Source organism: Paraburkholderia sp. IMGN_8 (genome assembly GCF_038050405.1).
Lineage (GTDB): Bacteria > Pseudomonadota > Gammaproteobacteria > Burkholderiales > Burkholderiaceae > Paraburkholderia.
The window spans coordinates 2,808,547-2,923,889 of sequence record NZ_CP150900.1; the positions used below are offsets into that span (position 1 = coordinate 2,808,547).

Here is a 115,343-nt window from a genome sequence, read left to right on the forward strand (position 1 = left end):
TGGCGCGTCCGGGCACCGAGTTCCACGTCACGCGCTTCAACCAGCTCGATGCGGTATCCACCCTCTCGTCCGGTCTGCAAGTGTCGGAGAAAGGCCGTGAAACCGGCGTCGTGCAACTGTCGTACATGGGCAAGGATCCGCACGCGATCACCGCGATCACCAACGCGGTGGCGGCATCGTATCTGAAGCAGCGCACCGAACGCGCGCAGGAAGAAGCGAGCCGCATGCTGAGCTTCCTGAACAGCGAATTGCCGCGTCTGCGTACCGAGGTCAAAAAGGCAGAAACCGCGCTGTCCGAATACCAGTCGCGTGTCGGTTCGTTCCAGCCGACCCAGGAAGCCGGGGTGTACCTCGCCGGCGGTCTGGACTACGAAAAGCAGATCGCGTCGCTGCGCATCATGCGTGCGCAACTGCTGCAGCGCTTCACCGCGGAGAGCCCGGAAGTGCAGCAGGTCGACGCGCAACTGGCAGCGATGACAAGCGAAAAGGCGCGCTTCGAACAGCACTTCACGACGCTGCCGAGTTCCGAGCGCAACGCCCTCGCCTTGCAGCGCGATGCGAAGGTTGCTGAAGAAATCTACGTGGCGCTGCTGAACAAAACCCAGGAGCTGTCGATCTCGCGTGCCGGCACGATCGGCAACGTGCATATCATCGATCAGGCCTTGCTGCCGTCCCAGCCGGTGCGTCCGAAGGCGGCGCTGATCATTTCGGCGGGCACGGTGCTCGGCATCATCGCCGGCATTCTGTTCGCGTTCTGCCGGCGCACGTTCTTTACCGGCGTGTCCGATCCGGAGTTCGTCGAACGCCGCTTCCAGCTGCCGATCTTCGGTTCGATCACCTTCAGCCCGGAACAGGCGCGCAGCGACCGGCTGTTGAGTACCACGCGCGGCGCCGCCTTGCCCGCGCCGAGTTCGCGGCCGACCGAAGTGCCGGCCCTGTCCGCGACGCCATCCGGCATCGAGCGGTTGATCCGATCGCGCACGGCGGCGGCCAAGGGCGCGCGCGTGCCGGTCGGCACGCAAACCGTCATCCCGTCGGCCAGGACGCCGATGCGCTCGCTGCTGGTGAAGACGCATCCGTTCGATATGACGGTGGAAGGTTTGCGCGGACTGCGCGCCACGCTGCAATTCGGCCTGGTCGATGCGCCCAATCGGGTGGTGGCGATCACGAGCCCGGCGCCTTCGGACGGCAAGAGTTTCCTGTGCGCGAACCTCGCTGCGCTGATCGCCGAGTCCGGCAAGCGCGTGCTGCTGATCGACGCCGATCTGCGGCGCGGCCGGCTCGCGCAATATTTCGGCCGCTCGCCCAACGGCGGCTTGACCGAACTGCTGACCGGCCAGGTCGATCTGGAAGTCGCGGCTCGCGCCACGGGCGTCGACGGCTTGCACTTCATCGCGGCGGGCGCTTATCCGCCGAACCCGTCCGAGATCCTGACGTCGTCGCGTTTCAGCGAAATTCTTGCGCGCTTCGAGCAGGAGTTCGACTTGGTGATCGTCGATACGCCGCCACTGCTGGCGGTTGCCGATGCCGCGGTGGTCGCCAATATCGCCGGCTCGACGGTGCTGGTGATGCGTGCCGGCATGCACTCCGAGCACAACGTCACCGATGCGCTGAAGAAACTGCGGCGCGCGCGTGCCCGAGTGGTGGGCGGCGTGATGAATGCGGTGCCGTTGAAGAGCCGCAACAGGAACGGCACGTATGACTACGCGTATGCGTACACCTACTCCGCCGGCGATCCGATCAATCCTCAGGCTCCTCAAGCACCACGATAGATCGCACAGTTACTGTACTAACGAAAAGGGGCTGCGCCTGATCAAGGCGCAGCCCCTTTCGCATTGGCACATGGTTTACGTGGGCGGATCGGAAGCGAGGTCGATTTGAGATTGACGCGGCGGTATGCGCCGCTCTTACAGAAACGCGCTGACGTCGGTATGAAAACGCACGGCCAGTGCTTTCGCGACCTTCTTGCTGATCGCGCGGCGGCCCGCAAGAATATCGCTCACCACAGTGGGCGAGGCGATTCCGATCAGATCCTTTTGCTTGAGCCCATGCGTTTCCAGCAGATGCCGCAAGACCTCGCGCGGCTCCGCTTTCGGGATCGTCACGTTGTTTGCTTCCCAACTCTCGATCAGGTCGGTGACGATCGCGAACAGATCGGCAAGCGGGTCTTCCTCGTTGCCGTTCAGGTGATCGGAGAGCTCGTTGGCCAGCCGGACCATCTTCTGATAATCCTGCTCGCTGCGAATGGGTGTGAGAGACAACTGGGTCTGCAGCGCAGCCCAGGTCTGAGCGATGTCGGGAAAAGCTCCCGGGAGGCGATCGGCATTCATGACTTTAAATTCTTCCTCGTCCAAAGGTCGTATTCCGCATGCGTCAATACATGACGAACGAATAACGACTGCCTGTTGTAGTGAATCGCCGCGACGATCCGGTAACGGTTGCCGCCCACATCGAACACTGTGTATTGCGGCGGCACGTAGTCGACGCCGGCGAACGTCTGCTTCAGGTCGTTAAAGCCATACGCGAGGCAAGCCTGCGCCAGCGAGTACCACGTCAACAGCGCACTGCGCGCGCCCGGATGCCTCTTGATAAAGTCCAGCAACGCTTTCTTCGAAATGACCCGCATCATCTTTCCTCGCAACGACTCGCGCATCGAACATGCACGCTCTGCCTGCAAGGCTAAATGGAGTGGATCGGCACCGATAGCCGGCCGGATGGCATAGTCCGAACGACCAGCAGCGCTTTACTACGGTACGACAGAAGCCATTTTATTCGCGTATTGCGAAGTTCGCAATACGCGAATAACAAGACAGTCAACTCCATTCCGGAGACGGCTCGCTAACAGCGCCGGCCATCAAGGCGGACACGATCGAACTCATCTTGTGTCAACGCCCCCAGAGGTTTTCCCGCACCGCATCGCCGGGCCAGGCGAGCTCTTCGGCGGTGAATTCGTGTTCGATCCGCTCCATTGCGCCCCGTGGACGCTCGCCCGCCGCCGCGATCGTGCGCGTTACTTCACACATGAAAGCGCGCCGGAACACCGCCGCCGAAAAGCGTTCGGCATTCGCCCGGCACGCAGCCGGCGTGATCTGTTCTCGCTGGCGTTCGAAGCGATCGATCGCGTCGAGCATCGACACAACTGTTTGGCGTGCGAAATATACGCCGGTAGGATGCGCCTCGCCGACCGGCACCACCGTTTCGAGCGCCCCGCCCTTGCCGAACGCGATCACCGGCGTGCCGCACGCCTGCGCTTCGAGCGCGACGATGCCGAAGTCTTCTTCGGCGGCGAATACGAAAGCTCTCGCACGTTGCAGATGATCTCTGAGAACCGTGAACGGCTGATAACCGAGAATCGTCACATTCGGACCGGCCTTGGCGCGAATCGCCGCCATCTCCGGACCATCGCCGATCACGATCAGCTTGCGGTGCGGCGTCGCGGTAAAGGTTTCGACGATCAGATCGATGCGCTTGTACGGCACCATCCGCGAGGCGGTCAGATAAAAGTCTTCCTTGTTCGTGCACATTTCGAACCGGTGCACGTCGACGGGCGGCGGAATCACAGCCGCATCGCGCCGGTAAGTTTTCATCATGCGGCGCGCGACAAACTGCGAATTGGCGATCAGCCGATCGACACCGTTCGCCGAATGCGAATCCCAGCCGCGCAGATAATGCAGCAGCGCGCGCGCGGCCCACGAGCGCAGCCCGTGCGTCAGTTTCGCTTCGCGCAGATACTGGTGTTGCAGATCCCACGCGTAGCGCATTGGCGAATGCACATAACTCACGTGCGTCTGATCGGGGCCAACCAGCACACCTTTGGCTACCGCATATGAGCTGGTGATGATGAGGTCGTAAGGCGATAGATCGAACTGTTCGATTGCAAGCGGCATCAGCGGCAGATACGCTCGATAGCGGCGCTGCGCAAACGGCAGACGCTGGATGAACGAGGTCGTGACGGGCTTGCCGCCGAGGGGTCTGCGATCTTCGAGGAAGTCAACGAGGCTGAAAAGATCGGCATCGGGAAAGCACTCGATGATCTGTTCGAGCACTTTCTCCGCCCCGCCGGGCGCGACGAGCCAGTCGTGCACGATCGCCACTTTCATCATCTTATTACCTATAGAAAAACAGCCCGTAGCCATAGGATCGAGTGTATGTGGCGCTTCGTCTGCTGTGCGTGCGCATGCCCACATTCGGGGCCTGACAGTCCGCGAATAATAAAGACTCGCCATTCGCCTCCTGCGAAGTGGCGCACTCAATTACTTCGCCATCCTATGCGCCCGACGATTGACGTCTCTCCACTTGCCCATTCGTTGCCGCTGGTTCGGCCAGCTTTGATCGATACGCCCGCTGCACCGTCGACACCCGTGACATCCGTGACACCTGCAACGCTCGCGCCCGCGATGCCGAGCGTGCTGTTCGTCGATCAGAGCGGCCAGCTCGGCGGTGCTGAATTCGCGCTGTTGCAACTGGCGGGAAGCTGCACCTCGCGCAGCCAGGTCGTGCTGCTCTCCGACGGCCCGTTTCGCGCGCGGCTCGAAGCGCTCGGCGCGCGTGTGGATGTGCTGAACGATGCGCGCGTATCGGGCGTCGTGCGGCAAGGCTCCTGTTTGAACTGCCTGCGTGCCGTGCCAGGCATCCTGCGCCAGGTACGCGCAATCGCCTCGCGGGCGCGCGACTTCGACGTGCTGTTTCTCAACACACAAAAGGCGCTGGTGCTCGGCGCGCTCGGCAAACCGCTGCATCGCAAACCGGTGATCTGGTATCAGCACGACATCCTGACGCGCGAGCACTTCGGGCGTGTGCAATTGGGCGTCGTCAAGTGGCTGGTGCGTTTCGCGGTCGATCAGGTCGTGGCGAATTCGAAGGCGTCGGCGCAGTCGCTGGCGGCGCTGACGGGCGTCGCGGTCGATACGGTGCCCGTCATCTACAACGGCATCGACGCGGGCGCATTCAGCCGCGTCGCCGGCACGAACATGGCCGCGCTGCGCCGGCGCCTGGGCTTGCCTGAGCATGCCTGGGTCGCGGGTTTATTCGGCCGCCTCGCGCCATGGAAAGGTCAGCACATTGCCCTCGACGCGCTGGCGCGGCTGCCCGGCGTGCATCTGGTGCTGGTCGGCGCGCCGCTATTCGGCGAGGACGCGTACGCGCAGCGTCTCCATCAGCAGGCCGAACAATTGGGCATAGCGGATCGCGTGCACTTCGCGGGCTTTCAGGACGACGTGCCCGCATGGATGAAAGCGATGGACGTCATTTTGCACACCTCGACCGAACCCGAGCCGTTCGGCCGGGTGATCGTCGAAGGAATGGCGGCGGCGCGGCCGGTGATCGCCGCGGCCGCCGGCGGCGTGACCGAGATCGTGCGGCATCGTCACAACGGCTGGCTGGTGAAACCTGGCGACGTGGCCGCGTTAGCCGATGCGATCGAAGCGTTGCGCGCCGAGCCGGCACTCGCGCAGCGCCTCGCGGCGCAGGCGCTCGCCGATGCGCAAAACGAGTTTTCGGTGGATCAGTATTTGCAACGGATGACGCAGGCCATCGGGCAAGCCGCGCGCTGAAACAAGCTCGCGCGCGCGGCTGCTAAAAGGTCTGACTTAGACCTTGGTTAGCCCTTGCTGTACTCGATGGTCATGACGCCGGTATCGGTGCCGAGCAGGCACAAATCCGCGCCGCGGCCGGCAAACAGACCCACCGTCACCACGCCCGGCCATGCATTGACGTGCATTTCCAGCGTGCGCGGGTCGCTGATCCGCAGACCTTTGACGTCGAGGATCTCGTTGCCGTTATCGGTGATGAACGGCACGCCTTCTTTCGTCACGCGTACCACCGGCACACCGCCGAGCGCCGTGACACGGCGGCCGATCGCGGTGCGCGCCATCGGCACGACTTCGATCGGCAGCGGGAAGTTGCCGAGCACGTCGACGCGTTTGCTTGCATCGGCGATGCAGACGAACACATCCGACACGGACGCGACGATTTTCTCGCGCGTCAGCGCCCCGCCGCCGCCCTTGATCATCGCGCCGCTGTGGTCGATCTCGTCGGCACCGTCCACGTACACCGGCAGCGAATCGATTTCGTTCAGGTCGAACACTTTGAAGCCGTGCGATTGCAGGCGCGCGGTGGTGGCGAGCGAGCTCGACACCGCACCGCGATAACGGGCCTTGCCGACAGCCAGCGCGTCGATGAAACAGTTCGCGGTGGAGCCGGTGCCGACACCGATCACCGCGCCTTCGGGCACGTTAGCGTTCACGTAGTCGGCGGCGGCCTGGCCGACCAGTTGCTTGAGTTCGTCTTGGGTCATAGGAAATGCTGGCGAGCAGTAAAAACGACAAGTTTACCGGAGTGGCATGCGAACGCCGGATGACAATGATTGAAGCTGGGGCGTCGAGCCTGCGGCATTGCGCCGAAGCCGGTTCGACGCCCCTTAAGCTTACTTCTTCACCGACCGCTGACGCACTGCTTCGAACAGACACACGCCGCTCGCCACCGACACGTTCAGGCTCTCGACCGTACCGGCCATCGGAATCTGCATGACGACGTCGCAGGTATCGCGCGTGAGGCGCCGCATGCCCTCGCCTTCGGCGCCCATCACCAGTGCGACCGGACCGTTGAGTTCCGTCTCATAGAGGCTCTTGCTCGCCTCGCCGGCCGTGCCGACCACCCAGACGCCCGCATCTTTCAATTCGCGCAACGCGCGCGCCAGATTCGTCACCGTGATGTACGGGACGGTATCGGCCGCGCCGCTCGCCACCTTGGCTGCCGTCGCGTTCAAACCCACTGCGCGATCGCGCGGCGCGATCACCGCGTGCGCGCCGGCTGCATCGGCGACGCGCAGGCAGGCGCCGAGATTATGCGGATCGGTCACGCCGTCCAGCACGAGGATCAACGGCGAACCGTTGATGCCGTCGAGCAGTTCGGCAAGGTTCTGCGCGAGCGGCATGTCACCCGCGCGCGCGACCACGCCTTGGTGCCGCTCGGTATGCGAGAGGCCCCACAGACGCGTTTCATCGGCTGCGATCAGGCGCACGCCGGCTTCCTTCGCCGCATGCAGGAATTCGGTCATGCGACGGTCTTTGCGCTTCGCGTCGTAATAAACCTCTTCGACCGTCGACGCGTCGTGCCGCATACGCGCGGTCACTGCGTGGAAACCGTATAGAACCTTGAGACGTGACATGACTGAAAAACCTTTGATTGAGCGCGCCTTCAACGCGCGCTGCTGTGATGAATACGAGCCTGGGTGCGACTTGAATACGATCTGAGTACGACCTGCGTACTAACTGGGTAAGACGAAATGCAGACCGCGCGCAACCGGTACGTGACGACGTACCCGATGCGCGCGGTTCAACCACCAGGCGACTTCAGCGCTTCTTGCGTGCCGGCTTCGACGCCGATTTGGCCGGCGCGCCATGTTTCTTCGCCGCGCCGCGCGCTGCGCGGGCTTCCTTGACGGCCGCGGTTTGTGCCGGCGCGGCCTTCTTGCGCCGCCCACCCGCGCCTGCCGCGCCGCCTGCCCCACCTTCGACCGGCGGCAACGAACGCACGCGCGCGCCGCCGTTTTCGCCGGAGGCCTTGTCGGCCGGCACCGGACGACTCGTCGGCGACTTGATCGGCGTATCGCGCACGAGGCGGAAGTCGATCTTGCGCGCATCGAGATCGACGCGGCTCACCTGCACCCGCACGCGATCCGACAGGCGATAACGAATGCCGGTGCGCTCGCCGCGCAGTTCGTTCTTGATCTCGTCGTACTGGAAGTAGTCCGAGCCCAGTTCGGTGACGTGCACAAGGCCTTCGATGAACAGCGCGTCGAGCTGCACGAAAATACCGAACGACGTCACGCCGCTCACCATGCCGCCATACTCTTCGCCGAGCTTGTCGCGCATGAAATAGCACTTGAGCCACGCTTCGACATCGCGCGAGGCTTCGTCCGCGCGCCGCTCGTTGGCCGAGCAATGCAGACCGAGCTCTTCCCAGATCGCCACGTTGTTCGAGCGCGTGCGGCCGCGCTTCTCGTCGTCGGCCTGCTGCATCGCGCGGGCACGCGGCGACAGCGCCGTATTCAAATCGACGCCGTGCGGTGCTTCCGGTTGATATTTGCGGCCTTGCAGGATCGCGTAAATCGCGCGGTGCGTCAGCAAGTCGGGATAGCGGCGAATCGGGCTCGTGAAGTGCGCATACGCCTCATACGCGAGACCGAAGTGGCCGATGTTGTCCGGGCTATAGACGGCTTGCTGCATCGAGCGCAGCAGCATGGTCTGCATCATCTGCGCGTCGGGCCGTTCGCGGATTTGCGCCATCAACGCGGCGTAATCGCTCGCGTGCGGCGTGTCGCCGCCGCCGAGCGAAAGGCCCATGCCGCGCAGGAAAGTGCGCAGATTCTCGAGCTTCTCGGCAGTCGGCCCGGCATGCACGCGGTACAGACCCGGATGCTTGTGGCGCTTGAGGAAGTCGGCGGCGCAGACGTTCGCGGCCAGCATGCATTCCTCGATCAGCTTGTGCGCGTCGTTGCGGGTGCGCGGCACGATCTGCTCGATCTTGCCCTGCGCATTGCAGACGATGTACGTTTCCGTGGTATCGAAGTCGATCGCACCGCGCTTCTGGCGCGCGGCGAACAGCGACTTGTACACGCCGTACAGATTCTGCAGTTGCGGCAGCAATGCGGCGCGGCGCGCGGCCTCAGGGCCTTTGGTGTTCTTCAACACCGCGGCCACTTCCGTGTAAGTCAGCCGCGCCACCGAGTGCATCACGCCCGGATAGAACTGATACGCCTTCACCTCGCCGCGCGCGGTGACGATCATGTCGCACACCAGCACGCAACGGTCGACCTGCGGATTGAGCGAGCACAGCCCGTTCGACAGCTTCTCCGGCAGCATCGGAATCACGCGGCGCGGGAAATACACCGAGGTGCTGCGTTCGATCGCGTCGGCGTCGAGCGCGCTCTTCGGGTGCACGTAATGCGACACGTCGGCGATCGCGACGATCAGGCGGAAGCCCTCACCGCGGCCGACCTGAACCGGCTCGCAATAGACGGCGTCGTCGAAGTCGCGCGCGTCTTCGCCGTCGATCGTGACGAGCGGCACGTCGCGCAGATCGATGCGATGACGCGCGTCGACCGGGCGGACTTCGTCGGGCAGCTTGGCGGCTTCGTCGAGCGCGGCCTGGCCGAATTCGTGCGGCACGCCGTACTTGCGCACCGCGATTTCGATTTCCATGCCCGGGTCGTCGATATCGCCCAGCACTTCCACCACGCGGCCGAGCGGCTGCGAATGACGGCTCGGGAAATCGGTGAGCTCGACCACCACCACCTGGCCGACCTTGGCCTTTTTGGTGTTCTGCGTGATCAGAATGTCGTGACCGATGCGCTTGTCTTCGGGCGCGACGATCAGCGCGCCATTCTCGTTGAGCAGCCGCCCGATCACGCGCTTGTTGGCGCGATCCGTGACTTCGACGATATGCCCTTCCGGACGACCGCGGCGGTCATAGCCGACAATGCGTGCGAGCACGCGATCGTTGTGCATGACCTTTTGCATCTCGCCGGTCGGCAGGAACAGATCGTCCTGGCCGTCATCGCGCACGAGAAAACCGTAGCCGTCGCGGTGGCCTTGTACACGGCCGGCGACAAAGTTCGACGGATGGGTCAGCTGATAGAGATTGCGCTGATCGAGCCGGATCTGGCCGTCGCGCTCCATGGCGCCGAGGCGCTTGAAAAATCCTTCGCGCTCCTGGCGCTTGATCGACAAGGCTTCGGCGATGTCGTTCGCGGCAAGCGGCGCTTCACTCGTGCGCAGGACGCCCAGGATTTCTTCGCGGCTTGGAATCGGATACGGAAATTTGCTCAAGGGCTTGTCGATGATTTTTTCTCGTTGCATGGACGTCGGTCGGCGATGTGGCTCGGCTTAAGAAGCGTTTGAGATGCGCTTAAGTTGCACTTGCGATTGCACTGGAAAAACTGCTCGGGTCCGGCTCGTTCAAGTCTGAGTCCGACGGGCGTGTGCACCGTGCCAACGAACTACTGCGAGGCATTCTAACACCCGTCTTGCGCGCCACGCGGCCCGTCAATAGTCGCTGTGAGGCGCGTGCGGCCTGGCCGCCGCGCTGTTTAAGCAAGTTTTGAGAAACGCTTGACAGGCCTGAATCTGTCGCTATAATGGCGTTCTTTGCTGTTCATCACCTGCCCAGGTGGCGAAATTGGTAGACGCACTAGGTTCAGGTCCTAGCGGTGGCAACACTGTGGAGGTTCGAGTCCTCTCTTGGGCACCAGATTTAAAAGTAAAGCCGCCTACGGGCGGCTTTACTTTTTGTGTGAAAGCTTGTGATGGGGTTCGCTTAATAACGATCGAATCGGATCACGGGTTTGCAGCACGATCGTTGGTGGTTGGCGAGTTTGTTTCGCTTTACGACGGCTGAGCGGTTTGATGAAACGATGTTTGCAAGTGGGGATTGACACGCTGCATCATCCCGTTAAAATAGCGGTCTAGCTTGAAGACGTGCCCAGGTGGCGGAATTGGTAGACGCACTAGGTTCAGGTCCTAGCGGTGGCAACACCGTGGAGGTTCGAGTCCTCTCCTGGGCACCACCCCTCTTCAAGTGAAACGAAACACCCCGTTAAGCGTTTGCGCTTCACGGGGTTTTTTGTTTTTTGCCGTCCAATCTCGCCTACGGCAAGAGCAATTGGGGCCCAAACAGCACGTGGACATCGCAAGCAACTGCGAGACTAGGCACCGCTGTTCCTGGCGACGGAAAAACGTCCGATACGCTCAACCTCACCCAGCCTATTGATGACACAGGTTTTGGTGCAAATAGACTCATTGGACCGGTTAAAGTAGCGATCCAATGAGTCTATTTGCACCAAAACCACCGCAAGCAGCGTCGCCAGGAGCATTCGCTTCGTCTGTCGCATTTCTAATCTACCTGTCTTGATCCATCGCTCAGGGCGCAGCCCCGTCGACGATTCGCCGGCCCTGCATCGCAGCGATGGGATTTAGCTGCTTTCGCTCGCACATGACTAGAATCTCGTGCCAGCATGACATCCGCCAAAGGCTGCGCCATTGGTAGCCGCGCCTCCGCACCCGAACAAGCCGCATCCGCTGAACAGAACCGATGTGGCGAGCAGCAACGCTGCTGCCGCAAATTTTCGCAATCGCATCATCGTGTCAGTGAAGTGTTGCAGCGCGCGGAAACACAAGTGCAAGGATCAGGCGAAGAAACGCCCAGGCGAACAGTAGCGCGCCGAGCAGGCTCACGATGGCCAGTACCGGTGTCCAGCGAAACGCAGCGCGATCCGACACACCGACATTGCACTCGTGCTTTCGTTGCGCAACGAGGCCCTTCAGATCGCCAATACCTGCACTGCATTCTGGTTCCTGCATTCCTGCCTCATCAATTGGTCGTGTTTGCGCGTTCGTCGCTGCCCTTGTGTCGGCTCCGACCGGCGCACGCTGCGTCGGTTCGGACTGACTGGCTGCGCTCAGGTTGCGGCGCGATCCTTGCCAATCAGCAATGCTGATCGTGTCAATCCGGATTCGACGCCGCCTGCCCGGGCAGCGCATGGTTCACCTGGTCGATCACCGATTTCGCGGCACCGACCGCAAGCGCCCGGTCGATATCCGACGTTTGCCAGTCGCCGTTGACATCCTTTGCGAACACCAGGCCGGCGTGCAGCGTCGTGCCATGTCCATCGGGCCGACTGGCGCGGCGAACGATGCTCACGTTGCACGCGAAGGTCTGCTCGCCGGTTTTAGTACAGTCGCCGTCGCGTTTCACGGAGACGACGTCCGCTGACGCCGGCAAGGGGCTGCCTACCAGCGCGTTAATACCGCCCCGGTTTTCCGCGTCGAGTGCCCGTCTCACCGCGCCGTCGATCTCGCTCGCACCCGGGCCGGGATGAAACGCATCGCATGCCGCTACCAGCAGGCATATCCCTGCTATCGTCGCGGCGAGCCGCAGTCTGATTGTGTGCATCGATTTCACCTTCCTTCTATCCGACTGGTCGTGGACACGCGGGCGTTCACGGCTACCTGCCCGCCTGCCCTGCCATTACAGCAGGATCGGCACGGCGCCCTTGCTACGCCGGCGATTGCGAGCCATACGCCTGCTTTCCCAGGCGCACTCCGGGCACCAACTGCCGCGCCAGACACTATTGACCGTCGCATGCCACGCATGCCCTTTTCCGCACTGCCATTCGATCTTGCCGTGGGGGCCTGGATAGACCGTCGACAGGCAACGCCCGCCGCGCGATTGCGCGAGATCCTGCATCTGTTCGATCGTGCGCGTGCGTGCCTTCACGGCGCACAGATGGCACCATTGTCCCTTGCTGACGCGAAACCATGGCGCAAACCACGTATGCCCTTCGGCACACTGCCATTGCAGTGGTGTTTCCTTGTCGATGTACGCCGACAGGCAGCGTCCGCCGCGTTCGGCCGCCGCGCGCTCGATATCATCCTGTCGAGGCTTGATTCGCTCGAAATGACACGCTTGGCACCAGTCGCCACGAAGCACCTGTTCAAGGCATGCGGACCACGTGTGACCGGCCTCACAGCGCCAGCGCATCTTTTCGCGACTGTTGAGGTAGGAACGCGACAGACACCGGCCGCCGCGCTCGGCCGCGATCGCCCGCGCGTCATCCAGCGAATAGATGGTTGCGCGATCGTAAGCGCACGCGTGGCACCAGTGCCCGAGCCTCAGTCCATGCATGAGCATCGGGAAACGGTGCGCTACGGCACATTCAAATACGAGGGGCACCTTGTGGCCTTCGTATGCCTTCGACAGGCACTGTCCACCCCATGCATGAGCGAGAGCACGGATTGCGTCAAGCATCTGCGCGCGAAACTCCGGTGCGGCCCCCCCGGTACACGGGTAGCGACTCGAGCGCCTGCTGCACCCGTCTGCGCGTTGTTGCAGGAACCTTCGGAGCCTGGGCTGCACTACCCGTCGCTTCGCCCTCGCTGATGCTGGCAAGATGAATCTTGCTGTCCAGCGCATTGAGCTCGGCGAGCAGGTCCCGCAATGATTTTTTCATCTGTCACGCTGTGAACGAAAACCGGACAGCCCAGGCATCACCGGGCCGACTCCTGGGGCGATTCGCCCCTCGCAAGCAGCAGCTGATCAACCATTTCGAGCTTCAGTGGCTTGTCCGCATCGAGCTTCTTTTTCTCGACCACGTATTTCCACCCGTTGGCAGTGCCCGGATTCCGGTAAAACGCGACGATGGCCACATACTTCGTGTCGGCGTTCATCGGCTGCGACAGGCTTGCCGATGCGCCCGGATTGAGCACGACCGCCTTGCTGTCCTGGAGGTCTGCGCAAGCACGGTGCGATCGTTCTTCAGAAGATCGTCGTACGACGCCCCATCGAAGAGTTTGCGGTCCTTGAGCTGGTATACGCGCACCGCGACCGAGGTCGCGCGCCCGGCATCGTCGGGATTCAGTGCTTCGCGCGCGGACAGGTCGACATTGAGCACCTTGACCTGCTTGAAGAAAACGGCGTGGTATGCGCTCGACGTCGTGTCGGAAACGGCCTGCCACGCGCCGCAGGCCGACAGCAGCAAGGCAGATGCAACAGTAGTAATGGCCAGACGGATAAACATCAATGGTTCCTCGGTTATGCGCGTTGCGGGCTCAGGTACGGATTGGGCGGCGGTACGGGGAAGGCTTCGCGCACACCCAGTGGAATGGTGATCATGCGTTCCTCGTCGGCGGGCAGCACGGTCGTCCACCCGAGTCGCGGTGCGGGTCCCGCAGGGGCTATCCCGATCGTCGGGACCGGAGCCAGGCGCGAGGAAACCTCCATGCGAAGATGGACATCAGCCTTGACGCCTACATACAGCTGGACGAAGGCCATCAGTTCGCGATGCAGCCACGCTCCGGGCAGCAGGTCGTGCGCGTGCTGCGCATTGTCGGGACGCAGCGTGACCCGCACGGCCCGGCTGCGATAGGCAAGCCGCCGGCCTAGCACATAGCCGCCGCCCAGGCCCAGCTGTTTATTATTCCCTGACTCCCGCGCCGATGGATGCGAAGTGAGCGGCCGGGGTTGCCCGGCACCTGTGACTGCAGGGAAAAATTCGTCGACGCGCACATCGACGCCCGGCACGGCTAGCGCGATGACACCCGCCAGACCTTCGGGCGTACGGGTCTTCATGTTGAGCAGGCCCAGCAGCGCGAGCATTCGGGAGTCGGGCAGCCCCGCACGCTCAGGCTTCCTGCCCCAGCCAAATCCGATCAGGCACAGGAGGTTGCGCGAATGGGCATCGGTGCCCCCAGGACGGAAGCTTTCCGGGTAACGGTATTTTTTCCAGGCGCGGTACAGCACCGTGACGAAGCGGTGATTGAAGCGGTCGAGAAAGGCTTCGACCGCTTCGTGCCCTTCTTCACGCAGAACGATGTCGTCGATCATGTGCGGCGGCATCGCCGCATCGACACCGTACAGGCCCATGAACGTCGTACGCACGGTCGGTGGCGCATGCGGCCCGTAATCGTCCGATGCGTCGCCGAATTCGACCGTGGCGACTTCACCCGCCGGAAACCCGACGCGCGGCCACGACCCAAAACGCACAGGTTCGTGCTCGGGTGTGTCGCGCGTGCCAAATCCCGGACGGGCAGGCGCGCGCACCTCGAGCACACGGCACAGCTGCATGAAGCTCATCAGGGGGGCGCGTGCAAGCAGGGACGCGACGAGCGGCTCGATGTTGGGGAGATCGTCCCCCAAGGGGACTTCCTGCGGGGCGCGCGGGTTCATAGCGGAGCGCGTTGTGCCTTGCTGCGCGGCCAGACCGTACGGGCCTGCGACGGCAGGCTCACGATCGACAGCTTCGTGAACAGGTTGATTTCGGCGTATGCCGCGAAGAAGCGGTGCAGAAGCTCTCCGAACAGCATCAGGTCGCCCTCGCCGGCGAACGCCTGCGAATCGAGCGTCACCTCGATCAGCACACCCCGCTCGACCGAGCCGCCCGATACCTCCTCGAGCAGCTCCTGCGACACCCAGAGAATGCCGGCCAGGCGCCGCGCGTTCAGTTCGTCGTCGGTCCAGTCGTAGAGCGCTAGCGCGCCACGCAGCACTTCCGCGTCCATCATCGATAGGAAGTTCGGGGCAAGATGTGACAGCACGCGCCACTGGAACCGGTCGCCCGTGGGCGGATAGAGCGGCAACGTGGGAGCGACGAGGTTGCGCACCCCAGTCACGTTCGGCGTGCTCGCAGCAAGTTCGCTGAAGTTCGCCTCGCGTAGCCCCTTGCGCGGCAACATCCCATTGGTGCCGGTGACGCGCAGCGAAAGGCTTTCTTCCGGCAGCGTTTCCATGGTTTCCCAGGCGTGGCCGCCCAGGATCACCCAAGTTTCGTGCAGCCCCGCCATGCCAGGGCGTACGCGCGCATGGAAATACCGCTCCGGTGCCTCGTGACGCAGCATGCCACCGCGATGCCGGAACGTGGCGAACGGCACGTACTCGTAGCGCTCGGCCGTGTCGTGATCGAATGTCCCGATCGCATCGACCGAATACGTTTCGACGTGCTCGCCCTGATGTCCCGCCGGCACGACGCGATACTCCGTTTCGTGGTGATTGATCTCGATGGGTTCCGCGTCGAGCTCGAACAGGTTGATCACCGGTGAGCAGAACAGCCTCACATTTTCCCTGCTGAAATGCTGGTCCGACGGGTAAGCGGTCTTCAGGACAAGTTCAAGTTCGAAACGGGTCGTTCCCGCAGGAAGCTTCGCGACGTCGAGTCCGCACAGGTCAATGAAGAGAAATTTTTCGCGAAACGAAAAGTACTCGAGCAGAAGCTGATACCTCTACAAGGCCGTGACGAGCGGCCAGACGCTCAAGTCAGCGGAAGTGAAGTGGTACAAGATCGACGACGCGGGCAAGGAGAAGGAGTACTTCAACACGAAGCTGGACAACGTGAAGATCGTCGCCGTACGCCCGAAGATGCTCGATATCAAGGATCCCGCATACGAGAAGCACAACCACCTCGAGGAAGTGGAACTGCGCTACGAAACGATCACCTGGTCGTACAAGGATGGCAACATCATCCACAAGGACACCTGGAACGAGCGTTCCTGATTCACCGGTGGTCCGGAGGCCGGTCCACCATCCCCGGTGGTCTTCGGAATTACCGGCCTTCCTTTGCCAGTCCGCCTGTGCGGACTGGCCTTTTTAGTGCGAGGGGTGGCCGCACCCAGCCGGCACGCCCCCTCTTCAGATGTGCGAACAGCCCGACCATGACCGTGCTCAACGACCGAAACCCCTCTTTTCGCGACGCCAGCCAGCTTCTGCAGCGCCTCAATCCACATTGCGTGAAAGCGCTCGAGGCCGCGGCCAACCTGTGCCAGACACGGCTCGCGGACGAGATTACGGTCGAGCACTGGCTGCTCAAGCTGATCGAGGCCGGGGACGGCGATATCCCGGCCATCATGAACCACTACGACCTGAACATCGACGCCGTGTGGGATGCACTGCTCAGGGCCGTCGACCACACGCCCCGCAACCTGCGCGGCCGCCCCAGCCTCTCTCCGCAACTGGCCGTTGTCCTCCAGGATGCCTGGTTTCATGCGTCGACCCACGCCGAAGGCAGCGATGCGGTCATCCGCTCCGGCAATGTCCTGCAGTCCATCGTTGAGGCGCCACATGTCCTTCGCGCGACCAATGCCTGGCAACTGCTGTCGGTGAGCCCTGCACAGATCGAACGCCTGCTGCCGCGCCTCGGACCGCGAACCTGCGAGAACCAGCTTGAGGAGCCGGAAGCACCTTTGGGACAGACCGCTGTCCCGGCGGGAGGCGGTGTCGTCGAACGCGCGCCGGAAGCCAATACAGCACCGGCAGCAAGGCGCAATGTGGATGGCGACGCGCTCACCCGCTTTGCGATTGACATCACGGCAAAGGCGCGCGACAGCAAGATCGACCCCGTGTTCGGGCGCGATCGTGAGATCCAGCAGATGGTCGATGTGCTCGCGCGGCGCCGGAAGAACAATCCCATCCTCGTCGGCGAGCCTGGTGTCGGCAAGACCGCGCTCGTCGAAGGCCTCGCGCTTCGCGTGGCCGAAGGCACCGTGCCGACGGTGATCCGCGACGTGCGCATCCTCACGCTCGATCTGGGCCTGCTGCAGGCAGGCGCGGGCGTGAAGGGCGAGTTCGAGCAGCGCCTGAAGAATGTGATCGACGAGGTCCAGGCGTCGCCCGATCCGGTCCTGCTGTTCATCGACGAGGCGCACACCCTGATCGGCGCGGGCAACGCGGCCGGCGGTGCCGACGCGGCCAACCTGCTCAAGCCGGCGTTGGCGCGCGGCGAGCTGCGCACGATTGCGGCGACCACCTGGTCGGAATACAAGGAGTACTTCGAGCGCGACGCTGCACTCGAGCGGCGCTTCCAGATGATCAAGGTCGACGAGCCCGATGATGATGCCGCCTGTCTGATGCTGCGGGGTCTCAAGGAACGCTACGCGAAGTATCACAACGTCCACATTCGCGACGAGGCACTGGTGGCCGCCGTCAAGCTCTCACGCCGCTACATCCCGGCGCGGCAGTTGCCGGACAAGGCCGTCGACCTGATCGACACCGCCGCCGCCCGCGTGCGCATGGGTCTCGAATCACCGCCGGCGGAACTGCAGCGCGCGCAGGCAGCCGTCGCTGCGCTCGAACTCGAACGCGCCACGACCGATGCGGATAAACGTGCGGGTATCGATGACGCACCAGCACGGCGCGACGCACTCGATGCAGCGCTCGCGCGTGCCAGGGGCGAGATGGAAGAACTGCAGGTGCGCTACGAGCTTGAACTGCGGCTCGTCGGAGCGCTGCATGAGCAGCGCGACACCGATCCAGCCACCCGCGATGGAGCATCGTTTGCCGCAGCACGGCAGGCGCTCGCCAGCACCCAGGGCAAGACGCCGCTGATCTTCGCCGACGTGGACGCCCAGGCGATCGCGCGCGTGGTGGCCGAATGGACCGGCGTGCCGGTCGGCAACCTCCTCGAAGACGAACTTCAGGGTCTGCTCACCTTGGAAGACCAGCTCGCGATGCGCGTCGTCGCGCAGGACGAAGCACTGGCCGCGCTCGCGGAAAGCCTGCGCACGGCGAAGGCCGGCCTGAAAAACGAGCACGCCCCGCTCGGCGTATTCCTGCTCGCAGGCCCTTCGGGCGTCGGCAAGACGGAGACCGCACTTGCGCTCGCCGATCTGCTCTTCGGAGGCGAGGCAGCACTCACGACGATCAACATGTCGGAGTACCAGGAATCGCACACGGTTTCGCAGCTCAAGGGTTCTCCGCCCGGCTACGTCGGCTACGGCCGCGGAGGCATCCTGACCGAGGCGGTACGCCAGCGTCCGTACAGCGTCGTGCTGCTCGACGAAGTGGAAAAAGCTCACCGCGACGTGCTCGACATCTTTTACCAGGTGTTCGACCGCGGCACGATGCGCGATGGCGAAGGACGTGAGATCGACTTTAGCAACTGCGTGATCCTGATGACGTCCAACCTCGGGAGTGCCCAGATTGACGAGGCCACGGCCGACAATCGGGATATCGCGCAGGCGGCACTCCTCGAGGCGATCCATCCGCAGCTCGTGGCGCACTTCCAGCCCGCCCTGCTCGCCCGCTTCCAGACGCTGGTGTACCGGCCCCTCGACGCGTCCGCACTCGCCGGGATCGTCCGTCTGAAGCTCGCGAAGGTCGCCGGCCGGCTGCAGAGGCAGCATGAGGTCGAACTGACGTGCGACAAATCGCTGATCGCCGCCATGGCCGGATTGTGCCTCGCGCGCGAATCCGGCGCGCGCAATGTAGACGCGTTCCTCAACCAGCGCCTTCTGCCCACGGTGTCGCGAGAGTTGCTCGCGCGCATGGCTCACGGTACAGCGCCCGCGAAGATCGCCCTGTCCAGTTCGCCCGAAGGCAATCTGACGATCGACTTCATCGACCCGGACGACAGGGAGCGCGACGCTTCGGTGACGTACTCCCACCATACAGCCATCGCCGACGCAGTCAACCAGGGAGCGTGACCATGCCAGCGGGCCCTTCCCTTTACGACATGCTGCTCGGCCAGATCGACGGTGAGCCACTCGGAAATCACGACGACAGGACACTGGAAATCCTGAGCGTTCAGGCCAACATCCGGCGCATCCTCAACACGCGCGCGGGGGCACTCAAGCACGTTCCCGACTATGGACTACCGGACCTCACCGAGGTGTACCGGAATCTGCCTGCATCGGTTCATGATCTGCGCAACCAGATGGAGAGCACCCTGCTGAAATTCGAGCCGCGCCTGCGTGCGGTCGAAATCGAGATTGACGAGCGGCCGGATCCGGGTCTGCTGGTGAGTTTCATCATGATCTGCCACCTCCGGAGAGCCGGGCTGGTCCGTTTCGGAACGCATTTCGAACCGCCTGGCCGCATGCACGTCAGGCGTCTGGTGAACCCCGACCAGACCCGGTAGCTGGCGTTGACAGGCATGCGCGGCGAGCTTTCGCTGCCTGAACGGCGGGCGCGCTTCGCCTTTGACGCACTGTATCTGGTACCAGAAGCATGAAATTGCAATGGCGTTATTTCACAGCGGCCCTGATTCCCGGCATTGTGCTGGCGCTCGGTGCCACACGCGCTTATGCGTCGTATTCCGAAGAATGGATGAGCCCCCTGGCGCTGCAGAAGGAAGAAGCCACAAAGTCCAGCCATCACACCTCAATGTATGCGTGCGGGAACACTGGCACCCACTGTACCCGCATTCGCTCGAGGACAGCTTCTGCAAAGCAGCGTGCCGAAATCCATGATCGTGATACGGGTCGAGCAGACGATCCCATTGCGGCCTTCGCAAAAAAGGGCAACGCTTCCAGTTCCGCACATCGCAGCTAGATAGGCTGGTTTTGGTGCAAATAGACTCATTGAACCGGTTAAAGTAGCGATCCAATCAAGCTGGTGAGGCGGTAATGAGCAAGGGGAAGGGTCTGGAGGGGTTGTTCAATGGTCGGCATTTTGATCGGGAGATCATTGTTCTGTGTGTGCGCTGGTACCTTCGCTACAAGCTCAGCCTGCGCGATCTGGTCGAGATGATGGCCGAGCGGGGATTGTCGCTGGCACACACCACGATCATGCGTTGGGTAAAGCGCTTTACGCCGGAGTTCGTCAAGCACTGGAACCGGTTTGGCATACCGACAGGCCGGTCATGGCGTGTTGACGAGGCCTATCTGAAGATTCGTGGCAAGTGGGTCTATCTCTACCGGGCGGTAGATCGGGTCGGCCAGACAGTGGACTTCATGCTCAGAGCAAAGCGCGATGTGAGCGCGGCCAGAGCCTTTTTCAGCAAGGCCATGAAACATCGGGGCCAGCCACCGGAGACGATCACGCTCGATGGGTATGCCGCCTCGCACCGGGCCGTGCGGGAGATGATCGCTGACGCTCTGCTGAGGGAACGCCTGTGCGCTCCTCGAAGTATCTGAATAACGTGATCGAACAGGATCATCGAAACATCAAGTCCAGAACGAACGTGATGCTCGGATTCAAACGATTCAGGTGTGCGAAGACCAAGATTTCAGGCATCGAGTTGATGCACCGCATCCGCAAGGGTCAGTTCAATCTCCGCATTCTCGGACTCAAGGATACTACCGCACCCGTCGTCTGGAATGCTGTCCTGTTCAATAAATAAGGCATCCTTATGTATCGGAGACATCTCGGCTTCGCCAGCTGTTTGCACCAGAACCTAGTCGGCTCGTTCATTCGGTCTCTTCGCCAGATAATCAATCTCGTCCACGAGGCGCCGCTCTGCGATGAAACGCGCAACTGCCGCCATCACCGCATGCACAGCACGGCCGCGCCCGTGACTCTTCCGTCACGCAGGTCGCTCAGCGCGCGGTTCGCGTGGGCAAGCGTGTAGCGGCTGGTTTCGATGTCGAGCGGAATCTCACCGGCGAGTTGCATGAAAGCATGCCCGTCGGCGCGCGTGAGGTTGGCCACCGAGCAGATGCGCCGTTCACCCCACAAAAATTCATACGGAAACGACGGGATATCGCTCATGTGGATCCCCCCGCATACGACGGTGCCGCCCTTGGCCACTGCCTTCAGCGCCGCAGGCACGAGCGCGCCGGCGGATGCGAAGATCAATGCGGCATCGAGTTCGTCAGGTGCGCTCTCGTCGCTGCCGCCGGCCCAGCGGGCGCCGAGGCGTAGCGCAAGCTGCTGGGCGCTCGCATCGCCGTGGCGCGTGAATGCGTAGACCGAACGCCCTTGGTAGCGCGCCACTTGCGCCACAATATGCGCGGCCGCGCCGAATCCGTAAATACCGATCCGTTGCGCGTCGCCCGCCATGCTGAGCGTGCGATAGCCGATGAGCCCGGCGCACAGTAGCGGCGCCGCCTCGACGTCGGAATAGCGCTCGGGTAAATGAAAGCAGTAGCGGCTGTCGGCGACGGTACGTTCCGCGTAGCCGCCGTCGATCGTGTAGCCCGTAAAGCCCGGTTCGTCGCACAGGTTCTCGCGGCCGCCGAGGCAATAGCGGCAGTGGCCGCAGGTGCGGCCTGTCCACGGTACGCCGATGCGATCGCCGAGCTGGAATCCGGACACGCCCTCGCCCATTGCGGCAACGGTTCCCACGATTTCGTGCCCCGGAATGAGGGGCTGCTTCGGATGCGCCAGCTCGCGGTCGACCACATGCAGATCCGTACGGCACACCCCGCATGCATGGATGTCGATCAGCAGTTGACCGGCCGACGGTTGCGGATCCGGCACCTGCATGTCATGCAGTATTGGAGCGGTTCCGTCGAACACCATTGCACGCATGTTGTTCTCCTTTGAGTGGTGGTTGCGTAGTCGTCGTGAATACGGCCGTTTGCCATGTACCGGCATGGGGATCGTGCATAGCCGTCATCGACTATCAATCCCACCGCGCGTCCCGCACCTGAATGAGCCCACCCTCGACGCGAACCGGAAACGTCGCGACGTCCTCGTAGGCCGGCGGCCCCAGGACCTTCCCCGTCCTGATGCAAAAGCTGGCCCCATGACGCGGGCAGACGACCACGTCGCCATTCACCTCGCCGCCCGTGAGGATGCCGCCGTCGTGCGTGCAAACGTCTTCAATCGCATACCAGACGCCGTCGAGATTGAACACGGCTACCTGTGCGCCGTCCACGTCGACCGTGCGGTGCGTACCGGGCGGCAGATCCTCGATGGCGGCGACCTCCACCCAGTCCGACATGTCAGAGCATCCCCAGTTGCAGGCGCGCAGCATCGGACATCCTGTCGCGCGACCAAGGCGGATCCCACACCAGTTCGACATGCGCCTCGTTCACGCCGCTCACATCGAGCACCGCCTCCTCCACCGTCGCCGGGAAAGTCTGCGCGACCGGGCAGCCGGGCGCGGTGAGCGTCATGCGGATGTCGACGCGCCCCGCGTCCGCGTCGACATCGAGCCCGTAGACCAGGCCCAGGTCGAAGATGTTGACCGGAATCTCAGGGTCGTACACCGTGCGCAACGCCTCGATCACGCGTTCTTCCATGCGTTCTGTCGTTGCGCCACTGCCAGGTTGTGCGGCCTCGACGCGCTTCAGCCAGTCGAATGTGTTCATCGTCTGCCTCACTCTGTCGACACGGGGCGATCCTCGCCTTGCAGCGCGGCATGCAGCGTATGCCACGCCAGCGTCGCGCATTTCACCCGCGCGGGAAACTCACGCACGCCGGACAGCGCCGCGAGCTTGCCCAGATCCGGCGCCCCCACCGGTACCAGACCGGATGCCGTCACCATCTCGTGAAAGCGCCCGAACAGCGCTTGCGCCTCAGCTTCCGTTTTGCCTTTCAGCGCGTCGGTCATCAGCGATGCCGATGCGGTGGCAATCGCACATCCCGAGCCCTCGAAGCTCACGTCCTTGACGATACCGTCCTCGATCTTCAGATACAGCGTCACCTTGTCGCCGCATAACGGGTTGTAGCCCTCCGCCTTGCGGTTCGCGCCGGCCAGCATGCCGTGATTGCGCGGCCGCCGGTAGTGATCGAAGATGACCTCCTGGTAGAGTTCGCTCAGATCGTTCATCGTCCGAATACCTCCCCGACATGGTCGAGCCCTTCGATCAACGCGTCGATATCGTCGCGCGTGTTGTAAAGGCCTAACGACGCACGCACGGTCGCCGGTACGCCGAAGCGCTGCATCACCGGCATCGCGCAGTGGTGGCCCGCACGCACGGCGACGCCGTGACGATCGAGAATCGTGCCGACATCGTGCGCATGCACGCCGTCGAGCACGAACGACAGGATGCTCGCTTTATCGCGCGCGGTGCCAATGAGGCGCAGGCCCGGAATAGCCTGCAGTGCGTGCGTCGCATAAGCGAGCACGCTGGCCTCGTGCGCGGCGATGACTTCCATGCCGATCCCGTCGAGATAATCGAGCGCCGCGCCGAGTGCAATCGCGCCGGCAATGTTCGGCGTGCCCGCCTCGAACTTCCACGGAATCGCGTTGTATTCCGTCTTCTCGAACGTCACCGAGCGGATCATGTCGCCGCCGCCCTGCCATGGCGGCATCGCCTCGAGCAGCGCGGCCCTGGCGTACAGCACGCCGATTCCCGTCGGCCCGTACACCTTGTGCCCGGAAAACGCGTAAAAATCGCAGTCGAGCGCGCGCACGTCGACGGGCAGATGCGAAATCGCCTGTGCGCCGTCCAGCAACACCGGCACGCCCTTCGCGTGCGCCGCGGCAACGATGTGCTCGACCGGATTGATGCTGCCGAGCGCATTGGCCAGATGTGTGATCGCGACCAGCCGCGTACGGTTACTCAGCAGGCTTTCGTACGCGTCGACAACGAGCGCGCCCGCATCGTCGATCGGCACGACTTTCAGCACCGCGCCAGTCTGCTCGCAGACGATCTGCCACGGCACGATGTTCGAATGGTGCTCCATCGCGCTGATCAGGATTTCGTCGCCGGACTCGAGCCGCGGTCGCGCGTAGCTCTGGGCCACCAGATTGATCGCCTCGGTCGCGCCGCGCACGAACACGATCTCCTCCGGGCGCTCTGCATTGATGAAACGTGCAATTTTCGCCCGTGCCGCCTCAAATGCATCGGTCGCGCGCACCGACAGCAGATGCACGCCGCGGTGCACGTTGGCGTTGCCATGACGGTAAAAGGCGTTTTCCGCGTAGATAACCTCCGCGGGCTTTTGCGTCGTGGCGCCGTTGTCGAGATAGACCAGCGGCCGGCCATGCACGCGTTCGCCCAGAATCGGGAAATCAGCTCGCCAGTGCGCGACGTTGCGGGGATCCGGCGTCGGCATGGATTCAATCGGCTTCATAGCAACTCCCTGATGCGCGCCCCTTCCGGGGTGCGCGCGAGCAGCACGTTTTCGAGGCGGCCGCGCAGCGAATCGATGCGCACACGTTCGACAACGTCACGCGCAAATGCATAGGTCAGCAGCGCCCGCGCCATGCGTTCCTCGACGCCGCGCGCACGCAGATAGAACAACTGATCTTCGTCCAGCTGACCGACTGTCGCGCCGTGCGTGCATTTCACGTCGTCGGCGTAGATCTCGAGCTGTGGCTTCGTGTCGATTTCAGCGTCGCGCGACAGCAGCAGGTTGTGATTCGCCTGATGGGCGTCGGTTTGCTGCGCATCGGGATGCACGACGACGCGCCCGTTGAACACACCGTGCGCGGCGCCGTCGAGCACGCCGCGGTAGTACTCGCGGCTCGTACCGTGCACGTCGGCGTGGTCGATGCGCGTGTGGTGATCGACGTGCTGCCGGCCGCCGACGAAATAGAGACCGTTCAGCGTGGTTTGCGCGTTGGCGGCGTTCAGACTAGTACCGATGCCCGTGCGCGACAGCGCGCCGCCGAACGCGAACGCATGCGATGCGAAACAGCTGGCGCGTTGCTGGGCGACGACGACCGACGCGATATGAAAAGCCTTGGGGCCTTCCTGCTGCAACCGGTAGTGCTGCACATCCGCCTGTTCGTCCTCAACGATGCGAGTGACCGCATTGGTCCAATACGCATCGTCGCCTAATCCGACGAAGTGCTCGACAATCGTGCAGCCCGAGCGTGCACCCGCCAGCACGACATTGAAAGGCTGCACGGCCAGACCGGGTTCGTCGCTCAGGAACAGCATGTCCAATGGCTGATCGATAACTTCGCCAGGCGGCAGCACGACGGCAAAGCCATCGGCCAGAAACGCAGTGTTCAACGCTGCGAAACCGTCGGCATAGGTTTTTGCCGTCATTGCCGCTTCAAGCCGTTGCGGCATTTCTCGCAACGCCCGCGCGAGCGAGCCCACAAATACGCCATGCGGCAAGCCATTCAGTTTCGACCGCCGCGGCACGTAGTGGCCATTCACGAATACCAGCCGATGGCCCGCCGGGTCCAGCACGAGTTCATCGACGATACGACGCATCTCGCTGTCGTCGATATGGCCGGTGCTGCCGGTACGCTGTGGCGCGAAATGCCAGTCATGCCGGCCGATCGCCGACACGTCCGTGTATTTCCAGTCCTCCTGACGTGTGGTCGGCAAGCCGAGCACGTCGAACTGCTCGAAGGCGCTGCGGCGCGCGGCACGCAGCCACGGCAACTCCGCGCCGGGCAAGGTTCCGGCGACGTGTCTGAACGCGTGGTGGAAAGGGTCACTCGACTTGTCTTTCATCAAAGCCCCGCATTTGCTCCAGCGGCTGGATGCATTGGCTCATTCTCGATCCAGCCATAGCCCGTACGCTCCAACTCGACGGCCAGTTCACGCGCCCCCGACTTCACGATGCGGCCGTTCGCCAGCACATGCACGCGGTCCGGCACGACGTAATCCAGCAGCCGTTGATAGTGCGTGACCAGTACGATCGCCCGTCCGGGCGCGCGCATGCTGTTGACGCCGCGCGCGACGATCTGCAAGGCGTCGATATCGAGTCCGGAATCCGTTTCGTCGAGAATCGCGAGCCGGGGTTCCAGCACCACCATCTGCAATATCTCGTTGCGCTTTTTCTCTCCGCCGGAGAATCCTTCGTTGACCGCGCGATACAACAGCGTCTCGTCCATCTGCATCAGCGTCATTCGGGTCTTGACCAGTTGCAGAAACTCCATTGCGTCGAGTTCGGGCTCGCCACGATGCCGGCGCTGCGCGTTCAACGCGGCCTTCAGCAGATAAATGTTGCTCACACCGGGTATCTCGACGGGATACTGGAACGCGAGAAAGAGTCCCTCGTGCGCGCGTTCTTCGGGAGCGAGCGCCAGCAGATCGTGCCCAAGGTACGAGACCGTGCCGCCCGTGACGACAAAGTCCTCGCGCCCCGCCAGCACCTGAGCGAGCGTGCTCTTGCCGGAGCCGTTCGGCCCCATGATCGCGTGCACCTCGCCGGCCTTCACGCTCAGATCGATGCCGTGCAGAATCCGCTTGCCGTCGACTTCGACCTGCAGGTTGCTGATTTCAAGCATGGTTCGTCTACCTCACGAATCACCGTGGATAAATGGATAAGAATTAGCCCACACTGCCTTCCAGACTGACGCCCAGCAGCTTCTGCGCCTCGACTGCGAATTCCATCGGCAGCTCCTTGAAAACTTCCTTGCAGAAGCCATTGACGATCATCGACACCGCGTCTTCAGGAGACAGTCCCCGCTGCCGGCAATAGAACATCTGGTCTTCGCCGATGCGCGATGTCGATGCTTCATGCTCGACCTTCGCGGTCGGGTTTCTGACTTCGATATACGGAAACGTATGGGCGCTGCACCGCGCGCCAAGCAACAGCGAATCGCACTGCGTGTAATTGCGTGCGCCCTCCGCCGCGCGGCCGATCTTCACGAGCCCGCGATACGCGTTCTTGCCGCGGCCCGCTGAAATGCCCTTCGACAGGATCGTGCTGCGCGTATTGCGGCCGAGGTGAATCATCTTCGTGCCGGTGTCGGCCTGTTGATAGTGATTGGTCAGCGCGACCGAGTGGAATTCGCCGATCGAGTTATCGCCTCGCAGAATCACGCTCGGGTACTTCCAGGTGATCGCCGAGCCGGTTTCCACCTGAGTCCAGGAAATCTTCGAATTCGCCTCGCGGCAGTCGCCACGCTTGGTCACGAAGTTGTAGATGCCGCCCTTGCCCGACGCATCGCCCGGATACCAGTTCTGCACGGTCGAATAGCGGATCTGTGCGCCTTCCAGCGCGATCAGCTCAACGACAGCCGCATGCAGCTGATTTTCGTCGCGCATCGGCGCCGTACAGCCTTCCAGATAGCTCACGTACGCGCCTTGATCCGCGATGATCAGCGTGCGCTCGAACTGGCCGGTGTTTTGCGCGTTGATGCGGAAGTAGGTCGACAGTTCCATCGGGCAGCGCACGCCCGGCGGGATGTAGCAGAACGAGCCGTCGCTGAACACAGCGGAATTCAGCGTGGCAAAGAAATTGTCGGTGTACGGCACGACCGAGCCGAGATACTTCCGCACCAGCTCGGGGTGATGCTGCACGGCATCCGAGAACGAACAGAACACGATGCCGAGTTCCGCGAGCTTTTCGCGGAATGTGGTGGCCACCGAGACGCTGTCGAATACGGCATCCACCGCCACGCCCGCCAGAAGTTCGCGTTCGGCCAGCGGCACACCCAGTTTCTCGTAAGTACGCAGAAGCTCCGGATCGACCTCATCGAGGCTCTTCGGACCGTTCTTCTGCGTCATCGGCGCGGAATAGTAGACGATGCGCTGATAGTCGATCGGCGGATGCTGGATCGTCGCCCAACGCGGCTCGGTCATGGTGAGCCAGTGCCGATAGGCTGTCAGCCGCCATTCGAGCATGAACGCCGGCTCGTTTTTCTTCGCCGAGATGAGCCGGATCACGTCCTCGCTCAGTCCGCACGGCAACGCGTCGGCCATCAGTTCGGTGACGAAACCATGCTGGTATTCGCGACCGATCAGTTCGTCGAAACTGTTTGTGGATGCGCTCATGCGTGGCCTCCGTCAATCGCTCCATCAATCGTCTTGCGCGCCGCAGGCGCCGCACCGACGCGTTGACGGGAAATGCTGCGCGCGCGAATCGCGCTGATATCCACGGCGCGCAAGGTCGGCCCCGCCATATCCGCCATCGTGACCTGCTGCAACGCCTCGTAGATCAGGCGGTTAACCTTCAGCCAGTTGGCGCGCGCCGCACACGCCGCCTCCTGAATGCAGAGGCCGGGCAGCGTGCTGCATTCGGTCATGCCGATGGGTCCGTCGACGGCGGCGATCACCTGGGCCAGCGTGATCCGTTGCGGCGGCCGCGGCAGCAGATAACCGCCGTTCGCACCGCGCAGCGACACCACCACGCCGCCCCGCGTCAACACCTTCAGCACCTTTGACACGGTGGGCATCGCGATACCCGTCGCCGCCGCGATACTGCTCGCACTATGGACGGCGTCGGGATCCCGCGCCATTGCGGTCATGATCACCGTGCCGTAATCCGCCAGTTTGGTCATGCGCAGCATCTGGAATTCCTCCTTCACAATCAGGACCAGATCAGTCCGGATTACGCCCGAACATATTGAGGATGGCGAACTGGCCGGCGCGTGCCGGTTTCGCCTCTCGTCCGCACGGGAAGTGCCGCCGTCGACCCCGCAGGTTCTTATCGTTTTTAGTTGGCGGTAGTGCAGCGAATCAGTGGCGACTCCTATTCAGTGTAGGCCGATATGGATAACCCTGCCGTCGCTCGGGTCTTGTGCGCGCGGGGCCCCGGAACGCACGCCTCCTGCAAGGCAAAGCGTGTAGTTGAACGTGATAAGCGCTACGATCAGAAGCGCGCGCCGAGTTGCTGGAAGCGCGGACTTTTTCCAGTCGAAACGCGGGTGGCGCGCGTGCTGCTTCTGGTTCGGAAATGAATGCGTACCGTAGAAGGAGGTCACGATGCAACATGGGAACGCTATTGAATATGGCGGTTGCCTCATCCATCCGGTTGTGACCGCATCGAAGGGTGGACGATTTGCCGGCGCCGCGACAATTGTCGATCGGGACGGAGAAGAACGCACAGTCGGGGTCGACGGCGATTTCGGACAGGCTCAGGAGGCGATGGATCAGGCAATCGAACTGGCGATCGCCTGGATTCATCGACGACGCGTGGTCTCCGACCACTATGTACGCGGGGGATAACTGCCTGGACGGCGAACTGTGCCGTGCACAAATTGCAATGCAGTGTAAAAAAATGCGGCGTGCGTGTCTCTTCTTCTACAAGAAATCTGACCGCCGCACGTCGCCTCGCCTATTCCTCTGCAGAAACCGCGCACGACCTGAATCACGGTCCCGAAACACGTTGCGTCTGGTGGTGCCGGCGGTTTTGGCGGTACCCATCGCGGCACAGCGAACGATCTGTTGTTCCGCATACCCACTGCTCACCACGCACGCGTGCGTCATGGCGCGTCCGGGAGAGCCCCGTCGAGAAGCTTATGAATCGCCCCTATCAGTCGTGCTATCGGGGCAGGCTTCAACAAGAGTACGTCCCATAACGGCTCTTGCGAATGAGGCGGCAGCGCGGCCGACAGCATGATCACCGGAATGCCGGCCGTCGCACTGTCACCCTTCAATCGCCGGCACAGTTCAACGCCATCGACGTGCGGCATCATCCAGTCGGTCACAATCAGACTGGGGTTCTCGATCACAGCGACGGCCTGTGCCGCCTCGCCATTCTGCGCCGTCAGCACGCGATATCCCTCACGCTCCACCAATAGCCGAAGGGGGCGCAGAATATTCGGATCGTCATCAACTAGAAGTACCGTCGGCAATTCGGGTACCGCGCGTTCAAGTCAAAAGGGCAATAAACCAACGGCGCAATAAGCGTACCCGACAGGCATTCCGGCATCGCGCGCGGCAATTCGACAAACGCAATTAATACAATAATTACATTCACCCGACGTCTTGCATGCATAAAGATTCGTGACGCAATTCACTCCAGGTATTAACACGGATAAACACCGGTTCATTCATGCAAGCGCTTAACACTCGGCGTACACTCGTTCGAGCCCCATGCTACGGGGCATACGGAGCTGCGCGGCCGCCCGTAGTCAAACGAGGGTTATCGGAGACTCAGGAGAACAATCAATGAGCTGGACTCGGGAACAGAGAAACGTCACGATCGCCGCCTATCTGGGCTGGACACTCGACGCATTCGATTTCTTTCTGATGGTATTCGTATTGAAAGATATCGCGGCGGAGTTCAATACGAACATCCCGGAGGTCGCCTTCGGCATCATGCTCACCCTGATGATGCGTCCCGTCGGCGCATTGATTTTCGGCTGGCTCGCCGACAAATTCGGCCGCCGTCCAACGCTGATGGTCAACATCGCGTGCTTCTCGTTGCTGGAATTGCTCTCCGGTTTTTCGCCGAATCTGACCACCCTGCTCGTGCTGCGTGCCCTGTTCGGCATTGCGATGGGTGGCGAATGGGGCGTCGGCGGCGCGCTCACGATGGAAACCGTGCCGCCGAAGTCGCGCGGCTTCGTATCGGGTCTGTTGCAGGCCGGTTATCCGAGCGGCTATCTGCTCGCGTCGGTCGTGTTCGGCATCTTCTATGAGTACATCGGCTGGCGCGGCATGTTCTTCGTCGGCGTGCTGCCCGCGTTGCTCGTGCTGTACATCCGTGCGCACGTGCCGGAGTCGCCGGCGTTCAAAACGCTCGAAAAGAAAGCACATCTGGGTCTTGTCGCCACGTTGAAGCAGCATGTCGGGCTGTCGCTGTACGCAATCGTCCTGATGACGGCGTTCAACTTCTTCTCGCACGGCTCGCAGGATCTGTATCCGACCTTCCTGCGCGTTCAACACCAGTTCGATGCGCATACGGTGTCGTGGATCACGATCACGCTGAACGTCGGCGCGATCTGCGGCGGTCTGTTCTTCGGCTCGCTGTCGGAGAAGATCGGCCGTAAGCGCGCCATCTTCATCGCCGCGCTGATCGCGCTGCCGGTGCTGCCGCTGTGGGCATTCTCGAGCACCCCAGTGCTGCTCGCGGCCGGCGCCTTCCTGATGCAGATTTCGGTGCAGGGTGCATGGGGTGTGATTCCGGTGCACCTGAACGAAATTTCGCCCGATGAAATTCGCGCGACGTTCCCAGGCCTCGTGTATCAGCTCGGCAACCTGATCGCGTCGGTCAACGGTCCGCTGCAGGCGAGCGCCGCCGAAGCGCATGGCAACAACTACGCGCTGGTGATGGCCGTCGTGATCGGCATCGTGGTGGTGGTGATCGCCGCGCTGATTCCGTTCAGCCGCGAACGCCGCGGCATCGATATGACGCAATCGGCGAAAGAGGTTGTAGCGTAGCTTTAAGCGTTCGAACTAAACAGCTATTTCGCCAGCCCGTTATCGGGCACAATAGACACAAAGGCGGCTCGAACCGCCACGCTGTAAAAGAACAAACGCAGAACAAACGCAGGGCCAAACACAAGCAACAAGCCATACGAGGCCGTTCCGATTTCGATCGGAACGGCCTTTTTTATTTCCGCGCGCTTCGACGTAGCACGCGGGTTCGCAGCCCGACCCTCGTCAGGTCTTCTAGAGGAGTTAATCGACACTGAACCCTTGATCGCCCACCCTATTCTTCTTATCCTGAAAAAAACGGCTGTTTCAAATACTCATTTGAATCGCTTGTTTGCGGCCGGATGCCCGGCAACTGGGAGACGCAACATGGCAGTTCGCACAACAGGCCGGCATGCCGGCGACACGAAGTCCCGCATCCTCGACGCCGCTGAAACGCTGTTCATCGAATGCGGCTATGAGGCCATGTCGCTGCGCCAGATTACTTCGCGTGCCGAAGTGAATCTCGCGGCGGTCAACTATCACTTCGGCAGCAAGGAATCGCTGATTCACTCGATGCTGTCGCGCCGGCTCGACCAGCTCAACCAGGAACGGCTCAAATTGCTCGATCGCTTCGATGAAATGCTCGGCGCGCGTTTGACCTGCGAGCACGTGCTCGGCGCGATGTTCATTCCGGCGCTGCGGCTATCGCGCGATCCGCGCGTGGGTGGCAAGGCGTTCCTGCGGCTGCTCGGGCGCGCTTATACCGATCCGTCATCGTTCATTCGCGACTTTCTGAACGCGCACTACGAGTCGGTGGCTATGCGCTTTTTTGATGCGTTTCAGCGCGCGCTGCCGCATCTGCCGCGTGAAGAACTCGGCTGGCGTTTGCACTTCGCAATCGGCGCGCTGTCCGGCGTGCTGGCCGGCACCGATACCGACAGCCTGATTTCCGAGTTCTCACAGGGCAAGTCGATGAACGATCTGCAACTGATCGCGCGTCTCGCTTCGCTGATGGTGGCCGCGCTCAAAGCGCCCCTGCCCGATGGCACCCAGCTGGCCGCGTTCGCCGCCGTGCTGGGCGACGCCACCGATGGCGGAGAGCAAGACCAGACGGAATGCGCCAACCCGGCAGTGGCCGCCGCGCGGCCGGCTCCAAGCGGATCGGCGGCGGCCTCGCCCGAATCGGACGGCGAACACCGCGGCGGCAGTGTCGAAGCGAGCTCATTTCAGCACGCGTTGCATGGCACGGCTTAAGTGCCGCTACCCGGCGGCGCCGTCATGGGCCGCCCAGATGCAAGCCGGACACAAGCCACCCGCAAACTGGACACGCGCTCGCGCCATGCGGCAAAGCGAGTCGACGCCACGGCAGCCGCGCTCGAATGCGAATACACATCCGAGTACACGTCTAAATAAACATCAAAGCACGCACCGGAACATCATGAATGCCGCATATCTGAGCAGCGCCGCCAGGTCCCGCACCTAGGCGCCGCCGCGCTGTCGAACAAGAGACACGACACGCAAACACGACTGGAAAGCGACCCCGACGCGCGGCGAATGCAGCTAAACCGCCAGTAAAAGATCAACAACAGAACGCGAGCCGTCCGCGCCCCGTGGATGCGTTCGCACGCACCATCGAAACAGGAGGAAACGTCATGCCGTGGTTCATCCTTGTGCTCATCATCGCCGCGCTTGCGCTCGTCTACGTTCAGGCACGCGCTTTATGGTGGCTTGCCTTCATGATCGTGTGGGTGGCAGCCGCGCATGTCGGCGGTGCGGCCGGCCCGGTGGCGACAACGGTTCTGGTCGTCCTGTTCGTCCTTCCCGCCCTGCTGCTGGCGCTCAAGCCGCTGCGCCGCGCGTGGCTCACGAAACCGGTGCTCGATATTTTCCGCAAGATCCTGCCGGAGATGTCGCCGACCGAGCGCGACGCGATCGAAGCCGGCACGGTCTGGTGGGACGCCGAACTGTTTTCGGGCCGCCCGCACTGGGACACGCTGCTCGGCTACGGGCCGGCCACCCTCACCGCCGAAGAGCAATCGTTTCTCGACGTGGAATGCCAGCATCTGTGCGATCTCGCCAACGATTGGGAAACCACCATGGTGTGGCAAGACCTGTCGCCGCAAACCTGGCAGTACGTCAAGGAGCACGGCTTCCTCGGCATGATCATCCCGAAGCAATACGGCGGCAAACAGTTCTCCGCGTACGCCCATTCGCAGGTCATCATGAAGCTCGCGACGCGCTGTTCGGCCGCCGCCGTTTCGGTGATGGTGCCGAACTCGCTCGGGCCCGCCGAATTGCTGATGCACTACGGCACCGAAGAGCAAAAAAACCATTATCTGCCGCGTCTTGCGCGTGGCGACGAAATCCCCTGCTTCGCGTTGACGAGCCCGTACGCCGGCTCCGATGCGGCGGCGATCCCGGACGTCGGCATCGTCTGCAAAGGCACTTTTGAAGGCCGCGAGACGCTGGGCTTTCGCGTCACGTGGGACAAGCGCTACATCACACTCGGCCCGATCGCGACCGTGCTCGGCCTCGCGTTCCGCGCGCTGGATCCCGATCATCTGCTTGGCTCCAGTGAAGAACCCGGTATTACCTGCGCGCTGATTCCGACCGACCATCCAGGCGTGAACATCGGCCGCCGTCACTGGCCGCTCAATGCGGTGTTCCAGAACGGCCCGAACTCGGGCAAGGACGTCTTCATTCCACTCGACTGGGTGATCGGCGGCCGTGCGCAAGTCGGCAACGGCTGGCGCATGCTGATGGAATGCCTCGCGGCGGGCCGGGCGATTTCGCTGCCGTCGTCGAATGTCGGCATGGCGAAGATCGCCGTGCGCGGCACCGGCGCGTACGCCGCGATACGCCGCCAGTTCCGCACCGCCATCGGCAAGTTCGAGGGCGTGCAGGAAGCGCTCGGCCGCATGGGCGGCAACCTGTATGTGATGGATGCCACGCGCAGATTGTCCGCGCAAGCGGTGGACCTCGGCGAAAAGCCCTCGGTGATTTCGGCGATCGCGAAGTATCACGTCACCGAACGCGCCCGCATGGTCATCAACGACGGCATGGATATCGCCGCCGGCAAGGGCATCTGCATGGGACCGTCGAACTTCCTCGCGCGCGCCTATCAGCAGGTGCCGATCTCCATCACGGTGGAAGGCGCGAACATTCTGACGCGCTGCCTGATTATCTTCGGCCAGGGCGCGATTCGCTGCCATCCGTATGTGCTCAAGGAAATGGCCGCGACGCGCGAAACCGATCACGTCAAAGCACTGCGCGATTTCGATGCGGCGTTCTTCGGCCATGCGAGCTTCACGCTCTCTAACGTGGTGCGCAGTTTCGTCTACGGCGTGACCGGTGGTGCTTTCATCGCCAAGCCACGCACGGCGCATGCGCCGCTGCTCCCGTACTACCGCGCGGCGACCCGCATCTCGACGGCCTTCGCCTTGCTCGCCGACGTATCGATGTTCGTGCTCGGCGGCGATCTGAAACGGCGCGAACGCATTTCCGGGCGTCTTGGCGACGTGCTGTCGCAGCTCTACCTGATCTCGGCGACGCTCAAGCGTTTCGAGGACGAAGGCCGTCAGGAAGAAGATCTGCCGCTGGTGCGCTGGGGCGTCGAAGATTCGCTGTACCAGGCGCAACAGGCGATCGACGGTGTGCTCGCCAACTATCCGAACCGCTTCGCCGCGCGCCTCGTGCGTGTGCTCGCATTTCCGTTCGGCCTGCCGTATCGCGAGCCGTCCGACCAGCTCGGCACCGAGATTGCCGAGTTGATGCAAACGCCGGGCGCGGCACGCGATCGTCTCGTGTCGGACTCATATGTGCCGCATCCGGATGTCGACGCGCTCGGCTACGGCGAACTGGTGTTCCAGTTGAACCCGCGCTTCAACGAGATCGATCAGAAACTGCGCGACGCGCTCAAGCAGGGCCTGCTTCCGCCGATGCCGCAAAGCCTGCCGCAACTGGCCGCGTGGACCAGCACCGCGCAGCAGAAAGGCCTGATCGATGCCGACGACCGCCGCGTTCTCGAGGACTACGCGCGCTTTGGCGCGGAAGTCGTGAAGGTCGACGATTTCCCGGCCGACTTCGACATGCTGGCCGGATTGCAAAAGCGCAAGGAGGCGCTCGAAAAGGCGTTGCAGATTGCGGCCTGAACGCCCAGAAAAAACACACGGCAACGCGCAACGCATGCACACTGACGCACATCCGATGAGGCCAGCGGAGCAACGGACCCTATGAACGACTCTTACCTGAACTTCGTCAACTCGCCGTTCGGCGCGCGCCTCGCGCGCTCGCTCGGCTTGCCGAAGCCCGAAGTGCTGCGCCGCTATCGTGCGGACCAGCCCGAGTTCGACGGCCTGGTGGCGATCGGCGCGGGCCGCGAACCGCGTCTGCTCGACGCGCTCGCCAACCTCGTCGCCGGTATCGGTATGACCAGCGTCGCACACGAAAGCGCGGGACTGTGGGTGCCGCTCGCGAATCGCCATGGCCTGATGACCGGCCGCTTCGAGCCGGCCGAATCCGGCCCGCACGGCAAGCTCAACGCACTGCTGTTCGACGCGAGCGGTATCGAAGACAGCAGCCAGCTCGAAGCGCTGCACGGATTCTTTCACGATACGTTGCGCTCGCTCGGCAAGTGCGGCCGCATCGTCGTGCTCGGCCGGCCGCCGGAAGCCTGCGCGAGCCCGCGCCAGTGGACCGCGCAGCGCGCGCTCGAAGGCTTGACGCGCTCTCTCGGCAAGGAAGCGCGGCGCGGCATTACCGCGAATCTCGTGTATGTCGAGCAAGGCGCCGAGAACGGCATTGAAGCGACGCTACGGTTCTTTCTGTCGCCGCGTTCGGCGTATGTATCGGGCCAGGTGGTGCGCATCGGCGCCGGCAGCGATGCAGCGCCGGCGTTCGACTGGAAGCAGCCGCTCGCCGGCCGCCGCGCAGTCGTCACCGGTGCGGCGCGCGGCATCGGTGCGGCCATTGCGGGCGTGCTGGCCGCCGAAGGCGCGCATGTGATCGGCATCGACATTCCAGCGGCGCGCGACGCGCTCGAATCGACGATGCGGCAACTGAACGGCACCGCCCTCTCCTTCGACGTCGCCGCGCCCGAAGCGCCCGCGCAGATCGCCGCGGCGCTCGATGAGCAAGGCGTCGATATCGTCGTGCACAACGCCGGCATCACCAGGGACAAAACCATCGCAAAGATGGCCGACGCCGCGTGGCACAGCGTGATCGACATCAACCTGTCCGCGCAGGAACGTATCGACGATGCGTTGCTCGCGGCCGGCATCCTGCGCGACGGCGGACGCATCATTGGCGTGTCGTCGATCAGCGGCATCGCGGGCAATCTCGGGCAGACCAATTACGCGACCTCGAAAGCCGGTGTGATCGGCCGCGTGCAAAGCATGGCGCCGCATCTGCGCGAGCGCGGCATCACGATCAACGCGGTCGCGCCGGGCTTCATCGAAACGCAGATGACCGCGAAGATTCCGCTGACGATTCGCGAAGCCGGCCGCCGCATGAATTCGATGAGCCAGGGCGGCCTGCCGGTCGACGTCGCGCAGACCATCGCGTGGCTCGCGCATCCCGGATCGGCGGGCGTCACTGGCCAGATCGTGCGCGTGTGCGGGCAAAGTCTGATTGGAGCGTGACCATGGGCGAGCCGTATAGTGGCGGTCACGCAGCGAATGCAGTCCGACCCAAAACCGTCGTCATCGAGCAACTGCCCGCCCCGGCAAAGCTGTATGCGCGCGCGTTGTCCGGCCTCGTCAAACGCGGACGCGCTACGCATCTGCCGGCGCTGCGCCTGGTGCGCCCCGCCGCGCCGCTCGATTCGGCGGCGATCGGGCATTACGCACGGGTGTGCGGTTTCATTCCCGAGCACGGCGTGCCGCTCACTTTTCCGCATCTGCTCGCCTTCCCGCTGCATCTGCTGATGCTGACCGACCCGGCGTTTCCGTGGCCGGCGCTCGGGCTCGTGCATCTGGCCAATCATGTGCGGCTGCGGCGGCCGATAGCGCATAACGACGTGCTGCGCGTCGAAGTCGAGTTCGGCGCGCTGCTGCGTCACGACAAGGGCCAGGCGTTCGTGCTGCATTCGCGTCTGTACCGGCGCGGCGAAGCCGTGTGGGACGGCGACAGCGTCTATCTGAAGCGCGGCGTGCCGGCAAGCGGCGATCCTCTTGGCGCGCTCGAACTCGAGCACGCTGCGTTGCAACGTCTGTCCCGCTGGCAATTGCCGCCGCAACTGGGCCGCGACTACGCTCGCGTGTCCGGCGACTACAACCCGATTCACATGACCGCATTGTCCGCAAAAGCATTCGGTTTTCCGCGCGCCATTGCACACGGCATGTGGACACTGGCCCGCGCCGCCGCCGCGCTGCAACCGCCGAAACCGCTTGCCGAAGCCACGCTCAGCGCGGAATTCAAAGTGCCGATGCTGCTGCCGGGCGAGGCGTCGTTGTGGAGCGCGTCGCCTTCGCTGATCGAGCGCGAACTGGAAGTGCGCGATATCGCCGGAGAGAAACCGCATTTGCGCGGCCGCATGCAGTGGATGCTGCAATGAGGTGCGCGTTGTTTCGTGCGATTGCTTCGTGCGATTGCTTCGTGCGATTGCTTCGTAACAGCATGGAATGACAGCCGCATGAAATTCGTTGTGTAGTGAAGATAGACCCGAACGCGGACCCTAACGCAAACCCGAAGTAATCGTCATTCGCACCGTTCAATAACCAGAGAACGACCCAAAGGAGCCGAGCATGTCCAACCCGCTGCCCGCCGTGCGCCGCGTCGCCATCATCGGCGGCAACCGGATTCCGTTTGCCCGCTCGAACACCGCCTACGCGACCGCGTCGAATCAGGACATGCTGACTTTCACGCTGCAAGGCCTGATCGATCGCTACGACCTGCACGGCCAACGGCTCGGCGAAGTGGCCGCCGGCGCCGTCATCAAGCATTCGCGCGACTTCAATCTGACGCGCGAATCGGTGCTGTCCACCACGCTCGCGAAGGAAACGCCCGCGTACGACGTGCAACAGGCTTGCGGCACCGGTCTCGAGGCGGCGATCCTCGTCGCCAACAAGATCGCGCTCGGACAGATCGATGTGGGGATCGCGGGCGGCGTCGATACGACATCCGACGCGCCGATCGGCGTCAACGAACGGATGCGCAAAATCCTGCTCGAAGCGAATCGCGGCAAGAGCACGGGGCAACGCGTCGGCGCGCTGACCAAGCTGCGCCCCGCGATGTTTTTCAAGCCGCTGCTGCCGCGCAATGGCGAGCCGCGCACGGGACTCTCGATGGGCGAGCATTGCGAGCTGATGGCCAAGCGCTGGAACATCTCGCGCGAAGCGCAGGACGTGCTCGCCTACGAGAGCCACCGCAGGCTCACCGAGGCGTACGCGCGCGGCTTCGTCAACGATCTGATGACGCCGTACCGCGGCCTCGCGCGCGACAACAATCTGCGCGCCGACCTGACGCTCGAAAAACTCTCCGGCCTGAAGCCGGTCTTCGATCGCGACGCCGGCACGCTGACGGCCGGCAACTCGACCCCGCTGACCGACGGCGCGTCCGCAGTGCTGCTCGCGAGCGAAGACTGGGCGGCCAGACACGACCTGCCCGTGCTCGCGTATTTGAGCTGGTCCGAAACCGCCGCGGTCGACTATTTCGACAAGCAGGAAGGCCTGCTGATGGCGCCCGCCTACGCGGTGCCGCGCATGCTGGCGCGCGCCGGCCTGAGCCTGCAGGACTTCGATCTGTACGAAATTCACGAAGCATTCGCAGCACAAGTGTTGTGCACGCTCGCGGCGTGGCAGGATGACGAGTACTGCCGCACGCAACTCGGTTTGCCGGGCCCGCTCGGGCCGATCGATCGGGCAAAATTGAACGTGAACGGCAGCTCGCTCGCCACCGGTCATCCGTTTGCGGCAACCGGCGGGCGAATCGTCGCCGGCCTCGCGAAGATGCTCGCGCAACTCGACAAACCGGCCGGCACCGCGCGCGGGCTGATTTCGATCTGCGCGGCGGGCGGCCAGGGCGTGGTGGCGATTCTGGAGCGCTGAAGCGCACCAGTGTCGTACTGACCGATTCAATGAGCGACTCAATGAGCAACTCAACGACCGCTTTGATCACTGCGTCAATGACTGGCCGCAAGACCAGCACACAAACATACGAAAGCACTGCTTCAGGAGACGACCGATGACCCAGCCCACGCACGACCCGCTCTCGTCCGCTGCCGAATCCGCACCTTCATCCGGTGCGGCGAATCGCTCGCCGAACACCGACGGCATCTGGTACGCGTCGTATCCGGCGGACGTCCCGCACGAAATCGACGTCCAGAAATACGAGTCGGTCGTGCAGTTCTTCGACGAATGCATCGCGCAGTTCCGCGAACGCGTTGCGTACGTGAGCGTCGGCGCGAATCTGACGTATGGCGAACTCGGCCGCAAGGCGACGGCGTTCGCCGCGTATCTGCAAAGCATCGGCGTGAAACCGGGCGAGCGCGTCGCGATCATGCTGCCGAACACGTTTCAGTATCCGGTGTCGCTGTTCGGCGTGCTGAAATCCGGCGCCGTGGTGGTCAACGTGAATCCGCTCTACACCGTGCGCGAACTCGCGCATCAATTGAAGGACAGCGGCGCGCAAACCATCATCGTGTTCGAGAACTTCGCGAAGACCGTCGAAGAGGCGTTGCCCGGCACCAAGGTGCAGAACGTCATCGTCACGGGTCTGGGCGACCTGCTCGCCGACGGCCTGAATCTGAAGGGGCGTTTCCTCAATTTCATGCTGCGCCATGTGAAGAAAATGGTGCCGAAGTACAACCTGCCGAAAGCCGTGCCGCTGCTCGAAGCGCTCGCGATCGGCTACACGCAGCCGTTGACACCGGTTCGCCCCACGCACAACGACATCGCGTTCCTGCAATACACCGGCGGCACCACCGGCGTCGCCAAAGGCGCGATGCTCACGCACAAGAACATCATCGCCAACCTGTTGCAGGCGAAGGCGTGGTCCGAGGGGCAATTGAGCGGCGACATCGAAACGGTGCTCACGCCGCTGCCGCTTTATCACATCTATTCGCTGACCGTGAACGCGATGATCTTCATGGGACTCGGCGGGCGCAACATCCTGATCGCGAATCCGCGCGACATGAAGCGCGTGATGATGATCATCCGTCACGAGAAATTCACCGGCATGACGGCGGTGAATACGCTCTACAACGCGTTCCTCGAAAACGAAGAATTCTGCAAGCGCGACTTTTCGAACCTCAAACTCGCGATGGCCGGCGGCATGGCCACGCAGAAGTCGGTTGCCGATCGCTTCAAGGCGGTCACCGGCAAGCCGATCATCGAAGGTTATGGGCTGACCGAATGCTCGCCGATCGTGTCGATGAATCCCGTGGATCTCACCAATCTGCGCGATTTCGAAGGCTCGATCGGTTTGCCCGCGCCGTCCACTCAAGTGCGTTTCAGGAAAGACGACGGCACGTGGGCGAACATCGGCGAAGCGGGCGAACTGTGCGTGCAGGGTCCGCAGGTGATGAAAGGCTACTGGAATCGTCCGGAAGAAACTGCCAAGACGATCGATGCCGATGGCTGGCTCGCGACCGGCGACATCGGCGTGATGGATTCACGCGGCTTCATCCGCCTGATCGACCGCAAGAAGGACATGATCCTGGTGTCGGGCTTCAACGTCTACCCGAACGAAATCGAAGACGTGATCGCGATGCATCCCGACGTGCGCGAAGTCGCTGCAATCGGCGTGCCCGACGCGGTGAACGGCGAGCGTGTGAAGGTGTTCATCGTCAAGCGCAATGCGTCGCTGACCGAAGAACAGGTGATTGCCCACTGCCGCAAGAACCTGACCGGCTACAAGGTGCCGAAACTCGTCGAGTTCCGCGACGCGCTGCCGCAAACCAATGTCGGCAAGATCCTGCGCCGCGCGCTGCGCGACGAGGAACTCGCGAAGCAAAAGCCTGCCTGATGGGCAAGGCGCGCCCGCGCCACCCCAGGCTACCTTACGGAGAGATTCATGAAGCACAGCACGTCCGCACGTTCGCGCCGCTCGCCGGCCTTCATGCGCCTCGCCCGTTTGCCGTCGGACGTCACCGTGCCGCGTGCTTCGCCGGGGGTTTCGCTGGGAGCGTCATTACGTGCCGCATCGTTACGTGTGTTAGTGATAGGTGCATTCGCAGCGGGCGCGACGGCCATGCCCGGGTTCGCGCAGAACGACGACACGCCGCCCGCGCTCGATACCGCCAACGCGGTCAAAGCACCGGCCACGCCTTCGGCACAGGTCGGCAAACTCACGCTGAACCAACAGGTCAAGTGGCTGCGCGCCGCGCAACAAAGCGGCGCGATGGAAAAGCTCGACGACGCGCAACTGGTCGCGCTATTCAAGTCGCTCGATCCGCTTGCGTTGCCGCGCTACATCAAGGAAGGACCGAACGGCTATCCGTCTTACGAGTTCACGATGTCGCGTATGGAACGCGTTCACGGCCAGTGGCCCGACAAGGCCGATCACATGCTGGTGCGCATCGCGCACGACCCACTGCGGATCTACGCGAAGTGGCTGCCCGACGGGGCGCACGCCGGCCAGGAAATCATCTATGACGAGTCCAAACGCACCGACGAAATGTATGGCCACCTCGGCGGCATACTGAACGTGATGCCGCTGTGGACGTCGACCGCCGGCACACTGGCGCGTGCGCAATCGAACCATCAGGTGCGCGACCTCGGCACCGAGTTCATTGCCAGTCAGTACCTCGCCGAAGGCAGGAAATACATCGAGGCCGGCCTGCCGCGCTCCAACCAGGTGGACGTGAAAACGATCGACGGCGTACGCGCGGTTGCCTTCACCTTCGAATCGCCCACCGGCCAGCCGCAGTTCTACGCGCAGAAGGAAACGCTCGGGCTCGATCTGCGGCACCCGTATTTCCGCACGGTCGAGTCTTACGATAACGACGGCAGGCTCTTCGAGAAAATCGTCTTCGAAACCATCACGCCGAAGACGTTCGACGACATTGCCTTCGATCCGAAGAACAAGGGGTACAGTTTCTAGCGCGCGAGGCGCGGTGCAAGCACGAAGGCCACGTGCGCAACGCGTCCCGCGCCCTGCTCGTGACTGTGCTCGACCATGCGTCCGGTGCGGGTTGCAAGCTGCTCGAGCACGAAGTAATCGGATGCGCGCGTGAGACCGATCAGCGATGCCTGGGTTCGTGACAGGCGCGGCGCAAGCGTCGTGTACCAGAGCAAGCCGATATCGTCGCCCGTTTCGAATGCCGGCAGGTTCAATTGTGCGACGTAGTCCGCGAACGAACGGCCGGACGCGAGTGTGGAATCGACCACCGCCAACGTATTGCGGCGAGCGGCCGCATGCGCGAGCCACGGCCACGCGCCGCCCGCCGCGGTCGAAAACCATGCGCCTGTCATCATGAAAGTGCGTCGGTCCATTGCTTCGTTACGCCATCGCGTCGCGCGTGTCAGGTATACCCGCGCCGGTCGCGCCACGCCGCCGGCCAGATGCCCTGCTTGCCCGGCGCAAGAATGCCGTTCGGGTCGAGCGCGTCCTTGATCGTTTCCGAGAGCCGCAGTAATGCGCCGTCGTTGAAACTGTACTGCGCCGCGGCGAAATCCATATACGCGAGATGCGCGCGATATTCGCCGTAACCGGCCGCGCGCGCATCGCTCATCAGCGAGCGCACTAACTCGCCGGCCTGCTCGACCTGATTCGCGTCGTCACGGTCGAAGATCGCCGCGAAGATGTGATGCAAATAACGCACGCCCGCCGTAAAGCCGCCGTAGTAATCGAAGCCGTATTCCGCGGCGCGCGCCTTCACCATCGTGTATTGACGCAGCGCGTCGCGCCCGGTCGCCGGACAGACCGGCGCGAAGTCCACATGCGCGCCCGCGCCGCCGCGCCAGTCGAGCATGCGGAACGCGCTCATCGCGGGGATGCCGGCCTGGTTGCGGTCGCCGCCCGCGGCGGGTTGCGCATCGCCTGCATAGCGTACGGCCGAGAGTCTTGCCTGCGGGACGCGGGCGAACGCGCGCTGCACGATCGCATAGCGCGCGTCGATCAATTCCGGCGTGCCGTACAGTGCGAAATGCAGATTCCAGCGGCCAACGTTCAGCTTGTCGAGCATCGCCGCCACCGCGCTCTCGGGCATCGCGCCTGTGCCGTCGTACCACTGCGCACGCGCCGACAAACCCGCGGCGCGGCGCAGACCGCCTTCGATCACCGCGTTGTTGCGGATCGTTTCATCGAGCCGCAGCGGCCGCAAGATTTCCACGATCGCTTCGAGATCCTGCTCGTGACGAAACTGGATTTCACCGAGCAGATACGCGGGTGGCGCAGGCATCAGCCAGACGCCCAGCTTGGTGACGATGCCGTAGTTCGACTGCATGAACATCGCGTCGAACGACGGCCCGTAGCCCGGCTGATACAACTGCCACGCCGTGCCGATTTCGATGCCGCCCATCCCCGTGCGCAGCACGTCGCCATTGGCGAGCACTACTTCCATACCGCATTGGGACGCCGCGTGATCGCCATACGCGGTATAGCCGAAGCCGCGCTCGAGCGTATTGCCGACCACGCTGCCCCAACCCGCCGCGGGTGGATCGACCCATAGCTTGTAGCCTTTGTCGCGCAGATGCGCATACAGATCGAAGTAACTGACGCCCGGCTCGACGAGCGCATAGGCGAGCGTCTCGTTCACTTCGATGATCCGGTTCATCCGTTGCAAATCCAGCACCACCGAGCCCGGCAGACGGGGCGCCGCGCCGCCGTACGCAAAGTTGCGGCCGGTCGAGACCGTCCACAACGGAATGCGATATTGATTGGCAATGCGCAGTACCGCGCGAATCTCGTCGACCGATGCGGGCAGCACCGCGGCGGACGCAGAGAACGCTTCGCGCTCGCCGGGCGCAAACGGATCGAGATACGCCGCGAGCCCGGCTGCCGAGCTCACCACCTGCGCCTCGCCGACGATCGAGCGCCAGCTGGCGAGCGCGCGATCGAACTGAGCGGCTGAAACTTCCGGCGGCAAGCTGCGTGTCAAAGCGTCTCCTTTGCGGCGCGATGTGCGAGCCGCGGCAAGCTAACGATGCATCCCACCGCCGCCGTGCGACATGCCGCCCGCTCCCTGCATCGGCACGGTACTGCCATGTCCGCCGCCGTGCCAGTCGCCGTGGCCGCCATGCCAATCGCCGTGGCCGCCGCGCCAGTCGCCGTGGCCGCCATGCCAATCGCCGTGGCCGCCGCGCCAGTCGCCGTGGCCATCCATACGCACATGATCCATATGATGATGGTGATGAAAGCGGTCGACAAAGACGAACGACACGCCGCCTCCGAACACTACCGGCGGCCCCCAATACCATGGGTCGTAGTAATAGGCCGGCGCCGGGTACGATGCCAGCGCGGTGCCGTCGCCGCCTTCGACGATCTGCCAGGTGCCGTCCGGCTGCAGGCACGCGCGGCCGGTAATCTGCTGCATGACGCCGTCGATTTCCGCCTGCCCTGCGACGATGCGGCATGGCGGCGTGTCGTTCAACGGGGCATTCGCATCGTACTGCGCCGCACAACCGGTGCTCAGACACAGGCAACATATGCCGGAGCATAGCCCCGTGCCGAATTGATGGAAAGTAAGCATGATTTCGCTGCCTCGACGCGCCGGCGTTGCGACTCGCCAGGGGGCGTGTCGACACCGTGAAGACCCTGTCGGTTTGCCTCGCTCGAGACCGCGCCGTGCGCGCGTACCTGCGCGTATCTGCGCATACTTATACGCCGCCGCGACGGCACGGTCCTGCAACGAGTAAACGAAGCGCCGCGCGACGCTATTCCGCCGGCGGCCCGCGAGCGCGAGGGCTTTTCTGTTACCGAGTGTTGCAACGCGAGCAAGCAGGCCGGCGCTCACCGCAAACTGCTTACTGCGCTCACGGCGTTACTGCCACGATTCCGGCTTACCGCCGAGGGCGCTACACACTTCGATGGCGATCGAGCGCAGCTTGCCTTCGGCGATCGGCCCGGACAACGCGTAGCCCATGCGGTCGCTAACCCAGTAGAAGGTGCTCCGGTTGCCGTCGCGGAACAGGCGGAACGCGGTTTCGTCGCGCGAAATACCGGTGATGTACAGCGTGAGGCGCGCGCCGTGCTGGTTCTCGTACATGAATTGCGCAGCCGGTCCCGCTTCGCCCGGCAGCAGACGTCCCCCCACCAGCGAATAGCCATATTCCTGCAATGACGGCACCGACAACGGCCGGTTCAGCCGTTTGGACAGCCAATTGATCAGATGCTCTTCCTCGCTCGCCGCGACTTCGACCGGATGACGCCGCTCAGGCGTATAAACCGCATAGGCGATGTCCGCGCGTTGGGCGAAGCTGGCCGGAGCGGCGCCGAAACCACTCCACCCGCCCAACCCGCTCCACGCACCGCCCGTCAGACGCGGCGCGAGCGGCCCCAACGCCAGCGCGAGACCGGCGCCGGCCACGAGCCAGCACGCCGCGAGGCCGGCACGCCGCCACCACGGCGTGGACTGCCGCACTACGATGAAAGCGGGCTCCTCGCGCGCCGCCGCACCGCACAGCGCCTGCAACGCCGTCTTCTGCGCGCGCCACGCGGCCACCTGTGCGGCGGCCTGCGGATGCTGCTCCAGCTGCGCCTCGATCGCGGCGCGCTGCGTGTGCGGCAACTCGCCGTCGACAAACGCCGACAGCGCTCGCAAATCGAGCCCCTCGGGCAAGCCGGAATCGTAGTCGTCGTTGTTCATCACGGATTTCTCACTACTTTCAGCGGCGGGTTTTTACGCGCCGGACCTTCGGTAAGCAGCACGCGCATGTGTTCACGCGCACGCGACAGCCGCGACATCACCGTACCGATCGGCACCCCGAGCGCGCTCGACGCCTCCTGGTACGTCAACTCCTCCACGCAGACGAGCAGCAGCACTTCCCGTTGCTCGACCGGCAGACAATACAGCGCGCGTTGCAGGTCGCGCAGCACCAGACCGTCGACTTCGCCGTGCGGCGCTTCGAGATTGCGCCACGGCGCGCTCTCGTCGTCGACGGCGATCTCGCGGCGTCCGCGCAACTGATCGATGTACAGATGCCGCAGGATCGTCAGCAGCCACGCGCGCAGGTTGCTGTTCGGCCGGAACGCCGTCCAGCGCGCAAGCGCACGCTCCGCCGTATCCTGTACCAGATCGTCGGCCCAAGCGCGGTCGCCCGTCAGCGCGCGCGCATAGCGGCGCAACTGCGGGAGCCACGAAATCACTTCCGCTTCGAAGTTCACCCGGCGCGCTTAATGCTCAGTAACCGCCGCCGCCACCGCCACTACCGCCACTGCCGCTGGGGCTCGACGCGCTGCTATCGGTCGCCGACGTGCAGCCGCTCGTCGCGAGCGAGCCCAACGCCAGTGCGAACAGCACGAAGACGGTGGAAAGAATGCGGGTTGCTTTCATGGTGTATCTCCTGACTACGTTTCGGCCGGCGCAGCCGGCGGCTGGCGCGTCCGGGCCGGGACCTGGTCGGCCGCGTGCGATATGCAGCGCTGCCATGCTGACTTAACGCAAGCGGACGCCGGTTTATTCCGCGCGTTTCGGCGCGAGGCGCCATCTTTTTCCGCCATCCGCAGCGGCGACGCGCCACCGCCGCCACGAAAACCGCCATTCATCCGCAGATTCGTAACTCAACGTTACAGTCAATAGTTATCAGATGCTTATGTGCGCGCAAGCCGTTATAGTGGACGCAGTTCGCCCGCCGACGCGTTCCGCCCCCACACAGGGTAGAATCGCGGCGAACAACCGTTTTTCTAACCTGAATTGTCCATGGCTTCCGCAGAATCGCATCCGCAAAACGACTTCATGAACGCAGCGCGCAAAGAACGAAAGCGCGTGGAGATCTACCTTGTCAACGGCATTCGCCTGACGGGGTGCATCGAGTCGTTCGATCAGTATCTGGTGATGCTGCGCACGCCTGTCGGCCTGCAAGGCATCTACAAGCGCGCGATCTCGACGATCCAGCTCGACACCGGCACGCGTCCGGCGCCGCGCGCCGGACGGCCTTCGCACGGCGAGCACACCACGCGCGGCCCGCACGGCTCGCGTGAACCGCGCGATCATCGTGAGACCCGCGAACCGCGTGAACCGCGCGAGTCGTATGGCGCGCAGCCGTCCTCGGACCGCCCGGCATCGTCCGAGCGCAGCAGCACGTCGGACGGACCGGTGGTCGTGACGCGTCGCCGGCGCCTGTTCGGCACGGGTGGCGGCGAAGGCGGCAATCATGGTGGTGGTAACGGTGGCAATGGTGGCAATGGTGGCGCCACCGGCGGTAACGAATAAGCTGCTCACGCAGCGGCAGGCTACTCCGACGGAAAGCCGAGCCGCTGCAGAATCTTCTCCAGCCGCATGATCTGCAGCTGCGTCAGTTCGAATCTGCATTTGACCGCCAGCACGCGGCGCCGCCAGTAGCCGGCGTCCAGCATGCGCAGCGCCGGTTGCCGTGTTGCCCAATCCAGATGTTCCAATTCCGCTTCCACTACGTGTGATGCGTTGAAGCGCTGCGTCTGTACAGGGGTCTTGGATTCCATATTGTTGCGCTGCCTTGTTTTTTTGCGCTACCCCGTTCTGGAGATGCCGCTGGGCGGCACGCGGTTTTGATTGGCCTCGCCTTTTGCTTTTCTTTTTTTGTTTGGCGACACACTCGAAGACGAGGTAGAGCGACGGGGTTTTAAGGTTGCTTTAACTACGTTCTTTAATTGCGTTCTTTAACTGCGTTGGCCGGGTGTTTTCTTTTGAAGGAAATGCTTACCGGTGTTGGGGAAATGTTCTGCTGGCCGTTCGGCCGGTTTGGCTTTGCGCTATGCTGGACTAACGACACTTTCTCTACACTTTCGAAGTGGAGCACGTCATGTCTAAGCCGAAGCCGCATACAACCGATGTCAAAGTTAAGGTCAAAGAAGTGAGGCCGCCCGCTCAGTCAGCGGAGAGTCGCCTCGATGAGGCTCTTGATGAAAGTTTTCCTGCTAGTGATCCGATTGCTGTTGATCTTACTGATCCGCATCATTCGCCAGATGCGCACTCGCCGAAGAGCGGGAAGAAGCGGCATTAGAGCGATGGTTTTTTGCCGTTGCGGCGCCGTTTGACTGCGCTTTTTCGGCGTTGGCCTTTCCTTGATTTCTTATTGGTTTATTGGCGTTGCCCCTGTGCGGGGCGGCACCTACTTTTCTTTGTCCACCAAGTGGACTTCCTTCGGGGCGCCGGCCGCAAAGAAAAGTAGGCCAAAGAAAGCGGCTCAAACCGCTAATTTTTAAGCGGTCCCCCGCGCAGTCACGGTAGTGGAGCATCTGGAATCCGTGCCCTCGCGCACTCCGCGCTTGTGACAAAGCAGTCATTCTTCCGGCGGCGCTGCGCGCGCCGTGGCGGTACTTCTAAAACCGATGGGTAGCCGGTTTCTTCCCGCTTCGCATTGCGTGCGACGCTGGCGCGTGTCTGTCTGGGAAAGCGTGGGTATTGCCGATGGCTGCCCGGGCGTTGAGATCGGGTCTGTTTGGAAAGCAGTGGGGTTTTCTGCGCTGCGGGGATCGGCGGATCAGGCTGCTGGCGAGGGCGTCACCTTTGTTGCGGGCCGGGCGGTTCTCCGCCCTCGCCCCCTTCCTGCCAGGTTGCACGCTTCAGTGCGACGGCAAGCCTGTTTCCAGTTGACGCTGCAACTCGCGTACCTGGCGCTGTGCTGCGCGCAACTGGTCTTGCGCTGCGGCCTTCTGCTGCGCCAGCGTCGTTGCCTCGGCGCGGGTTTGCTGCTGCTGGCTCGCGACAATGTTCTGCTGTTGACGCGCAACATCCAGGTCAGCCTGCAGGCGGTTCGCGCGATCCTGCGACAACGCAATCATCCGTTCCGTGAACGCTTTTTGCGCTTCCAGCTGCGTGCGGCGAATCTCGACGCCAGATAGCTGCAACGTCTGGCGCACAAAATCCTTGTAGATCATGTCGGCACGCGTCGCATCCTGCGTCTTGATCACGCGCCAGAAATTCTTTTGCTGGAACAGCGCGACGTAGTACGTCATCTCCTTGCCATAAAACAGCAAGCTCGCGCCGTAGCTGCCGTTGTACGTCGTGCGCAATTCGCTCAGATCCGACCCGTGGATCATCTGCTGCAATTCCGCCACATTCCCCGCGGCAGATTGCTTCGCTTCGTCCGGCGTCAGCACACCCGTCTGCGCCTGTGAAGTAGCCGGCAACGCCGTCGTCGCGCCCGGCAGGGAAAGAACACCAGCGCTCGTGCCGCTATCCGGCAGAGCCTGCGCATTCACGCCCTGCACGGCCCCCAACGCGATGAATGCCACCAGGGCAATCTGTCGTAGTTTCGACTTTCGGTCCATGTAATTCCTGCTTGAACAGTTTTTGTTTTAGTACAACCGTCTCATTATTACTCACTTTCGCGTGTTTCGGGCTCTTCATCGAAAATTTGGTACTTGCGCATCTTCTCCCACAACACCTTGCGGCTGATGCCGAGATAGAGCGCCGTATCCTGCCGGCGCCAACCGTTTGCGTCGAGCGCGGCGAGCACGCGGTTGCGCTCGGCCATGTCCCATTTGCTACGGTCCACCAGCACCTCCGCGGCGCTCTCGGCCGGCACCGGCTGGCTGGTGCGCGCAAGCGCCAGCAGCCGTTGCAAACGCGCCGCATCCCACGCGCCGATCTGGCGCACGGTCACGCCGATGCGCTCGGCGAGATTGCGCAGCTCACGCACATTGCCAGGAAAATAGGTGTCGGCAACCGCGTCGGCAAGCCAGTACGGCAGATCCGGCAAAGCGGCGAGCCGCCCCGCGCCGACGATCTGCGCGATGAACGCCTTGAAGATCGCAATCTTGTCGACCGCGCCCCGCTCTTCCAGCGACGGGATCTTCAACTCGATCACCGCAAGCCGGTAGTAAAGATCTGCGCGGAAGGTACCGTTCTTGACCAGTTGCGGAAGATGCTTGTTGGTCGCCGCCACCAGCCGGAAGTCGAGCTTCACCGGCGTGGCCGAGCCGATTCGCGTGACCGCGCTGTCTTCCAGCACGCGCAGTAGCTTGACCTGCTGGTAAAGCGGCAGATCGCCGATTTCGTCGAGGAACAGCGTGCCGCCGTCAGCCTGCTCGAAGTAGCCTTTATGCGCGACCACCGCGCCGGTGAACGAGCCTTTCGAGTGGCCGAAGAACAGCGATTCGAACAGGCCGTCCGGAATCGCACCGCAGTTCACCGCGACGAACGGCCCCTGCCCGTAGCGGCTGTGTTTTTCGTGCAGCAGTTGCGCGATGCGCTCCTTGCCGACGCCGGTTTCGCCGTGCACCAGCACGCTCGTGTCGCAGTCGGCGAAGGTGTCGACTTCGTGCAGCAATGCCTGCATGCACTCCGAGTTGGCGATCATCGCGTCCGACTCGTGCGTCTTGGCGCCATGCGCGCGCAATTGCAGCACCAGCTTCATGACCATCCCGCGCAACTCGGCGCAGGTGAAGTCGAGCGGCAGGATGTGCGAATACTCGGACGGATACATCGCCGGATCGTGGTCGCGCGGCGCGGCGCCGACCCACACCACCGGGATGCCGTGTGCGGCCTGCCAGTCGCGCAGGATCAGCGCGCCGCTGTCGATCACCGACACGCTGATGATGGCCAGCGACGGCCGGAGGGCGGTCCGTTCAGGCGAGATCGCGATATCGTCCGCGCGGATCACTTCGACGTCGAAGCTCGCCATGCAACGCGCAACCCGGTCGACGATGTCGGCCTTGCCTTCCCAGACGTAGATATCGAGTTCCTCGATTTTGGTGGTGGTTCTCATCTTGGTTACGCTAGTTGACCAGTTGCGAGACGCCGCATGTCAGCGACATATTGTGGACGGTGGCAGTGCCGACTTGCACGCCCAATAGCGAGAGCGTCGGGACGACGATGGTGTCGAGCAGGCCGAAGACGGGTTGGAGTAGCGGCGTCAAGGTGCTCCCCACGAGTGAAAGAATCGGTGAGGTGAGCGAAGACAGATCGAAGGAATTATTGAAGACCGAAACGTCCAGGGCACCGGGCAATGCCGCAAGCAGTTGCGTGGTCAAGACGGCTCCGTCGCTACCGATCGCGTTGGAATTGGCGCTCAATGTTGAGTCGAAGCTACCCGACGAGCCGTTGAAAACCAGCGGTGTGATCGTGCCGGGCCCGGGCCACATCGGCCCGATGCGATGCAAGATGACATTCGCTAAGTTAACGCCTGCCACCGAGATGGACGCTAGATTGACGGTCCCACTGCACGATGCATTTCCGGCAAGACAGATCGATGCAATGCTCGGCGAAACCTGAATCGTGGCGTTGGTGGCAGCCTTGATGCTTTCACAATCGACTGAACTCAGCGTCGCGGTCCCCGGCGCGAGCGCCAACGTCACCACCAGCGGCGAACTGAGCACCGAGATCGCAGCGACGCCCAGATTCAGCGGCGGCAGCGGGTTCTGCAAATTGATAGTCGCATTCGCTACCGCCGTGCGCGCCATCGTGCGGGCAGTGGTGACGCCATTAACCGTCGTCGTGCCGCCCTCGCCCACCGCCAGCGCGGGCGGATTGACGATCTGCAACGAAATGCTGGCCACACCGGCGAGGCCTGCCGTCACGTTAATTGCCGGTGCATTACCCACCGTTCCGTCCGGACTGCGCTGCGCGATCTGCGCGGCGACCAGCAACGCATCGAAAGCGTTGATGGTCGCGGTTGTCGCGGCATTGGGATTAGCGAGCCCAAGCGCGAGTAACCCGGGAGCGGAGGCACCGCCGTCACCCACGGTAATGTTCTGACCACCAGGAATCGCGACGGCCAGCGTCTGCAGAATCGCCGCATCAACGGTATCGCCGCCGGCCTGTAACGCCTTGACCATCGCCACCATCAGGTTCTGATAGCTCACCGTGGTAGCGAGCAGGCCTTGCATCGTCGATGCGCCCAGCGCCACCATCAGATCTCCCAGTTTGATATGCGCCGTCGCCAGACTCTGCACGTCGCCCACGCTGAGCGACACGCTGGTATTCAGTAAGCCACCGAGGATCGCGTTCAGCAGCGCCGATTGCTGCGTATTGATCGTCGCGATACCGGTACCGAGCGAGAACGCGTCGATGTTGGACGCGAGCGCGGTGGCCGTTGCGGTCACGGTGCGCGACGGTCCGACGAAGAAATAAGGCACGACCTGGCTCGTCGTCACCTGCACCGCATTGAGCGGGTTGCCACTCGTACCGAAGTAGGTATTGGAGCTCGTGTCCCAGCGTCCGCAGGTCGTGTTGAGCGTCGTGGTGGTGCCGTCGGCCGAGAAACCGTTCGCGGTCGCATTCTGCTGCGCGGCCGCGGTCGCCGTCGCGCAACCGCCCGAACTGCTGATGACCTGCACGCCTGCCATCGCCGCCAGATCCGCCGTGCGCTGCAACTGCCGCCGCGCGAAATACACATTGCCCACATCCAGCGCGCCTAACGCCGCAATCGCAATGCTCAGCCAGATCGCCGCCAGCACCGCGACCGCGCCATGCTGACGGCGCGCGGCGAGCATCGCCGCGCTGCCGCGCCGCCCGGAAAGCGGGCGCCGACAGCGAGCGGCCATGGCAACGAATGATTGACGTCTGTGCATGTCAGTACGCACCACCGCCGCCGGCGCCGAGCCCACCCGACATGCCGCCGCCAGCGCCATTGCCGCCGCTGCCGCTCCCGTTATTCAGCGCCGAGCCATACAGATCAGGAATCTTGCTCTTGAACGATTCCATATAGCGCCGGTAAGCCAGCCCTGCTTCGGCGCCGAGCATCGGCAGCGCGGGCGCGGCCTGGGCGTTGCTGCTTTGCAGCTCGAGCCACGCACGCGTCGAGTGACCCACCTCGCTTGCCCGCACCGGCGGCTGAGCGGGCTGAGCCGGCTCGCCAGTCTGCGCGAAGGCCCCAGTGGCCATGCCCATCATCACGCCGACGCCCAGCATCGAGACTATCCAGCCCCGCTTCGTTGATCTGTTTTTCATATCCGTTCCCCTGATTACGCCACCGGTCACTGCGCAAAGCGTTGCAGCACGCGCGGGGCCGGTTCAACGCCCTGCGCGCTCGCGACCGTGCCCACGCCCGCGGTTGCCTGCCCGACCTGTTGTTGCGGTTGCGCTTGCAGACTGCGTGCTTGCGCACGCCCCGCGGCGGCCACCTTCGCCGCATCGCTGCGAATCGCGGCGCGCACATCCGGTGTGAGTTTCTGCCGATTCATCACCGCCAGCGCCTGCGCCCGGTCGCCGTTGGCGAGCAGATAGAGCGCAACGTTGCTGACGATCTTCGGATTGTTTTGATCGAGCTCCGCGGCCTTCATCAACGGCACCCGCGCGCCGTTCACGTCGCCGTTGCGCAACCGCGCATAGCCGAGATCCGACAAAGTCACCGCATCGGTCGGCGCGAGTTGCGCGGCCTGTTGAAGTTCCTGCGCGGCGCCCGCGAAATCGCCCGCCGCGCCGGCGATCAAACCGAGCCCGCGGTAACCGCGCGCGGCCAATGGCGTCTTCAGCAGTTGGCCGTACGCGGTCGCGGCGGCGGCCGGCTGATCGGTCATGCGCAGCGCGTCGGCACGCAGCAGATTCGTATCGGGGCTCACGCCATACTGCTTTTCGTAGGCGTCGATATGCGCGAGCGACGCGAAATACAGCCCTTCCGACTGCATCTTGTCGATCAGTCCGAGGTACATGCCGGGCGTGTCCGGCGCGGGATCGCGATTGGCCTGCTGAGCCAGCGCCGCGCGCTCGGCCTGCGGGCCGACGCCGTAGCCCACGAGGTCTTTCGACGCGCACGCGCCGAGCAGAGCCAACGCGGCCAGCGCCGCGGCGCAGCGCGCGGCGTCATAGGCGGTACGCGCCAGCGAATCGAACGATAGAGAGTGAGCCATTACAAGAATCCTTAGTGGTGCATCGAGCGCAGCGCATGCGAAACAGCCAGCACGCCCGGGCCGGCCGTGACGATCATCAGTGCGGGCAACAGCGTAAAGATCATCACGCCGGTCATCTTCACCGTGAGACGGCCGATGCGTTCGCGCAGCATCGCCCGGCGCGTTTCGCGCAGGCGGTCGCCGAACTGCTTGAGCGGTTCCTGCACGGCGCCGCCGTGCCGGTCGACCTGCACCAGAAGGCGCACCACCGCGCGTAAATCCTCGTCGTCGTAACTCGACGCCAGACGGTTCAGCGATTGCTCGCGGGTGCGGCCCGCGGCGAACTGGCGCTGTGCGATTTCCAGCTCGCTCGACAGCACCGGCAACACGCTGCGGAAATCGCTGACCATCACCTGCAAACTCTGATCGAGCGACAAGCCGACGCCTTGCAGCAGGCGCAGCAGATCGACCAGCAACGGCAATTCGTCGACCACGCCGCGGCGGCGCTTAGCGGCGCGGCGCCTGAGGACGATCTTCGGCACCATGAAGCCCACCGCAATCGCGATGATCACCAGCATCACGTAGTGAGGACCATCCACATATTCGCGCGTCAGGGTCCCTGCCAGCACCGGCAGCACCAGCGCGCCCAATATCCGCGCCACCAGAAACAACCCGCGCGTGCGCGTGTCCACGAAGCCGCACTGCTCCAGCAGCCGACGGTCTTCTTCAGCGACGATCTGGCGCCCGAGCGGCGTGTCGAGCCAGCGAATCCCCGTGTGCGCGAAGCGCTCGAGCAGGCCTTTGAAACCCTTGGGCCGCGGGTTGTGCGCGACCGCTTTCGTCACACCCGGAGCGCCATCAGCACCACGTGCAGCCGCGGCGGCCAGCGCCGCACTTTGCAGCGCGCGTTCGTCAAGGGCATGCCTGAGCGTGCGTTCGCTGCGCCGCACCGCGGCAATGCGCGCCAACACCAACCCGGCGATCAGCAGCAGCGCGAGCGCAACCAATGCGAGCGCGAGTGCGACGAGTTGAGGGGCTTGCATCGTCATTCCCTCAGGTTCGTGAGGCGGTACAGCAGATAGGCGCCAAGCGCCTGCAAACCGAACGCCAGATACACGAGTTGCCGCCCCGCCGGATCGAACCACATCGTCGCGAAATACTTAGGATTCGAAAGAATCAGGAAACCGCCGATGCCGATCGGCAGCATCGCGAGCACCCATGACGACAGCCGCGTTTCCGCCGACATCGCCACGAGTTCGCGCTCGGCCTGTTCGAGGTCGCGCATGAACGACGACATCCGGTCGAGCATCACGTCGGCACGGCCGCCGTATTTGACCGACAGGCGCAGCACGGCGCCGACCAGTTCGAGTTCGCGCGCCCCATAGATCACCGAGACCTGATACAGCGCGCGATCGATTTCGACGCCTGTGCGCAGCATCCGCGAGACACGGTCGAGACATTCGCGCAGCGGTGCCTCGGTGGTTTGCAACGCCGCCTGGAACGCGGCCGGCACGCTGTTGCCGAGCGTAATCAAACGCACGATGCCGTCGAGAAACAGTGGTAACTGCCGCACGATCAGCTGACGGCGTTTGTTGATGCGCACCGTCAGCAGAAAATAGAGGAACATGGCGCACGCAGTCAGCGTCGCACCGGCGGCGAGCACGCCGCCTACGCTCGCGGCCCAGCCGCACAGCAGCAGCACGATTGCACAGGCGATCGTCGCGGGCTCCTTGGCGTTGACGATGCCCGCGCGAGCCATCGCGTGTTGCAGCATGAAGCGCGCGCGAGATGCCTGGTAGCGCCAGTGCGTGAGCCAGCCTGCATCGGCCGGCGGCGCTTGTGGCGCGATCGCGGCAGGCGTGGCAGCCGCGCGCGCCGGCGCCACGCGTGGCCCGCCGGCACCGCTCGCGATGCCGCCCGCCCCGGCGGTCCCCGGCATCGCCGACGCCATGCGGCTATCGATAAAACGCTCTGCGCTCACCTGGTCTTTACGATGCGCGCTACGTTGCCATAGCAGCAACGCACTCGCTGCGCACAGCAGCGCGAGCGCCGCGCAGACCAGTACCACGCTAGACATTGAAGCCTCCACCGAAGCCGCCACCGCTGCCGCCGCCAAATCCGCCACCGCCGAAACCCGCGTTGCCGAACGCATTGCCCTGCTCGCCGCCGCCGAGCGCCTGGCGGAAGCGCACCAGTTTCGGCGAGTGCGGATGAATGCCGAGCGACACCCAGTTGTCGAGTTCGTCACCCTCCGCGGTCACGACCGGCTCGTAGCGGTACAACTCCTGGGTCGCAATGATGTTGTCCGACAGCCCCGTTACTTCTGTGATCGACAGAATCCGCCGGCGCCCATTCGAGAGCCGCCCGATCTGCACGATGAAGTCGATCGCATTGGCGATCTGGCGGCGCAGGCTCGACTCGGTGCCCTGAAAGCCCGCGAAACCCGCGAGCATTTCGAGCCGGTACAGACACTCGCGTGGAGAGCTGGCGTGCACGGTGCCCATCGAGCCGTCGTGGCCGGTGTTCATCGCCTGCAGCATTTCGAGCACCTCGCCGCCGCGCACTTCGCCGACGATGATGCGATCCGGCCGCATCCGCAACGAGTTACGCAACAGGTCGCGAATCGTCACGACACCGGCGCCGTCGAAGCCGCCCGGGCGGCTTTCGAGCCGCACTACGTGCGGGTGGTTCAGCGACAGTTCGGCCGTGTCCTCGATCGTCACGACCCGCTCCGGCTCAGGGATATGAAACGCCAGCGCGTTCAGCAGCGAGGTCTTGCCCGAACTCGTGCCGCCCGACACCAGCACGTTGCAGCGCGCGGCAACCGCCGCTTCGAGCAGCGCGCCGATTTCCGGACTATAGGTGCCGTTGCCGAGCAGATCGTCGGGACGCAGCGGGTCTTTGCGGAATTTGCGGATCGACACGATCGGGCCGTCGATCGATAGCGGTTCGATCACCACGTTCACGCGCCCGCCGTTCGGCAGACGCGCATCGACCATCGGATTCGATTCGTCCAGGCGCCGCCCGATCGGCGCGAGAATCCGCCGCACGATGCGCAGCAGATGCGCGTTGTCGGCGAAGCGCACCTGAATCTTGGTCAGGATGCCGTGACGCGACACGTACACGTCGTTGTAGCCGTTGATCAGAATGTCTTCGACGGCCGGATCGCTGAGTAGATCTTCGATCGGGCCGAAACCCGCCAGCTCTTTGGTCAATGCCTCGGCGATCAGGCGCACTTCGCTTTCGTTGATCGGAATCCGGCGCAGCCGCACAAAGCTGTCCATCTCCAGATCGACGAACTGATTGATCGCGTTTCGCGACCAGCGGCCGAACTCGGAGCCAAGTTCCTCGATACGCGTGAGCAGATGTTCGTGCGCCGCGTTCTTGATGTCCTGGAACTGCTGGCTATGCGCGAACGAAGGCGCGTCGTCGGCAAATTCGATCTCTTTTGCCATCGTCTATGACCGCTTGTGAGTGGTTGGAATGAAGCGCTTGAGCGCGCCGAGCGTGGACTTGCCGCGTGCTTGCGCCGGCTTGCAGGCGCCGCCGCCGAGCCGTTCGATCAATGGCTCGAGCGCGCGCACGTAGGGATCGCGCGTCGCGGCGTCGGCCAGCAGATGTCCCTGGTTGACGGCCTGGCCGAGCGCGACGCGCCGCTCCGGCAGCGTCGTCAGCAGTTGAATGTCCAGACGCTGTGCGATCTGCGCGGCAGCGAGACCGAGGTCGGCGTCGAACTTGTTGACGATCAAGCGCACATTGCCGGTATCCACGCCCTCTTCGCGCAACGCGTCGAGCACGCCGACCGCCGACACGATCGAGGCCACGCCCTGATCGCACAGCAGCCAGGTTTCGTCGGCAGCCTGCACGACGTGGGCGATGAATTCGCTGTTGGTGAAACCGCCGAGATCGACGATCTGCTGATCGAAGAACGCGCGCAGCCGGTTCAGCAAACCGATCGACGACGAATACGAGACCTCGCGCATGTCGGCGAGATTGGGCGGCAGCGTGGTGAGCGCGAGGCCGCTGGTGTGGTGCGACAGCGCGGTATGCACGAAGGTCTGATCGAAGCGGCGCAGATTGCGCACGGCTTCGACGAAGTTGAATTCACTGCGCGTGTTCAGCAGGAGCGAGCCGTCTCCGGCCGGCAAGCCAAGATCGAGCAATGCCGCTTTCCGCCCTTGCGCGACGTCGCGCCGTTGCAGCATCACGGACAGATTCGCCGCCAGCGTGCTCACGCCCATGCCGACGCGCGCACCCAGCAGCGCGGTGACGTGGCCATGGCGGCTGACCGGTTCGACCAGGTTGTCGAGCACCTGACGCGTAATGCGCAAGGCGTCTTCGGCGGGCGCCGATAGATCGATGAAATCGCGCACGCCGGCGCGCAACGCGGCCAGCGCACTTTCAGGCTCGGCCAGCGAGCCGATCGCGACGATCTGCATGCTCGGGTAGGCGGCGCGGACCGCGCTCGATGCCGCACTCGCCGCCGCACCACGGCCGCCGGAAAAGTCGACGAACACCAGCGACGGGTTCAGCGTCGCGATGCGCTGTGTGAGCATCGAAGGATCGAGCGTGGCCGCATCGACCGTACCGGCGCCTACCAGGGTATCGGCGAGCCAATGCACATGTTCTTCGGCTAGCGACGCGAACACGAAGCAATCGGTAACAGCCCGTTCAGTCAATGAATGCGTTCTCGCGTTCATGTTGGACGTCCTTTTGCGGCATCGGCTGTGAAGCCCCCGCGTCGTACTGCTTGCCGGTGCGCGCACGCGGTTCGCACGCTCTCCGGCTCACTCCACTCATCTGGCGCGTCGCCCCGACGCCCGCCGGCTTCACTTCGAAAACCCCGGTGCCGCATCGCGCGCCGCCACGCCACCGAGCAGCGAGCGCCACACCGGCCCGTTACGCTGTTCGGACTGCTCGCCCGGCGTCGACGGCAAGGTCGCGCCCTTCGCGAGCGGCGACACCAGATGCGGCGTCACGATGATCACCAGCTCCTTCTCGTTTTGCTGGTAGTTCAGTTGCTTGAAGAACGTGCCGATGATCGGCAGATCGCCGAGCAACGGCACCTTCGCGACATTCGATGCGGTCTCGCGGTCGATCAGGCCGCCGATCACGAAACTCTCGCCGTCGCCGAGTTCGACGGTGGTGTCCGCACGCCGCGTGGTGAACGCGGGCACCGACACACCGCTGATCGTCACGGCATTGGCGAAATCCAGTTGGCTCGCTTCCGGCGCCACTTTCAACGCAATGCGCTGCGGGCTCAACACGGTCGGCGTCAGCGTGAGGCCAACACCGTAAGGCTTGAATTCGATCGAGGTCGAACCGAGCGCTTGCGGGACCGGAATCGGCACCTCGCCACCAGCGAGGAAGCTCGCGCTCTGGCCGGATAACGCCACCAGCGTCGGTTCGGCCAGCACGCGCGCAAGGTTGTTGCTCTCCAACAGGCTCAGGTTCGCGAACAGCCCATGTGTGGCGGAGCTGAAAATCAGGTTGAATGCCGACGAAATCGGCGTCGTGCCCGATAATTGCGGCGCCTGACCCGTCGTCGTCGACACCGAGCTCAGCGCCGACGGCGCAAACGAGCCAAACGTAAACCCGTTGTTCTGCTTAAGGAAGTTGAAGCCGACCTCCTTGAGCACCGAGCGGCTGAACTCGACCACCCGCACGTCGACCTGCACCACCGCGCGGCTGGCCACCGTCGAGGTGTCGAACACCGAGCCGTCCTTGCCGAGCGAGCCTTCCGCCGCGACCACGGCGCGCTGATGCGACTCCATCGTCGCCGTCGAGCCGGACACCACCGCCGTGCCGCCGAGCACCTTGACGCTCGGCGTGTCGGCGCCAAGCAGCGACGCCGCGGCCGCGGTGGTCACGTTGACGGTGTAGCTGAGCGGCACATCGCGATCGCGCTCCCACAGCATCAGATTGGTGGTGCCCGCCGCCTTGCCGACCAGCAGCACGCCGCCGCGCTTCTCGCCCTTGATGATCAGCACGTCGGCCACAGACGGATCACCGATCGCGACACGCTGCAACGTATGGCCGGTCGCCAGCGGTTGCTGGGCACCCACCGTCAGTACGATGGTCTGCGAAGGCATCGCTTGTGCCGCCTGGGCCGCCTGGGCCGCTTGAAGCGACTGCCCCTGCTGCGTCCGCTGTGATGAACCGGCCGCGTCAGTTCCTGCCGATACGCCCAGCAAAGCCATCCCAAGCCACACCGCCTTCCCGAATACAAGAATCCGTTTTGTCATGTAGTTATGGACCGCGTCCGGCCGCCCGCTCCCTGAAACCGCTTATCGGGCGACCGTTTCGGCGCGCCCACCCCGTATCACTTCGATACTGCTCTTTGTACTGTTCGTATTGCCTGCTACGCGCGTAGGCTGCATGTGCGGCAACGGCGGCAGCCGCACGCCAGCACTCGCCGGATTGCCGCTGCCCGACAGGGCGCCGAGCGCCACGCCAGCCGCGGCGCGGGTCGAATCCTGAAGCGGGTCGGCCGAACCGTTGTGGGCGACCGTCTTCAACACGCCCGGGTAGACCGGCAAGACGCTCTGATCAGCTACTTCGGGATCCTTCGGATTGCGCAGCGCGAAGATCAGGCGGCCCGCGCTTTCGGCCAGCGTCAGCCGGTCGACATCGGCGACCGGCACCGCCAGCACCGCAGTGCGCACCATGCCGTTCGGATCGCCCGCGCTGTCGCCGCCGGCAGTCGCGTTGCCGAATGCGAGCACGCGCACTTTCGACATCAACAGACGCGCCTGGGTCCGATCGATTTCCGCACCGCCGCCGGCGACGCTGCCGTCACGCTTGAGCGTGAAGAATACGTCGACGAAATTGCCTGGCCGCAACCGGTTGCCGACCGCGTTGCCTTCGTCGACTCGCACGGCCAGCGCGCGCTCGCCCGGCTCGACGCGCTCGGCGAGCCCCGACGAGAGTTGCGCTTCCAGCACCGGCGACTCGGCGCCAATCTCCGCGTTCGGCACACGGCCGACGAGCTGCGAAGGATCGGTGAACGCGCCGTTCGGATTGATCGGCAGCGGCTGCACGCGCAGCGCATCCGCAGTGATCGCCTTGCCTGCCGGCAACGTGTGAATTGCGACCACGACCGGGAAGCTCGCATGCATCGCGGGTGTGACAGCCACCGGCGCCGGGCGGCGTGACAGCGTCCACGCGAACAGGCCCAGCAGTAGCGCGACGGCGATCAGCACACCGGCAAGAATTTTGGTCAGGTTCGGCATGATGACTTACTGCGTCGGTTGAACGATGCCGTGCCGTACGAGCGTTCGTGCGCGCATCGATGGACGGAAAAGCTGGGGGCCGGCGCGTGCGTCACTGAATGTTCTCCGGGTTGAGTTGTACGGTGGCGCTGCTCGACAGGGTGTCCGGAATCGTGTAGCTCATAAGCGGCAATGTCGGCACCAGTGGATTGGTTTTGTAGTCGTAGGTCAGCGCGACGTTCACGCACTTCATCGCGTTGCCCGGGCCGCAGTTGGTGGAGGAAGACGCACACTGCGTGGTCTGCACCAGTGACGCGACCATCGCTTTCGCCGCGGTGCAGGCGGCCTGGGCACGATTGTCGAGCGCGGTTTGCAGCGAGGTGTTGCTCTGCCAGTTCAGCGCGGCGCGCGCGCCTTCTTCAGCTGCAAGCGTCAGATTCTGCTGCGCCACCATGACCAGACTGAAGGTGATGATTGCGTACAGAATCGTGAAGAACAGCGGGAACACCAGCACGAATTCAACGGCCGTGGCGCCACGCTGCGTGCGCAATCGGCGCGCATAGGCGCGCTTGAGCGGCGAGCGTGCGGGTTTCGTCGTTAGCGGCTTCATCGCAGCCCTCCGGCCAACCCTTGCAGCACAAGCCACGCGCTTGCCGCTACCGTGAGGCATGCGGCGTACGGCGTGGAAGCCTTGCCGGCAAGTTCGAAAGTCGGGCCGCCATGACGACCGAGGCCCGCGAGCCGCGTGCGGGTCGTGATCAACAGCCAGAGCGCGTGCACGCCGGCGGCGAGACTAGCAGCCATCCACAGGCCGAGCAGCGCGTGCATACCGCACCATGCGCCCAGTACCGCGAATACCTTGACGTCGGCCGCGCCCATTGCGCCGAGTGCGAAGAACGGCAACAACGCTGCGAGGCCGATCAGCGCACCGCATGCCGCCTGCCCCAACGACATGCCGAACGGTCCGCATTGAACCAGCGCACAGCCGAATGCCGCCGCCAGACCGGCAACGACAACTGAATTAGGAATACGCCTGCGGCGGCAGTCGCATATAGCGACTACCGCGGCCCAGGCAATAAATAACAAAATACCGACGGAAACATTCATCTCGCACTCGACAGGCGAAGCAACGCCATGTGAGTTGCAATGCAATTCACATTAATTGTTCTGGCAATGCTTTGAAAGCCACGAAGCGAGCGGACGCAAGAACGCCGGCCGCTCCGTGGCGTTTTCAGAATGCTTGTTACTAGCTTGCTGCTGGCGTCTTTATCAAACCTGCCAGGTCGCTCAGTACGTTATTGAGGTTGGTACCGATGGAACCAACCGACGTAGCGATGACAAGCACAACTAACCCCGCAATCAGACCATACTCGATGGCCGTAACGCCTTTGTTATCTCTCAGAAAGCGTTTTGTGAAATTTTTCATTGTGACCCTCGGACTTCATCTATTTCGTTTGTATTCGTGCTGCATCAGATGACCGGTGCCCTCAGCGTCGCGAACCAGTGGTCTCTCACTTCCTGGTCCTGCTTGTTGCGCTGCAGTAGCCCCTCGCCTCGCAGCCGGTTCAATTAAACGGATATCTCGTGGCTGTCTGTTCGATTGCGCACCTCCCTCGTCAATCCGTGATGCTTCCGGGTTTTATAGCCGAACAATCTTATTTAAGCAATTGTCCGCTGCACCGAACTTCATGCCATATGCGTTTTGTGTGCGCACTCAGGTTAACGGTAGACAGTGCGCTGCAGCACATAGGACTAACCATAGGTTAGATTCGCTGCACTAATTATCTGTTTGAACAGATATTTGCTTGAACAGATATTTGTTTGAACCGAACGTTTCAAGCGCATTTCGTCCCTTCGCCTGTCTTGCGTTACGCCGTTCACCGTAACGGCGCCTGCGGCTCGTTACGTGACGCGACCCCTCGCATATGCTCCGGGCATCGATTTTGCAGCGGGTATCTGGTTTAGCAAAAACTCCATCTACTACCCGCAAAGCCATACTGCATTTGGCTTGACGCCTTGTCGCAGGCAAATCTCGTGGATTGATCCGCAGAAATGGCACGCCTCGTGCAGAGGTAGTCACGCAGCAATATCCAACAACAGATGCGATGCGAGGGCAGCATGACCATTCAAACGAGCAACAACACGATACGCGTATCCCTGATCGCGGCCAGCGTAGCCGCGATGCTTTCTCTTGGTGCTTGCGGAGGCTCCGGAAGCCTGAGTTCCGGCACCGGCAGCAACGGTAGCGGTAGCAGCGCCGGCGGTGCGCTCTCCACCACCGCCAGCGGCAGCGGTTCGATGGGCTCGGGCGGCTCCGGTACCACTACCGGCAGCACCGATTCGGGCAGCGGCTCAGGCACCGGAACAGGAACGGGAACGGGAACGGGAACCGGCTCGACTGCGGTCGCGAATGCGCTTGGCACGGTCGTGGGCAACAACGGCGGCGTGGTCAGCGATGCAGGGTCGACGGTCTCGGGCATCGGCACCGTGATCGGCTCGCAAACTCTCCCGGGCGTCAGCACGCAAACTACCCAATCCGCGGGCGGCATCGTGCAGGAAGTCGGCGCGGCAGTCTCGACGCTCGGCAACGGCGTGTCGCAAGGCCTCGGCCAACTCGGCACCGGCGGCAATGCGGTCGGCACCACGGTCTCGAGCGTGGGCGGCGTGGTCGGTCATGTCGGCGGCGCAGTGACGGATGCCGGCAGCCTCGTGACGAGTCTCGGCAGCGGCCCGCTCGCGCCGCTCGCAGCGATCACCACGCCGCTTGGCGGCGTCGTCAGCACGATCGGCGGCGCGCTCACCAACGGCGGCAGCACGCTCACCACCGCGCTCTCGACGGGCCCGGTCCAGCAAGTCACACAAACCCTCAGCACCGCCATCACACCAATTACGTCGATGGTGGCGGCGACCACGCAGACGGTCGGCAACGTTACAGGCATCGGCGCGCCGGTCAACAACCTGCTCACGACGGTCGGCGGCGGACTCGGCAAGGCCGGCGCCCTGTTGAGCGCTACGGGCGGCAACCCGGTCACGGCCGGGCTCGGCCATACCGTCTCCGATACGGGCACGATCGTTTCATCGGTCGGCGGTCTGCTGACCGGCGGCACCAGCGGCAACCCGCTCGCCCCGCTCACATCCGCACTGGGCGGCTTGACCAGCGGCACCAGCAGCGGCCCGCTCGCGCCGGTCACCAGCGCGCTCGGCGGTCTGAGCGGCGGTACGTCCAGCAGCGGCCCGTTGGCGCCTGTCACCGGCCTGCTCTCGACGGTGACGAGCAGTCTGAGCGGCGCAACCGGCGGCGGCAGCAGCCCGCTCGCTCCCGTCACCGGCCTCGTTTCGACCGTCACCGGCACGCTCGGCGGCGTGACCGGCGCCACCGGCGGCGCATCGGGCGGCAGCGGTAGCCCGTTGGCGCCTGTCACCGGCCTGCTCTCGAGCGTGACGAGCGGTCTGAGCAGCGCAACCGGCGGCAGCAGCAGCCCGCTTGCCCCGGTCACCGGCCTCGTTTCGACCGTCACCGGCACGCTCGGCAGCGCGACCACCACGGCGGCTGCAACACCGACGGCCGTCACCACCACGACCACCGCCTCGACCAGTTCGGGCGCCGGTGTGTCGCTGTCGGCCAGCGCCGGCAAAGGCTCGACGAGCAACCTGTTGGCACCGGTGACGTCGCTTGTCGGCGGACTGCTCGGCGGCCTCGGGAAGAAGTAAGCGAAACCATCGAAGCGATTGTAGCCAGCACCACCCGGAGTGCGGCCCGCCAGCCGCGCCCGGCTCTGCCTGACCTGAGCCGCGCCGCTCAGTCACCCGATGCACCGGCGCGCGGAAACAACCGCACACAACACCTGGAAGACACTGAGGAGCAAACATGTCCACCCAACGTTTTTTTATTCTCCATGCGACGTGCGCGACGGTGTCGTCGTTGCGCGCGCCGTTGATCGCCGTTGCGGTCGCCGGGTTGCTCGCCGCGTGTGGCGGCGACGGCGTCACCGCGCCACCGAGCGCATCCAGCAGCGGTAGCGCCAGCGGCGGGGGTTCGACCAGCGGCGGCCCGCCCACCACCACGACGTCGGGCACCAGCGGCCTCGGCACCGTCGCCGCGCAGACCACCAACGACCTCGGCAGCACGATCGCCGCGCAGACCATCCCAGGCCTCAGTCCGCAAGTCACGCAAGGTCTCGGCAACGCAGTGTCGAGCACCAGCAGCACGCTGGGCTCGCTGGCCGACGCCGTGAGCAGCGGCGTCGGCCAGATCGGCTCCACCTCCGACCCGGTCGGCACCACGGTCGCCGGACTCGGCTCGGTGGTCAGCTCGACGAGCGGCGTCGTGCAAGGTCTGAGCACCGCCGTAGGCGGTTTGGGCACCGGCAATCTCGCGCCGCTGTCGCCGCTCACCACACCGCTCGCGGGCGCGCTATCGACCACCGCGGGAGCGCTGAACGCCGGTGGCGCGACGCTTGGCAACGTGCTGGGCTCGGCGCCCGTGCAACAGCTCACCCAACCGATCAGCACCGCGATCACCCCGATCGTGACGACCGCCGGACTCGTGACGCAAGCCGTCGGCACGCAGACCGGCCTCGGCGCGCCGATCGGCGGCGTGCTTGCACAAGTCGGCGGCGCATTGAGCTCGGCTGGCTCGCAAGTCGGCTCCGCGACGGATAACCCGGTCGGCGCCGACCTCGGCACGCTGGTCGGTTCGCTCGGCAACACCGTGACGAACACGGGCGGTCTCGTCAATCCGAACGGACCGAACGGCGCGATGCCGATTCCCGGCCTGATTACAAGTCTCGTCGGCGGCACGACGGTGAACGTCGCCAATGGGCCGCCTGCCAACGGCAGCCCGCTCGGCCCGCTGCAAAGCACAGCGGCGAGTCTCGGGCTCGGCAACAATCCGCTCGGCTCGCTGTCGACGCTGCTTGGCGGAACGCCGCTGTCGGGCTTGACGTCGGCGCTGAACGGCACGCCGCTGAGTTCGCTGACATCCACGCTGAACAGTACGCCGTTGAGTTCGCTGACTTCAGCGTTGGGAGGCACGACGGGTAGCTCGACGAGTCCGTTGTCGTCGCTGACGGGTGCGCTTTCCGGCGTCACCAGCAGTACGTCCGGCAGCGGTGCGGGCGGCCAGCTGCTCGCGCCCGTGACCGCGCTAGTCGGCCAGTTGACCGGCACGCTCAGCTCGGCTGCAGGTTCGACGAGCGGCTCGAGTGGCTCAAGCGGCTCGACGAATGGCGTCACGACGCTGCTCGGCGGCTTACTGCCGGTGAGCCATAAATAGTCCGCATAAATCGTTTGTCTACGTTGCGCGCATAAGCCGTTCCCGCATCACCGGTCTCATTACGCAGCGCGCATACGCAGTCCGCTTCACCACGTGCTCCGCGGTTTCGCAGCCGATGCTCAAGCCCAACGGAGCACGTGACGTAATAGATGCAAGCATGGCAGCATGCATCGAGCCATACATAAGCGATCGCGACCAGCCCAGCCAGGCAGCACGCTCGCACGACAAGAACGGCATACGAGGAAAATCCGATGAAACTCGGGTACGGTAGCAAATGGACCTTCGTGCTCGCAGCCATTGCGGCAAGCGCATTGCAGATGGAGGCGCAAGCGCAGTCGCGCCCGGGCGGTTCCGCAGTCGGCGGCAATCCTATGGACTCACTGCCACAGATCAAGGCGCCCGATAAAGGGCCGAACGTCACCCTGCAGGTCGCGCCGCAAGCTCCGCAACTTCAGGAACTGCTCGCCCGTCATATAACGCCTTCGCGCGTGCAGGTCGAAGGCGTGAAATCCATTCCGTTCGACGAAGTCGCGCAACGCTTCACGCCCCTCGTCGGCAAAGACACCACCATCGGCGATCTGATCCGGGTGGCTAACGGCGTCACCAAGCTGTATCAGGACCGCGGCTACGCGCTCTCGTTCGCGTTCATCCCGGCACAAACTTTCGAAGACGGCGTGGTGCGCGTGACGGTGGTCGAAGGTTACGTATCCGCTGTCAAGGTGACGGGCAAGGCGGGCGCGGTCGAAGACAAGATCCGCGCGATCGCCGACCACATCACTGCCGACCGGCCATTGCGGCGCGCCACCTTCGAGCGTTACATCAATGTGCTGGGCCTGCTGCCCGGCGTGAAGGTCGCGGCCAACGTGCCGCCGCCGCAAAACACCGACGGCGCCACCACGCTCGAACTGAACGTGGATCGTAAGCCGTTCAACGTCAGCACCGGCATCGACTTCAACCATCCCGGCGTGCAAGGCCTGCTGACCGCGACCGAGAACGGCCTGACCGCGCTCGGCGAACAATTGAGCGTGTCCGCGTTGCTGCCGAAAGGTCGGGACAACGTGACCTATCTCGCCGCGCACGGCGCAGTGCCGATCGGCAGCAACGGGCTGATCGCGAAGATCGACGCGTCGCACTATCGCGGCAATCCGGTCGACAATCCCGGCCTACCCGCTTACGTCGAGCGCACGGTCATCAACGACAAGGTCAGCGGCTCGCTCGCCTACCCCATTCTGTTGAGCAACACCCAAAGCGTGATCGGCACGGCCACGGCCTACGCGTCGCACGACGAAGATCGCTACAACAACCACAACACCGGCGCGCAGATCGGCTTGCGTTCGCAAATTCGCGTGCTGCAATTACAGGCCGACTACACCAGCGTGCAACCCACCCAGGTGCGCCGCGCGAGTGTCAATGTGGCGAAGGCGTTCGATATCCTGGGCGCGTCGAAATCCGGCGACTCGAACGTTCCCGGTGGGCCCGTCACCAATCCGGCTTCGATCAACTTCGTGCGGACCGGCGCGACTTTCTCGCAGACCAACGAGTGGCCGCTGAAGATCGGCACCGCCGTCTCGTTGACCGGTCAGTACAGCGGCGTATCGCTGCCGACCTCGGAACAGATCTCGTTCGGCGCGCAGCGTTTTGCGCAGGGCTATCAACCGGGCGAAGCGTCGGGGGATTCGGGCTGGGGTGCCATGTTCGAAGTCAACCGCGCGTTCACGCCCGGCTTCACGTACCTGCGCACGTTCACCCCGTACATATCGTTCGACATGGCGCGGGTATATCTGCATGCGGGCACGCCTTCGCCGTCGAGGCTGTCGTCGATTGCGTTCGGTTTCCGGATCTCGGATGCGAAGTACTACAGCCTGGATTTGTCGGTCGCGAAAGCGGTCGGCGACGCGCCGGTGGAAAGCGCGTCGCGCAGCCCGCGCATCAACGCGACGTTCTCGTATCAACTGAACTGACGACGGAAAGTGCCGCGTTCTGATTAGAGGTTCCACTATCACACGGCACGCGCGCTTTCACGTATTCTGCGCTGACGGTGTTCAACAGATGCAGCTGACGTAGGACCTGAGAGGCAACACGAGGCATCACGGCGGCTTATCGCCCAGGAGTGCCCAGGAGGGCACGAGATGCCAATAACGCCGCGCGACCATGATCGTGCGGATTTTTATCAAGGAGGAAGACATGACGCAATTCACTCAACGCGCTCGCGCAATCGTGCTCCGCACAGCCAAACATGCCGCCGTTGCCGGCGTGCTGCTCGCCAGCGCCGTCACCGCGATGGCGCAGGCCGACAGCCCGGTCGGCACCTGGCAAACCATCGACGATCATACCGGTCAGCCCAAGGCGCTCGTTCAGATCACCCAGGACAGCACAGGCTCGCTTAACGGCAAGGTGATCAAGGGGTTGGCCGCGAACGACCAACCGGATCGCCGCTGCACGGAATGCACCGACGCGCGCAAGGATCAATTGATTCTCGGCATGACGATCATCAACGATATGAAAAAGGACGGCGACGGCTGGGATCAAGGGCAGATTCTCGACCCGGAAAACGGCAAGGTCTACAAGTGCAAGATGCACCTGGAAGACGGTGGGAACAAGCTGGTGGTGCGCGGCTATATCGGCGTATCGCTGCTTGGCCGCTCGCAGACGTGGGTTCGTCAGCAATAGTCCGCGCGTAGTTCAGGTATGAATGCCTGAGGTGCTGGGGTAGGTCGCCAGCATGCCGTTACTGCTGTCAGGACAGCATCAGAAGAACCGGCCCACGATCACCATCGTGCGGCCGTTTTTTTTGCTTGATTTGATTCGTTCGCGTCGTCATGCAGCGTGCTTGAAGGGCGACGGAAACGCGAACGGCGAAGCCGGTACAGGCTCGGCGGACGCAGGGTTGTACACCGCGGGTGCCGCAACCGGAGCCGCATCTGCCTGCACGCTCTTCTCCTCCGTGCTCATGTGCGTACGCATACGTGCTTCCATCATGCTGCACAGTTCTTCGCTTGCGGCGCCGAACAGCTGATCCATCACGCACTTGAGCACGCCGGATTCGTACCATGCCTTGAAGCGGCGATGGCAAGTTTGATACGACGGGTATTTGCGCGGCATGGCCGACCAGGTCGCGCCGCTATACATCACCCACAGCACGCCGTTGAGCACCGAGCGCGTATTGGCAAGTGGACGGCCGCGCAGTTCGGAGCGCGGACGCAATTCAGGGAGCAACGGTGCAACGCGTTGCCATTCTTCGTCATTGATATCACGGTATGGATTCATGGATTCTCCTTTGTCAGAACCACGACAAAGAAGATATCCAGTCACCCGCGGGCGGAATATAAGACCAATCCGAATCTTGAAAATACGTCTTCAGACATCGCCCATTTGGCGAGCGGACCGTGATCTATCGCAAAAGCGCCACCGCGAGGATGACGCGAACCCTCAGGTCAGCGACGTATCGACGATGCGCCGCGGCGCGTCGAGATATTCCTTCGACTGCATTTCGACGATGCGCGACACCGTGCGCGTGAACTCGTTAGCCATCGGACCGTCGACGTACAGTTGCTCGGGCGGCACCGCCGCGGACATCAGCAGCTTGACCTTGTGGTCGTAGAACACGTCGATCAGCCACGTGAAGCGGCGCGCTTCCGAAGCCATGCGCACCGACATCTGCGGCACGCCGGACAGAATCACCGCGTGAAACCGGCTCGCCAGTTCCAGGTAGTCGTTCTGCGAGCGCGGACCGCCGCACAGGGTCGCGAAATCGAACCACACGACGCCGTCAGCGCGGCGCAGCGCCTTCAGCTCCCGCTTTTCGATGTGCAGCAGCGGGCTTTCGTCGGGGACCGCGGCAAGGCGCGAAAACGCGTCGCGCAAGGCCTTGTCCGCCGCCGCGCCGAGCGGCGTGTGATACACCTCGACCTGGGCCAGCGTGCGTTGCCGGTAGTCGATGCCCGCATCGACGTTGATCACGTCGAGCTTTGCCTTGATCAGTTCGATTGCCGGCAGCATGCGGTCGCGATGCAGGCCGTCCGGATACAGCGTATCCGGATCGTAATTGGACGTCATCACGAACTGCACGCCGTTCTCGAACATCTTGTCGAGCAGGCGATACAGAATCATCGCGTCGGCGATATCCGACACGTGGAATTCGTCGAAACAGATCAGCCGGTAGCGCTTCGCGATACGGCGCGCGAGTTCGTCGAGCGGATCGGCCTGGCCTTTCAGTTCTTCCAGTTCGCGATGCACTTCGCGCATGAACTCGTGGAAGTGCAGCCGCGTTTTGCGCTGCACCGGCACGATCATGTAGAAGCTGTCCATCAGGAAGCTCTTGCCCCGCCCTACGCCGCCCCACATGTACACGCCGCGAGGCAGATCCGGGCGGATGATCAGTTTCTTGAACGCGTTCGAGCGGCGCGATTTGTATTCGACCCACTCTTCATAGCACCGCTGCAGACGGTCGACCGCCGCGCGTTGCGCCGGGTCCGATTGATAACCCCGCGTCTGCAGTTCTTTTTCGTAGTATTCGGTGACGTTCATTGTGTTGCTGCAAAAAGAAAGGCGGGAGGGAGTGAACCCGCCCGCCTTCGTGGTGATGCTGGAGTGCTGCGATCAGTCAGGCGTGCGCTGGTTACATGTTCAGCGCGCGCTTGTCGACGGCGAGAGCCGCTTCGCGCATGACTTCAGACAGCGACGGGTGCGGATGGCAAATGCGGCCGATGTCTTCCGACGCCGCCTTGAATTCCATCGCCACCACGGCTTCCGCGATCAGGTCCGATGCGTCCGCCGAGATGATGTGCACGCCGAGCAGTTCGTCGGTCTTCGCGTCGGCGATCATCTTGACGAAACCATCCGCCTTGTTGATGCCCAGCGCGCGGCCGTTCGCCATGAACGGGAACTGGCCCGTCTTGACTTCGCGGCCTTCGGCCTTCAGTTGCTGCTCCGTCTTGCCGACCCACGCGATTTCCGGTTCGGTGTAGATCACCCACGGAATGCAGTTGTAGTCGATATGCGGCTTCTGACCGTCGATGATTTCGGCAACCAGCACGCCTTCGTCTTCAGCCTTGTGCGCGAGCATCGGGCCACGCACCACGTCGCCGATCGCATACACGTTCGGCACGGCCGTCGCGCAGTGGTCGTCGACGTCGATGAAACCGCGCTCGTTGGCCTTCAGGCCGATCGCTTCGAGGCCGAGGTTGTCGGTATTCGGCACGCGGCCGATCGACACGATCAGGCGGTCGGCTTCCAGTGTTTGCGCGTTGCCGTCCTTGTCCGTGTAGTTCAGCGTGACGCTCTTGTCAGTCGTCGTCACTTCGCCGACATTCACGCCGACGTGGATGTCCAGACCTTGCTTCTTGAACTGCTTGGCGGCTTCCTTAGCCAGCGCCTGGTCCGCAGAGCCGAGGAATTCCGGCAGCGCTTCGAGCACGGTCACTTCCGAGCCCAGACGGCGCCACACCGAGCCGAGTTCCAGGCCGATCACACCTGCGCCGATCACGGCGAGCTTGTTCGGCACGGTGTCGAAGCTCAGCGCGCCTTCGTTGTCGGACACGATCTTATTGTCGACCGGCACGTTCGGCAGGTGACGCGCCTTCGAGCCCGTCGCGATGATCACGTTCTTCGCCGTGACGATTTCGGTTTCGCCTTCGCCGCTCACTTCGATCTGCACGCCGGCGTCCGTCTTGCCGGTGAACTTGCCATGACCCTTGAGCCACGTGATCTTGTTCTTGCGGAACAGGAACTCGATGCCCTTGGTCATCTTCTCGACGATGCCTTCCTTGCGGGACAGCATCTTCGTGATGTCGAGCTTCACGTCCGACACGTTGATACCGTGATCGGCGAGGTGGTGCTGCGCGTTTTCAAATTCTTCCGACGAGGCGAGCAGCGCCTTCGACGGAATGCAACCGACGTTCAGACACGTGCCGCCGAGCTTCAGCGCGCCGGCCGGGTTCTTCCATTTTTCGATACATGCGACGGTCTTGCCGAGTTGCGCTGCGCGGATTGCGGCGATATAGCCGCCGGGGCCGGCGCCGATCACGACGACGTCAAATTCTTTGGACATGACAATCCTTTTTATGACGGGACGACGCGCGGCCACGCTTCGTGGCGCGCGTCGTTGCAGTACTGCGGAATGCTGGAGGCGTGTTGCTTATATCGCGACGACTGTAGTGATTACAAGCCGGCGATTACAGGTCGAGCAGCAGGCGAGCCGGGTCTTCCAGCGCGTCCTTCATCGCGACCAGCGACAGCACTGCCTCGCGCCCGTCGATGATTCGGTGGTCGTACGACAGCGCCAGGTAGTTCATCGGACGGATCACGATCTGGCCGTTTTCGACCACAGCGCGTTCCTTGGTGGCGTGCACGCCGAGAATTGCGGATTGCGGCGGGTTGATGATCGGCGTCGACAGCATCGAGCCGAACACACCGCCGTTCGAGATCGAGAACGTGCCGCCCGTCATTTCTTCGATCGACAGCTTGCCGTCCTTGGCCTTCTGGCCGAATTCGGCAATCTTCTTCTCGATTTCGGCGAGGCTCAGCTGATCTGCATTGCGCAGGATCGGCACCACCAGACCGCGCGGCGAACCGACAGCGATACCGATGTCGAAGTAGCCGTGATAGACGATGTCGTTACCGTCGATCGACGCGTTCACGAGCGGGAACTTCTTCAGCGCGTGGACAGCCGCCTTCACGAAGAACGACATGAAGCCGAGCTTCACGCCATGTTCCTTCTCGAACTTGTCTTTGTACTTGTTGCGCAGGTCCATCACCGGCGCCATGTTCACTTCGTTGAACGTCGTGAGGATGGCGTTGGTTTGTTGCGACTCGAGCAGGCGCTCGGCGATACGCGCACGCAGACGCGACATCGGCACGCGTTGTTCCGGACGGTCCTTCAGCCATTGCTCGGCCGATGCCGGCGCCTTGACGTCCGGCAGCGAGGGCTTCGCTGCCTTCGGTGCGGCCGCCGGTGCAGCAGCCTTGGCGGCCGGTGCCGGTGCGGCTTGCGCGGTCAGCACGTCGCCCTTCGTGATGCGGCCGTCGCGGCCCGTGCCGGCGACGTCGCCTGCGGACAGATTCTTTTCAGCCATCAGCTTGCCGGCAGCCGGCGAAGCAGCGGTGTTCGCACCCGTTGCGGATGCGGCTTGAGCAGCAGGCGCTGCGGCCGGTGCCGGAGCGGCAACCGGAGCCGGCTTCACTTCTGCTTCGACAGCAGCGGCGCCAGCGGTACCTTCGGTGTCGATCTTGGCGATCACCTGATCGGCGACGACGATGTCGCCGTCGTTCGAGATGACTTGCGCGAGCACGCCGGCCGCCGGGGCCGGCACTTCGAGCACAACCTTGTCGGTCTCGATTTCGATGAGAATTTCGTCTTGTGCGACAGCCTCGCCGGGCTTCTTCTTCCACTGCAGCATGGTGGCTTCCGAGACCGACTCGGAGAGCTGGGGAACCTTGACTTCAACAATAGCCATTATGAATATCCTGAATACGTATCGGGTGACGGCGCGGTGAACGACGACCGCCTGCGAACCATGACTGCCGCGAATGAACCTTCAGACGCGGCACGGGAAAGCGCGTGGCGCTTTCCCGGTTCGTCTGTTGTGTTTATTTAGCGATCGACGCGCTCTTGAGGCGGCCGAAAGCACCTTCGACCAGCGCCTTCTGCTGCTCGTAGTGCTTCGCGTAGTAGCCGACTGCCGGCGAGGCCGAAGCCGGACGGCCGCTGTATGCCAGCTTCTGTCCGTCCTTCATGCCTTCCTTCAGGTGGTGCTCGATGTAGAACCACGGGCCTTGATTCTGCGGCTCGTCCTGCACCCAGACCACTTCGGTCGCATTGTCGTACTTCTTCATTTCCGCTTCGAACTGCTTATGCGCGAACGGATAGAGCTGTTCGATACGGATGATCGCGACGTCGTTCGCCTTCGCTTCGCGGCGATGCGCGACGAGGTCGTAGTACACGCGGCCCGAGCAGGCGATCACGCGCTTGACCTTCTTCGCGTCGATGGCTTCGTCCACTTCGCCGAGAATCGGCTGGAACGCGCCCTTCGCCAGTTCCGACAGATCCGATACGGCTTCCTTGTGACGCAGCAGCGACTTCGGCGTAGCGACGATCAGCGGCTTGCGGAACAGGCGGATCATCTGACGGCGCAACAGGTGGAAAATCTGCGCCGGCGTGGTCGGTTGAACGACCTGCATGTTGTGGTCTGCGCACAGTTGCAGGAAGCGTTCGATACGTGCCGACGAGTGCTCCGGACCTTGACCTTCGTAGCCGTGCGGCAGCAGCATCGTCAGGCCCGAGACGCGGCCCCACTTCACTTCGCCAGACGAGATGAACTGGTCGATCACGACTTGCGCGCCGTTCACGAAGTCGCCGAACTGCGCTTCCCACGCGACGAACGTATTCGGTTCAGCGGTCGAATATCCGTATTCGAAGCCCAGCACCGCTTCTTCCGACAGCACCGAGTCGATCACCGTGAACTTCGCCTGACCTTCGGCGATGTTCTGCAGCGGCACGTACGTGCCGTCGTTCCAGCGTTCGCGGTTCTGATCGTGCAGCACCGCGTGACGGTGCGTGAACGTACCGCGGCCCGAGTCCTGACCGGTCAGGCGCACTGCGTAGCCCGATGCGACAAGCGACGCGAATGCCAGGTGTTCACCCATGCCCCAGTCGAGCTTCGCTTCACCACGGCCCATCGCGCGACGGTCGTTGATGACGCGCTCGACCAGCGGATGCACCTTGAAGTTTTCCGGGATCGTGGTGATGCGCTCAGCGAGGCGCTTCAACTCGGCCAAGGGCACTGCCGTATCGGCTGCGTCGGTCCACTTGCGGTTCAGGAACGGGACCCAGTCGACCGCATATTTGCTCTTGTAGTTCGAGAGCACCGGATCGATCGTGTGGTGGCCTTCGTCCATCGCCTTGCGGTAGGCCTTGACGAATTCGTCGGCGTCCGTGGCGGTGATCACGCCTTGTTGCACCAGCTTTTCGGCGTACAGCGCGCGCGTGCCCGGGTGCTTCGCAATCGTCTTGTACATCAGCGGCTGCGTGACCGCCGGCGTGTCCTGCTCGTTGTGACCCAGCTTACGGAAGCAGACGATGTCGACGACGACGTCCTTATGGAACTGCATCCGGAAGTCGATGGCCAGCTGCGTAGCGAGCACGACCGCTTCAGGATCGTCACCGTTCACGTGCAGCACCGGCGCTTCGATCATCTTGACGACGTCCGAGCAGTACAACGTGGAGCGCGAGTCGCGCGGATCCGACGTCGTGAAACCGATCTGGTTGTTGATGACGATGTGCAGCGTGCCGTGCGTGCCGTAACCGCGCGTTTGCGCGAGGTTCAGCGTTTCCATCACGACGCCCTGGCCCGCGAAGGCCGCGTCGCCGTGGATCTGCACCGGCAGCACTTGCAGGCCGCTGTCGTCGCCGCGACGGTCCATACGGGCCTTGGCCGAGCCTTCGACCACCGGGTTGACGATTTCGAGGTGCGACGGGTTGAACGCGAGCGACAGGTGAACCGGGCCGCCATCAGTCGAGACGTCCGACGAGAAACCCTTGTGGTATTTCACGTCGCCAGCCGGCAGGTCATCGACGTGCTTGCCTTCGAATTCGGCAAACAGGTCCGCCGGCATCTTGCCGAGCGTATTGACCAGCACGTTCAGACGACCACGGTGGGCCATGCCGATGACGATTTCCTGGACGCCGTTAGCGCCGCCATGACGCACGACTTCGTCCATCGACGCGATGAAACTTTCGCCGCCTTCGAGCGAGAAGCGTTTCTGGCCGACGTACTTGGTGTGCAGGAAGCGCTCGAGGCCTTCAGCGGCCGTCAGGCGATTCAGGATGTGCTTTTTCTTGTCATTGGAGAAATTCGGCGTCGAACGGATCGACTCGAGCTTCTCTTTCCACCAGCGCTTCTGTTCCGGATCGCTCAGGTACATGTACTCGGCGCCGATCGTGCCGCAATACGTGTCACGTAATGCCTTGACGATCTCGCGCAGCGAAGCACGCTCGAACCCGAAGTACAGATTCGTCGCGCTGAACTCCTGGTCCATATCGGCTTCGGTAAAGTCGTAGAACGCGGGTTCAAGTTCGGGGATAGCGGGACGTTCGCGGCGCTTCAGAGGATCGAGATTGGCCCATTGCGTGCCGAGGAAGCGATATGCGCCGATGAGGGACTGCACATAGACTTGCTTGCGAGCGGTAGCGAGATCTTCGCCGCCGGCAGCCGTGCGCGGGATGAAAGCGTTAGCCTTGGCCCGTTGAGCAAACGATTCGACGATCGGGCCATGGGCCACGTCGTTGGCATTGCTGCCATCCGATGCAGGGACGTTCTGCAACGCATCGAAATAGCTGCGCCAGTTCTCGGGCACTGACGCCGGATTATCGAGATATGCTTCGTACATTTCTTCTACGTACGGAGCATTGCCGCCGAACAGATAAGAGTTCGACTGGAATTGCTTCATCATTTTTACGCTCACCTTTCTTCGAGTTTCTCGAGAAATAGCGGGTTACAGAACCTTCCGCGACACGGCCTGACCGTTTAGCGGATTGCGCGAATCAAGTCTTGCTTGGAAGGACCTAAAACTTTGCACCCGGGGAGCATATCACATAACGGATAGTCCAGATAGCAGACGGATTGTCGCTCGAGCCCCGCCGCGACGGGCTTTCTGGCTAGTTTCCAGTCCTTGCAACAGTCTTCTGCGAAAAACGGGGGACAAACAGGAATCGAACCCGCGGCTAACGGCGCATAAGTTATGTGGGAGCCCAAAAACGGCAAAAGCCACCCGTAGGTGGCTTTTGCCTGACATCGACCGCGAAATCGCGGCGCGATATCTATTTAGTCCACTGCGCCCTTACGGCTGGCGCTGCGGCGCTCATGTTCCTTCAGGTAACGCTTGCGCAGACGGATCGATTGCGGCGTGACTTCCACCAGCTCGTCGTCGTCGATGAATTCGACCGCGTATTCCAGCGACATCTGGATCGGCGGCACAAGGCGAACCGCTTCGTCCGTACCCGACGAGCGCACGTTGGTCAGCTGCTTGCCCTTGATCGGGTTCACGACCAGGTCGTTGTCGCGGCTGTGAATGCCGATGATCATGCCTTCGTACAGCGGCTCACCCGGTGACACGAACATACGGCCGCGATCCTGCAGTTTCCACAACGCGTACGCAACGGCTGCGCCGTCGTCCTGCGAAATCAGCACGCCGTTACGACGCTCGCCGACCGCACCTTCCTTGACCGGTTGATACGAGTCGAACGTGTGGCTCATCAAACCCGTACCGCGCGTGAGCGTCAGAAATTCCGACTGGAAGCCGATCAGGCCACGTGCCGAAATACGATACTCGAGACGCGTACGGCCGCGGCCGTCCGACGCCATGTCGAGCATTTCGCCCTTGCGGCGGCCCAACTCTTCCATCACGCCACCCTGGTGGCCGTCTTCCATGTCGACGGTCAGGTTTTCGTACGGCTCGTGCTTCACGCCGTCGACTTCCTGCATCACCACGCGCGGACGCGACACAGCCAGCTCGTAGCCTTCACGACGCATGTTTTCCACGAGAATGGTCAGGTGCAGTTCACCGCGGCCCGCCACTTCGAACGTGGTTTCGTCGCCGGTTTCCTTCACGCGCAGCGCGACGTTGTGGTTCAGTTCCTTCATCAGGCGATCGCGGATCTGACGGCTCGTGACGAACTTGCCTTCGCGGCCAGCAAGCGGCGACGAATTGACGAGGAAGTTCATCGTCAGCGTCGGCTCGTCGACGGTAATCATCGGCAGCGCTTCCGGTTGTTCCGGCGAGCAGATGGTCACGCCGATACCGATTTCTTCGATACCGTTGATCAGCACGATGTCGCCTGCTTCAGCCGACTCCACCTGCACGCGCTCCAGACCCTTGAACGACAGCACCTGATTGATCTTGCGGTTCAGGATCGCGCCGTCCGGGCCCGAACGCACGGCCACTGCCATGCCCGGCTTGATACGGCCACGCGTGATGCGGCCCACCCCGATACGGCCGACATACGACGAGTAATCCAGCGACGTGATCTGCAGTTGCAGCGGCGCTTCCGGATCGGCCGGGCGGACCGGCACGTGTTGCAGCACGGCGTCGAACAGCGGACGCATGTCGCCTTCACGCACGTCCGCCGTCAACCCGGCGTAGCCGTTCAGGCCCGACGCGTAGACGATCGGGAAGTCGAGTTGCTCGTCCGACGCGCCCAGCTTGTCGAACAGATCGAAGGTCTGGTTGATCACCCAGTCGATCCGCGCGCCCGGCCGATCGACCTTGTTGATGACGACGATCGGCTTCAGGCCGAGCGCCAGCGCCTTCTTGGTCACGAACCGCGTTTGCGGCATCGGGCCTTCAACCGCGTCGACCAGCAACAGCACCGAGTCGACCATCGACAGCACGCGCTCGACTTCACCACCGAAGTCGGCGTGGCCCGGGGTGTCGACGATGTTGATGTGCGTGCCTTCGTACTCGACCGCGCAGTTCTTCGAAAGAATCGTGATGCCACGTTCTTTTTCGATGTCGTTCGAGTCCATCACCCGCTCCACCACCGCCTGGTTCTCACGGAACGTGGCGGTCTGGCGAAGGAGCTGGTCGACGAGCGTAGTCTTGCCGTGGTCGACGTGGGCAATGATGGCGATGTTGCGTAGGGCGCGGGTCATAGGAAACCTGGAGACAGTTGAGAGTGCGCCGGTTGCTTATATAAACCACGACAAGCCCAAAGCGCACTTTTGGGAACCCGATATTGTAGCACGCACAAATGAAGCTTTCTGGTATTCCCTGATAGCCCGACAGTCTCCCATGCGGCGGTGCGTAGGAAGAAGCGCCATCCAGCGTCCGCGAACGCTTACGCGAAACCGCGCGCATTAGGTCTTGAGCGGAAAAAGTTCCTTGCCTAAGCTGTAATAACGCTTGCCGCGTCAATCAACCGCCCCCTATAATCCTGCCTAGTCAACCATTGCATTCGCACGAGAATCATGACGGAGCCGTCCCCCACCCCCACGCCGGATCTCAGCGAGTACCAGCTAGGCGAAAGCGTCGGCTATCTGATTTCGCGGGTGAAATCGACCATGTCCAACCTGGTCACCCAACGCAGCATGGCCGAACTCGGCATCACCAGTCAGCAGGGCAGCATCCTGTTCATGGTGGCCAGCGGCAAATGTCTGCTGGCAGCCGAATTGGCGCGCGAATACGGTATCGATGCAAGCGCCGTCACTCGCCTCGTCGACCGGTTGGAGAAACGCGGGCTGCTGACAAGGGTGCGCAGCAACGAAGACCGGCGTGTCGTCAGGTTGGCATTGACGCCGGAAGGCCATGCGATCGCAGCGAAGATGCCTGCGATTTTCAAAGGCGTGCTGGACAGCCTGCTGGGCAGCTTCACTCCCGAAGAAGTGGGTTTCCTGAAGAGCATGCTGCGCCGCGTGCTCATCAATTCCGGCGAACAAACGGGACTAACCCGTGATGCAGCAAGCAATTTTGACAGCAAGTCGTAATAAATTGCTTGCAGTGTCCATCATTACATTCCACTCAAAGAGTCGAGCGATGAAATCCTTTTCCCTGTCCGCGCCCGCGCTGTCGAGCCGGGCCGCTGTCGCCGCTGCGGTGACGGCGCTCGCCCTTACGGGGTGCGCGAACTACTTCGGCATGAAGAGCGACAAGCAGATCTCGTCGCCGGCTCAGTACGAGTCCACCCAGAGTCTGCCCGGCCAGGGCGGCCAGTGGCCGTCGCTCGACTGGGCCAACCAGTTCGGCGACCCGCAACTGTCCAAGCTGATCGCGGAAGCGCTGGAGGGCAATCCGTCGATCGCGCAGGCGCAGGCACGCGTGGCAAAAGCCTCGTCGTACATCGAAAGCTCGCGCTCGGCGCTGTATCCGAAGGTCAACGGCAGCTATTCGTGGACCCGCGAACTGTTCTCGGGCAACGCGCTCTACCCGCCTCCGTACGGCGGCGCCTGGTATAGCGAAAACAACGTGCTGGCGAGCGCCTCGTGGGATCTGGACCTGTGGGGCAAGAACCGCCAGCGTCTGGGCCAGGCCGTGTCGCAAGAAAAGGCCGCCGAGGCCGACATGCAGCAGGCGCGCGTAACGCTGGCCGCGTCGGTGGCAAGCACGTATAACCAGCTCGCGCAGCTGTATGCGTTCCGCGATATCGCCGAGCGTGAAATCGCCAACCGTCAGGACATCGGCCGGATCACCAACGGCCGCGTGAGTGCAGGTCTCGACACCAACGTCGAGCGGCAGACCGCGAACGGCAACATCGCGACCAGCCAGTCGAATTTGACTGACCTGGACGGTCAGATCACCGTGGTGCGTTATCAGTTGGGCGCGTTGCTCGGCAAGGGCCCGGATCGCGGCCTGCAAATCGCCCAGCCGGTTCTGACCACCGGCGACACCGTCGCGTTGCCGAACAACCTGCCGGCTGACCTTGTCGCACGCCGCGCCGATATCGTCGCCGCGCGCTGGCAGGTCGAAGCCGCGATGCACGACGTGAAGGAAGCGAAAGCTGAATTCTTCCCGGACGTCAACCTCGCGGCCGGCTTCGGTTTCGACGCGTTCGGCTGGGGCCGTTTCCTCAAATCCGGCAGCCGTCAGATGCAATTCGGCCCGGCCATCCACCTGCCGATCTTCGACGCCGGCGCGCTGCGCTCGCAGTTGAAGGGCCGTTACGCCGACTTCGACCTCGATGTGGCGAACTACAACCAGACGCTGATCAGCGCCTTGTCCGACGTCGCGACGCAAGTGTCGTCGATCCGTTCGATCGATCGGCAATCGGGCGACGCCCAGCGCGCGCTCGACGCGTCGACCAAGGCGTACGAGCTGGCCGTGATTCGCTATAAGGCCGGCTTGTCGCCGCAACTGCAGGTGCTGACCGCCGACCAGAACCGCCTTGGCGCCGAACAGACGGTAACGAGCCTGAAGATGCGCCGCCGCGATTTGCAGATCGGCCTCATCAAGGCGCTCGGCGGCGGTTTCGACGCGACGCAGACCGGCCTCGTGGTGCCGATCGATGCCCCGGCCTCGGCGACGGCCGCGACCGCCGCCGCAAACTGAAGCCACACCGGCGCGACACACACTCGCACGAACATCCGAATAAACGACGACGCTTGAGAGAACCCGGAGCACATCAATGAGCACCCCCCAGCAGCCCGCGCCCCCCGCACAATCGGCGAACAACGGCAAACGCAAGCGCATGATGACGCTGCTCGTCATCGTGATCCTGATCGCAGCGATCGCTTACGGTCTTTACTACTTCCTCGTCGCGCGCTTCCATGAAGACACCGACGATGCGTACGTGAACGGCAACGTCGTACAGATCACGCCGCAAGTCACCGGCACGGTAGTCGCCGTGAACGCGGATGACACGCAAACCGTGAAGGCCGGCGACCCGCTCGTCGTGCTCGATCCGGCCGACGCACGCGTCGCGCTGGAACAAGCCGAAGCGAATCTCGCGCAAACGGTGCGCCAGGTGCGCGGCCTGTTCGCCGACGACAACCAGTACCAGGCGCAAGTCGCCGTACGCCAGGCCGACCTTTCGCGCGCTCAGGACGACCTGAAGCGCCGTATGACGGTCGCGCAAACCGGCGCTGTGTCGCAGGAAGAAATCTCGCACGCTCGCGACGCAGTGAAAAGCGCGCAGGCCGCACTCGACGCCGCCGAGCAACAGCTCGCGTCGAACCGCGCGCTGACCGCCAACACCACGATCGCGAACCACCCGAACGTGCAGGCCTCCGCCGCGAAGGTTCGCGACGCTTACCTGAACAATGCGCGTAACAACCTGCCGGCGCCTGTTACCGGCTACGTTGCGAAGCGCTCGGTGCAGGTCGGCCAGCGCGTCTCGCCGGGCAATCCGTTGATGGCGATCGTGCCGCTGAACGGCGTGTGGGTAGATGCGAACTTCAAGGAAGTGCAACTGAAGCATATGCGCATCGGCCAGCCGGTCGAACTGACGGCCGACGTGTACGGCTCGTCGGTGGTGTTCCACGGCAAGGTGGTCGGCTTCTCGGCGGGCACGGGTTCGGCCTTCTCGCTGCTGCCCGCGCAGAATGCGACCGGCAACTGGATCAAGGTGGTGCAGCGCCTGCCGGTGCGGATCGCGCTCGACCCGCAAGAACTTGAGAAGCACCCGCTGCGTATCGGTCTGTCGATGCAAGCCGACGTGACCATCAAGAACGACGACGGCGGCCAGCTCGGCAACGCGCCGAACACGGTCTATCAAACCAGCGTGTTCGAGAAGTACGGCGACGAAGCCGATGCGGAAATCGCTCGCATCATCTCGGAGAACGCAGGCCCGAACGGCGGCTCGCAGAAGTCGAGCCAAGCCGCGAAGCCCGCTGCGAAGTTGATGTAAGCCTTGCCACGATTCATATAAGGCTTTTTTAATGGCTCAGGCTCAGGCGCAACTCCCTCACCCGCCGCTCGAGGGAGCGCAACTGGTGATCGGCACCATCGCGGTGTCGCTCGCCGTGTTCATGAACGTGCTCGACACGTCGATTGCGAACGTGTCGATCCCGTCGATTTCGGGCGATCTCGGTGTGTCGTCCGACCAGGGCACGTGGGTGATCACGTCGTTCGCGGTCGCCAACGCGATCTCCGTGCCGCTGACTGGCTGGCTCACCGACCGGATCGGCCAGGTGCGCCTGTTCATGGCGTCGATCATTCTGTTTGTGATCTCGTCATGGATGTGCGGCCTCGCGCCCACCCTGCCGTTCCTGCTCGCCTCGCGCGTGCTGCAAGGCGCGGTGGCCGGCCCGATGATTCCGCTGTCGCAAACGCTGCTGCTCGCGAGCTATCCACGCGCCAAGGCGCCGATGGCTTTGTCCATGTGGGCGATGACCACGCTGATTGCGCCGGTGGCCGGGCCGATTCTCGGCGGCTGGATCTCGGACAACATCTCGTGGCCGTGGATTTTCTACGTCAATATCCCGGTCGGCGCGATCGCCGCCGTGGCGACCTGGACGATCTTCCGCAACCGCGATTCGGTCGTCAAAAAGGCGCCGATCGACGGCGTCGGTCTCGGCCTGCTGATCCTCTGGGTGGGCGCGTTGCAGGTCATGCTCGATAAGGGCAAGGACCTCGACTGGTTTTCGTCGACCACCATCGTCGTGCTGGCGCTGGTCGCGGTGATTTCGCTTGCGTTCTTCATCGTATGGGAATTGACGGCCGAGCACCCGGTGGTCGATCTTTCCTTGTTCAGCCGGCGCAATTTCACCGGCGGCACGGTCGCGCTCTCGATCGGCTACGGACTCTATTTCGGCAATCTCGTGTTGCTGCCGCTGTGGCTGCAAACCGACATCGGCTACACCGCAACCGAAGCCGGCCTGGTGATGGCGCCGGTCGGCCTGTTCGCGGTGCTGCTCTCGCCGATTACCGGCAAGGTTTTGCCGCGTACCGATCCGCGCTATATCGCGACCTTGTCGTTCCTCGTGTTCGCGTTGTGCTTCTGGATGCGCTCGCGTTATACGACCGGCGTCGATACTTACTCGCTGCTGCTGCCCACGCTGATTCAAGGTATCGGTATGGCCGGGTTCTTCATCCCGCTGGTGTCGATCACGCTGTCGGGTTTGCCGGGTAACCGGATTCCGGCCGCATCGGGCCTGTCGAACTTCGTGCGGATCATGTGCGGCGGGATCGGCACCTCGATCTTCCAGACCGCATGGGATCACCGGACCATCATGCATCACGCGCAACTGGCGGAACAGGCGAACGCATACAACCCGGTGTTCGATCAGTCGATCCGGCAGATGGGTGCGGCAGGGTTCAGTCAGCCGCAGGCGTACGGACTTTTCAACACGATGGCTACGCAACAAGCCGCGCAGTTGGGCGTGAATGATCTGTTCTTTGTTTCCGCCGGCATCTTCGTCGCGCTGATCGCACTGATCTGGATCACCAAGCCGGAACGCGCGGGCGGTGACGCGGGCGCGGCGGCTGCGGCGGCGCATTGAGTTTTTAGTTTTTAGCTTCAATCCACGACGCAAGCTGGATAAAAAAGGCGGGACCGCCCGATAGCGGTCCCGCCTTTTTCGTTGTTGCGCGCGTTTGCCAGTGGTCTAGCTCACGGCGGTGACCACCAGCCGCTCCGGCGCCAGCACGCCCTCGCCTTGCTTCGCCACGCCGAGCAGACGGCCTTCAGCAGCGTACACGCGAACCCGCGGCGCGTTGACCGCATCGCCGGTAATGCTCAACTCGGAGAGCTTCAACCGCTGACCATGCAGAAACCGGCGCGTCGCGTCTTCACCCAGATGCACGGACGGGAAGGTCGACAGCAACGCATCGACCGGTTGCAACCAGGCATCTCGCTCGCTTTCCGTCGCATCGAACAACGCGTCGAGCGTCACCGCGTGCTCGAGCGTCAGCGCGCCGACGCCGGTGCGCCGCAACGCCACCAGATGCGCGCCGCAACCGAGCGCTTCGCCGATATCCTCGGCCAGCGTTCGCACATACGTCCCCTTGCTGCACGTCACGCGAAACGTCACGTCCGGCAGCGCGCAGGCGAGCAACTCGAGCGCGTGGATCGTCACCTGACGCCCTTCCCGCTCGACCACCTGACCGGCGCGCGCATATTCGTACAGCGGCTTGCCGTCGCGCTTGAGCGCCGAATACATCGGCGGGACCTGGACAATGTCGCCGAGAAACTTCTCCAAAGCGGCACGGACCGCCGCCTGATCGCACGTCACGTCGCGCGTGTCGATCGCTTCGCCTTCGGCATCGCCGGTGGTCGTGCGGATACCGAGGCGCATGGTCGCCTCGTAGGTCTTGTCGGCTTCGAGCAGATCCTGCGAAAACTTGGTGGCTTCGCCGAAACACAGCGGCAGCAGACCGGTGGCCAGCGGATCGAGCGTGCCGGTATGGCCTGCCTTTTTCGCCAGATACAGACGCTTCGCACGAATCAGCGCGTCGTTGCTCGACAGGCCGATCGGCTTGTCGAGCAACAGCACGCCGTCGAGCGCGCGACGCGGCACGCGGGGGCGTTGAGGTGCGGTCATGTCAGAAAGAAGACGGAGTCAAGGTGAACGGTGAGCAGCGCGGAAAACGTCGCGAAACAGCGTGCGATCAGTCTTCTTTCGCGCGATTGGCGTTCGCCTCGTCAATCAGACGCGACATTTCGACCGCACGTTCGATGGTCTTGTCGTAATGGAAATGCAGCGTCGGCACGGTATGGATATGCAGGCGCTTGAACAGCTGATTGTGCAGATGGCCGGCAGCGTGCTGAAGTGCTTCCAGCGTCTGTTGCGGGTCGCCCGTCAGCGTCGTGAAGTAGACCTTCGCGTGCGCGTAGTCCGGCGTCAGTTCGACGCTTTGAATCGTGACGATGCCGATGCGCGGATCCTTGACCTCGCGCAGCAGCTCGGACAGGTCGCGCTGGATCTGATCGGCGATCTGCACGTTGCGATTGGGAGAAGTACGTTTTTTAGGCATAGTGAATTGGTGATCCGTTCTAGCGGATGACAAAGGGTGTTCGCGCAGGCCGCGGCTTGTGTTCCCCGGGCGGCAATGAAGCAGCCAAAACAGCCACGGCGACCGCCATCGCGACAGCCGCCGCGTGCGCCTTGCGCGCCAAACGCGCAGGCCCAAAAACAACGGGCGGAGCGGGCGTTAAAGCCCGCTCCGCCCCTTGAGCCGTGCCGCGTGAGTTACAGCGTACGCGCGACTTCGGTGACCTCGAAGACTTCGAACTGATCGCCTTCGACGATATCGTTGAAGTTCTTGATCGACATACCGCACTCGAAGCCCTGACGGACTTCCTTCACGTCGTCCTTGAAGCGTTTGAGCGAATCGAGCTCGCCCGTGAAGATGACGACGTTGTTGCGCAGCACGCGTACCGACGACGAACGCTTGACGAAACCGTCCGTGACCATACAGCCGGCCACCGCGCCGATCTTCGGTACCTTGAAGACCTGACGCACTTCGACCGTACCCGTCACGATCTCGCGCTTCTCCGGTGCCAGCATGCCCGACATTGCCGCCTTCACGTCATCTACTGCGTCATAGATGATGTTGTAGTAGCGAATATCGACGCCGTTGGATTCCGCCAGCTTGCGAGCCTGTGCGTCCGCACGGGTGTTGAAGCCGATGATGACCGCCTTCGAAGCCGTAGCCAGGTTGACGTCGGACTCGCTGATGCCACCCACGGCACCGTGCACGATCTGCACGCGCACTTCGTCGGTCGACAACTTGAGCAGCGACTGCACCAAAGCTTCCTGCGAACCCTGCACGTCGGCCTTGACGATGAGCGGCATGTACTGCACTTCGCCTTCGCCCATCTGTTCCAGCATGTTCTCGAGCTTCGCGGCCTGTTGCTTGGCCAGCTTGACGTCGCGGAACTTGCCTTGACGGAACAGCGCGACTTCACGCGCCTTGCGGTCGTCCGGCATGACGATCATTTCTTCGCCTGCCTGCGGCACTTCCGACAGACCCTGGATTTCGACCGGGATCGACGGGCCCGCCGACTTGGTCGGCTTGCCGGTTTCGTCGAGCATGGCTCGCACGCGGCCGTAAGCGCTACCTGCCAGCACCACGTCACCACGGTTGAGCGTACCCGACTGGACCAGGATCGTTGCAACCGGACCCTTACCCTTGTCGAGCTTCGCTTCAATAACGAGGCCCTTGGCCGGCGCTTCGACCGGTGCCTTCAGTTCCAGCACTTCGGCTTGCAGCAGCACGTTTTCGAGCAGATCGTCGATGCCCGCACCGGTCTTAGCCGACACCGACACGAACGGCGAATCGCCACCGTACTCTTCCGGCACGACGCCTTCCGCGACCAGTTCCTGCTTCACGCGCTCCGGATTCGCGTCCGGCTTGTCGATCTTGTTGATCGCGACGACGAGCGGCACGCCGCCTGCCTTCGCGTGGGCAATCGCTTCCTTCGTTTGCGGCATCACGCCGTCGTCGGCCGCGACCACCAGAATCACGATGTCGGTTGCTTTCGCACCGCGAGCACGCATGGCCGTGAACGCTTCGTGGCCCGGCGTATCGAGGAACGTGATGACACCGCGCGGCGTTTCGACGTGATACGCGCCGATGTGCTGCGTAATCCCGCCCGCTTCACCCGCTGCGACCTTGGCGCGGCGAATGTAGTCGAGCAATGAGGTCTTGCCGTGGTCGACGTGACCCATGACCGTGACGACCGGCGGACGCGGCAGTGCTTCTGCGTCGGAGATTTCGCCTTCGACCAGCATCGCTTCCGGATCGTCCAGCTTGGCCGCAACCGCGTGGTGGCCCAGTTCCTCGACGATGATCATCGCCGTTTCCTGGTCCAGCATCTGGTTGATCGTGACCATCTGGCCGAGCTTCATCATCGACTTGATGACTTCCGAGGCCTTCACCGCCATCTTGTGCGCCAGATCGGCGACCGTGATGGTTTCCGGCACGTGCACTTCGCGCACGATCGGTTCGGTCGGCGCCTGGAACGTGGTGCTCTGATCCTGATGCTTGCCGCGACCCTTCGGGCCACCGCGCCAGCCACGATCGACACCGCCGCTCGTATCGCCGCGCGTCTTGATGCCGCGGCGCTTCGCTGCGTCGTCCTGCCAGCCGCCCTTGCCGGCGCCCGGCTTCTTCTTGTCGCCAGCCGGCGGTGTGGTCGCAGCAGCCGGAGCCGCAGCAGCCGGCTTCCTGGCTGCCGGACGCGCCGGTGCTTCGCCCGCCGGACGCGCCGGCTTGTGCAGCGTGCCCTTGGCTTCCACGGCCTTGGCCGGCTCAGCGGGCTTCGGTGCCGGTTCCGGCGCCTTGACCTGCGCCTTGCGCGGCGTGCTCATCATTTCGCGAATCGCACGCGCTTCGGCTTCTGCCGCCGCACGGCGCTTGCTGATTTCTTCCTGCTCGGCGCGCGTCTTTTCGGCGGCCTGACGCGCTGCGTCTTCCGCTTTCTTCGCCGCTTCGCGTTGAGCGGCGCGTTCTGCCGCAGCGCGCTCGTCGTCCTGCTCCGCAACCGGCTCCGCGGCCCTGGCAGCGACCGGTTCAGCCTTCGCGGCGGCCGGCTGTGCAGTAGCTTGCGCCGCTTGAACCTTCTCGCGAGCAGCTGCTTCGGCCGCAGCCGCAGCGCGCTTCTTCGCCGCTTCTTCTTCCGCACGGCGACGCTCGGCTTCGGCAGCCTGCTCGCGCGCCTGACGTTCGGCTTCTTCGCGTTCGAGTTGTTCCTGACGCGCCTTCAGCTCCTGAGCCTGCTTTTCGAGCAGCTCGGCTTCGTGACGGGCTTCCTCTTCACGACGCTGGAGTTCGAGGTCGTCTACGTCGGCCTCGGCCACATGATTCGATGCTTCCGCGCCTTCAGCGGCGGATTCGTCGCGGCGGACGAAAGTGCGCTTCTTACGCACCTCGACCTGAATGGTGCGAGCTTTGCCCGTCGCGTCGGATTGCTTGATCTCCGACGTATGCCGTTTCGTCAGCGTGATCTTGCGCTTGTCCGCATCAGTCGAGCCGTGAGACTTGCGCAAGTGATCGAGCAGACGCGCCTTGTCCGTTTCGGACAAGCTGTCGTCTTCGCTCGCCTTTGTGACGCCCGCCGCCTGCAGCTGCTCGAGCAGCACGCCTGCAGGCATTTTCAGTTCCGCGGCAAATTGGGCTACGTTGTTACTCGCCATTCATTCCTCTTAATGCAAGGACCGATTCCTTGCGGTTAGCATCGGGTCATGCGGCCTGACGGCCGCGTTCAATTTAGTGCGCCATGGTCATTTCTCACTGGAACCAGTGTTCACGTGCTTTCATGATCAACGCCTTAGCGGCATCCTCTTCCATTCCGGTCATCTCGACCAGTTCATCCACAGCCAGCTCGGCGAGTTCGTCGCGCGTCTGGATCTGATGTTCGGCAAGCTTGGCGAGCAGGTCGGCGTCCATGCCTTCCAGGCTCTTCAGGTCGAGGGCAACATTCTCGACCTTTTCTTCATTCGCGATCGCCAACGTCAGCAACGCATCGCGCGAGCGATTACGCAGTTCGTGAACGGTGTCTTCGTCGAATGCCTCGATTTCGAGCATCTCGTTGAGCGGCACATAAGCGATCTCTTCGAGGCTCGTGAAGCCTTCGTCGATCAGGATGTCGGCAACTTCTTCGTCGACATCGAGACGCGCCATGAACAGGTCACGCAGTACACCGCGCTCCTGATTCTGCTTTTGCGCAGATTCGTCCGGCGTCATGATGTTGATCTGCCAGCCGGTGAGTTCGCTGGCAAGACGCACGTTCTGGCCGCTGCGGCCGATCGCGACCGCCAGTTCGTTTTCGTCTACGACGACGTCCATCGAATGCTTTTCTTCATCGACGACGATCGACTGGACGGCTGCCGGCGCGAGCGCGCCGATCACAAACTGGGCGGGATCTTCCGACCATAGCACGATGTCGACGTTTTCGCCACCGAGCTCGTTACGCACGGCCTGCACGCGCGAACCGCGAATGCCGACGCAGGTGCCGATCGGATCGATGCGCTTGTCGTAAGCGACCACGCCGATCTTGGCGCGTACACCCGGATCGCGCGCCGCCGCCTTGATTTCCAGCAGGCCCTGTTCGATTTCCGGCACTTCCATTTCGAACAGCTTCATCAGGAATTCGGGCGCCGTACGCGACAGCTCGATCTGCGGACCGCGCGCGGTGCGATCGACCTTCGCGATATAGGCGCGCACACGGTCACCCACGCGCAGGTTTTCCTTCGGAATCAGCTGGTCGCGACGCAGCAGCGCTTCGACACGGCCGGTTTCGACGATGAAGTTACCCTTGTCCAGACGCTTCACCGAGCCGGTCATGATGTGCTCGCCGCGCTCGAGGAAGTCGTTCAGGATCTGTTCGCGTTCGGCGTCGCGCACCTTCTGCAGGATCACCTGCTTGGCGGCCTGCGCGCCGATACGGCCGAATTCGATCGACGGCACCGGTTCTTCGATGTATTCGTCGAGCTGAATTTCCGGCTTCTGTTCACGTGCTTCGAACAGCAGGATTTCCTGATCCGGCTCCTGCAAACCGGCTTCGTCCGGCACCACGCGCCAGCGGCGAAACGTTTCGTGCTCGCCGCTTTCACGGTCGATCTGGACGCGAATGTCCGCGTCTTCTTCGAAGAGTTTCTTGGAGGCCGAAGCGAGAGCCGCCTCGAGCGCGGCAAATACCACGTCTTTATCGACGTTCTTCTCGCGTGCCAGCGCATCCACCAGCATCAACACTTCGCGACTCATTGTTTGCGGCTCCTAAAGTCAACTTTCGGAACGAGGCGTGCTTTATCCATGTCCGCGAGCGTGAAATCAAGCATCGCGGCGCCTTCCTTCCCTTCAAATTCCAGACCGATCGTCTCGCCTTGCGGAGCATGCAGAATGCCCCGGTACGATTTCCGTCCGTCCAATGGCTTTTTCAATGTGATTACCACTTCGCTGCCTGCGAAGCGTTCGAAATCCGCCAGTTTCTTCAGCGGTCGGTCGAGACCGGGCGACGACACTTCAAGCCGCTCGTAATCGATATTTTCGACCGTCAGAACGTGCTGGAGCTGACGCGTGACTTTCTCGCAGTCTTCGATCGCGATGCCGGCCGGTTGGTCGATATAAATACACAACATGCCGCGCCCGGTGCGCTCGAGATCGACGAGCTCGTAGCCGAGTCCCACGACCGTGGTTTCAATCAGTTCCGTCAGTTGCACAGTGCCCTCTAAGATGTTCGCGCGGCGAGCCTGCCGCTTGTTTGCAAACAACCAATGCGGGCCGCGCGCCAAGCCGGCGCACGTTCGTGCTACCCGAGATGCCGAACCACGATGAACTGAGCGGCAAAAAAAAATGGGCTAAACGCCCATCATCTTATTGCCGGTGGTCGCACCTGAGCCGCACATGAAAAGCCGCACGCCCAGCGACTCTGCGATTGTAGCCATTTTTCGGGACAAACGCAAACCGCAGAACGCCGTGCGAAGCGCATTTCCGCTTGATTTCATGGCAATCTTTCGACGCTATGCCAACGATATGGCGGCAGCCCTACCCTTTTTGCAAGGTGGCTCGCACCGCTCGTCAGCCGCGGCCGATGAATCTTGCAAGAAAATCTGCCCCTATTTATGCACAGGCTGCGGTGTTCAAGCGTTAGATGAAACCTGCGGCGCTCGTCGATCGATTCTCACGGCGGCCTGGCGTGATCGCTAAAGACGAACGACCGCGCCGGCTACCTTGCTTGCTACGACTTTGACTTAACGGCCACGCGAGCGGCCGCGCGGCGCGCCACCACCACGATTGGCGCCGCCCGCATTGGCGTTGCCGCCACCTGCACGGTTGGCGTTGCCGCCGCGATTACCGCCCGGTCCGCGATTGCCGCCGCCGCTGCCCGGATTGGCGCCACTGCCACCGGCGCGCTTACCGCCGCTCGCGGCGCGATTGCCATTGCCCGACGGCGCGCGATTGCCGTCGACGTCACGGCCGCCACGCGGACCGCCCGCGCCGCCACCCATCGGCCCGGCGAAACCACCGCCGGCGCCGCGGCCAGCACCGCGATTGCCGTAGCCGCCGCCGAAACCTGAGCCCGCGCCGCCACCGAAGCCGCCGCCCGCCGCACCGCGCCGGCCTTGGCCGCGCGGCTGCTGCTGGTCGAAACGGCCATGCGACATCAGCACCGGCTCGCGGCTGATGAAGCCCATTGACGTTTGCATCGGATCCGGCTGCTTGCGCTCCGGAGCCGAGCTGCGGCTACCACGCTCTTCCGCCGACGCCTTCAGGCCGACCGACGCCATCAGCGCGCGCACCTGGTTGTCTTCGAGTTCTTCCCAGCGGCCGCGCTTCAAGCCCTTCGGCAACGAAATCGGGCCGTGACGCGTGCGGATCAGCCGGCTGACCATCAGGCCGGCCGCTTCGAACATGCGACGCACTTCGCGGTTACGCCCTTCGGCGAGCGCGACGTGATACCAATGATTGGTGCCCTCGCCGCCGCCATCGCGAATGCGCAGAAAATTCGCCGGACCGTCCTCCAGCTCGACGCCATGCAACAGCTTCTGACGCATCCCTTCAGCCAGCTCGCCGACCACGCGCACCGCATATTCACGCTCGACGCTATAACGCGGATGCATGAAACGGTTCGCCAGATCGCCCGACGTGGTCAGCATCAGCAGACCTTCCGTATTGAAGTCGAGGCGGCCGACCGCGAGCCACTTGGCGGTCTTCATGGGCGGCAGCTTGTCGAACACGGACGGACGGCCTTCCGGATCGGCATGGCTGACGATTTCGCCCGTCGGTTTGTGGTACAGCAGCACGCGCGGCGGCTTGTTGGCCAGCTTGCGCTTGACCGGCTTGCCGTTGATGCGGACCTGGTCGGTCGGCATGATGCGCTGGCCGATGTGGGCCGGCTCGCCGTTCACCGACACCCGCCCGGCCACGATCAGCTCTTCCATATCGCGGCGCGAGCCCATGCCGGCTTCGGCCAGCACCTTGTGCAGCTTCGGCGCGTCGTCGTCCGCTGCCAGCACGCGCTTGGGCGCGGCCGGCTTGCCACGGCGCAGCATCGGGGCGCGCACGCCGCCGGTGGTGCTGTTGTCCGCATCGAAGGCGGGCGATGTGACGTACGAAAACAGATCGTCCTGACCCGCTTCAGGTGCCGCAGCCGCTGCCGGCGCTTCGCCGCCGCGGCGGTTCTGACGCTGACCGCCTTCGCGCGCTTGACGCTCGCGAGGTCCGCCTTCGCGTTGACCTTCACGAGACGCGCCCTCGCGCTTGGCGCCGCCCGCGTTGCGGCGCGGCCCTTGGCCCTTGGCGCCCGTATCTTTGTGCGGCATGCGCACTTGCGCGACCACCTCGCCGTCCGGCGGCGCTTCGGTGACGACCGGCGCGCCTTCGGCGCCCTTCGTCTTCGCGCCGGCGCGGCGCCGCGCGATCAGGCTGCGCGGCCCGCGACGCAGGCCACGGCGCGGGCGGTCTTCACCGTCTGCTTCCGTGGTCTGCGCCGGGCGCTCGCCCTCGCCTGCCGACGCTTGCGTGGTGCGCGCTTCGTCAGCGCGAGCCGACGGCACGGCGCGCTCGGATTCGGACGAATCGGTGTCGTGGGTATGTGTCAAAACAACCTCAAAATGTCAGGTCGCGCGCGCCCGTTGCGGGCGCGGCAAAAAAGTTCGGTTACGTCAGGCGCTGCGCGACTCGGGTTCGTCGTCGGTCAGAACGCCTGCGTCCTGTGCGGCATCGCGGCGACCCTCAGGATCGCCGTGCGCCGCCATGGTCGGGTTCGGCTCGGCGGCGTGCTCCGTATCGCGGAGTACGCCCGAGTCGTGCGCGGGTATTGCCGGATCGGCCTGGGAGACCGGATCGTGATTCAGTGCAGGCTCGGCGCCGCCGGCTTGCGATTCAACGTGTGCCGCTTCTACAACATGTTCGTGCGCCGCCGGTGTGACTGCGGCGTCCGCAGCGCTGTCGGCTGATTTTGCCGGCTCGGCATGCTGCGGCTGATGGAGCGGCGCTTGCCGCTCCTCAGTGATTTCCTTTCCTGCTGCCGCATCTGCTTCGACATGGCCGCCATCGGCGTGACTCGCCGAGTTCACGGATTCAGTCTGCAGCGTCTCGCCTGCTGATTGCGAGGCGTCCTGTTCCGCGCCATTCACAGCCGCGCCAAAGGATTCGGTCGCAACCGGATCGGCTTCGACTGCGGCAGATTCCGCATCCGTTTCGGGTACAGCACCCTCTTCGCCCGAGACCTGCACCTGCGCGGCTTCAGCGTCGGCGAACTCGATCGCGTGTTGCCCGAGCAGATCCGCATTCAGCTGCGCCGACGGATCGGCAAGCGGCGGCAATTCGTCGAGCGCCTTCAAACCAAGGTCGTCGAGAAACTGCCGCGTGGTCGCGTACAGCGCCGGACGGCCCGGCACATCACGATGGCCGATCACTTCGATCCAGCCTCGATCCTCGAGCTGCTTGACGACCTGCGTGTTCACCGTGACGCCGCGAATCTCTTCGATATCGCCGCGTGTCACCGGTTGCCGGTACGCAATGATCGCGAGCGTCTCGAGCACCGCGCGCGAATATTTCGGCGGTTTCTCGGGATGCAAACGATCCAGGTACGAACGCATCGCGGGCTTGCTTTGAAACCGCCAGCCCGAGGCCAGCCCGACCAGCTCCACACCGCGCCCAGACCAATCCTGCCTGAGGTCTTCGAGCAAAGTCCGAACGGTGTCTGCCGACACGCCGTCGGCAAAGAGCTTGCGCAGTTCGCCGAGCTTTAACGGCTCCTGCGCGCAGATCAAAGCAGTCTCGAGGACGATCTTCGCCTCTTGGGTATTCATGCAGCCAGGTCGACCTTATGAGTTAGGGTCAAAGAACCGGATCAAACAGACGATGTGGAACTGAAGACGCGCTCGCCCGATTCTGATCGGTCATATTGATGGGAGCACGCACCGGGGGGAGGCGAAACAGGCAATCGAGCCAAACCCAGCCGGACGGAGCAGCGAAATTCCTGAAAGGAATCGCGTGACTGAGCGCCATATTACGCAAAAACAATCGGTGCGTAAAGACGAAATCCCCGGCGCATTTTCCGCGTATGCCTCGGTGCGCCTGCTTTATTGCCGAAGCGGGCGGAAGTGGGCAGGCAACCCGCCCCGCTCTCCGCTTCACCGCCAACGCTCAATGCGGCGCGCCGTGCTGTGCCAGGAAACGCTTCAGACGCTCGACGCCCGCGTCCAGCCGCGCTGTGTCGCAGGCATAGCACCAGCGCACGAAACCCTCGCCCTGGGGACCGAACGCGCTGCCAGGCGCCACGCCAAGACCCACTTCCCGCACCAGCGCCTTGCACAACTCGAGACTGCGCGAGGCCCCCGGCATGGAGAAAAACAGATACATCGCACCCGGCGGCGCCTTCACGTCGACGCCCGACACGGCGGACAGCGCCTGCACCAGATGGTCGCGCGACGCCTTCAGGTCGCGCACCAGTTCCTGCGTGAAGCGCTCGCCCTGCTGGACGGCCGCGATGCCCGCCTGCTGGACGAAAGCGGGTGCGCACGAGGTATTGTATTCGACCAGCTTGGCCAGATCGTCCATCAGCGCGGCCGGCGCGACAATCCAGCCAAGCCGCCAACCGGTCATCAGCCATGCTTTCGAGAACGAGTTCACGCAGATCACGCGCTCGTCGCGCGCGGCCAGATCGAGAAACGACGGCGCCATACGTGAAAGGGCGCCGCTGGCGGCAATGCCGGTGTCCCCATAATAAAGGCGTTCGTAGACTTCGTCGGCGACGATCCAGATGCCGTGGCGCCGGCAATGCGCCAGCACGGCGCGCTGCTCGTCGCGGCCCATCACCCAGCCGGTCGGGTTGTTCGGCGAGTTGACGAGCAACATCTTCGTGTCCGGCGTAAGGGCTGCCAGCAATTGCTCGAGGTCGAGTTGCCAGCCGTGCTCGCCATAACCGAGCGCGACCGTTTCGACATGCGCACCGAGAATCTTCGGGATCTCGACCAGGTTGGGCCACAACGGCGTCACCGCGACAACGCGGTCGCCCGCGCCCACCACCAGTTGCGCGGCCAGCATCAGCGCGTTGACGCCCGCGCTTGTCACCGCGACGTTATCGGGAGAAGTCTGCCCGTGCCGTTCGCTGACGTAGTCGGCGAGCGCGGCACGCAACGGCGCGATGCCCAGGTTATGCGTATAGAAGGTTGCACCGGCGGCCAACGCGGCACCGGCGGCGTCGCGGATGAAGGCCGGCGTCACCCGGTCGGACTCGCCGAACCAGAACGGCAGCACGTCTGCCACGCCGAAACCGGCGTTGGCGACTTCACGGATCTGCGAAGGACGCAGTGCGCGCACGGCATAGCGCGCGTTCGGGACGGATGGCACAGGCAGATCCAATTCGCTCATCGAGACTTCCACACGGGTGACGGGTAAAGGCTGAGGTTCAGGAAAGGCGACAGTTTAGCGCGGCGCCTGTTTAGGGGACGGCGAAGTCGTCAAGCCAGCAGGCGCAGCGGAGTCCTTGGCTACAGCAACCGCGCGCCCGCGCTGATCCGTACGTCAGTCCAGATCCTCTGCCCGCGCCGGCAATTGCCGGATCAAGCCCCACACCGCCTCCGCCGCCGGCGACAGCGACCGGTCGCGCCGCCGCACCAATTCGACCGTGCGCTCGGCGCGTGGCACCAGTGGCCGCGCGACCAGCGAGGCCCCCGCCGGCAAAGGCAACGCCAGCCACGGCAGCACGCTAACGCCCACGCCCGCTTCGACCAGCCCAAAAACGGTCGCGGAATGCCCCAGCTCCTGCACCACCGTGGCACTCACGCCGTACTCCTGCATCACTGCGTCTATGATCGGGCGGCTGCCCGACGCGTAATCGAGCATGACGAGTTGCTGACCATCGAGGTCCGTCCACGCCACCTGCTCTTCGGCCGCCAGTGGGTGATCATCGCGCGACACGACGCAGAACGAATCCGTCATCAACGATTCGCTGATGAGGTCGTCGGCGGAAAACGGGCCGATGACGACGCCGAAATCGACTTCGCCCGACTTGACCTTGCGCACCACGTCACTTTGCGCGTCGTCGCGCAAACCCAACGCGATGAACGGGAATTGCCGGCCACACGACGCCACCACGCCCGGCATCAGCCGGCAGGCCACCGTCGGGCTGGCCGCGACCACCACGCGTCCGCGCCGCTGCTCGCCAATTTCGCGAATCTCGCGCAGCGCGTCATCCAGATCGGTCAGCAGCCGCGACACGCTCGACACCAGGTTGCCGCCGACGTCGGTGAGCTGCACCTCACGCGTGGTGCGGTCAATCAGCTTGAGGCCGATTTCGCCCTCCAGTTCGCGCACACAGCGGCTGACCGCCGATTGCGTCAGCCCGATCTCATCGCCAGCACGACTGAAGCTCTGCAAACGCGCGACCTCGATGAAAACCCTTAGCTGGCGCAGCGTCACATTCATTTACCAACCTCATTAATAGCATCGTTTAATGCGCATTGTATGGCGAAATGTCGCACAGGAGCCGCACTGGATTATCTCGCCGCATTGCAGCAATAAGGCGCAAACGCACGCTGGCCGGGCTTGATTGCACAAGATTGGTGATTGTCCCGATTTGCGAGATGGGTTTTTTGGATTCTTATACGCCCCTAGCTAGCGCCCGCGCTGGCCCGCTGTTACGGGGCTTTCAGGCAGTTGGACTTAACTTGGCACACTTCCTGCATTTACATGCACACAGGGTCGGCGCCATGACATCTGACTGCATAGCAGACCGTGGCAAGCCCGACCCCCTTGGCACTCGCCTATCGAGTGCATGGAGAGTGCGCGGCGCGGGGCAGCGCACCGGAGTTAGCTTCGCTGAGGTGAAACATGATGCTGTTCGACGATTTGAGAGACAACGAGTGGGCACTGGTCGAGGCGTTGTTCTGTGCGGAGCCAGCACGGAGTGAACGACGCGGTCGACCACGTGTGGAAGCGCGCGCGGTTGTCAACGCCGTGCTTTGGGTGCTGTCGACGGGCGAAGGCTGGTCCAAGCTGCCCGGCCGGTATCCGTCGCCGCCGACTTGCCGCCGCCGCTTCGACGAGTGGCAAGCCGATGGTACGCTCGCCGAAATAGTTAAGCGACTCGGCACGAGCGGCCGCGAAATTTCGCTGCGCGGACGCATTGGCGCGACCGCTGCGAAACCGCCGGCACCGCCGAGCCGCGACCGTCTGCGCGGCGCATTCTGGACCAATCCGGAATCGTGGCGCGCGCCGGTCAAGATGGCCTGACGCGAATTGTTTTGCCTCCGGGCGCCTGCGGGCGCCCGGCGTGTATCTGGGCCGCGACGCGTTCACGCGCTCGTCCGGCCTGTCATGGGCACCGCTCCACGGCGCGCCCATCGTAGTCGTCCGCTTCAGCTTCCCCGCGTTTGCCGTCGTGCGGCTTCGGATACCTGAAACCGCATGAATGTTGCGGGTGAAACATCCATTTACTATTGCTTACAGCGTGCTTTCGCTACTCGGCATACCGTATGGATATGCAAACAGGCCTTGAGTCGATCGGCTTGATGGGAGCTCAGCATGAAACCAATGTCACTGCTTCTGTGCGGCATTGTCGTTTCATCAATGGCCGCGCCGGCGCTCGCACAGCAGCGCCCACAAGGGTGGAACTGGCGGCCGGATCACACGGCTTCCGTCGACGCCTCGCAACAAAGCGAAACACGCAACCGCGGCTTCACGCCGCCGGCGCCGCGAGGCGATTTGCGCGGCGATATCGCAAGCAATGTCCGCACACGACCAGAGCCGCCACGCGAAGATCCGACGCGACGCCGCTAGACGCGGGCATTTCATGCGTCAGATGTCGTGATGATAGTGCGCTGTAGTACGAATTAAGGGATCGGGGGAACCACCCGGCGCTTCACCAGTCTCATTCAATGCCATAAGCACAGCGTGGCAGTAGTAATTCCGGTACGCCCGTATCCTTGCGATACGGGCTTTTTTTTGCCTGAACAGTGCAGTGGTGACGGCACGCGCAGTGCCCGCGAATCAGCAGAGAATAAAACTGCCGCCGGCCGCGTCGTGCGGCCGGGGAAACAGTGCTAGCCCGCTCAGTGACCCTAAGGCCTGACTTCGAGAGTAGCTGTTGCGCGCGTGTCGGTTGTAGCGACGACGTAGTCGTTCATCCGCTGCGCAGCCCAGGTCAGCATGCGTTCGGCGTGCTCGAGTCGCGCAAACTCGGCTCTGCCCCGCTCGGTCAGCACGGCAATATCGACAGGGGCATGAAAACCCGGAGCAGGCGCGACCGTGCGCTGCCGGACCGTGTCCATCAAACCCAGCGCCCGAAGATGTTGGAAGACGCCCGGCCGTCTGGCCCATGGCACCTGGCGATATTGCGCCCGCCGCAGCGCTTCAAGTACCGCTTCGTTGGAATACGTGGTCATCTCACTTCTTTCTTAAAGTGCAGCTATGACACATCTTTGCCCAACACGTCACCGCGCCACCAGTGATGCGCATAGCATCCGCTTATGGCTGAAAACCGGCTGCATGCGATGCATGCTAGCTCCCGCCAAATGCTGCTTGGTCTTGTTTTTCGGGATCCCCGTCTCAACGCATGATAGCGTTCTGTCCACAAGCCGACGATGCAACCGCTGCGGCGCGATAGCAAGCCAGTGGATTGTCCCGAAAGTCATACGTTACCCCATTTAAATTGATTCTATTCACTTTATTAGCGCTTTTTTTTGCAGCAATCGTGCTATGGAAACGCGCCCGCCGGCACCTTGCAGTTTGCACGATCGCCCTGTTCTGGCTGCTCGCCGCCGGCTGGCTGACTGCTCCGTTGCTCGAACTGGCACAGCCGCATCGGCAGACAAACGCGCCCGCGAGGTTCGCGCCGCGCACGGCGATCATCATGCTGGGCGGCGGCACCGAATACGACGACGAAGACGTGCTGGTTCCGCCGCGCGACGTGCTTGCGCGCATCGCCGTAAGCGCTGACAACTACGCCGCATGCAAACGCACGGCAACGACGTGCGAGGTGATCGTGAGCGGTGGCAATCCGCAGCGGCATCGAGCGACCGAAGCCGATACTTACCTGCCCTACCTGCTGCGCAAACAGGTGCCGCGCGCGGATATCGTGCTGGAAAACCGCAGCCGCACGACTTACGAAAACGCGCGCAACGTATCGGCTATCGTCGAACGCGCACGCTACGATTCGTTGATACTCGTCACCTCCGCGTATCAGATGCCTCGCGCGTTGCTCGACTTCCAGCGCTTCGGGCTCGCGCCGCAACCGCTGATCTCAAGTGCGCGGCACGCACGTCTCGGTCTACTGCCGCGCTATGACAATCTTGTGAATGCTGAGATCGCGCTGCACGAACTCATTGGAATTGCACAATTTCATGTCTATCGTGCAATCGGCTGGTTCTGAATGACCGCTGCAACGGGGACGTTATTTATTTAGAAATGCGAATATTTTTCAGCGTCGGCAATACACGACCGAGTTGTATGGAATCTCGTGACCGGTATTGGCTGCGGGCCGAAAGTAACAAGGTGTAACGAATTGTCATCGCCGTTACAAAATGTCCGCTGGAGCGGATATTGCTCGCTAGAATGCATTGTCTTTCCGATTGGACAGGCAACTACTCGGGTCCACAACCACTCTACGGAGGTAACATGAAGAAAGTGTCCCTGGCGATCCTGGTTTCCCTCAGCGCCGTAACGGGCGCGGCTTATGCGCAGGACAAGGGTGTCACGATGAGCACCGATCCGGCCAAGGCCGCCGACGTCGAACAGCGCGCGCAAGATTTGCAAAACCGGCAGCAGACAATGGAAAGCGCACCGGCCATGCCGGCCAAACAACATAAGATGGCCCCGCATCATCATAAGAAGGCCGCCAAGGCCGACGCCGCGAGTTCATAAGCGTAGTTGACCGCGTCACCTGCGGCCTCGCCGCGAAGGTGAAAAGCCGAAGCCGGCACCGCCGGTTTCGGCTTTTTTGTTGTCTAATGGACTTGAGCGTGTTCGATGCGTGGCGTGCCGGCGCGCCGGCCGGGGCCTCGTTGAAGAAGCGCTGCCGGCGTGTCACACGCCCCTGCGCGCGGCGGACGGTATGCTAAAGTCGCGCACCGACCGGAAGCCCAACCGGAATCCCCCCACAACCCGTGCGCACCTTGGTGCGGAGGACAGCATGAGCAACATCCAGCTAGATATCGAATGGACTGAAGCAGCATCCCGCAAAATCGAAAAACTGATGCCGCGTGGCGGTCAGGAAGCGTTCCTCGCGCTGCCGCCCGTCGAGTGCCTGCCGATGGAAGGTGACGTGCTGTTTCTCGGCCCGGACGGCAAGCAGCAACCGTTCATCGTCGCCGAGCGCCAATATCATCACGATGGCGACGCCGACTGGACCATCATCCTGATTCTCGACGTCCCGCAAGCAACTCACTAAAAGCAAACGGCGAGCGACGCACAGGCCAGATCTGGCCAGGCAGCCCGCTCGCCGTTACCGGGCGGTTCACATCCTGCTGAACCGCCTTTCAGCCGCTTTGTACCCTGCTTTACACTCCGCTTTACGCTCTCTACGCAATCTTCGACACGACGCGAATTTCCGCGTGTTCGACCCAATCCGCAACTGTTTTCCTGTAAGCCGCGATGTGCGCGGATCTGGCATGCGCGGCCAGCGCGTCCTGGCTTTCCCAACGCTCGACAAACACGAACCGGCGCGGCTCCTGCACGTCGCGATGCAGGTCGTATTGAAGCGCGCCCTGCTCTTTGCGCGTCGGCCCGACGATGCCCTCGAGCGCCTCACGCAATTGCTCTTCATAGCCCGGCTTTGCCACCGAGATTGCGACCACCGCGATTTCCGCCATGCTTGATCTCCGTTTCACGAAAATCAGCAGCATACCCGCCGCCCGGCAAACGTGCAGGCGGCCAAAGACCTGCCGCCCGCTAAACGTCTGAGCACCGTCCTCACCTGGAGTTTGGCGGGCATCCGCTTGCCGCCCTGTTACGCTGGGCCTCATACGCTTGACTCATACGCTTGATTCATGGGCTCAGATGCGCCCGGCAAACGTCTGCGAAGCGCTCGCAGCCGTGCCCAACCCACGCGCCGGTGGCCGGTTTACCGCGAATCAGCCATTGCCCGCGTCTGTGATAACGCGCACATTCATGCGAAGTACGAACTGTTAGACTGGTTTGACTAATCCGCCGGAGTCCAGCATGGCTGGCATCGCTCTCCGCGTTCCCGGGCCTTGCCCGCATCACCCTGCCAACGCTTGGCCTGTGCATCCGTTGCGCGCAAAATCTGCTTGTGCGCCCCATCACCCGCTTGCTGTGATGTCCTTATGCCCGCTCTCATGCCCGCCCTTATGCCAACCGTCAGTGAATTGACCCTGAGCGGCCTGCTCCCGCATCTGGTCCGGGACGAGTCCGGCTGGACCGCGACATGGCGCGCGTTGACCTTGCATAGCGTATTCCAGCCGGTGCTGTCGGTGACGCACCAATGCGTGGTCGGCTATGAGGGACTGCTGCGCGCGTTCGATCCGGTCGGCTTGCCGGTGTCGCCGGAGGTGCTGTTTTCCGGTACCCGCTCGGCCGCCGAGGCCCGCGAACTCGACCGCATCGCGCGCTGCCTGCATGTGGCAAATTTCATGGAGCAAGGCATCGAGACAGGTTGGCTATTTCTGAACACGCGTCCACAGGTGTTCGAAACCGGCTGGCCGCAGCGCACCTTTATCGACGAGCTTTCGGCGCACTTCGGCCTGCCGCAGGAGCGCATCGTGATCGAAGTGCTCGAACAGCCGGCCGACGACGAATCCGCCGTCGCGAGCATGCTCGCCGCCTCGCAGCCGCGTGACTTCCTGATCGCGATCGACGACTTCGGCACCGGCTTTTCGAACTTCGACCGCGTGTGGCGCTTCCGCCCCGACATCGTCAAGCTCGACCGCTCGCTGGTAGCGCGCGCCGGCAAGCGCAAAGGCGACGACTCGATGATCAGCCACCTGATCGCGATGCTGCATCAGTCCGGCACGCTGGTGCTGGCCGAAGGCGTCGAAACCGACGAAGAACTGATGATCCTGATGCAGGCCGACGTCGATTTTGTGCAGGGTTTCTGGCTCGGCCAGCCGAAGGGCTCGGTGCAGGCAGCGTGCGCGAAGGTGCCCGCGCTGATCGAATCGATCTGGAGTAAGTTCGCCGATTACGAACGCGTCCATGCCGGCCACCAGCGGCTCGGCTTCGAAGGTTTCGCCGAAGCGGTGCTGGCCGCCGCCGACACGTTCAAAGCGACCGGCGATCTGCAGCAGGCGGCGCAAAACATCTGGCATTTGCGCGAGGCGCGCCGGGTGTTCGTCACCGACGGTCAGGGCGAACAGACTCAGCCATCGGTAACGGCCGCCTCGGTGCCGCCGCCACCGCTGCGGCTCGCGCCGCTCTACACCGACACGCGCAGCAACTGGTCGCGGCGCACCTATTTCAAGCATGCTTTGGCCGCTCCAGGACGTGTCGCAATGATGGGTCCTCATTATTCGCTGGCCGACGGCGAGGACTGCTATACCGCGGCGATCGCGTTCGAGCGCGACGGCGACACCCACGTGCTTTGCGTCGACTTCGTGCCGACACCCTTGCCGGGCGGTGTGCGCTCCGCAGGCCGGGGCGGCAAGCGCTGAGCCTTAATCGTCCACCCGGCCGCGGCCGGATTTAATCTCACTGCGTTTCGCCTTGCCGTCGAGGCGGCGCAGATTCGACGCGCGCGTCGGCCGGGTCGCGACGCGCGGCTTGCGCGTCACGCTGACGCTTTCGATCAGTTCATCGAGCCGCGCCAATGCCGCCGCGCGATTCATCTCCTGGGTGCGATGCTCCTGCGCCTTGATGATCACGACGCCGTCGCGCGTGAGCCGATGGTCGGACAACGCCAGCAGACGCATCTTCAGCACCTCCGGCAACGACGAAGCCTGAACGTCGAAACGCAGGTGGATAGCGCTCGACACCTTGTTGACGTTCTGACCGCCCGCCCCTTGCGCGCGCACTGCGGTCAATTCGATTTCATTCGGCGGGATCGGATAACGGGAGGTCATGACGCAATAAAGGGCTAAGAACACGCAAGTGTACACAGGGCGGATCGACTACCGACGACGACTATCGGCTATCGACCGCGCCCACCGATGCGAAAAACTATTTGCGTGCGAACGGCCAGTTCATCGATACTGCAGTTTTCCGCTTACAGCGTAAATTCATATGAAGCTCCGCCCGGGTTTTGTGCTGGAACTAGCCGTTAACTTCCTGCTGCCGTGGCTCGCTTACCGGTTCGCACTGCCTCATCTGGGCGAGACGGGCGCGCTAATCGCATCCGCTGTGCCGCCGATCGTCTGGAGCCTGATCGAGCTGGCGCGATTCCGCCGCGTCGACGCGTTGAGCGTCGTGGTCGTGGCCGGCATCGTACTGTCGGTCGCGGCGATGGCGCTGGGCGGCAGTCCACGCATGCTGTTGCTGCGTGAGTCGCTGGTGTCCGGCGCGGTGGGCGTGGTGTTTCTGTTGTCGTTGCCGATGCGCCGTCCGCTGATCTTCTTTCTCGCGCGCGCCACTGTCGCCCGTGAAATGGAAGGCGGCGCAGCGCGCTTCGAGGCACTGTGGCGCGAGCGCCCTGCGCTCGCTACTTCGCTGCGGCTGATGACGCTGGTGTGGGGAGTCGGCCTGACCGGCGAAACCGCGCTGCGTGCATGGATGGCCCTCACGTGGCCGATCGAGCGCTTCCTGGTGGTCTCGCCGTTCATCGGCTACGGCATCTACGGCGGCTTGACGCTGTGGACGCTGTGGTATCGCAAGACCATGCGCAGCCGGGTCGAGGCGCGCGTGCAGCCGGACGGCATCGCGAGCTGAGCGGGGCGGGCTACTCGGCTGCTCCGGGTACTCCGGCGTGCCGTGCATCAACCCCGCCCGCGCCATATTCCTACGCACCGCGCCACGCCTCGGCAATTCGTGCGGCCAGCCCAGAGTCACGCTGCGTGGGTGTCGCGATAGCCTGCGCCAGCACGGCGCGCGCGCCGATCACTTCAACCCGTTCACGCGCGCGGGTAATCGCCGTATACACGAGTTCACGCGACAACACCCGGCTGAACACCGACGGCAACATCAACACCGCGTGTTCGAACTCCGAGCCCTGCGACTTGTGAACCGTCAACGCGAAGGCGGTGTCGTGCGGCGGGAGCGCCGCAGGCGACACCGCGCGCAGACCGCCGTCGCCGGTGCGGAAATACACTCGCAATGCGCCGCCGGCACCTGGCATCGCAATCCCGATGTCGCCGTTGAACAGACCGAGCGCGTAGTCGTTGCGCGTCACCATCACTGGCCGGCCGGCGAACCACTGCGCGCCGACCGCCAGCGTCACGCCCGCCGTGCGCCGCACCTGCGCGGCCATCGATGCATTCACCTGATCGACGCCACGCGGCCCCGAACGCGTCGCGCACAAAATACGAAATCGGTTCAACGCGTCGAAGAGCGGCAACGGATCCGGCGTGCCGGCCGCGAGCGCTGCGGCAAGCGCGTCGGCATACGGTGCAAAGCCTGCTGCGAGACGCGCGACGGTGCGCTCGGCCAGCGTCGCGTGGGTGTCTTCGTGCAGCGCCGCGGCGCAGGGTTCGGCAGGATCGATGCGCAGCACGTCTAGCGCCGTCTCGGCGGAGCCGTTGCGGATCGCGAGCGATAAGCGTCCGATCGGCGATTCGAGACCGAATCGATAGTTGCGTTCGAGCCAGACGACGCTGTCGGCAAGCGGGCGCTGCCTGGGCGATGCCGGCGCGGTTGTGGGATTGGCGGCGCTTGCAAACGGATCGTCTGGAGGCGCATCGAAGCGGTCTGGCTCGTCCACGTATGCGAACAGGTCGTGTGGTGGCGCATCGAGGCCGTGTGACGCGCCGGCATGCGCGAACGGATCGCCAGGTCCCGCATCGAAGCCGCTCGCGGTCCCCGGCAATGCCTGAGACAGGCGCGCCGCTTCAATGCCTAGCGCGCCGGCGATCCGCTGCAGCCCTGCTTGCGTAAAAGCCGGCCGTGCGCTGAGTTCGGCGAATACCGCGCCGGCCTCGACGGCCGCCAGCTGATCCTTGTCGCCGAGCATCACGAGACGCGTCTGCGGCGCGATGGCATCGAGCAGATGCGCCGCCATGGCGACGTCGATCATCGACGCCTCGTCGATCACGACGACGTCGTAAGGCAGCGGATTGTCGCGATGATGCCGGAAGCGCCCGCCCGGCCCGGAACCGAGCAGCCGATGCAAGGTGTACGAAGTCTGCGGCAACCGCGCGGCGAGCTCCGGCGGCAAATCGCCGGCGCGCGCGAGCAAGGCTTCCTGCATCCGCTGGGCCGCCTTGCCAGTGGGCGCAGCCAGCGCAATTCGCAGATCGGCGCGTGCATCCAGCAGGCAGGCCAGCACGCCGACCACGGTGGTGGTCTTGCCGGTGCCGGGACCGCCGCTGACGATCGTGAGCCGCCCGGACAGCGCCATCACTGCGGCGACACGCTGCCAGTCGATCGCGTCGTCCTGGGGCGGGCCGAAGTAGCGCAGCAGGCGCTCGCGCAGCGTCTGCGAGGTTGCGTTGGCGTTCGCATCGGCGTTAGCGCGGCCGCTGGCATTCGCATTGGCGCCCGCGTTGCCAGCACGGAGCTTGCCGTCGCGCGCGTGCGTATCCGTCTGCCCTACACCTGCATCCTCCGCCGCATGCGCCACCAGCGAGCGCGCGAGGCGCCGCTCGTAATCGTAGTAGCGCGCGAGATAGAGCCGCCCTTGCCCGTCGATCACCAGCGGACGCAGTGCCGCCGCGCTTTGCGAACCGTCGCTGGCCATCCCGCTTGCGAACAGCGCCGCGCGCACGTCGGCGCTCGATGCGCCGGAGCGCCGAGCAAGCGCCGGAAGCGGTACGCAAACGTGTCCTTCGTCAGTCGCCAGGCTCGCGGCGAAGGCTGCACGCGCAGCCCACTTCACCGCCTCTGCCGACGCGCCGCCGCGCCGCGCCAGCGTGCCGATGCGGCGCGCGAATCCTTCGGCGAGCGCGGTGCTGAAATCAGCCGGCGCAGGCGCGTTCACCTCGATATCGTCGAGCGCCGGCGGCGCGACTGACGTCTGATCGAACGTGCTCATGCCGCACCCCCGATCATCGCCGCGTCGAGCAACGCGACCAGTTCGAACGCGGGCCGGCGCATGTGCACGCCGGCTGGCCCGTCGGCGTCGCGCCACCCCGGACGCACGCCGCGCACGAACAGATACAGATAGCCGCCGATGTGCGTGTCGTATGCATAATCGCGCAGCCGCGTTTTTAGATAACGATGCAGCGCGACCGTATAAAGCAGCGCCTGCAAGTGATACGCGTGGCTCGCCATGGCCGCTTCGAGCGGCGCCGCGGCGTAGTCAGCAGCAGTGTCGCCCAAATGGTTCGACTTCCAGTCGACGATCCAGAAACGTCCGTCGTGCTCGACGATCATGTCGATAAATCCTTTGACGAAACCGCGCAACACGCCCGGTTCCAGCGCGACGTCGGGATACCCATGCTCGATCAGCAACTCGCGCAACGCGGGAAAGTCGAGCGACGGCGCCGAAAACAGAAACTCGAGTTCGTTCAGCCGCCGCCGCGGATTCAGTTTCGCGAGCGCCATGCCGGGCAGCAGTTCGGTTGTCACCACGTCCGTGAGCAGGTTATGCATCATCGCGGGCAAGCGCGCCGCGAGTTCCGGCACCGCCGCCGCGGGGCGCTCGCGCAACGCGCCCCTGATCGCGTCTGGCCAGGTGTGCGGCTCGGTGAAATCCGCGAGTTCGAACATCCGGTGCAGACAGTCGCCCGCCGCTGCGCCGCGCGGAAACGCGAGAATGTCGTCCGCCGCGTAGGATGGCGCTTGCGGCGCCGGCAGCGGCGTAGGCGCGAGCGCGTCGGCAATCTCATCGTGGTCGGGCCGCACCTCTTCCACCGGCGCCTGCATGTCTTCGGCTTTGCTGCCGGCCGCGATCAGGCCGCTGAAGCTCGCCATGCGCCACTGATCGCGCAACGGCCGGCGGTTGACCCGCGCCTGCATCCGCGCGCCACTATCCTGCATGCTTTCGAGCGGCACGCGGCGCTCGACCTTGGGCAAGGCTTGCAACACAATCGGGCCGCCCGCCAGCGCCTGCCATCGAGCGGACAAGGCGGCTTCGTCGGGCGGATCGGTGAGCCAGTCGTCGAAGCTGTGGCCGCCGCCGCCCACCAGCCAGTTCAGCACGCTGCGCCGCGATTCCTTGCTGGAGCGTGACGACATGTAAGTGCCGGCGACCAGGTAGCAGCGGTACACCGCGCGTGTCAGCGCCACATAGACGAGCCGTGCCCGCTCGGCCGCCTGCTCGCGCGCCGCGTAACGCGACGCGCGCTCGGCTTCGTCGTCATCGCAACCGTAGTGCAGCACTGCGTCGCCGGTTTCGTCGTGATACTCGCGTGCATCGGGCAGTCCCGACGACGGCGGATCGCGCAGCGCCCCGTCGTTCAGAAATGGACAGAATACGACCGCGTATTCGAGCCCTTTCGATTTGTGGACGGTAACGATCTGCACGAGGTTGCGATCCGACTCGAGCCGCAATTGCGCGTCTTCGCCGCCACCTTGTGTACGCTGCGCGGCGAGCCAGCGCAACGTGGGCGCGATGCCCGGTTGCGTGGCGGCGCGCGCCTGCACGAGTTCGGCCAGATGGTTCACGTTCGTGAGACGCCGCTCGCCGTCCGGTCCGGCAACCAGCCGTTGCGCGACCCGCAACTCGCGCATCAGCGTGCGCCACATCAGCGCGAAGCCGCGCTCGTGCCACAACGTGCGATAACGCGAAAAACGCTCGACCCAGCCCATTGCGTCGGCGGCGTGCGCGGGATCGTCGGCCGGTGCGGGGGCATCCGCGACCTGCTCCAGACGCCAGAGCGCGGCGGCGTCCATGCCGAGCCAATCGGTGGCGAGCGCGGCGCGCAAGCGGCGCAGATCGCCTGGCGTATCGACTGCGGCCAGCACGCGTTCGATCTGCTCGGCGTCGAGCGTCGCGAACACCGAGGCCTGCGCCAGTTCCACACTGCCGACACCCCACGCCGCCAGCACGCGCTTGATCAAACTGCCCTGCTTATGCGTCTGCACCAGCACCGCGATATTGCCCGGCGCGAGCGGCGCGTCGCCGATCGCCACCGTGCCCTCACGCGCGCCACGCAAGAGCCGCACGATCTCAGCAGCGCACACTTCGCTCGCCTCGCGCTGGGCTTCGCGTTTGGTCAACGCGGCGTCGCCTTGCGGCAAGGTCCAGATACGGAAATCGCCCGCGTTCGCATCGGGATCGGAGAAAGGCGGCCGGCGCCGCTCGCCGGCGCGCACCGGCTGATAGTCGAGACCGTCGAGCACGAACGCCTGAGGATTGGCTTCGAACAGACGATTGCAGGCCTCGACGATCGGCGCAGTCGAGCGCTGATTGACGGCCAGCGTGTAGCACGCCGAAGCCGCCGCGCGCGCCGCCAGATAAGTATGCAAATCCGCTGCGCGAAAACTGTAGATCGCCTGCTTCGGATCGCCGACCAGAAACAGCGGCCCGGCCGGCGCAAAGATGCGGCTGAAGATCGCGAACTGCAGCGGATCGGTGTCCTGAAACTCGTCGATCAGCGCCGCCGGATACCGCGTGCGCAAAGCGTCGGCAAGCCACGGATGCGCGGCCAGCGCGCGATAAAGATTGGACAGCAGATCGTCGAACGACACCACGCGGCGCGTGCGCTTGCGCGCCACCAGCTCGGCGGGCGCGTAGTCGAGCCAGGTCTGCACCAGCGCGAGCCAACGCGCGCGTTGCGCGGCCTCGGCCGCGACCACCGCGGCCGCCAGTTCCTCGGCATGCACGAAGAACGCGTGCTCAGGCGGCTCGAACTTGACCTTGGTGGCCTTCTTCAACGCCGAAGCCGTCAGCTTCAATGCGGCGCGCGGCGGCGGCGCATGGCAATCGCCCTGCGCGAAGTAGTCGGTCCATGCCGCGATCGCGGCACTCACGAGTTCCGGCTTGTGCGAGGTCTTGCTCAAACGGTCTTGCGCCTCAGCCAGCAGACTGACGATCGCGTCGCGCTGCGCGTGCCAGACCTCGCCGGCGGCGTCGAAACTCGACTGCGGATCGGCAGCGCTTCCGCCTGCGTCGGCACTGCCCCAGCGCAATTGTGCGAGCGGCTTTTTCAGGCGCCGCGCAAGTTGCTCGTTGAGCGACGCGGGGCCGGCGCGCCTCTGCACCAGCCATGCAGCAAACGCGGGATGCGCGTGCGCCACCGGTTCCACTTGCTCGCGCCAGAAATCGGCGGCCATTTCGAAACGCAATGCGGCGTCGTCGGCTTCCATCTCGAACGCGAACGGCATCGCGGCGGCAAACGGCGCTTCCTGCAACGCGCGTTGACAGAACGCATGGATCGTGTGAATCGCGGCCTGATCGAAGGTGCGCAGCGCGCGGCGCACCACCTTCAAGGCGGCGTCGCGCTCGATGCCCCGTGCCGGCGCCAAGGTCGTTTCGAAAAGGCGCTTGATGAACGGATCGCCGCCGTCGTCGTCCGTTTCGATGGCCCGGTGCAATTCCGCGAGCCGGCCACGAATCCGCTCGTGCAATTCGGCAGTCGCGGCCTTCGTGAAGGTGACGACGAGGATCTGATCGGCGTTGAGGTTCTTTTCGAGCAGGAGCCGCACGTACAGCGCGCAGATGTTCCAGGTCTTGCCGGTTCCGGCCGACGCCTCGATCTGGTTGACACCGTCGAGCGAACAGGCGAAGACATCGAGCTCCTCGGCGGCCAGCGCGTAATCCCGAACCGCGCCGCTCATGACGCGCTCCGCAGATGTTGCACGAGCGGTTTGAAGACGATCGACGCCAGGCTGCCGAACGGTTCGTCGAGCGTGAGCGGCGTGCCGCGCAGCGCGATGCGCAAGGCCGGGTCATCGGATTCGCCGCGCACACGTTCATTGATCCACGCGCCCTGGGCGGCGGAATCGCTCTCGCTGACTTTGGCCCAGGCGCTCTTCGGGAAAAAGCGCAACGGCAACCTGCGCCCCGCTCTGAACAAAGCGGCAAGCGGCGCCAGTTCGTCGAGCGGCGCGGCGACCGGCGTGAGCTCGAAGCTTTCTCCGCTGCCGTGCCAGACAGTGCGGCGCGAGCCATTCGGTTGCGCTGCGCAATAGACCAGATGCGCGAGCCACGCAGACAGGTAGTCGCGCGCGGTGGGTTTGGCGTAGCGGAAAATCACTTGTCCTGTTTCGGTCAGAAGATTCAAGGTACCGTGCAGTTGCAACGGGGTTTCGGCCGCCTGGCGCAGCACCGCGTCGTAAGCGCCGAAGAGCGCTTCGGTAGCGGCACTGTCCGGCCAGCGCGGCGCGATATCGAGCACGAAGGGCAAGCGCTCGACACCCGAGGCCACTTCGCGGCGCACGCTGTCCGCGAGCTGGCGCAGCGCGCCCAGTTCGCGTGCGCGCCATACGGCGCCAGTCGCCCCGCCCGGCAACTCGGGACTTGCTTCGGCGACGCGGCGCACGCGTTCGAACATTGCGTCGTCTTCAGCATCGCTGTCCAGCAACACGGGCAATAGACGATCGGCCAATGCATCGCGGCCCGCATAGTCGAGTTCGAATGGCTCGGTGTCGAGCAATTCGCCCTGCGCATCCGACAACACGATACCCAGCCGGTCGCGCAGCAATGCACGCGCCGGATGACGCCAGAAGCGCACGAATTCGTCGAAGGCAACCGGAGCGGCGTCTTCGGCCGGCAACGGTCGATCGAAGAACGGCGCGGCTGGAGGATGTTGCGGCGCGGCCAGCAAGCTGGCCAGTTCCGCGCGATCGGTGTCGTAGGTGAACAACCCGCGCTGCGACGAAAAATAGTCCGATGCGAATGCCTGCAATGGATGATCGACGATAAACGCATGGCGCGCGGCTTCGATCTCCGCAGGGCTCGCATCCTCGCCCGCCGACACTTGCGCGAGATGGTCGAGCAATTCGTCGACCAGCGCGGCCGGCGGCAACGGTGCATTGTCGCGAATGCTGCGGCCTGTATAGGCGATGAAGAGACGATCGCGTGCGGCCAGCAAAAGATCGAGAAACAGGTTGCGCTCGTCGTCGCGGCGTTGCCGGTCGCCTGCCTTGCCGAATGCGGCCATCAGGTCGAACTCGTCGGCGCGCGCGAGACTCGGCAGCACGCCGTCGTCCATGCCGAGCAGGCAGACAATGCGATACGGCAAGCCACGCAAACTGGTCAGCGACGAAAACGTCACGCTGCCCCACGGCACGCCGCCGCGCGCCGGGTCGTCGAGCGCTTCGGTAAGCGCGCCGCGCACCACGGCGGCAGGCAGCGCCACGTCTTGCGCGCCGGCGCGCATCGCATCGCCCATCCTGTCGATCGCGTCGCGCACAGCAGCCAGCGAGTCGGCGAACTCGACGCCGCCGTCGAAACACTGCGCAAGCGTTTCGAGCAGCAATTGCGTCCATTCGGCCGGCGTTTGTTCGACCGCGCAGTGTTGCGCGAAGGTGTCGATATCGTCGACGAAACGCGACAGGCGGCCGAGCAATTCGGCGTCCGAGCCGCCGGCGCCTTCAACGGGCAGCCATGCATCGACCGGCTCGCCGCCGTCGGGCATTGCGTAGCCGAGGTACAAACGTGTCAGCGCGTCGGCGAAAGTATGACGCGCGACCGGCACGTGTTCGCCGACCGGCTCGACCGGCACAAGCCCACGCCGCGCGCCGGCTGCCGCGAGCCATTCCTGCGCGGCTTCGAGCGCGCTGGCATCGATTCCGTAACGCGCGGCGATCGCGTCCACGCGCAGCCATTCGATCAGATCGGGCGCACCGACGCTGCGCTCCGGCAGCGCCAGCCAGTCGAGCAGCAAACGCGCGACCGGATTGGTCTGCGAAGGCGGCAAACCGGTAATCCGATACGGGATGCGGCGGGTATCGCCAACGGGCGCCGTGCCGAACACCGCGTCGATCAACGGACCGGCGGCCGCGAGATCGGACACGGCAACCAGCACGTCGGACGGCTGCAGGTCGTCGAACTCATCGAACCAGCCGAGCAGGCGGTCATGCAGCACCTCCAGCTGCCGCGACAGGCTGTGACACACATGCACTTCAACGCCGCGCTCGATCGGCAACTCGTCGGTGTCCGTTTCCGCTCGCAGATCGAGAATGCCGTTCTGCACGGCAGCCAGCCAGTTCGGTGCGGGATTCTCGGTAAAGTCGCCGGTCTCGCCGGATGCGGCGCTCTCCGTCAACTCGTGCAGCATGTGCAGTTGCGCCTGAGTCTGGCGGCCCCACTCCGCCAGCAACGGATGGCCGACTTCCTGATAGTCGAGCTGGCCCGCCGCGTCGAGCGCTTCGACGCGCCCCGCACTGACGACGTCGAACCAGAACTCGCGGCACGGGTTCATCACGTACAGACGCACATCGACCCAGCGCGACAGCTCACGCAGCAACGCGACGTGCAGCGGCGGCATGGTCGGCAATGCAAATACGCTAACCGCTTCCGGCCATTGCGCGTTCGAGATCGCTTCAAGATCGAGCGTGCGGATTTCGTCGAGGAAACGGTACGCGGGCGGCAAAGCGGCCGCGGGCGTTTGCGCATCGCCCGCCACTTCAGCGAGCACCGCGCGCCAGAGCGCGGCTTGCCAGCGCTCGTCTTCGCGTGCCGCTTCGCTTGCGCCGACCAGACGCGGGCCGTTGTCGTCCGCCGCGCCGCTTGCGAAGATCGAACCGCACTTCTGCCACTGCAGCAGCCATTCCGGGCGATAAGTCAGATAGTGGTCGAGCACGGTCGCCACGCGCCGCGCCAGTTCGTAGCGCATCGACGCATCGGCCGCATCGAGATACGTGCGCAGACGCGGCGATCCATTCCACGGCAGCGCTTCATCCGCATCCCCCAGCAACCGGTAGCAGCGCCATACGAGCCGGTCCGGCGCGAACGGCGAATGCTTCGGTACCTCGATCACGCCGCCGATCTGCGTCCACAGCCATTGCGCGAGGTAACCAAAATTTACATTTGCGCAGATACCCTGGCGAGCCGCGATATCGAGTTCGAGCCGGCGCCGCACCGCCGCGCTCGGAACGATGACAGGCTGCGCGGCCCAAGGATCGGACGGCGCTTGCGCCAGGTCGTCGAGCAGCGCGCCGACAAGGGTTTCGTAGCGGTTCGAGTAGAAGAGTTGGAGCATGGATCCCAGGGAAGCGTGCGGCGCGAGTGGAACACTCGCGCCACGGCAGACATTGAAGCGACAGCATAACAAACGCGCTACTGGGGCAGAACCTGGCCAAACGGACGAGGTCAGATCACCTGCAAAATCAGTTAGACTCGACGGCAGTTTGGGTCTGTCCCTTCAACCGCGGCTTTCTCTGTGAATGGAATCCAGGCAGTCGATGCGCTATTCGGTCGAGATAAAAAAATTCCTCTATAGCCAGTACTTTTATGGCGGCCTGCGCATCGCAGTCGGCGTCTCGTTACCGGCTGTACTGTGCCTGATCGTGTTTCACGATCGCGATCTCGGCTTCACGATCGCGACCGGCGCGCTCGGCGCGTGCGTGGTCGACATGCCGGGACCGCTCAAGTACAAGCACAACGAAATGCTGGCGTGCAGCGTGATTGGCTTCCTGGCCGCGCTCGCCACCGGCCTCGCCACGGTCAACTCGGTGGCGCTGTGGTGCACGGTCGTACCGTTGACCTTCGTGCTGTCCTTGATCGTCGTGTACGGCAACCGCTGGCCGCAGATCAGCTTCGCGACGCTCTTCATGATGATCATGACGCTCGAGGAGCATTTCACGCCGATGCAGGCGCTCGTCAATGCGTCGTGGATTCTGGTGGGCGGCCTCTGGTACACCTACTGGTCGACCTTCGTGAGCCGCTGGATGATGCATCGCATCGAACAGCAGGCGCTCGCCGAAAGCGTGTTCGCGTGCGCCGACTATCTGCTCGCGCGCGCGGCGTTCTACGATCTCGATAACGATCTGGACGAGTGCTACCGCAATCTGGTCGACAAGCAGATCGCCGCGGTCGATCGCCAGGATGCCGCGCGCGACATCGTGCTGCGCAACCTGCCGAAGCTGAAAACCGGCCGGCTCGAACCGCGCCGCGCGATGCTGTTCAATCTGTTTATCAACACCGTCGATCTGCACGAACTGTTTGTCGGCACGCATACCGATTACCCGATGGTGCGCAACACGTTCGGCGGCTCCGATCTGCTGGTGTTCTATCGCGATCTGATTCGCAAAGCCGCCGCCGATCTCGAAGAGATCGGGCTCGCGGTGCTGCAAAACCAGGTGCCGCATACGCGCGTCAATGTGAAGGCCGAATTGCGCGCCATCGAGTTCGAGATCGAGTTGATGCGCAAGCAGGATCTGGCGACCAAAAACCCCGAGGCCTATTCGGCGGTGTCGGCCACGTTCCGGCGCATCTGGAGCGCGACGCGGCTGATCGACAAGATGCACAAGAGCCTGTCGAGCGACGCGCGCGTCACCGAAACCGAACTGCGCCTCGACCAGGCGCTCACGCGCTTCGTGTCGAGC

Annotated in this window: 95 protein-coding genes, 2 tRNA genes and 5 pseudogenes (2 of these 102 only partly in view); 37 read left to right on the forward strand and 65 right to left on the reverse strand. The window is 63.5% G+C overall.

All coding sequences use genetic code 11. The features are described 5' to 3' along the window. On the forward strand, window positions 1-1,772 hold the 3' portion of the coding sequence (locus WN982_RS12975) for a polysaccharide biosynthesis tyrosine autokinase (RefSeq protein WP_341312396.1). The gene continues 640 nt to the left of window position 1, outside the view; the window shows 1,772 of its 2,412 coding nt (coding positions 641-2,412); its start codon lies off the left edge, out of view; the stop codon is at window positions 1,770-1,772. A gap of 135 nt (window positions 1,773-1,907) precedes the next feature. Here WN982_RS12975 and WN982_RS12980 read toward each other — a convergent pair whose 3' ends face one another. The 3 genes from WN982_RS12980 to WN982_RS12990 form a co-directional block, all read right to left on the reverse strand. Next, window positions 1,908-2,330 (reverse strand): transcriptional regulator, encoded by a 423-nt coding sequence (locus WN982_RS12980; RefSeq protein WP_341315786.1) that lies wholly within the window; start codon window positions 2,328-2,330, stop codon window positions 1,908-1,910. Beyond that, window positions 2,327-2,626 carry a type II toxin-antitoxin system HigB family toxin gene (locus WN982_RS12985; RefSeq protein ID WP_341312397.1) on the reverse strand — a complete coding sequence of 100 codons (300 nt, stop codon included), beginning with the start codon at window positions 2,624-2,626 and terminating at the stop codon, window positions 2,327-2,329. Before WN982_RS12985 ends, WN982_RS12980 begins: the two co-directional genes overlap by 4 nt. A gap of 259 nt (window positions 2,627-2,885) precedes the next feature. Then, window positions 2,886-4,100, reverse strand: coding sequence for a glycosyltransferase family 4 protein (locus WN982_RS12990; RefSeq protein WP_341315787.1), 1,215 nt, complete (start codon window positions 4,098-4,100; stop codon window positions 2,886-2,888). Window positions 4,101-4,268: 168 nt separating this feature from the next. On the opposite strand from WN982_RS12990, the gene WN982_RS12995 reads away from it, so the two are divergent. Further along, window positions 4,269-5,552: a glycosyltransferase gene (locus WN982_RS12995; RefSeq protein ID WP_341312398.1), complete on the forward strand. Its 1,284-nt coding sequence runs from the start codon at window positions 4,269-4,271 to the stop codon at window positions 5,550-5,552. Between the two features lie 47 nt (window positions 5,553-5,599). On the opposite strand, the gene rpiA is transcribed toward WN982_RS12995, so the two are convergent. The 3 genes from rpiA to rnr form a co-directional block, all read right to left on the reverse strand. After that, window positions 5,600-6,295: a ribose-5-phosphate isomerase RpiA gene (rpiA, locus tag WN982_RS13000; protein WP_341312399.1), complete on the reverse strand. Its 696-nt coding sequence runs from the start codon at window positions 6,293-6,295 to the stop codon at window positions 5,600-5,602. 129 nt (window positions 6,296-6,424) lie between these two features. Then, window positions 6,425-7,168: a 23S rRNA (guanosine(2251)-2'-O)-methyltransferase RlmB gene (gene rlmB, locus WN982_RS13005; protein ID WP_341312400.1), complete on the reverse strand. Its 744-nt coding sequence runs from the start codon at window positions 7,166-7,168 to the stop codon at window positions 6,425-6,427. Window positions 7,169-7,352: 184 nt separating this feature from the next. Further along, on the reverse strand, window positions 7,353-9,860 hold the full coding sequence (gene rnr, locus WN982_RS13010; protein ID WP_341312401.1) for a ribonuclease R: 2,508 nt from the start codon (window positions 9,858-9,860) through the stop codon (window positions 7,353-7,355). A gap of 304 nt (window positions 9,861-10,164) precedes the next feature. Here rnr and WN982_RS13015 point away from each other — a divergent pair. Together WN982_RS13015 and WN982_RS13020 are read left to right on the forward strand one after the other, a co-directional pair. Beyond that, window positions 10,165-10,251: transfer RNA gene (locus WN982_RS13015), tRNA-Leu, on the forward strand. 229 nt (window positions 10,252-10,480) lie between these two features. Next, a tRNA-Leu gene (locus WN982_RS13020) sits at window positions 10,481-10,567 on the forward strand. A 577-nt stretch (window positions 10,568-11,144) separates the two neighbouring features. On the opposite strand, the gene WN982_RS13025 is transcribed toward WN982_RS13020, so the two are convergent. From WN982_RS13025 to tssF, 7 genes and pseudogenes are all read right to left on the reverse strand, one after another. Next, the gene (locus WN982_RS13025) at window positions 11,145-11,360 is read right to left on the reverse strand and encodes a hypothetical protein (RefSeq protein WP_341312402.1); all 216 of its coding nucleotides are present in this window, start codon (window positions 11,358-11,360) and stop codon (window positions 11,145-11,147) included. Between the two features lie 142 nt (window positions 11,361-11,502). Then, the gene (locus tag WN982_RS13030) at window positions 11,503-11,952 is read right to left on the reverse strand and encodes a hypothetical protein (protein ID WP_341312403.1); all 450 of its coding nucleotides are present in this window, start codon (window positions 11,950-11,952) and stop codon (window positions 11,503-11,505) included. Window positions 11,953-12,027: 75 nt separating this feature from the next. After that, window positions 12,028-12,807, reverse strand: coding sequence for a hypothetical protein (locus WN982_RS13035; protein WP_341312404.1), 780 nt, complete (start codon window positions 12,805-12,807; stop codon window positions 12,028-12,030). Then, window positions 12,800-13,009, reverse strand: coding sequence for a hypothetical protein (locus WN982_RS13040; protein WP_341312405.1), 210 nt, complete (start codon window positions 13,007-13,009; stop codon window positions 12,800-12,802). The genes WN982_RS13035 and WN982_RS13040 overlap by 8 nt, the downstream gene beginning before the upstream one ends. A gap of 37 nt (window positions 13,010-13,046) precedes the next feature. Continuing rightward, window positions 13,047-13,576, reverse strand: a pseudogene (gene tssJ / locus WN982_RS13045) (type VI secretion system lipoprotein TssJ). A gap of 14 nt (window positions 13,577-13,590) precedes the next feature. Then, window positions 13,591-14,724 (reverse strand): type VI secretion system baseplate subunit TssG, encoded by a 1,134-nt coding sequence (gene tssG / locus WN982_RS13050; protein ID WP_341312406.1) that lies wholly within the window; start codon window positions 14,722-14,724, stop codon window positions 13,591-13,593. Then, window positions 14,721-15,770, reverse strand: a pseudogene (tssF, locus tag WN982_RS13055) (type VI secretion system baseplate subunit TssF); the annotation flags it as partial. The pseudogene tssF and the gene tssG, both read right to left, overlap by 4 nt. Here tssF and tssD point away from each other — a divergent pair. The 5 genes and pseudogenes from tssD to WN982_RS13080 all read left to right on the forward strand — a co-directional run. Next, window positions 15,769-16,044 (forward strand): annotated as a pseudogene (gene tssD, locus WN982_RS13060) (type VI secretion system tube protein TssD); the annotation flags it as partial. The pseudogenes tssF and tssD sit on opposite strands and share 2 nt — an antisense overlap. Window positions 16,045-16,202: 158 nt before the next feature. Continuing rightward, window positions 16,203-18,968 carry a type VI secretion system ATPase TssH gene (gene tssH, locus WN982_RS13065; protein WP_341312407.1) on the forward strand — a complete coding sequence of 922 codons (2,766 nt, stop codon included), beginning with the start codon at window positions 16,203-16,205 and terminating at the stop codon, window positions 18,966-18,968. Window positions 18,969-18,970: 2 nt separating this feature from the next. Continuing rightward, window positions 18,971-19,402 (forward strand): type VI secretion system baseplate subunit TssE, encoded by a 432-nt coding sequence (tssE, locus tag WN982_RS13070; protein WP_341312408.1) that lies wholly within the window; start codon window positions 18,971-18,973, stop codon window positions 19,400-19,402. 89 nt (window positions 19,403-19,491) lie between these two features. Further along, window positions 19,492-19,815: a hypothetical protein gene (locus WN982_RS13075; RefSeq protein ID WP_341312409.1), complete on the forward strand. Its 324-nt coding sequence runs from the start codon at window positions 19,492-19,494 to the stop codon at window positions 19,813-19,815. A gap of 74 nt (window positions 19,816-19,889) precedes the next feature. After that, window positions 19,890-20,605 (forward strand): annotated as a pseudogene (locus tag WN982_RS13080) (IS6 family transposase). A gap of 143 nt (window positions 20,606-20,748) precedes the next feature. On the opposite strand, the gene WN982_RS13085 reads toward WN982_RS13080, so the two are convergent. The 9 genes from WN982_RS13085 to WN982_RS13125 form a co-directional block, all read right to left on the reverse strand. After that, a complete protein-coding gene (locus WN982_RS13085; protein WP_341312410.1) occupies window positions 20,749-21,735 on the reverse strand; it encodes a zinc-dependent alcohol dehydrogenase family protein in 987 nt (328 codons plus the stop codon). A gap of 94 nt (window positions 21,736-21,829) precedes the next feature. Next, window positions 21,830-22,150: a non-heme iron oxygenase ferredoxin subunit gene (locus tag WN982_RS13090; protein ID WP_341312411.1), complete on the reverse strand. Its 321-nt coding sequence runs from the start codon at window positions 22,148-22,150 to the stop codon at window positions 21,830-21,832. Between the two features lies 1 nt (window position 22,151). Then, window positions 22,152-22,520, reverse strand: coding sequence for an SUF system Fe-S cluster assembly protein (locus tag WN982_RS13095; protein ID WP_341312412.1), 369 nt, complete (start codon window positions 22,518-22,520; stop codon window positions 22,152-22,154). A gap of 8 nt (window positions 22,521-22,528) precedes the next feature. Beyond that, complete coding sequence (gene sufU, locus WN982_RS13100) at window positions 22,529-22,981, reverse strand: Fe-S cluster assembly sulfur transfer protein SufU (protein ID WP_341312413.1); 453 nt, start codon at window positions 22,979-22,981, stop codon at window positions 22,529-22,531. Then, window positions 22,978-24,231, reverse strand: coding sequence for a cysteine desulfurase (locus WN982_RS13105; protein ID WP_341312414.1), 1,254 nt, complete (start codon window positions 24,229-24,231; stop codon window positions 22,978-22,980). Before WN982_RS13105 ends, sufU begins: the two co-directional genes overlap by 4 nt. Continuing rightward, the gene (sufD, locus tag WN982_RS13110) at window positions 24,228-25,571 is read right to left on the reverse strand and encodes a Fe-S cluster assembly protein SufD (protein WP_341312415.1); all 1,344 of its coding nucleotides are present in this window, start codon (window positions 25,569-25,571) and stop codon (window positions 24,228-24,230) included. The genes WN982_RS13105 and sufD overlap by 4 nt, the downstream gene beginning before the upstream one ends. Next, window positions 25,571-26,350 (reverse strand): Fe-S cluster assembly ATPase SufC, encoded by a 780-nt coding sequence (gene sufC, locus WN982_RS13115; RefSeq protein ID WP_341312416.1) that lies wholly within the window; start codon window positions 26,348-26,350, stop codon window positions 25,571-25,573. The genes sufD and sufC overlap by 1 nt, the downstream gene beginning before the upstream one ends. 43 nt (window positions 26,351-26,393) lie before the next feature. Continuing rightward, the gene (gene sufB, locus WN982_RS13120) at window positions 26,394-27,842 is read right to left on the reverse strand and encodes a Fe-S cluster assembly protein SufB (protein ID WP_341312417.1); all 1,449 of its coding nucleotides are present in this window, start codon (window positions 27,840-27,842) and stop codon (window positions 26,394-26,396) included. Then, window positions 27,839-28,357 (reverse strand): SUF system Fe-S cluster assembly regulator, encoded by a 519-nt coding sequence (locus tag WN982_RS13125; protein ID WP_341312418.1) that lies wholly within the window; start codon window positions 28,355-28,357, stop codon window positions 27,839-27,841. Before WN982_RS13125 ends, sufB begins: the two co-directional genes overlap by 4 nt. Window positions 28,358-28,772: 415 nt before the next feature. Here WN982_RS13125 and WN982_RS13130 point away from each other — a divergent pair, with 415 nt between their 5' ends. Continuing rightward, a complete protein-coding gene (locus WN982_RS13130) occupies window positions 28,773-29,015 on the forward strand; it encodes a hypothetical protein (RefSeq protein ID WP_341312419.1) in 243 nt (80 codons plus the stop codon). Between the two features lie 257 nt (window positions 29,016-29,272). Here the strand turns inward: WN982_RS13130 and WN982_RS13135 are convergent, their stop codons facing one another. Then, window positions 29,273-29,644, reverse strand: coding sequence for a response regulator (locus WN982_RS13135; RefSeq protein WP_341312420.1), 372 nt, complete (start codon window positions 29,642-29,644; stop codon window positions 29,273-29,275). A gap of 316 nt (window positions 29,645-29,960) precedes the next feature. Here WN982_RS13135 and WN982_RS13140 point away from each other — a divergent pair, with 316 nt between their 5' ends. The 8 genes from WN982_RS13140 (at window position 29,961) to WN982_RS13175 (ending at window position 42,191) form a co-directional block, all read left to right on the forward strand. Continuing rightward, window positions 29,961-31,175, forward strand: coding sequence for an MFS transporter (locus WN982_RS13140; RefSeq protein WP_341312421.1), 1,215 nt, complete (start codon window positions 29,961-29,963; stop codon window positions 31,173-31,175). 363 nt (window positions 31,176-31,538) lie between these two features. Continuing rightward, window positions 31,539-32,405, forward strand: coding sequence for a TetR/AcrR family transcriptional regulator (locus WN982_RS13145; protein WP_341312422.1), 867 nt, complete (start codon window positions 31,539-31,541; stop codon window positions 32,403-32,405). A 398-nt stretch (window positions 32,406-32,803) separates the two neighbouring features. Further along, entirely contained in the window at window positions 32,804-35,302 is a 2,499-nt protein-coding gene (locus WN982_RS13150) for an acyl-CoA dehydrogenase (protein WP_341312423.1), read from the forward strand. A gap of 81 nt (window positions 35,303-35,383) precedes the next feature. After that, window positions 35,384-36,790: a 3-oxoacyl-ACP reductase gene (locus WN982_RS13155; protein ID WP_341312424.1), complete on the forward strand. Its 1,407-nt coding sequence runs from the start codon at window positions 35,384-35,386 to the stop codon at window positions 36,788-36,790. Window positions 36,791-36,792: 2 nt separating this feature from the next. Continuing rightward, window positions 36,793-37,704, forward strand: coding sequence for a MaoC/PaaZ C-terminal domain-containing protein (locus WN982_RS13160; protein WP_341312425.1), 912 nt, complete (start codon window positions 36,793-36,795; stop codon window positions 37,702-37,704). A gap of 190 nt (window positions 37,705-37,894) precedes the next feature. Then, window positions 37,895-39,196: an acetyl-CoA C-acetyltransferase gene (locus WN982_RS13165; protein WP_341312426.1), complete on the forward strand. Its 1,302-nt coding sequence runs from the start codon at window positions 37,895-37,897 to the stop codon at window positions 39,194-39,196. Between the two features lie 136 nt (window positions 39,197-39,332). Next, window positions 39,333-41,114: an AMP-binding protein gene (locus WN982_RS13170; RefSeq protein WP_341312427.1), complete on the forward strand. Its 1,782-nt coding sequence runs from the start codon at window positions 39,333-39,335 to the stop codon at window positions 41,112-41,114. Between the two features lie 48 nt (window positions 41,115-41,162). Continuing rightward, window positions 41,163-42,191, forward strand: a complete 1,029-nt coding sequence (locus tag WN982_RS13175) for a DUF1571 domain-containing protein (protein WP_341312428.1) — start codon at window positions 41,163-41,165, stop codon at window positions 42,189-42,191. Here WN982_RS13175 and WN982_RS13180 read toward each other — a convergent pair. The 6 genes from WN982_RS13180 to WN982_RS13205 form a co-directional block, all read right to left on the reverse strand. Continuing rightward, the gene (locus WN982_RS13180) at window positions 42,188-42,583 is read right to left on the reverse strand and encodes a hypothetical protein (protein WP_341312429.1); all 396 of its coding nucleotides are present in this window, start codon (window positions 42,581-42,583) and stop codon (window positions 42,188-42,190) included. The two genes, WN982_RS13175 and WN982_RS13180, sit on opposite strands and share 4 nt — an antisense overlap. 29 nt (window positions 42,584-42,612) lie before the next feature. Next, a complete protein-coding gene (locus WN982_RS13185; protein WP_341312430.1) occupies window positions 42,613-44,190 on the reverse strand; it encodes an FAD-binding oxidoreductase in 1,578 nt (525 codons plus the stop codon). A 39-nt stretch (window positions 44,191-44,229) separates the two neighbouring features. Further along, the gene (locus WN982_RS13190; protein WP_341312431.1) at window positions 44,230-44,781 is read right to left on the reverse strand and encodes a hypothetical protein; all 552 of its coding nucleotides are present in this window, start codon (window positions 44,779-44,781) and stop codon (window positions 44,230-44,232) included. Window positions 44,782-45,072: 291 nt separating this feature from the next. Further along, window positions 45,073-45,897, reverse strand: coding sequence for an anti-sigma factor (locus WN982_RS13195; RefSeq protein ID WP_341312432.1), 825 nt, complete (start codon window positions 45,895-45,897; stop codon window positions 45,073-45,075). Next, window positions 45,897-46,415, reverse strand: coding sequence for a sigma-70 family RNA polymerase sigma factor (locus WN982_RS13200; RefSeq protein ID WP_341312433.1), 519 nt, complete (start codon window positions 46,413-46,415; stop codon window positions 45,897-45,899). Before WN982_RS13200 ends, WN982_RS13195 begins: the two co-directional genes overlap by 1 nt. Window positions 46,416-46,431: 16 nt before the next feature. Beyond that, complete coding sequence (locus WN982_RS13205) at window positions 46,432-46,584, reverse strand: hypothetical protein (RefSeq protein ID WP_341312434.1); 153 nt, start codon at window positions 46,582-46,584, stop codon at window positions 46,432-46,434. A gap of 366 nt (window positions 46,585-46,950) precedes the next feature. Here WN982_RS13205 and hfq point away from each other — a divergent pair, with 366 nt between their 5' ends. Further along, window positions 46,951-47,463, forward strand: coding sequence for an RNA chaperone Hfq (gene hfq, locus WN982_RS13210; RefSeq protein ID WP_341312435.1), 513 nt, complete (start codon window positions 46,951-46,953; stop codon window positions 47,461-47,463). Between the two features lie 20 nt (window positions 47,464-47,483). On the opposite strand, the gene WN982_RS13215 is transcribed toward hfq, so the two are convergent. Continuing rightward, a complete protein-coding gene (locus tag WN982_RS13215) occupies window positions 47,484-47,711 on the reverse strand; it encodes a hypothetical protein (RefSeq protein WP_341312436.1) in 228 nt (75 codons plus the stop codon). 320 nt (window positions 47,712-48,031) lie between these two features. On the opposite strand from WN982_RS13215, the gene WN982_RS13220 reads away from it, so the two are divergent. Then, window positions 48,032-48,232 carry a hypothetical protein gene (locus WN982_RS13220; RefSeq protein ID WP_341312437.1) on the forward strand — a complete coding sequence of 67 codons (201 nt, stop codon included), beginning with the start codon at window positions 48,032-48,034 and terminating at the stop codon, window positions 48,230-48,232. Between the two features lie 562 nt (window positions 48,233-48,794). Here WN982_RS13220 and WN982_RS13225 read toward each other — a convergent pair. The 14 genes from WN982_RS13225 to WN982_RS13290 all read right to left on the reverse strand — a co-directional run bounded on the left by WN982_RS13225 (window position 48,795) and on the right by WN982_RS13290 (window position 62,639). After that, window positions 48,795-49,502: a DUF2968 domain-containing protein gene (locus WN982_RS13225; protein ID WP_341312438.1), complete on the reverse strand. Its 708-nt coding sequence runs from the start codon at window positions 49,500-49,502 to the stop codon at window positions 48,795-48,797. Between the two features lie 47 nt (window positions 49,503-49,549). Next, window positions 49,550-50,941 carry a sigma-54 dependent transcriptional regulator gene (locus tag WN982_RS13230; protein ID WP_341312439.1) on the reverse strand — a complete coding sequence of 464 codons (1,392 nt, stop codon included), beginning with the start codon at window positions 50,939-50,941 and terminating at the stop codon, window positions 49,550-49,552. A 10-nt stretch (window positions 50,942-50,951) separates the two neighbouring features. After that, window positions 50,952-52,745: a TadG family pilus assembly protein gene (locus WN982_RS13235; RefSeq protein ID WP_341312440.1), complete on the reverse strand. Its 1,794-nt coding sequence runs from the start codon at window positions 52,743-52,745 to the stop codon at window positions 50,952-50,954. Window position 52,746: 1 nt separating this feature from the next. Continuing rightward, window positions 52,747-53,124, reverse strand: a complete 378-nt coding sequence (locus WN982_RS13240; protein ID WP_341312441.1) for a DUF3613 domain-containing protein — start codon at window positions 53,122-53,124, stop codon at window positions 52,747-52,749. Window positions 53,125-53,150: 26 nt separating this feature from the next. Next, the gene (locus WN982_RS13245) at window positions 53,151-54,023 is read right to left on the reverse strand and encodes a tetratricopeptide repeat protein (RefSeq protein WP_341312442.1); all 873 of its coding nucleotides are present in this window, start codon (window positions 54,021-54,023) and stop codon (window positions 53,151-53,153) included. A gap of 11 nt (window positions 54,024-54,034) precedes the next feature. Next, window positions 54,035-55,045 (reverse strand): type II secretion system F family protein, encoded by a 1,011-nt coding sequence (locus tag WN982_RS13250; RefSeq protein WP_341312443.1) that lies wholly within the window; start codon window positions 55,043-55,045, stop codon window positions 54,035-54,037. 2 nt (window positions 55,046-55,047) lie between these two features. Then, window positions 55,048-56,079, reverse strand: coding sequence for a type II secretion system F family protein (locus WN982_RS13255; RefSeq protein WP_341312444.1), 1,032 nt, complete (start codon window positions 56,077-56,079; stop codon window positions 55,048-55,050). Then, window positions 56,072-57,457, reverse strand: coding sequence for a CpaF family protein (locus WN982_RS13260; protein ID WP_341312445.1), 1,386 nt, complete (start codon window positions 57,455-57,457; stop codon window positions 56,072-56,074). Before WN982_RS13260 ends, WN982_RS13255 begins: the two co-directional genes overlap by 8 nt. A gap of 3 nt (window positions 57,458-57,460) precedes the next feature. After that, window positions 57,461-58,702: a fimbrial protein gene (locus tag WN982_RS13265; protein WP_341312446.1), complete on the reverse strand. Its 1,242-nt coding sequence runs from the start codon at window positions 58,700-58,702 to the stop codon at window positions 57,461-57,463. A 129-nt stretch (window positions 58,703-58,831) separates the two neighbouring features. Continuing rightward, on the reverse strand, window positions 58,832-60,094 hold the full coding sequence (locus WN982_RS13270; protein WP_341315788.1) for a type II and III secretion system protein family protein: 1,263 nt from the start codon (window positions 60,092-60,094) through the stop codon (window positions 58,832-58,834). 195 nt (window positions 60,095-60,289) lie between these two features. Beyond that, the gene (gene cpaB, locus WN982_RS13275) at window positions 60,290-61,234 is read right to left on the reverse strand and encodes a Flp pilus assembly protein CpaB (RefSeq protein ID WP_341312447.1); all 945 of its coding nucleotides are present in this window, start codon (window positions 61,232-61,234) and stop codon (window positions 60,290-60,292) included. A 91-nt stretch (window positions 61,235-61,325) separates the two neighbouring features. Then, window positions 61,326-61,823 (reverse strand): TadE/TadG family type IV pilus assembly protein, encoded by a 498-nt coding sequence (locus tag WN982_RS13280; protein WP_341312448.1) that lies wholly within the window; start codon window positions 61,821-61,823, stop codon window positions 61,326-61,328. After that, window positions 61,820-62,320, reverse strand: coding sequence for a prepilin peptidase (locus WN982_RS13285; protein ID WP_341312449.1), 501 nt, complete (start codon window positions 62,318-62,320; stop codon window positions 61,820-61,822). Before WN982_RS13285 ends, WN982_RS13280 begins: the two co-directional genes overlap by 4 nt. A gap of 139 nt (window positions 62,321-62,459) precedes the next feature. Continuing rightward, a complete protein-coding gene (locus WN982_RS13290; protein WP_341312450.1) occupies window positions 62,460-62,639 on the reverse strand; it encodes a Flp family type IVb pilin in 180 nt (59 codons plus the stop codon). 692 nt (window positions 62,640-63,331) lie between these two features. Here WN982_RS13290 and WN982_RS13295 point away from each other — a divergent pair. The 4 genes from WN982_RS13295 to WN982_RS13310 all read left to right on the forward strand — a co-directional run bounded on the left by WN982_RS13295 (window position 63,332) and on the right by WN982_RS13310 (window position 69,158). Continuing rightward, entirely contained in the window at window positions 63,332-64,924 is a 1,593-nt protein-coding gene (locus WN982_RS13295) for a collagen-like triple helix repeat-containing protein (RefSeq protein ID WP_341312451.1), read from the forward strand. 157 nt (window positions 64,925-65,081) lie between these two features. Beyond that, window positions 65,082-66,488: a collagen-like triple helix repeat-containing protein gene (locus tag WN982_RS13300; protein WP_341312452.1), complete on the forward strand. Its 1,407-nt coding sequence runs from the start codon at window positions 65,082-65,084 to the stop codon at window positions 66,486-66,488. 251 nt (window positions 66,489-66,739) lie between these two features. Continuing rightward, window positions 66,740-68,449, forward strand: a complete 1,710-nt coding sequence (locus WN982_RS13305) for a POTRA domain-containing protein (protein WP_341312453.1) — start codon at window positions 66,740-66,742, stop codon at window positions 68,447-68,449. 223 nt (window positions 68,450-68,672) lie between these two features. Continuing rightward, complete coding sequence (locus WN982_RS13310) at window positions 68,673-69,158, forward strand: DUF2147 domain-containing protein (protein ID WP_341312454.1); 486 nt, start codon at window positions 68,673-68,675, stop codon at window positions 69,156-69,158. Between the two features lie 147 nt (window positions 69,159-69,305). Here the strand turns inward: WN982_RS13310 and WN982_RS13315 are convergent, their stop codons facing one another. The 6 genes from WN982_RS13315 to typA form a co-directional block, all read right to left on the reverse strand. Continuing rightward, the gene (locus tag WN982_RS13315) at window positions 69,306-69,755 is read right to left on the reverse strand and encodes a transposase (RefSeq protein WP_341312455.1); all 450 of its coding nucleotides are present in this window, start codon (window positions 69,753-69,755) and stop codon (window positions 69,306-69,308) included. A gap of 162 nt (window positions 69,756-69,917) precedes the next feature. After that, entirely contained in the window at window positions 69,918-71,015 is a 1,098-nt protein-coding gene (gene zapE, locus WN982_RS13320; RefSeq protein ID WP_341312456.1) for a cell division protein ZapE, read from the reverse strand. A gap of 91 nt (window positions 71,016-71,106) precedes the next feature. Further along, complete coding sequence (gene lpdA / locus WN982_RS13325) at window positions 71,107-72,537, reverse strand: dihydrolipoyl dehydrogenase (protein WP_341312457.1); 1,431 nt, start codon at window positions 72,535-72,537, stop codon at window positions 71,107-71,109. A gap of 124 nt (window positions 72,538-72,661) precedes the next feature. Next, window positions 72,662-73,942: a 2-oxoglutarate dehydrogenase complex dihydrolipoyllysine-residue succinyltransferase gene (odhB, locus tag WN982_RS13330; RefSeq protein ID WP_341312458.1), complete on the reverse strand. Its 1,281-nt coding sequence runs from the start codon at window positions 73,940-73,942 to the stop codon at window positions 72,662-72,664. A 133-nt stretch (window positions 73,943-74,075) separates the two neighbouring features. Next, a complete protein-coding gene (locus WN982_RS13335; protein ID WP_341312459.1) occupies window positions 74,076-76,937 on the reverse strand; it encodes a 2-oxoglutarate dehydrogenase E1 component in 2,862 nt (953 codons plus the stop codon). A 371-nt stretch (window positions 76,938-77,308) separates the two neighbouring features. Next, entirely contained in the window at window positions 77,309-79,135 is a 1,827-nt protein-coding gene (gene typA / locus WN982_RS13340) for a translational GTPase TypA (RefSeq protein WP_341312460.1), read from the reverse strand. A 315-nt stretch (window positions 79,136-79,450) separates the two neighbouring features. On the opposite strand from typA, the gene WN982_RS13345 reads away from it, so the two are divergent. The 4 genes from WN982_RS13345 (at window position 79,451) to WN982_RS13360 (ending at window position 84,415) form a co-directional block, all read left to right on the forward strand. After that, window positions 79,451-79,966 carry a MarR family winged helix-turn-helix transcriptional regulator gene (locus WN982_RS13345; protein ID WP_341312461.1) on the forward strand — a complete coding sequence of 172 codons (516 nt, stop codon included), beginning with the start codon at window positions 79,451-79,453 and terminating at the stop codon, window positions 79,964-79,966. A 49-nt stretch (window positions 79,967-80,015) separates the two neighbouring features. Then, a complete protein-coding gene (locus WN982_RS13350) occupies window positions 80,016-81,524 on the forward strand; it encodes an efflux transporter outer membrane subunit (protein WP_341312462.1) in 1,509 nt (502 codons plus the stop codon). A gap of 76 nt (window positions 81,525-81,600) precedes the next feature. Further along, a complete protein-coding gene (locus tag WN982_RS13355) occupies window positions 81,601-82,821 on the forward strand; it encodes an EmrA/EmrK family multidrug efflux transporter periplasmic adaptor subunit (protein WP_341312463.1) in 1,221 nt (406 codons plus the stop codon). 31 nt (window positions 82,822-82,852) lie between these two features. Next, window positions 82,853-84,415, forward strand: coding sequence for a DHA2 family efflux MFS transporter permease subunit (locus tag WN982_RS13360; protein WP_341312464.1), 1,563 nt, complete (start codon window positions 82,853-82,855; stop codon window positions 84,413-84,415). Between the two features lie 105 nt (window positions 84,416-84,520). Here the strand turns inward: WN982_RS13360 and truB are convergent, their stop codons facing one another. The 5 genes from truB to rimP form a co-directional block, all read right to left on the reverse strand. Then, window positions 84,521-85,456, reverse strand: a complete 936-nt coding sequence (gene truB, locus WN982_RS13365) for a tRNA pseudouridine(55) synthase TruB (protein WP_341312465.1) — start codon at window positions 85,454-85,456, stop codon at window positions 84,521-84,523. Window positions 85,457-85,523: 67 nt separating this feature from the next. Then, window positions 85,524-85,889, reverse strand: a complete 366-nt coding sequence (gene rbfA, locus WN982_RS13370; protein ID WP_115109196.1) for a 30S ribosome-binding factor RbfA — start codon at window positions 85,887-85,889, stop codon at window positions 85,524-85,526. Window positions 85,890-86,104: 215 nt separating this feature from the next. After that, window positions 86,105-89,053 carry a translation initiation factor IF-2 gene (gene infB / locus WN982_RS13375; RefSeq protein ID WP_341312466.1) on the reverse strand — a complete coding sequence of 983 codons (2,949 nt, stop codon included), beginning with the start codon at window positions 89,051-89,053 and terminating at the stop codon, window positions 86,105-86,107. 94 nt (window positions 89,054-89,147) lie between these two features. Continuing rightward, the gene (gene nusA / locus WN982_RS13380; RefSeq protein ID WP_341312467.1) at window positions 89,148-90,623 is read right to left on the reverse strand and encodes a transcription termination factor NusA; all 1,476 of its coding nucleotides are present in this window, start codon (window positions 90,621-90,623) and stop codon (window positions 89,148-89,150) included. After that, on the reverse strand, window positions 90,620-91,078 hold the full coding sequence (gene rimP / locus WN982_RS13385; protein ID WP_007182297.1) for a ribosome maturation factor RimP: 459 nt from the start codon (window positions 91,076-91,078) through the stop codon (window positions 90,620-90,622). The genes nusA and rimP overlap by 4 nt, the downstream gene beginning before the upstream one ends. Before the next feature lie 184 nt (window positions 91,079-91,262). Between rimP and WN982_RS13390 the strand changes: the two genes are divergently transcribed. Further along, the gene (locus tag WN982_RS13390; RefSeq protein ID WP_341312468.1) at window positions 91,263-91,565 is read left to right on the forward strand and encodes a hypothetical protein; all 303 of its coding nucleotides are present in this window, start codon (window positions 91,263-91,265) and stop codon (window positions 91,563-91,565) included. Window positions 91,566-91,609: 44 nt separating this feature from the next. Here the strand turns inward: WN982_RS13390 and rluB are convergent, their stop codons facing one another. The 4 genes from rluB to WN982_RS13410 form a co-directional block, all read right to left on the reverse strand. Next, the gene (gene rluB, locus WN982_RS13395; RefSeq protein WP_341312469.1) at window positions 91,610-93,460 is read right to left on the reverse strand and encodes a 23S rRNA pseudouridine(2605) synthase RluB; all 1,851 of its coding nucleotides are present in this window, start codon (window positions 93,458-93,460) and stop codon (window positions 91,610-91,612) included. A gap of 63 nt (window positions 93,461-93,523) precedes the next feature. Beyond that, the gene (scpB, locus tag WN982_RS13400) at window positions 93,524-94,675 is read right to left on the reverse strand and encodes an SMC-Scp complex subunit ScpB (RefSeq protein ID WP_341312470.1); all 1,152 of its coding nucleotides are present in this window, start codon (window positions 94,673-94,675) and stop codon (window positions 93,524-93,526) included. Window positions 94,676-95,012: 337 nt separating this feature from the next. After that, window positions 95,013-96,239 carry a pyridoxal phosphate-dependent aminotransferase gene (locus tag WN982_RS13405; protein WP_341312471.1) on the reverse strand — a complete coding sequence of 409 codons (1,227 nt, stop codon included), beginning with the start codon at window positions 96,237-96,239 and terminating at the stop codon, window positions 95,013-95,015. A gap of 153 nt (window positions 96,240-96,392) precedes the next feature. Beyond that, window positions 96,393-97,295 (reverse strand): LysR substrate-binding domain-containing protein, encoded by a 903-nt coding sequence (locus WN982_RS13410; protein ID WP_341312472.1) that lies wholly within the window; start codon window positions 97,293-97,295, stop codon window positions 96,393-96,395. 408 nt (window positions 97,296-97,703) lie between these two features. Between WN982_RS13410 and WN982_RS13415 the strand changes: the two are divergent. Together WN982_RS13415 and WN982_RS13420 are read left to right on the forward strand one after the other, a co-directional pair. Continuing rightward, window positions 97,704-98,090, forward strand: a pseudogene (locus WN982_RS13415) (transposase); the annotation flags it as partial. 303 nt (window positions 98,091-98,393) lie between these two features. After that, window positions 98,394-98,648: a hypothetical protein gene (locus WN982_RS13420; RefSeq protein WP_341312473.1), complete on the forward strand. Its 255-nt coding sequence runs from the start codon at window positions 98,394-98,396 to the stop codon at window positions 98,646-98,648. A gap of 281 nt (window positions 98,649-98,929) precedes the next feature. On the opposite strand, the gene WN982_RS13425 is transcribed toward WN982_RS13420, so the two are convergent. Continuing rightward, on the reverse strand, window positions 98,930-99,253 hold the full coding sequence (locus WN982_RS13425; protein ID WP_341312474.1) for a hypothetical protein: 324 nt from the start codon (window positions 99,251-99,253) through the stop codon (window positions 98,930-98,932). Between the two features lie 308 nt (window positions 99,254-99,561). Here WN982_RS13425 and WN982_RS13430 point away from each other — a divergent pair, with 308 nt between their 5' ends. The 3 genes from WN982_RS13430 (at window position 99,562) to WN982_RS13440 (ending at window position 101,256) form a co-directional block, all read left to right on the forward strand. Continuing rightward, window positions 99,562-100,239 (forward strand): YdcF family protein, encoded by a 678-nt coding sequence (locus WN982_RS13430; protein ID WP_341312475.1) that lies wholly within the window; start codon window positions 99,562-99,564, stop codon window positions 100,237-100,239. A gap of 245 nt (window positions 100,240-100,484) precedes the next feature. Continuing rightward, window positions 100,485-100,730: a hypothetical protein gene (locus WN982_RS13435; protein ID WP_341312476.1), complete on the forward strand. Its 246-nt coding sequence runs from the start codon at window positions 100,485-100,487 to the stop codon at window positions 100,728-100,730. Window positions 100,731-100,998: 268 nt separating this feature from the next. Further along, window positions 100,999-101,256 carry a hypothetical protein gene (locus WN982_RS13440; protein WP_007182306.1) on the forward strand — a complete coding sequence of 86 codons (258 nt, stop codon included), beginning with the start codon at window positions 100,999-101,001 and terminating at the stop codon, window positions 101,254-101,256. A 130-nt stretch (window positions 101,257-101,386) separates the two neighbouring features. Here the strand turns inward: WN982_RS13440 and WN982_RS13445 are convergent, their stop codons facing one another. Next, window positions 101,387-101,677, reverse strand: a complete 291-nt coding sequence (locus tag WN982_RS13445; RefSeq protein WP_341312477.1) for a putative quinol monooxygenase — start codon at window positions 101,675-101,677, stop codon at window positions 101,387-101,389. 498 nt (window positions 101,678-102,175) lie between these two features. Here WN982_RS13445 and WN982_RS13450 point away from each other — a divergent pair, with 498 nt between their 5' ends. Beyond that, window positions 102,176-103,474: an EAL domain-containing protein gene (locus WN982_RS13450; protein ID WP_341312478.1), complete on the forward strand. Its 1,299-nt coding sequence runs from the start codon at window positions 102,176-102,178 to the stop codon at window positions 103,472-103,474. A 3-nt stretch (window positions 103,475-103,477) separates the two neighbouring features. Here WN982_RS13450 and arfB read toward each other — a convergent pair whose 3' ends face one another. Further along, on the reverse strand, window positions 103,478-103,882 hold the full coding sequence (gene arfB / locus WN982_RS13455) for an alternative ribosome rescue aminoacyl-tRNA hydrolase ArfB (protein ID WP_012432640.1): 405 nt from the start codon (window positions 103,880-103,882) through the stop codon (window positions 103,478-103,480). Window positions 103,883-104,042: 160 nt separating this feature from the next. Here arfB and WN982_RS13460 point away from each other — a divergent pair, with 160 nt between their 5' ends. After that, window positions 104,043-104,684, forward strand: a complete 642-nt coding sequence (locus tag WN982_RS13460; RefSeq protein ID WP_341312479.1) for a VC0807 family protein — start codon at window positions 104,043-104,045, stop codon at window positions 104,682-104,684. A gap of 70 nt (window positions 104,685-104,754) precedes the next feature. Here WN982_RS13460 and WN982_RS13465 read toward each other — a convergent pair whose 3' ends face one another. Genes WN982_RS13465 through recC form a run of 3 tightly spaced genes read right to left on the reverse strand, consistent with a single transcriptional unit; the run spans window position 104,755 to window position 113,998 of the window. Further along, window positions 104,755-106,941 carry an AAA family ATPase gene (locus WN982_RS13465; RefSeq protein ID WP_341312480.1) on the reverse strand — a complete coding sequence of 729 codons (2,187 nt, stop codon included), beginning with the start codon at window positions 106,939-106,941 and terminating at the stop codon, window positions 104,755-104,757. Then, window positions 106,938-110,630: an exodeoxyribonuclease V subunit beta gene (recB, locus tag WN982_RS13470; protein ID WP_341312481.1), complete on the reverse strand. Its 3,693-nt coding sequence runs from the start codon at window positions 110,628-110,630 to the stop codon at window positions 106,938-106,940. Before recB ends, WN982_RS13465 begins: the two co-directional genes overlap by 4 nt. Beyond that, window positions 110,627-113,998 carry an exodeoxyribonuclease V subunit gamma gene (gene recC, locus WN982_RS13475; protein ID WP_341312482.1) on the reverse strand — a complete coding sequence of 1,124 codons (3,372 nt, stop codon included), beginning with the start codon at window positions 113,996-113,998 and terminating at the stop codon, window positions 110,627-110,629. Before recC ends, recB begins: the two co-directional genes overlap by 4 nt. Before the next feature lie 202 nt (window positions 113,999-114,200). On the opposite strand from recC, the gene WN982_RS13480 reads away from it, so the two are divergent. Beyond that, window positions 114,201-115,343: the 5' end (the start) of an FUSC family membrane protein gene (locus WN982_RS13480; RefSeq protein WP_341315789.1), read on the forward strand. Its footprint extends 1,293 nt past the window's final position; the window shows 1,143 of its 2,436 coding nt (coding positions 1-1,143); the start codon lies at window positions 114,201-114,203; its stop codon lies off the right edge, out of view.

Excerpts from the sequence above, each read along its gene's own strand:
- WN982_RS12980 (WP_341315786.1), bottom strand. The coding sequence starts at position 2,330 with ATGAATGCCGATCGCCTCCCGGGAGCTTTTCCCGACATCGCTCAGACC.
- WN982_RS12985 (WP_341312397.1), bottom strand. The coding sequence starts at position 2,626 with ATGCGGGTCATTTCGAAGAAAGCGTTGCTGGACTTTATCAAGAGGCAT.
- WN982_RS12990 (WP_341315787.1), bottom strand. The coding sequence starts at position 4,100 with ATGAAAGTGGCGATCGTGCACGACTGGCTCGTCGCGCCCGGCGGGGCG.
- WN982_RS12995 (WP_341312398.1), top strand. The coding sequence starts at position 4,269 with ATGCGCCCGACGATTGACGTCTCTCCACTTGCCCATTCGTTGCCGCTG.
- rpiA (WP_341312399.1), bottom strand. The coding sequence starts at position 6,295 with ATGACCCAAGACGAACTCAAGCAACTGGTCGGCCAGGCCGCCGCCGAC.
- rlmB (WP_341312400.1), bottom strand. The coding sequence starts at position 7,168 with ATGTCACGTCTCAAGGTTCTATACGGTTTCCACGCAGTGACCGCGCGT.
- rnr (WP_341312401.1), bottom strand. The coding sequence starts at position 9,860 with ATGCAACGAGAAAAAATCATCGACAAGCCCTTGAGCAAATTTCCGTAT.
- WN982_RS13025 (WP_341312402.1), bottom strand. The coding sequence starts at position 11,360 with ATGCAGGAACCAGAATGCAGTGCAGGTATTGGCGATCTGAAGGGCCTC.
- WN982_RS13030 (WP_341312403.1), bottom strand. The coding sequence starts at position 11,952 with ATGCACACAATCAGACTGCGGCTCGCCGCGACGATAGCAGGGATATGC.
- WN982_RS13035 (WP_341312404.1), bottom strand. The coding sequence starts at position 12,807 with ATGCTTGACGCAATCCGTGCTCTCGCTCATGCATGGGGTGGACAGTGC.
- WN982_RS13040 (WP_341312405.1), bottom strand. The coding sequence starts at position 13,009 with ATGAAAAAATCATTGCGGGACCTGCTCGCCGAGCTCAATGCGCTGGAC.
- tssG (WP_341312406.1), bottom strand. The coding sequence starts at position 14,724 with ATGAACCCGCGCGCCCCGCAGGAAGTCCCCTTGGGGGACGATCTCCCC.
- tssH (WP_341312407.1), top strand. The coding sequence starts at position 16,203 with ATGACCGTGCTCAACGACCGAAACCCCTCTTTTCGCGACGCCAGCCAG.
- tssE (WP_341312408.1), top strand. The coding sequence starts at position 18,971 with ATGCCAGCGGGCCCTTCCCTTTACGACATGCTGCTCGGCCAGATCGAC.
- WN982_RS13075 (WP_341312409.1), top strand. The coding sequence starts at position 19,492 with ATGAAATTGCAATGGCGTTATTTCACAGCGGCCCTGATTCCCGGCATT.
- WN982_RS13085 (WP_341312410.1), bottom strand. The coding sequence starts at position 21,735 with ATGCGTGCAATGGTGTTCGACGGAACCGCTCCAATACTGCATGACATG.
- WN982_RS13090 (WP_341312411.1), bottom strand. The coding sequence starts at position 22,150 with ATGTCGGACTGGGTGGAGGTCGCCGCCATCGAGGATCTGCCGCCCGGT.
- WN982_RS13095 (WP_341312412.1), bottom strand. The coding sequence starts at position 22,520 with ATGAACACATTCGACTGGCTGAAGCGCGTCGAGGCCGCACAACCTGGC.
- sufU (WP_341312413.1), bottom strand. The coding sequence starts at position 22,981 with ATGAACGATCTGAGCGAACTCTACCAGGAGGTCATCTTCGATCACTAC.
- WN982_RS13105 (WP_341312414.1), bottom strand. The coding sequence starts at position 24,231 with ATGAAGCCGATTGAATCCATGCCGACGCCGGATCCCCGCAACGTCGCG.
- sufD (WP_341312415.1), bottom strand. The coding sequence starts at position 25,571 with ATGAAAGACAAGTCGAGTGACCCTTTCCACCACGCGTTCAGACACGTC.
- sufC (WP_341312416.1), bottom strand. The coding sequence starts at position 26,350 with ATGCTTGAAATCAGCAACCTGCAGGTCGAAGTCGACGGCAAGCGGATT.
- sufB (WP_341312417.1), bottom strand. The coding sequence starts at position 27,842 with ATGAGCGCATCCACAAACAGTTTCGACGAACTGATCGGTCGCGAATAC.
- WN982_RS13125 (WP_341312418.1), bottom strand. The coding sequence starts at position 28,357 with ATGCTGCGCATGACCAAACTGGCGGATTACGGCACGGTGATCATGACC.
- WN982_RS13130 (WP_341312419.1), top strand. The coding sequence starts at position 28,773 with ATGCAACATGGGAACGCTATTGAATATGGCGGTTGCCTCATCCATCCG.
- WN982_RS13140 (WP_341312421.1), top strand. The coding sequence starts at position 29,961 with ATGAGCTGGACTCGGGAACAGAGAAACGTCACGATCGCCGCCTATCTG.
- WN982_RS13145 (WP_341312422.1), top strand. The coding sequence starts at position 31,539 with ATGGCAGTTCGCACAACAGGCCGGCATGCCGGCGACACGAAGTCCCGC.
- WN982_RS13150 (WP_341312423.1), top strand. The coding sequence starts at position 32,804 with ATGCCGTGGTTCATCCTTGTGCTCATCATCGCCGCGCTTGCGCTCGTC.
- WN982_RS13155 (WP_341312424.1), top strand. The coding sequence starts at position 35,384 with ATGAACGACTCTTACCTGAACTTCGTCAACTCGCCGTTCGGCGCGCGC.
- WN982_RS13160 (WP_341312425.1), top strand. The coding sequence starts at position 36,793 with ATGGGCGAGCCGTATAGTGGCGGTCACGCAGCGAATGCAGTCCGACCC.
- WN982_RS13165 (WP_341312426.1), top strand. The coding sequence starts at position 37,895 with ATGTCCAACCCGCTGCCCGCCGTGCGCCGCGTCGCCATCATCGGCGGC.
- WN982_RS13170 (WP_341312427.1), top strand. The coding sequence starts at position 39,333 with ATGACCCAGCCCACGCACGACCCGCTCTCGTCCGCTGCCGAATCCGCA.
- WN982_RS13175 (WP_341312428.1), top strand. The coding sequence starts at position 41,163 with ATGAAGCACAGCACGTCCGCACGTTCGCGCCGCTCGCCGGCCTTCATG.
- WN982_RS13180 (WP_341312429.1), bottom strand. The coding sequence starts at position 42,583 with ATGGACCGACGCACTTTCATGATGACAGGCGCATGGTTTTCGACCGCG.
- WN982_RS13190 (WP_341312431.1), bottom strand. The coding sequence starts at position 44,781 with ATGCTTACTTTCCATCAATTCGGCACGGGGCTATGCTCCGGCATATGT.
- WN982_RS13195 (WP_341312432.1), bottom strand. The coding sequence starts at position 45,897 with ATGAACAACGACGACTACGATTCCGGCTTGCCCGAGGGGCTCGATTTG.
- WN982_RS13205 (WP_341312434.1), bottom strand. The coding sequence starts at position 46,584 with ATGAAAGCAACCCGCATTCTTTCCACCGTCTTCGTGCTGTTCGCACTG.
- hfq (WP_341312435.1), top strand. The coding sequence starts at position 46,951 with ATGGCTTCCGCAGAATCGCATCCGCAAAACGACTTCATGAACGCAGCG.
- WN982_RS13215 (WP_341312436.1), bottom strand. The coding sequence starts at position 47,711 with ATGGAATCCAAGACCCCTGTACAGACGCAGCGCTTCAACGCATCACAC.
- WN982_RS13220 (WP_341312437.1), top strand. The coding sequence starts at position 48,032 with ATGTCTAAGCCGAAGCCGCATACAACCGATGTCAAAGTTAAGGTCAAA.
- WN982_RS13225 (WP_341312438.1), bottom strand. The coding sequence starts at position 49,502 with ATGGACCGAAAGTCGAAACTACGACAGATTGCCCTGGTGGCATTCATC.
- WN982_RS13230 (WP_341312439.1), bottom strand. The coding sequence starts at position 50,941 with ATGAGAACCACCACCAAAATCGAGGAACTCGATATCTACGTCTGGGAA.
- WN982_RS13235 (WP_341312440.1), bottom strand. The coding sequence starts at position 52,745 with ATGCACAGACGTCAATCATTCGTTGCCATGGCCGCTCGCTGTCGGCGC.
- WN982_RS13240 (WP_341312441.1), bottom strand. The coding sequence starts at position 53,124 with ATGAAAAACAGATCAACGAAGCGGGGCTGGATAGTCTCGATGCTGGGC.
- WN982_RS13245 (WP_341312442.1), bottom strand. The coding sequence starts at position 54,023 with ATGGCTCACTCTCTATCGTTCGATTCGCTGGCGCGTACCGCCTATGAC.
- WN982_RS13250 (WP_341312443.1), bottom strand. The coding sequence starts at position 55,045 with ATGCAAGCCCCTCAACTCGTCGCACTCGCGCTCGCATTGGTTGCGCTC.
- WN982_RS13255 (WP_341312444.1), bottom strand. The coding sequence starts at position 56,079 with ATGTCTAGCGTGGTACTGGTCTGCGCGGCGCTCGCGCTGCTGTGCGCA.
- WN982_RS13260 (WP_341312445.1), bottom strand. The coding sequence starts at position 57,457 with ATGGCAAAAGAGATCGAATTTGCCGACGACGCGCCTTCGTTCGCGCAT.
- WN982_RS13265 (WP_341312446.1), bottom strand. The coding sequence starts at position 58,702 with ATGAACGCGAGAACGCATTCATTGACTGAACGGGCTGTTACCGATTGC.
- WN982_RS13270 (WP_341315788.1), bottom strand. The coding sequence starts at position 60,094 with ATGCCTTCGCAGACCATCGTACTGACGGTGGGTGCCCAGCAACCGCTG.
- cpaB (WP_341312447.1), bottom strand. The coding sequence starts at position 61,234 with ATGCCGAACCTGACCAAAATTCTTGCCGGTGTGCTGATCGCCGTCGCG.
- WN982_RS13280 (WP_341312448.1), bottom strand. The coding sequence starts at position 61,823 with ATGAAGCCGCTAACGACGAAACCCGCACGCTCGCCGCTCAAGCGCGCC.
- WN982_RS13285 (WP_341312449.1), bottom strand. The coding sequence starts at position 62,320 with ATGAATGTTTCCGTCGGTATTTTGTTATTTATTGCCTGGGCCGCGGTA.
- WN982_RS13290 (WP_341312450.1), bottom strand. The coding sequence starts at position 62,639 with ATGAAAAATTTCACAAAACGCTTTCTGAGAGATAACAAAGGCGTTACG.
- WN982_RS13295 (WP_341312451.1), top strand. The coding sequence starts at position 63,332 with ATGACCATTCAAACGAGCAACAACACGATACGCGTATCCCTGATCGCG.
- WN982_RS13300 (WP_341312452.1), top strand. The coding sequence starts at position 65,082 with ATGTCCACCCAACGTTTTTTTATTCTCCATGCGACGTGCGCGACGGTG.
- WN982_RS13305 (WP_341312453.1), top strand. The coding sequence starts at position 66,740 with ATGAAACTCGGGTACGGTAGCAAATGGACCTTCGTGCTCGCAGCCATT.
- WN982_RS13310 (WP_341312454.1), top strand. The coding sequence starts at position 68,673 with ATGACGCAATTCACTCAACGCGCTCGCGCAATCGTGCTCCGCACAGCC.
- WN982_RS13315 (WP_341312455.1), bottom strand. The coding sequence starts at position 69,755 with ATGAATCCATACCGTGATATCAATGACGAAGAATGGCAACGCGTTGCA.
- zapE (WP_341312456.1), bottom strand. The coding sequence starts at position 71,015 with ATGAACGTCACCGAATACTACGAAAAAGAACTGCAGACGCGGGGTTAT.
- lpdA (WP_341312457.1), bottom strand. The coding sequence starts at position 72,537 with ATGTCCAAAGAATTTGACGTCGTCGTGATCGGCGCCGGCCCCGGCGGC.
- odhB (WP_341312458.1), bottom strand. The coding sequence starts at position 73,942 with ATGGCTATTGTTGAAGTCAAGGTTCCCCAGCTCTCCGAGTCGGTCTCG.
- WN982_RS13335 (WP_341312459.1), bottom strand. The coding sequence starts at position 76,937 with ATGATGAAGCAATTCCAGTCGAACTCTTATCTGTTCGGCGGCAATGCT.
- typA (WP_341312460.1), bottom strand. The coding sequence starts at position 79,135 with ATGACCCGCGCCCTACGCAACATCGCCATCATTGCCCACGTCGACCAC.
- WN982_RS13345 (WP_341312461.1), top strand. The coding sequence starts at position 79,451 with ATGACGGAGCCGTCCCCCACCCCCACGCCGGATCTCAGCGAGTACCAG.
- WN982_RS13350 (WP_341312462.1), top strand. The coding sequence starts at position 80,016 with ATGAAATCCTTTTCCCTGTCCGCGCCCGCGCTGTCGAGCCGGGCCGCT.
- WN982_RS13355 (WP_341312463.1), top strand. The coding sequence starts at position 81,601 with ATGAGCACCCCCCAGCAGCCCGCGCCCCCCGCACAATCGGCGAACAAC.
- WN982_RS13360 (WP_341312464.1), top strand. The coding sequence starts at position 82,853 with ATGGCTCAGGCTCAGGCGCAACTCCCTCACCCGCCGCTCGAGGGAGCG.
- truB (WP_341312465.1), bottom strand. The coding sequence starts at position 85,456 with ATGACCGCACCTCAACGCCCCCGCGTGCCGCGTCGCGCGCTCGACGGC.
- rbfA (WP_115109196.1), bottom strand. The coding sequence starts at position 85,889 with ATGCCTAAAAAACGTACTTCTCCCAATCGCAACGTGCAGATCGCCGAT.
- infB (WP_341312466.1), bottom strand. The coding sequence starts at position 89,053 with ATGGCGAGTAACAACGTAGCCCAATTTGCCGCGGAACTGAAAATGCCT.
- nusA (WP_341312467.1), bottom strand. The coding sequence starts at position 90,623 with ATGAGTCGCGAAGTGTTGATGCTGGTGGATGCGCTGGCACGCGAGAAG.
- WN982_RS13390 (WP_341312468.1), top strand. The coding sequence starts at position 91,263 with ATGAAAAGCCGCACGCCCAGCGACTCTGCGATTGTAGCCATTTTTCGG.
- scpB (WP_341312470.1), bottom strand. The coding sequence starts at position 94,675 with ATGAATACCCAAGAGGCGAAGATCGTCCTCGAGACTGCTTTGATCTGC.
- WN982_RS13405 (WP_341312471.1), bottom strand. The coding sequence starts at position 96,239 with ATGAGCGAATTGGATCTGCCTGTGCCATCCGTCCCGAACGCGCGCTAT.
- WN982_RS13410 (WP_341312472.1), bottom strand. The coding sequence starts at position 97,295 with ATGAATGTGACGCTGCGCCAGCTAAGGGTTTTCATCGAGGTCGCGCGT.
- WN982_RS13420 (WP_341312473.1), top strand. The coding sequence starts at position 98,394 with ATGAAACCAATGTCACTGCTTCTGTGCGGCATTGTCGTTTCATCAATG.
- WN982_RS13425 (WP_341312474.1), bottom strand. The coding sequence starts at position 99,253 with ATGACCACGTATTCCAACGAAGCGGTACTTGAAGCGCTGCGGCGGGCG.
- WN982_RS13435 (WP_341312476.1), top strand. The coding sequence starts at position 100,485 with ATGAAGAAAGTGTCCCTGGCGATCCTGGTTTCCCTCAGCGCCGTAACG.
- WN982_RS13440 (WP_007182306.1), top strand. The coding sequence starts at position 100,999 with ATGAGCAACATCCAGCTAGATATCGAATGGACTGAAGCAGCATCCCGC.
- WN982_RS13445 (WP_341312477.1), bottom strand. The coding sequence starts at position 101,677 with ATGGCGGAAATCGCGGTGGTCGCAATCTCGGTGGCAAAGCCGGGCTAT.
- WN982_RS13450 (WP_341312478.1), top strand. The coding sequence starts at position 102,176 with ATGCCAACCGTCAGTGAATTGACCCTGAGCGGCCTGCTCCCGCATCTG.
- arfB (WP_012432640.1), bottom strand. The coding sequence starts at position 103,882 with ATGACCTCCCGTTATCCGATCCCGCCGAATGAAATCGAATTGACCGCA.
- WN982_RS13460 (WP_341312479.1), top strand. The coding sequence starts at position 104,043 with ATGAAGCTCCGCCCGGGTTTTGTGCTGGAACTAGCCGTTAACTTCCTG.
- WN982_RS13465 (WP_341312480.1), bottom strand. The coding sequence starts at position 106,941 with ATGAGCACGTTCGATCAGACGTCAGTCGCGCCGCCGGCGCTCGACGAT.
- recB (WP_341312481.1), bottom strand. The coding sequence starts at position 110,630 with ATGAGCGGCGCGGTTCGGGATTACGCGCTGGCCGCCGAGGAGCTCGAT.
- recC (WP_341312482.1), bottom strand. The coding sequence starts at position 113,998 with ATGCTCCAACTCTTCTACTCGAACCGCTACGAAACCCTTGTCGGCGCG.